105 protein-coding genes, 5 tRNA genes and 1 pseudogene (2 of these 111 running past the window's edge) are annotated in these 115,343 nt (G+C 57.5%); 68 read left to right on the top strand and 43 right to left on the bottom strand.

What is annotated here, in order from left to right:
• The 9 genes from putA to ssuE form a co-directional block, all read left to right on the top strand.
• Positions 1-57 carry the end of a bifunctional proline dehydrogenase/L-glutamate gamma-semialdehyde dehydrogenase PutA gene (gene putA, locus ABIE59_RS02880; protein ID WP_354444060.1) on the top strand. Its footprint begins 3,573 nt before the window's first position, so only the last 57 of its 3,630 coding nucleotides appear in the window; the start codon falls outside the window, past its left edge; it ends in the stop codon at positions 55-57.
• 345 nt (positions 58-402) lie between these two features.
• Positions 403-1,593, top strand: coding sequence for an MFS transporter (locus ABIE59_RS02875; RefSeq protein WP_354444058.1), 1,191 nt, complete (start codon positions 403-405; stop codon positions 1,591-1,593).
• 68 nt (positions 1,594-1,661) lie between these two features.
• Positions 1,662-2,117: a sn-glycerol-3-phosphate transporter gene (locus tag ABIE59_RS02870; RefSeq protein ID WP_354444056.1), complete on the top strand. Its 456-nt coding sequence runs from the start codon at positions 1,662-1,664 to the stop codon at positions 2,115-2,117.
• Between the two features lie 212 nt (positions 2,118-2,329).
• A complete protein-coding gene (locus tag ABIE59_RS02865; RefSeq protein ID WP_354444054.1) occupies positions 2,330-2,500 on the top strand; it encodes a YezD family protein in 171 nt (56 codons plus the stop codon).
• A gap of 78 nt (positions 2,501-2,578) precedes the next feature.
• The gene (locus tag ABIE59_RS02860; protein ID WP_354444052.1) at positions 2,579-3,607 is read left to right on the top strand and encodes a sulfate ABC transporter substrate-binding protein; all 1,029 of its coding nucleotides are present in this window, start codon (positions 2,579-2,581) and stop codon (positions 3,605-3,607) included.
• A gap of 66 nt (positions 3,608-3,673) precedes the next feature.
• The gene (cysT, locus tag ABIE59_RS02855) at positions 3,674-4,498 is read left to right on the top strand and encodes a sulfate ABC transporter permease subunit CysT (protein ID WP_354444050.1); all 825 of its coding nucleotides are present in this window, start codon (positions 3,674-3,676) and stop codon (positions 4,496-4,498) included.
• 1 nt (position 4,499) lies between these two features.
• Positions 4,500-5,390, top strand: coding sequence for a sulfate ABC transporter permease subunit CysW (cysW, locus tag ABIE59_RS02850; RefSeq protein ID WP_354444048.1), 891 nt, complete (start codon positions 4,500-4,502; stop codon positions 5,388-5,390).
• A 10-nt stretch (positions 5,391-5,400) separates the two neighbouring features.
• Positions 5,401-6,480 (top strand): sulfate/molybdate ABC transporter ATP-binding protein, encoded by a 1,080-nt coding sequence (locus ABIE59_RS02845; RefSeq protein WP_354444046.1) that lies wholly within the window; start codon positions 5,401-5,403, stop codon positions 6,478-6,480.
• Positions 6,481-6,510: 30 nt separating this feature from the next.
• Entirely contained in the window at positions 6,511-7,101 is a 591-nt protein-coding gene (gene ssuE, locus ABIE59_RS02840; protein WP_354444044.1) for an NADPH-dependent FMN reductase, read from the top strand.
• 73 nt (positions 7,102-7,174) lie between these two features.
• Here ssuE and ABIE59_RS02835 read toward each other — a convergent pair whose 3' ends face one another.
• A complete protein-coding gene (locus ABIE59_RS02835; RefSeq protein WP_354444042.1) occupies positions 7,175-7,822 on the bottom strand; it encodes a peroxiredoxin in 648 nt (215 codons plus the stop codon).
• A 103-nt stretch (positions 7,823-7,925) separates the two neighbouring features.
• Positions 7,926-9,206: an acyl-CoA dehydrogenase family protein gene (locus tag ABIE59_RS02830; protein WP_354444040.1), complete on the bottom strand. Its 1,281-nt coding sequence runs from the start codon at positions 9,204-9,206 to the stop codon at positions 7,926-7,928.
• Positions 9,207-9,602: 396 nt separating this feature from the next.
• Between ABIE59_RS02830 and ABIE59_RS02825 the strand changes: the two genes are divergently transcribed.
• Genes ABIE59_RS02825 through ABIE59_RS02795 form a run of 7 tightly spaced genes read left to right on the top strand, consistent with a single transcriptional unit; the run spans position 9,603 to position 16,358 of the window.
• The gene (locus tag ABIE59_RS02825; RefSeq protein WP_354444038.1) at positions 9,603-10,205 is read left to right on the top strand and encodes an NADPH-dependent FMN reductase; all 603 of its coding nucleotides are present in this window, start codon (positions 9,603-9,605) and stop codon (positions 10,203-10,205) included.
• 23 nt (positions 10,206-10,228) lie between these two features.
• The gene (gene sfnG, locus ABIE59_RS02820; RefSeq protein ID WP_354444036.1) at positions 10,229-11,329 is read left to right on the top strand and encodes a dimethylsulfone monooxygenase SfnG; all 1,101 of its coding nucleotides are present in this window, start codon (positions 10,229-10,231) and stop codon (positions 11,327-11,329) included.
• Positions 11,330-11,384: 55 nt separating this feature from the next.
• Positions 11,385-12,233 carry an ABC transporter ATP-binding protein gene (locus ABIE59_RS02815; RefSeq protein WP_354444034.1) on the top strand — a complete coding sequence of 283 codons (849 nt, stop codon included), beginning with the start codon at positions 11,385-11,387 and terminating at the stop codon, positions 12,231-12,233.
• 15 nt (positions 12,234-12,248) lie between these two features.
• The gene (locus ABIE59_RS02810; protein ID WP_354444032.1) at positions 12,249-13,130 is read left to right on the top strand and encodes a branched-chain amino acid ABC transporter permease; all 882 of its coding nucleotides are present in this window, start codon (positions 12,249-12,251) and stop codon (positions 13,128-13,130) included.
• A gap of 12 nt (positions 13,131-13,142) precedes the next feature.
• Positions 13,143-14,225, top strand: a complete 1,083-nt coding sequence (locus ABIE59_RS02805) for a branched-chain amino acid ABC transporter permease (RefSeq protein ID WP_354444030.1) — start codon at positions 13,143-13,145, stop codon at positions 14,223-14,225.
• Positions 14,226-14,281: 56 nt separating this feature from the next.
• Entirely contained in the window at positions 14,282-15,589 is a 1,308-nt protein-coding gene (locus ABIE59_RS02800) for an ABC transporter substrate-binding protein (protein ID WP_502915327.1), read from the top strand.
• Positions 15,590-15,611: 22 nt separating this feature from the next.
• Positions 15,612-16,358: an ABC transporter ATP-binding protein gene (locus tag ABIE59_RS02795; RefSeq protein ID WP_354444028.1), complete on the top strand. Its 747-nt coding sequence runs from the start codon at positions 15,612-15,614 to the stop codon at positions 16,356-16,358.
• A gap of 96 nt (positions 16,359-16,454) precedes the next feature.
• On the opposite strand, the gene ABIE59_RS02790 is transcribed toward ABIE59_RS02795, so the two are convergent.
• The 12 genes from ABIE59_RS02790 to ABIE59_RS02735 form a co-directional block, all read right to left on the bottom strand.
• Complete coding sequence (locus ABIE59_RS02790) at positions 16,455-16,757, bottom strand: MetQ/NlpA family ABC transporter substrate-binding protein (protein ID WP_354444179.1); 303 nt, start codon at positions 16,755-16,757, stop codon at positions 16,455-16,457.
• Positions 16,758-16,808: 51 nt separating this feature from the next.
• Positions 16,809-17,969, bottom strand: coding sequence for a pyridoxal phosphate-dependent aminotransferase (locus ABIE59_RS02785; protein WP_354444026.1), 1,161 nt, complete (start codon positions 17,967-17,969; stop codon positions 16,809-16,811).
• A 63-nt stretch (positions 17,970-18,032) separates the two neighbouring features.
• The gene (locus ABIE59_RS02780; RefSeq protein ID WP_354444024.1) at positions 18,033-18,878 is read right to left on the bottom strand and encodes an amidohydrolase family protein; all 846 of its coding nucleotides are present in this window, start codon (positions 18,876-18,878) and stop codon (positions 18,033-18,035) included.
• An 11-nt stretch (positions 18,879-18,889) separates the two neighbouring features.
• Complete coding sequence (locus ABIE59_RS02775; protein ID WP_354444022.1) at positions 18,890-19,792, bottom strand: TauD/TfdA dioxygenase family protein; 903 nt, start codon at positions 19,790-19,792, stop codon at positions 18,890-18,892.
• 42 nt (positions 19,793-19,834) lie between these two features.
• Positions 19,835-21,454 (bottom strand): rhodanese-like domain-containing protein, encoded by a 1,620-nt coding sequence (locus ABIE59_RS02770; RefSeq protein WP_354444020.1) that lies wholly within the window; start codon positions 21,452-21,454, stop codon positions 19,835-19,837.
• Between the two features lie 4 nt (positions 21,455-21,458).
• Positions 21,459-22,442: a Bug family tripartite tricarboxylate transporter substrate binding protein gene (locus ABIE59_RS02765; protein WP_354444018.1), complete on the bottom strand. Its 984-nt coding sequence runs from the start codon at positions 22,440-22,442 to the stop codon at positions 21,459-21,461.
• 37 nt (positions 22,443-22,479) lie between these two features.
• A complete protein-coding gene (locus ABIE59_RS02760) occupies positions 22,480-22,944 on the bottom strand; it encodes a tripartite tricarboxylate transporter TctB family protein (RefSeq protein ID WP_354444016.1) in 465 nt (154 codons plus the stop codon).
• A complete protein-coding gene (locus tag ABIE59_RS02755) occupies positions 22,944-24,458 on the bottom strand; it encodes a tripartite tricarboxylate transporter permease (RefSeq protein ID WP_354444014.1) in 1,515 nt (504 codons plus the stop codon). Before ABIE59_RS02755 ends, ABIE59_RS02760 begins: the two co-directional genes overlap by 1 nt.
• A 176-nt stretch (positions 24,459-24,634) precedes the next feature.
• On the bottom strand, positions 24,635-25,288 hold the full coding sequence (locus ABIE59_RS02750) for a methionine ABC transporter permease (protein ID WP_354444012.1): 654 nt from the start codon (positions 25,286-25,288) through the stop codon (positions 24,635-24,637).
• Entirely contained in the window at positions 25,269-26,414 is a 1,146-nt protein-coding gene (locus ABIE59_RS02745) for a methionine ABC transporter ATP-binding protein (RefSeq protein ID WP_354444010.1), read from the bottom strand. Before ABIE59_RS02745 ends, ABIE59_RS02750 begins: the two co-directional genes overlap by 20 nt.
• Positions 26,411-27,283, bottom strand: a complete 873-nt coding sequence (locus ABIE59_RS02740) for a MetQ/NlpA family ABC transporter substrate-binding protein (RefSeq protein ID WP_354444008.1) — start codon at positions 27,281-27,283, stop codon at positions 26,411-26,413. The genes ABIE59_RS02745 and ABIE59_RS02740 overlap by 4 nt, the downstream gene beginning before the upstream one ends.
• A 26-nt stretch (positions 27,284-27,309) precedes the next feature.
• Positions 27,310-28,701 (bottom strand): LLM class flavin-dependent oxidoreductase, encoded by a 1,392-nt coding sequence (locus tag ABIE59_RS02735; protein WP_354444006.1) that lies wholly within the window; start codon positions 28,699-28,701, stop codon positions 27,310-27,312.
• Between the two features lie 208 nt (positions 28,702-28,909).
• Between ABIE59_RS02735 and ABIE59_RS02730 the strand changes: the two genes are divergently transcribed.
• Positions 28,910-30,154 (top strand): acyl-CoA dehydrogenase family protein, encoded by a 1,245-nt coding sequence (locus tag ABIE59_RS02730; RefSeq protein ID WP_354444004.1) that lies wholly within the window; start codon positions 28,910-28,912, stop codon positions 30,152-30,154.
• 56 nt (positions 30,155-30,210) lie between these two features.
• On the opposite strand, the gene chrA is transcribed toward ABIE59_RS02730, so the two are convergent.
• On the bottom strand, positions 30,211-31,629 hold the full coding sequence (gene chrA, locus ABIE59_RS02725; RefSeq protein ID WP_502915326.1) for a chromate efflux transporter: 1,419 nt from the start codon (positions 31,627-31,629) through the stop codon (positions 30,211-30,213).
• 114 nt (positions 31,630-31,743) lie between these two features.
• Complete coding sequence (locus ABIE59_RS02720) at positions 31,744-32,073, bottom strand: gamma-butyrobetaine hydroxylase-like domain-containing protein (protein ID WP_354444000.1); 330 nt, start codon at positions 32,071-32,073, stop codon at positions 31,744-31,746.
• Positions 32,074-32,406: 333 nt separating this feature from the next.
• Here ABIE59_RS02720 and ssuD point away from each other — a divergent pair, with 333 nt between their 5' ends.
• The 8 genes from ssuD (at position 32,407) to ABIE59_RS02680 (ending at position 40,699) form a co-directional block, all read left to right on the top strand.
• The gene (gene ssuD / locus ABIE59_RS02715; protein ID WP_354443998.1) at positions 32,407-33,537 is read left to right on the top strand and encodes an FMNH2-dependent alkanesulfonate monooxygenase; all 1,131 of its coding nucleotides are present in this window, start codon (positions 32,407-32,409) and stop codon (positions 33,535-33,537) included.
• A 266-nt stretch (positions 33,538-33,803) separates the two neighbouring features.
• Entirely contained in the window at positions 33,804-34,736 is a 933-nt protein-coding gene (locus tag ABIE59_RS02710) for a CysB family HTH-type transcriptional regulator (RefSeq protein ID WP_354443996.1), read from the top strand.
• 125 nt (positions 34,737-34,861) lie between these two features.
• Positions 34,862-35,728, top strand: coding sequence for a class II glutamine amidotransferase (locus ABIE59_RS02705; RefSeq protein ID WP_354443994.1), 867 nt, complete (start codon positions 34,862-34,864; stop codon positions 35,726-35,728).
• Positions 35,729-35,787: 59 nt separating this feature from the next.
• Positions 35,788-36,780 (top strand): aliphatic sulfonate ABC transporter substrate-binding protein, encoded by a 993-nt coding sequence (locus tag ABIE59_RS02700; protein ID WP_354443992.1) that lies wholly within the window; start codon positions 35,788-35,790, stop codon positions 36,778-36,780.
• A 5-nt stretch (positions 36,781-36,785) separates the two neighbouring features.
• On the top strand, positions 36,786-37,640 hold the full coding sequence (locus ABIE59_RS02695; RefSeq protein ID WP_354443990.1) for an ABC transporter permease: 855 nt from the start codon (positions 36,786-36,788) through the stop codon (positions 37,638-37,640).
• A complete protein-coding gene (locus ABIE59_RS02690; RefSeq protein ID WP_354443988.1) occupies positions 37,640-38,416 on the top strand; it encodes an ABC transporter ATP-binding protein in 777 nt (258 codons plus the stop codon). Before ABIE59_RS02695 ends, ABIE59_RS02690 begins: the two co-directional genes overlap by 1 nt.
• Positions 38,417-38,427: 11 nt before the next feature.
• On the top strand, positions 38,428-39,339 hold the full coding sequence (gene epsC, locus ABIE59_RS02685; RefSeq protein WP_354443986.1) for a serine O-acetyltransferase EpsC: 912 nt from the start codon (positions 38,428-38,430) through the stop codon (positions 39,337-39,339).
• Between the two features lie 181 nt (positions 39,340-39,520).
• On the top strand, positions 39,521-40,699 hold the full coding sequence (locus tag ABIE59_RS02680; RefSeq protein ID WP_354443984.1) for a porin: 1,179 nt from the start codon (positions 39,521-39,523) through the stop codon (positions 40,697-40,699).
• A gap of 29 nt (positions 40,700-40,728) precedes the next feature.
• Here ABIE59_RS02680 and ABIE59_RS02675 read toward each other — a convergent pair whose 3' ends face one another.
• On the bottom strand, positions 40,729-41,889 hold the full coding sequence (locus tag ABIE59_RS02675; RefSeq protein WP_354443982.1) for a sigma-54 interaction domain-containing protein: 1,161 nt from the start codon (positions 41,887-41,889) through the stop codon (positions 40,729-40,731).
• 10 nt (positions 41,890-41,899) lie between these two features.
• Positions 41,900-42,514, bottom strand: coding sequence for an RBBP9/YdeN family alpha/beta hydrolase (locus ABIE59_RS02670; protein ID WP_354443980.1), 615 nt, complete (start codon positions 42,512-42,514; stop codon positions 41,900-41,902).
• A 261-nt stretch (positions 42,515-42,775) separates the two neighbouring features.
• Here ABIE59_RS02670 and ABIE59_RS02665 point away from each other — a divergent pair, with 261 nt between their 5' ends.
• Genes ABIE59_RS02665 through ABIE59_RS02650 form a run of 4 tightly spaced genes read left to right on the top strand, consistent with a single transcriptional unit; the run spans position 42,776 to position 45,661 of the window.
• Complete coding sequence (locus ABIE59_RS02665) at positions 42,776-43,771, top strand: sulfonate ABC transporter substrate-binding protein (protein WP_502915321.1); 996 nt, start codon at positions 42,776-42,778, stop codon at positions 43,769-43,771.
• A 21-nt stretch (positions 43,772-43,792) separates the two neighbouring features.
• Positions 43,793-44,584, top strand: coding sequence for an aliphatic sulfonate ABC transporter permease SsuC (gene ssuC, locus ABIE59_RS02660; RefSeq protein ID WP_354443978.1), 792 nt, complete (start codon positions 43,793-43,795; stop codon positions 44,582-44,584).
• 5 nt (positions 44,585-44,589) lie between these two features.
• Entirely contained in the window at positions 44,590-45,405 is an 816-nt protein-coding gene (locus ABIE59_RS02655; RefSeq protein WP_354443976.1) for an ATP-binding cassette domain-containing protein, read from the top strand.
• A gap of 40 nt (positions 45,406-45,445) precedes the next feature.
• A complete protein-coding gene (locus ABIE59_RS02650) occupies positions 45,446-45,661 on the top strand; it encodes a TOBE domain-containing protein (protein WP_023009826.1) in 216 nt (71 codons plus the stop codon).
• Between the two features lie 78 nt (positions 45,662-45,739).
• Here the strand turns inward: ABIE59_RS02650 and ABIE59_RS02645 are convergent.
• A tRNA-Pro gene (locus tag ABIE59_RS02645) sits at positions 45,740-45,816 on the bottom strand.
• 111 nt (positions 45,817-45,927) lie between these two features.
• Positions 45,928-47,571: an FMN-binding glutamate synthase family protein gene (locus tag ABIE59_RS02640; protein ID WP_354443974.1), complete on the bottom strand. Its 1,644-nt coding sequence runs from the start codon at positions 47,569-47,571 to the stop codon at positions 45,928-45,930.
• 277 nt (positions 47,572-47,848) lie between these two features.
• Between ABIE59_RS02640 and ABIE59_RS02635 the strand changes: the two genes are divergently transcribed.
• Entirely contained in the window at positions 47,849-49,441 is a 1,593-nt protein-coding gene (locus tag ABIE59_RS02635; RefSeq protein WP_354443972.1) for a BCCT family transporter, read from the top strand.
• 86 nt (positions 49,442-49,527) lie between these two features.
• Here ABIE59_RS02635 and ABIE59_RS02630 read toward each other — a convergent pair whose 3' ends face one another.
• From ABIE59_RS02630 to ABIE59_RS02615, 4 genes are all read right to left on the bottom strand, one after another.
• Entirely contained in the window at positions 49,528-50,475 is a 948-nt protein-coding gene (locus ABIE59_RS02630; protein WP_354443970.1) for an alpha-L-glutamate ligase-like protein, read from the bottom strand.
• Position 50,476: 1 nt separating this feature from the next.
• Positions 50,477-51,994, bottom strand: a complete 1,518-nt coding sequence (locus tag ABIE59_RS02625) for an inactive transglutaminase family protein (RefSeq protein WP_354443968.1) — start codon at positions 51,992-51,994, stop codon at positions 50,477-50,479.
• Positions 51,991-52,791 carry an ATP-dependent zinc protease family protein gene (locus ABIE59_RS02620; RefSeq protein ID WP_354443966.1) on the bottom strand — a complete coding sequence of 267 codons (801 nt, stop codon included), beginning with the start codon at positions 52,789-52,791 and terminating at the stop codon, positions 51,991-51,993. Before ABIE59_RS02620 ends, ABIE59_RS02625 begins: the two co-directional genes overlap by 4 nt.
• Positions 52,792-52,936: 145 nt before the next feature.
• Positions 52,937-53,326: a hypothetical protein gene (locus tag ABIE59_RS02615; protein WP_354443964.1), complete on the bottom strand. Its 390-nt coding sequence runs from the start codon at positions 53,324-53,326 to the stop codon at positions 52,937-52,939.
• Positions 53,327-53,620: 294 nt separating this feature from the next.
• Between ABIE59_RS02615 and ABIE59_RS02610 the strand changes: the two genes are divergently transcribed.
• Entirely contained in the window at positions 53,621-55,255 is a 1,635-nt protein-coding gene (locus ABIE59_RS02610; RefSeq protein ID WP_354444175.1) for a DNA recombination protein RmuC, read from the top strand.
• Positions 55,256-55,304: 49 nt separating this feature from the next.
• Positions 55,305-56,141 carry a hypothetical protein gene (locus ABIE59_RS02605; protein WP_502915325.1) on the top strand — a complete coding sequence of 279 codons (837 nt, stop codon included), beginning with the start codon at positions 55,305-55,307 and terminating at the stop codon, positions 56,139-56,141.
• 27 nt (positions 56,142-56,168) lie between these two features.
• On the opposite strand, the gene ABIE59_RS02600 is transcribed toward ABIE59_RS02605, so the two are convergent.
• On the bottom strand, positions 56,169-57,188 hold the full coding sequence (locus tag ABIE59_RS02600) for an AraC family transcriptional regulator (RefSeq protein WP_354443960.1): 1,020 nt from the start codon (positions 57,186-57,188) through the stop codon (positions 56,169-56,171).
• 189 nt (positions 57,189-57,377) lie between these two features.
• Between ABIE59_RS02600 and ABIE59_RS02595 the strand changes: the two genes are divergently transcribed.
• Positions 57,378-58,436 (top strand): CaiB/BaiF CoA transferase family protein, encoded by a 1,059-nt coding sequence (locus tag ABIE59_RS02595; protein WP_354443958.1) that lies wholly within the window; start codon positions 57,378-57,380, stop codon positions 58,434-58,436.
• Positions 58,437-58,507: 71 nt separating this feature from the next.
• Here the strand turns inward: ABIE59_RS02595 and ABIE59_RS02590 are convergent, their stop codons facing one another.
• Entirely contained in the window at positions 58,508-61,642 is a 3,135-nt protein-coding gene (locus tag ABIE59_RS02590) for a hypothetical protein (protein WP_354443956.1), read from the bottom strand.
• Positions 61,643-61,891: 249 nt separating this feature from the next.
• Here ABIE59_RS02590 and ABIE59_RS02585 point away from each other — a divergent pair, with 249 nt between their 5' ends.
• Entirely contained in the window at positions 61,892-63,406 is a 1,515-nt protein-coding gene (locus tag ABIE59_RS02585) for a fumarate hydratase (RefSeq protein WP_354443954.1), read from the top strand.
• Between the two features lie 43 nt (positions 63,407-63,449).
• On the opposite strand, the gene ABIE59_RS02580 is transcribed toward ABIE59_RS02585, so the two are convergent.
• Positions 63,450-63,773 carry an MGMT family protein gene (locus ABIE59_RS02580; protein WP_138436637.1) on the bottom strand — a complete coding sequence of 108 codons (324 nt, stop codon included), beginning with the start codon at positions 63,771-63,773 and terminating at the stop codon, positions 63,450-63,452.
• Between the two features lie 23 nt (positions 63,774-63,796).
• Positions 63,797-64,558 carry an SDR family oxidoreductase gene (locus tag ABIE59_RS02575; RefSeq protein ID WP_152437725.1) on the bottom strand — a complete coding sequence of 254 codons (762 nt, stop codon included), beginning with the start codon at positions 64,556-64,558 and terminating at the stop codon, positions 63,797-63,799.
• A 72-nt stretch (positions 64,559-64,630) separates the two neighbouring features.
• On the opposite strand from ABIE59_RS02575, the gene ABIE59_RS02570 reads away from it, so the two are divergent.
• From ABIE59_RS02570 to gspD, 6 genes are all read left to right on the top strand, one after another.
• Complete coding sequence (locus tag ABIE59_RS02570) at positions 64,631-65,200, top strand: FxsA family protein (RefSeq protein ID WP_354443951.1); 570 nt, start codon at positions 64,631-64,633, stop codon at positions 65,198-65,200.
• Positions 65,201-65,396: 196 nt separating this feature from the next.
• Positions 65,397-65,684, top strand: coding sequence for a co-chaperone GroES (gene groES, locus ABIE59_RS02565; RefSeq protein WP_058091815.1), 288 nt, complete (start codon positions 65,397-65,399; stop codon positions 65,682-65,684).
• Between the two features lie 76 nt (positions 65,685-65,760).
• Positions 65,761-67,410: a chaperonin GroEL gene (gene groL, locus ABIE59_RS02560; RefSeq protein ID WP_106695369.1), complete on the top strand. Its 1,650-nt coding sequence runs from the start codon at positions 65,761-65,763 to the stop codon at positions 67,408-67,410.
• Between the two features lie 168 nt (positions 67,411-67,578).
• Positions 67,579-68,370 carry a type II secretion system protein N gene (gene gspN / locus ABIE59_RS02555; RefSeq protein ID WP_354443948.1) on the top strand — a complete coding sequence of 264 codons (792 nt, stop codon included), beginning with the start codon at positions 67,579-67,581 and terminating at the stop codon, positions 68,368-68,370.
• 1 nt (position 68,371) lies between these two features.
• Positions 68,372-69,226 (top strand): type II secretion system protein N, encoded by an 855-nt coding sequence (locus ABIE59_RS02550; protein WP_354443946.1) that lies wholly within the window; start codon positions 68,372-68,374, stop codon positions 69,224-69,226.
• A gap of 32 nt (positions 69,227-69,258) precedes the next feature.
• A complete protein-coding gene (gspD, locus tag ABIE59_RS02545) occupies positions 69,259-71,214 on the top strand; it encodes a type II secretion system secretin GspD (protein WP_354443944.1) in 1,956 nt (651 codons plus the stop codon).
• A gap of 204 nt (positions 71,215-71,418) precedes the next feature.
• Here the strand turns inward: gspD and ABIE59_RS02540 are convergent, their stop codons facing one another.
• The 6 genes from ABIE59_RS02540 to purE all read right to left on the bottom strand — a co-directional run bounded on the left by ABIE59_RS02540 (position 71,419) and on the right by purE (position 78,790).
• A complete protein-coding gene (locus tag ABIE59_RS02540; RefSeq protein ID WP_354443942.1) occupies positions 71,419-73,416 on the bottom strand; it encodes a M48 family metallopeptidase in 1,998 nt (665 codons plus the stop codon).
• A 10-nt stretch (positions 73,417-73,426) separates the two neighbouring features.
• A complete protein-coding gene (locus ABIE59_RS02535) occupies positions 73,427-74,014 on the bottom strand; it encodes a LemA family protein (protein WP_354443940.1) in 588 nt (195 codons plus the stop codon).
• Positions 74,015-74,037: 23 nt separating this feature from the next.
• Positions 74,038-76,098 (bottom strand): putative bifunctional diguanylate cyclase/phosphodiesterase, encoded by a 2,061-nt coding sequence (locus ABIE59_RS02530; RefSeq protein WP_354443938.1) that lies wholly within the window; start codon positions 76,096-76,098, stop codon positions 74,038-74,040.
• Between the two features lie 254 nt (positions 76,099-76,352).
• The gene (gene sodB, locus ABIE59_RS02525) at positions 76,353-76,931 is read right to left on the bottom strand and encodes a superoxide dismutase [Fe] (protein WP_354443936.1); all 579 of its coding nucleotides are present in this window, start codon (positions 76,929-76,931) and stop codon (positions 76,353-76,355) included.
• A 74-nt stretch (positions 76,932-77,005) separates the two neighbouring features.
• Positions 77,006-78,124 (bottom strand): 5-(carboxyamino)imidazole ribonucleotide synthase, encoded by a 1,119-nt coding sequence (locus ABIE59_RS02520; protein WP_354443934.1) that lies wholly within the window; start codon positions 78,122-78,124, stop codon positions 77,006-77,008.
• A 174-nt stretch (positions 78,125-78,298) separates the two neighbouring features.
• Positions 78,299-78,790: a 5-(carboxyamino)imidazole ribonucleotide mutase gene (gene purE / locus ABIE59_RS02515; protein WP_354443932.1), complete on the bottom strand. Its 492-nt coding sequence runs from the start codon at positions 78,788-78,790 to the stop codon at positions 78,299-78,301.
• 172 nt (positions 78,791-78,962) lie between these two features.
• On the opposite strand from purE, the gene ABIE59_RS02510 reads away from it, so the two are divergent.
• The 6 genes from ABIE59_RS02510 (at position 78,963) to ABIE59_RS02485 (ending at position 81,704) form a co-directional block, all read left to right on the top strand.
• Complete coding sequence (locus ABIE59_RS02510) at positions 78,963-79,919, top strand: hypothetical protein (RefSeq protein WP_354443930.1); 957 nt, start codon at positions 78,963-78,965, stop codon at positions 79,917-79,919.
• A 145-nt stretch (positions 79,920-80,064) separates the two neighbouring features.
• Entirely contained in the window at positions 80,065-80,925 is an 861-nt protein-coding gene (locus ABIE59_RS02505; RefSeq protein ID WP_354443928.1) for a DUF2846 domain-containing protein, read from the top strand.
• A gap of 50 nt (positions 80,926-80,975) precedes the next feature.
• Positions 80,976-81,233: a hypothetical protein gene (locus tag ABIE59_RS02500; RefSeq protein WP_354443926.1), complete on the top strand. Its 258-nt coding sequence runs from the start codon at positions 80,976-80,978 to the stop codon at positions 81,231-81,233.
• 190 nt (positions 81,234-81,423) lie between these two features.
• Positions 81,424-81,499 (top strand) — tRNA-Val (locus ABIE59_RS02495).
• 42 nt (positions 81,500-81,541) lie between these two features.
• Positions 81,542-81,618, top strand: a tRNA-Asp gene (locus ABIE59_RS02490).
• A 10-nt stretch (positions 81,619-81,628) separates the two neighbouring features.
• Positions 81,629-81,704: transfer RNA gene (locus ABIE59_RS02485), tRNA-Val, on the top strand.
• Positions 81,705-81,839: 135 nt separating this feature from the next.
• Here the strand turns inward: ABIE59_RS02485 and ABIE59_RS02480 are convergent.
• Entirely contained in the window at positions 81,840-83,246 is a 1,407-nt protein-coding gene (locus ABIE59_RS02480; RefSeq protein WP_354443924.1) for a 3-oxoacyl-ACP reductase, read from the bottom strand.
• Positions 83,247-83,435: 189 nt separating this feature from the next.
• On the opposite strand from ABIE59_RS02480, the gene ABIE59_RS02475 reads away from it, so the two are divergent.
• The 3 genes from ABIE59_RS02475 (at position 83,436) to ABIE59_RS02465 (ending at position 85,633) form a co-directional block, all read left to right on the top strand.
• Positions 83,436-84,773 (top strand): acetyl-CoA C-acetyltransferase, encoded by a 1,338-nt coding sequence (locus ABIE59_RS02475; RefSeq protein WP_354443922.1) that lies wholly within the window; start codon positions 83,436-83,438, stop codon positions 84,771-84,773.
• A 97-nt stretch (positions 84,774-84,870) separates the two neighbouring features.
• Positions 84,871-84,947, top strand: a tRNA-Met gene (locus ABIE59_RS02470).
• Positions 84,948-85,087: 140 nt separating this feature from the next.
• Complete coding sequence (locus tag ABIE59_RS02465) at positions 85,088-85,633, top strand: shikimate kinase (protein ID WP_354443920.1); 546 nt, start codon at positions 85,088-85,090, stop codon at positions 85,631-85,633.
• Positions 85,634-85,674: 41 nt separating this feature from the next.
• Here the strand turns inward: ABIE59_RS02465 and ABIE59_RS02460 are convergent, their stop codons facing one another.
• From ABIE59_RS02460 to ABIE59_RS02450, 3 genes are read right to left on the bottom strand one after another with little or no spacing between them, the layout of a single operon-like run.
• Complete coding sequence (locus ABIE59_RS02460) at positions 85,675-86,682, bottom strand: hypothetical protein (protein ID WP_354443918.1); 1,008 nt, start codon at positions 86,680-86,682, stop codon at positions 85,675-85,677.
• A gap of 53 nt (positions 86,683-86,735) precedes the next feature.
• The gene (locus ABIE59_RS02455) at positions 86,736-87,944 is read right to left on the bottom strand and encodes an acyl-CoA dehydrogenase family protein (protein WP_354443916.1); all 1,209 of its coding nucleotides are present in this window, start codon (positions 87,942-87,944) and stop codon (positions 86,736-86,738) included.
• 17 nt (positions 87,945-87,961) lie between these two features.
• A complete protein-coding gene (locus ABIE59_RS02450) occupies positions 87,962-89,266 on the bottom strand; it encodes an acyl-CoA dehydrogenase family protein (RefSeq protein ID WP_354443913.1) in 1,305 nt (434 codons plus the stop codon).
• A 217-nt stretch (positions 89,267-89,483) separates the two neighbouring features.
• Here ABIE59_RS02450 and ABIE59_RS02445 point away from each other — a divergent pair, with 217 nt between their 5' ends.
• A complete protein-coding gene (locus ABIE59_RS02445; RefSeq protein ID WP_354443911.1) occupies positions 89,484-91,232 on the top strand; it encodes an autotransporter assembly complex protein TamA in 1,749 nt (582 codons plus the stop codon).
• Complete coding sequence (locus tag ABIE59_RS02440) at positions 91,229-95,008, top strand: translocation/assembly module TamB domain-containing protein (protein WP_354443909.1); 3,780 nt, start codon at positions 91,229-91,231, stop codon at positions 95,006-95,008. Before ABIE59_RS02445 ends, ABIE59_RS02440 begins: the two co-directional genes overlap by 4 nt.
• Positions 95,009-95,018: 10 nt before the next feature.
• Here the strand turns inward: ABIE59_RS02440 and ABIE59_RS02435 are convergent, their stop codons facing one another.
• From ABIE59_RS02435 to ABIE59_RS02425, 3 genes are read right to left on the bottom strand one after another with little or no spacing between them, the layout of a single operon-like run.
• Positions 95,019-95,705, bottom strand: coding sequence for an SIMPL domain-containing protein (locus ABIE59_RS02435; protein WP_354443907.1), 687 nt, complete (start codon positions 95,703-95,705; stop codon positions 95,019-95,021).
• A gap of 2 nt (positions 95,706-95,707) precedes the next feature.
• Positions 95,708-96,451 (bottom strand): gamma-glutamyl-gamma-aminobutyrate hydrolase family protein, encoded by a 744-nt coding sequence (locus tag ABIE59_RS02430; RefSeq protein WP_354443905.1) that lies wholly within the window; start codon positions 96,449-96,451, stop codon positions 95,708-95,710.
• Positions 96,444-97,445, bottom strand: coding sequence for an amidoligase family protein (locus ABIE59_RS02425; RefSeq protein ID WP_354443903.1), 1,002 nt, complete (start codon positions 97,443-97,445; stop codon positions 96,444-96,446). Before ABIE59_RS02425 ends, ABIE59_RS02430 begins: the two co-directional genes overlap by 8 nt.
• A 167-nt stretch (positions 97,446-97,612) precedes the next feature.
• Between ABIE59_RS02425 and lexA the strand changes: the two genes are divergently transcribed.
• Positions 97,613-98,221, top strand: coding sequence for a transcriptional repressor LexA (gene lexA / locus ABIE59_RS02420; RefSeq protein ID WP_354443901.1), 609 nt, complete (start codon positions 97,613-97,615; stop codon positions 98,219-98,221).
• A gap of 33 nt (positions 98,222-98,254) precedes the next feature.
• The gene (locus ABIE59_RS02415) at positions 98,255-98,746 is read left to right on the top strand and encodes a cell division inhibitor SulA (protein ID WP_354443899.1); all 492 of its coding nucleotides are present in this window, start codon (positions 98,255-98,257) and stop codon (positions 98,744-98,746) included.
• A gap of 6 nt (positions 98,747-98,752) precedes the next feature.
• Here ABIE59_RS02415 and ABIE59_RS02410 read toward each other — a convergent pair whose 3' ends face one another.
• Both ABIE59_RS02410 and ABIE59_RS02405 read right to left on the bottom strand, forming a co-directional pair.
• A complete protein-coding gene (locus tag ABIE59_RS02410; protein ID WP_354443897.1) occupies positions 98,753-99,013 on the bottom strand; it encodes a hypothetical protein in 261 nt (86 codons plus the stop codon).
• A 61-nt stretch (positions 99,014-99,074) separates the two neighbouring features.
• Positions 99,075-99,557, bottom strand: coding sequence for a DUF6586 family protein (locus ABIE59_RS02405; protein WP_354443895.1), 483 nt, complete (start codon positions 99,555-99,557; stop codon positions 99,075-99,077).
• Positions 99,558-99,779: 222 nt separating this feature from the next.
• Between ABIE59_RS02405 and ABIE59_RS02400 the strand changes: the two genes are divergently transcribed.
• From ABIE59_RS02400 to ABIE59_RS02330, 15 genes and pseudogenes are all read left to right on the top strand, one after another.
• Positions 99,780-101,138, top strand: a complete 1,359-nt coding sequence (locus ABIE59_RS02400; RefSeq protein WP_354443893.1) for a DUF1329 domain-containing protein — start codon at positions 99,780-99,782, stop codon at positions 101,136-101,138.
• 90 nt (positions 101,139-101,228) lie between these two features.
• The gene (locus tag ABIE59_RS02395) at positions 101,229-101,558 is read left to right on the top strand and encodes an SOS cell division inhibitor (protein WP_354443891.1); all 330 of its coding nucleotides are present in this window, start codon (positions 101,229-101,231) and stop codon (positions 101,556-101,558) included.
• 70 nt (positions 101,559-101,628) lie between these two features.
• Positions 101,629-103,077: a sigma-54 dependent transcriptional regulator gene (locus ABIE59_RS02390; protein WP_152437749.1), complete on the top strand. Its 1,449-nt coding sequence runs from the start codon at positions 101,629-101,631 to the stop codon at positions 103,075-103,077.
• 202 nt (positions 103,078-103,279) lie between these two features.
• A complete protein-coding gene (locus ABIE59_RS02385) occupies positions 103,280-104,518 on the top strand; it encodes a sensor histidine kinase (RefSeq protein ID WP_354443889.1) in 1,239 nt (412 codons plus the stop codon).
• Between the two features lie 25 nt (positions 104,519-104,543).
• Positions 104,544-106,001: a sigma-54-dependent transcriptional regulator gene (locus tag ABIE59_RS02380; protein ID WP_354443887.1), complete on the top strand. Its 1,458-nt coding sequence runs from the start codon at positions 104,544-104,546 to the stop codon at positions 105,999-106,001.
• A gap of 250 nt (positions 106,002-106,251) precedes the next feature.
• Positions 106,252-106,620, top strand: coding sequence for a flagellar hook-basal body complex protein FliE (fliE, locus tag ABIE59_RS02375; protein WP_072677674.1), 369 nt, complete (start codon positions 106,252-106,254; stop codon positions 106,618-106,620).
• Between the two features lie 15 nt (positions 106,621-106,635).
• Positions 106,636-108,338, top strand: a pseudogene (fliF, locus tag ABIE59_RS02370) (flagellar basal-body MS-ring/collar protein FliF).
• Positions 108,331-109,377: a flagellar motor switch protein FliG gene (gene fliG, locus ABIE59_RS02365; protein WP_058090175.1), complete on the top strand. Its 1,047-nt coding sequence runs from the start codon at positions 108,331-108,333 to the stop codon at positions 109,375-109,377. Before fliF ends, fliG begins: the two are co-directional and overlap by 8 nt.
• On the top strand, positions 109,377-110,267 hold the full coding sequence (locus tag ABIE59_RS02360; protein WP_354443884.1) for a flagellar assembly protein FliH: 891 nt from the start codon (positions 109,377-109,379) through the stop codon (positions 110,265-110,267). The genes fliG and ABIE59_RS02360 overlap by 1 nt, the downstream gene beginning before the upstream one ends.
• Entirely contained in the window at positions 110,248-111,639 is a 1,392-nt protein-coding gene (gene fliI / locus ABIE59_RS02355) for a flagellar protein export ATPase FliI (protein ID WP_230714313.1), read from the top strand. The genes ABIE59_RS02360 and fliI overlap by 20 nt, the downstream gene beginning before the upstream one ends.
• Positions 111,639-112,082 carry a flagellar export protein FliJ gene (gene fliJ, locus ABIE59_RS02350; RefSeq protein WP_354443882.1) on the top strand — a complete coding sequence of 148 codons (444 nt, stop codon included), beginning with the start codon at positions 111,639-111,641 and terminating at the stop codon, positions 112,080-112,082. The genes fliI and fliJ overlap by 1 nt, the downstream gene beginning before the upstream one ends.
• 133 nt (positions 112,083-112,215) lie before the next feature.
• The gene (locus tag ABIE59_RS02345) at positions 112,216-112,521 is read left to right on the top strand and encodes an STAS domain-containing protein (protein WP_058090171.1); all 306 of its coding nucleotides are present in this window, start codon (positions 112,216-112,218) and stop codon (positions 112,519-112,521) included.
• Positions 112,496-114,289 (top strand): SpoIIE family protein phosphatase, encoded by a 1,794-nt coding sequence (locus tag ABIE59_RS02340; protein ID WP_502915318.1) that lies wholly within the window; start codon positions 112,496-112,498, stop codon positions 114,287-114,289. The genes ABIE59_RS02345 and ABIE59_RS02340 overlap by 26 nt, the downstream gene beginning before the upstream one ends.
• Positions 114,282-114,632 carry an Hpt domain-containing protein gene (locus tag ABIE59_RS02335; protein WP_106695397.1) on the top strand — a complete coding sequence of 117 codons (351 nt, stop codon included), beginning with the start codon at positions 114,282-114,284 and terminating at the stop codon, positions 114,630-114,632. Before ABIE59_RS02340 ends, ABIE59_RS02335 begins: the two co-directional genes overlap by 8 nt.
• Positions 114,633-114,717: 85 nt before the next feature.
• On the top strand, positions 114,718-115,343 hold the 5' portion of the coding sequence (locus tag ABIE59_RS02330; RefSeq protein ID WP_354443880.1) for a flagellar hook-length control protein FliK. 517 nt of this gene lie beyond the right edge of the window; only the first 626 of its 1,143 coding nucleotides appear in the window; the start codon lies at positions 114,718-114,720; its stop codon lies off the right edge, out of view.

Genomic DNA, 115,343 nt, shown 5'->3' with positions numbered 1-115,343 from the left:
TGCATAGACACCACCGCCGCCGGTGGCAACGCCAGCCTCATAGCCTCCGCCGAGTAGAGGCGGTCAGGGTCTGTCCCAAGGGTCTGTCCCCGTATGGGGACTGACCCCCTTTTACCTCGGTCGATCTCCCAACCCCGATACCTGGTGCGCTTGGGGTCAGTCCCCGTTCGGGGACAGACCCCGTAGCTAAAGGGTCTGTCCCCGCATGGGGACTGACCCACTTTTACATCGGTCCATCTCCCAACCCGATACTTGGTGCGTTTGGGGTCAGTCCCCATTCGGGGACAGACCCCGTAGCCAGACCCCATAGCCAGACCCCATAGCCAGACCCCATAGCCAGCTCCCCATTCCCAAGCTACCATACCCACTCCCCAGTTCACGTCACCCATTACCGGAACCCCATTGAACACGCCCGCACCAAAAGAGACCACCGAAGCCGAATCCACCCAAACCTTCTTCGCCGTGTGCCTGTCACTGACGCTCTGCTTTGTTGTGTACTCCATGCTGATCGTCGTGGTACCGGTCTACGGCCTGCAGCTGGGCGCTTCTCCCTTGGTGCTTGGTGCGGTCCTGAGTGCCCAGTATTTGTTACCTCTGGCCCTGGCCATTCCGCTGGGCGGGGTGGTTAGCCGTTTCGGTGGTCGGGCCACTCTGATAACAGGTGCCGGCCTGATGGTGGCGGGGCTTCTGGCCATGCATCTCTGGCCTGGTTTTGGCGGGTTGGTCCTGGGGCAGCTTTTGGTTGGCCTGGCGCACCTGCAGATGGTGCTGGCGGCACAAACGATCATCGCCAATCTCGGAACCGGCCCGCGGCTTGAGAAATACTTTGGTTGGTATTCCACCTGGCTCTCCGGTGGGCAGGTGATCGGCCCACTGCTGGCAGGACTGTTGCTGAACGCCAGCGGAACCGCCTACGTGTTTTTGGTGATGGCGGCGTTTGCGCTGGTAGCCGGCCTGGTTGGTTTGTGGTTGACCGGTCAGGCCACTGAACGCATTCAGGTTACTCGAAAGCAGGCAGGATTCCGGGCCCAGTGGGCTTTAATGCAATCCAATCGCGGCGTACAGCTGTCGGTTCTGGTGACGGTATTGGGCATGTTTGCCCTCGGTGTTTACGGCAGTTACCTTCCGGTTTATCTGGAGAGCCTTGCAATCAGCCCGGTGATCATCGGGGTACTGGTGAGCCTCAGGGCGGGGGTGTCCATGGTGATTCGTCCGTTCATGGCGTCGATCATCCAACTCGCCGGCGGCCGTGTGAATACGGTGTTTTTGTCCCTGGTCACTGTGTCTGCGGGGATCGCGCTTCTGGGGGCAACGGAGCAGGTTGTCGTTATGGGATTGCTCGCGGTGCTGGTCGGTATTGGCTCAGGGCTTACCCAGCCTTTGTCCATGGTTATTCTTGCGGAGTCGGTTGACCGCGCCAAGCGCTCCGGTGCGCTGGGAATGCGACTGATGGCCAACCGCGCCATCCACTTTCTGGCACCGCTGATGTTTGGCCTTCTGCTGGAGTTGGGCGGTTTCACCCTGGCGTTCGGCGCCTCCGGTGTTGCCATCGCCGCCGCGCTACCCATAGGGCGAAAGCTGTTCAAGCCGTAATCCATTGCAAATTGAACTTCGGTACTCGGGTGGTTAACATTCAGCCTGCAGAAATGAGGGGCAATTTTGTGGCGAGATTACTGATTTTCTTGATTGCGGTTTTCGCAGCCAATGCAGCGCATTCGACTGAATCCCGCTGGTTGCTGCAAACCAGTGTGTTTACAACCCACCACAACCCCAAACCGGAGCACAACAACGACCAGAAATTGGTCGCGCTTGAATACACCCGGGAGAATGACTGGCTGGTTGGAGGAGCCAGCTTCCTGAATTCCTTCAGCCAGCGATCTGCGTATGTTTACACTGGCCGGCACTTTGATTTCGGGCCGGGGCCGGTGTTTGCCAAAGTGACCGGTGGCTTAATGCACGGCTATCGTGGCGAATATCGGGATAAGATCCCGCTCAACCACCTTGGCATAGCCCCAGCCATCATTCCTGCTATAGGCGTGCGGGGGCAGTACGTCTCCTCGGAGCTCTCCTTTCTCGGGGCCGCCGCGGTTATGATTACCACCGGCCTCCAGTTCTAGCAAGTCGTCCCAAGTGTCCTTGCCGCGCCCAGGCTTGCCCGTTTTCTGTTAATTGGCTCCTCCCCCTCCTGCTCCAATCACAGGCCGTCAGGCCGATGTGCTGCGCCTCTCTTATTCTCCTTGTTCATAACTATTCCAGATTTTCGTGTTTCTGTTTCTAACGTGGTGCCGGTAACCTCGCTTCCATATCGACATAATCCATGGAGCGACCCATGAGCGACAGCAATCCGAGGCTGGTACAGGAGCTGTCCAGCCTCATTGAGAACCTGATTGGCAAACTGGACTTCGGCACTGTCGAACTGACATTCCATCAGGGCCAGCTTGTGCAACTGGAGAAGCGGGAGAAGGTGCGGTTTGAAAAGCCTGCTGATCCCAATCGATAAAACCAATTTCTAACCAATGCATTATCGGCCGACCGGACTGCCGGAGGCTGGCAAATAATCACGTTTGAGGAGTTTTTTATGTCTCTGTTTCGTAAGCCTTTCCTGGCGCTGACTGCCAGTGTCCTGTTGGCGGCATCCGTTGCTGGGCCCGCTCAGGCGAAGGATGTCACTATTCTGAACGTTTCCTATGATCCAACCCGTGAGTTCTATCGGGAATACAACGAAAGTTTCGCCAAATACTGGCAGGAAAAAACCGGTGATTCGGTCACGGTTCGCCAGTCCCACGGCGGTGCCGGGTCCCAGGCCCGGGCTATTATAGACGGCCTCGATGGCGATGTGGCCACCCTGGCGCTTGCCTACGATATCGATCAGTTCCATGCCAAGGCTGGCCTGATTCCGGCCGATTGGCAGCAGCGCCTGCCGAATAACAGCTCGCCGTATACGTCCACCATCGTATTGCTGGTGCGTGATGGCAATCCCAAGAACATCCAGGGTTGGGATGATCTGATTCGTGAAGATGTTGAAGTCATCACCCCGAACCCGAAAACTTCCGGCGGTGCTCGCTGGAATTATCTTGCGGCCTGGGGCTACGCGTTGAACAAGTTCGACGGCGATGAAACCAAAGCATTTGAATTTGTCCGCGATATCTACAAGCGAGTGCCGGTACTGGATTCCGGTGCCCGTGGGTCAACAAACACGTTTGTTCAGCGCGGTATTGGCGACGTATTCATTGCCTGGGAGAACGAAGCGATACTGTCTGTGGAAAAACTCGGCAAAGGTGATTTCGAGATCATCGTGCCATCCGTCAGCATTCTGGCTGAGCCTCCTGTTACCGTCCTTGACAAGAATGTAGACCGCAAGGGCACCCGTGAAGTGGCCGAAGCTTACCTGGAGCGCTTGTACACGGATGAAGCCCAGCGTCTGGCCGGCAAGCATTTTTACCGCCCAAGCAACCCGGAGATCGCCAAAGAGTTTTCCGATGCTTTCCCTGAGGTGAACCTGTTTACCGTGAATGAAGTGTTCGGCAGCTGGACTCAGGCCCAGGAAACCCACTTTAACGACGGTGGCCATTTCGACGACATCCTGCAGGCAATCGCAGGCCGTTAAACCCATCGATCCAGGCCCCCGGCACAGCACGCGCTGCCCGGGGGCCGTTGCAAGGTTAAAGACACTATGGCTCTTATCAAGCAACGCGTCATACCCGGCTTCGGGCTGACGATGGGCTTCTCCCTGTTCTATCTCAGCATTATTTTCATTATCCCGGTCGCCGGGTTGCTGTTATACACATCCATGATGAGTTGGGAAGATTTCTGGAGGGCGGTCAGTCACCCACAGGTGGTTGCGTCTTACAAACTTTCCTTTGGAGCGTCACTGATTGGCGCCACCATCAATCTCGTTTTCGGCGGCTTGGTGGCCTGGGTACTGGTTCGCTACCATTTTCCTGGCAAGAAATTTATCGACGCCCTGGTGGATCTTCCGTTTGCCTTGCCTACGGCGGTCGCCGGTATCGCTCTTGTCACGTTGTATTCGTCAACGGGCTGGGTCGGTCAGTACCTTCAGATTGCCGGCATCAAGGTGGCGTACACCCAACTGGGTGTGGTGGTAGCGCTTACCTACATTGGCTTGCCCTTCGTGGTACGGACAGTGCAGCCGGTGCTGGAGGATCTCGAGTCAGAACTCGAAGAAGCTTCTGCCAGTCTCGGCGCCAGCCGCCTGACCACGGTTCGGCGCGTTGTGTTTCCGGCCTTGGTGCCGGCACTGCTCACAGGTTACGCCCTGGCCTTCGCCCGGGCAGTGGGTGAGTATGGCTCGGTAGTGTTCATCTCCGGAAACCTGCCCTACAAGACCGAAATTACCCCACTGCTGATTGTTGCCAAGGCAGAGCAATACGATTATCAGGGTGCGGCGGCCATTGGTACCGTCATGCTGGTAACCGCTTTCCTGCTTCTGCTGGCGATCAACGGCCTGCAGTGGTGGACACAACGCCGAGGGACATGACATGACCGCACAGACTGCAACTTTTGAGGGCAACCCGGAGCTGTCGGCCCGCTGGCGTCGTGCCACCGCCGAGCCGGCCTGGGTTCGCCTGACCCTGATTACCATCGCGTTGGTGTTCATCGCGGCGTTTCTGGTACTGCCCCTTGCGGTAGTACTTTATGGTGCCTTTGAGCAAGGTCTCAGTGTTTGGTGGGCGTCGATAAACGAGCCGGATGCTCTGGCCGCCATTCGATTGTCTTTGTTCGTTGTCGCGATCGTTATTCCAATTAACCTGGTGTTTGGCGTTGCGGCGGCCTGGGCGATTGCGAAGTTTGAGTTCCGGGGCAAGTCGATCCTGATCTCGCTGATCGATATGCCATTTGCCATATCCCCGGTCGTGGTTGGTCTGATCTTCGTGATCCTGTTCGGCTCTCAGGGCTGGTTCGGGCCGTGGCTGGCAGCCAACGATATTCGCATCATCTTTGCAGTGCCCGCCATCGTGATCGTAATTGCGTTTGGTACGCTCCCTTTCATTGCCCGGGAACTGATCCCACTGATGCAGCAGCAGGGCAAAGAGGAAGAAGAGGCATCGCTGACCCTGGGTGCCAGTGGCTGGAAAACTTTCTGGCACGTTACCCTGCCCAACATTAAATGGGGCCTGATTTACGGTGTGATTCTCTGTAATGCCCGGGCCTTGGGCGAGTTTGGTGCGGTTGCGGTGGTATCCGGCCGGATTCGCGGTGAAACCAACACCATGCCTTTGCACATAGAGGTGCTCTACAACGAATACATGTTCACGGCGGCTTTTGCAGTCTCGTCCCTGTTGACCGGGCTGGCCCTTGTGACCATTGCTATCAAGAGTTTTGTCGAGTGGCTGGATGAGCGCCAGCATCCGGCGGGAAACAGCCAGTGAGGACACACCCATGAGTATTGAAGTTGACCGGGTAAACAAACGATTTAAGGACTTTGTTGCCGTTGATAACGTCAGTCTGTCTCTGAAAGAGGGCGAACTGACGGCCCTGCTTGGTCCCTCCGGGTCAGGCAAGACAACCCTGCTGAGGATCATCGCCGGTTTGGAGCAACCTGACAGCGGGCGTATTCGCTTTCAGGGTGAGGACACAACGGATCTCCATGTCAGTGACCGCGGCGTCGGTTTTGTGTTCCAGCATTACGCGCTGTTCAAGCACATGAACGTGTTTGAAAACGTGGCTTACGGCCTGACTGTGAAGCCCCGCAGTCAGCGGCCCAGCAAAGAGGAGATCCGCCGCAGGGTTATGCACCTGCTGGAAATGGTTCAGTTGGACTGGACCGCAGACAGGTTGCCGTCCCAGCTTTCCGGGGGGCAGCGTCAGCGTATCGCGCTCGCCAGAGCGCTGGCGGTCGAGCCCAGAGTACTGCTGCTCGATGAACCTTTCGGTGCTCTGGACGCCAAGGTGCGGGCGGAATTACGCCGCTGGCTTCGCCGGCTGCATGATGACATTCATGTGACCAGCGTATTCGTCACTCATGATCAGGAAGAGGCCCTCGAGGTCGCCGACCGGGTGGTGGTGATGAACCATGGCAGAGTGGAGCAGGACGGTCACCCGGAAGAGGTGTATGACCATCCCGCGAACGAATTTGTCTACCAGTTTCTGGGCAACGTGAACCTGTTCCATGCCCGGGTGAACGATGGTGTTGCCCGGATTGGTTCTGTGAAGCTATCCGCGCCCGAATTTGATGGTCACCTCGACAGCCAGGCATTCGCCTATGTGCGCCCACACGATATTGAGGTGCTGCCCCATCGCACTGAAGAAGCGCTTCATGCGGAGATCGCGCTGGTATCGGTGGTTGGCCCAACGGTGCGGCTGGAGCTGAAAACCGACAACAGTGAACAGTTGGTCCATGCGGAAATGCCAAAACACCAGTTCAAGAACCTGGGTCTGGCCCAGGGTGGGGATGCCTGGATACGCCCTGTGAACAGTCGGGTGTTTCTGCGGGACGAAGATCTTCAGCGGCCGGATTGATATCAGCGAATTGAACGAAAGGAGAAAGGAATGCATATCGTCGCCCTGTTGGGCAGCCCCAACGTGAAATCCCGCTCCAGTGCCCTGGCAGAGTACCTGCTGGGCGAGCTGGCTGGCCGGGATGTGGAAGTGCGCACCTACAGCGTGGAAAGCTTCGATGCCAACAGCCTGCTGCGGGCGGACTTCAACAATGAGCAGGTGCAGGCCTATCTCAGGGATGTGGCCGGAGCAGCGGGATTGATTGTCTCCAGCCCAGTCTATAAGGCTTCCATTTCGGGCGTTTTGAAAACCCTGCTGGATTTGATCCCGGAAGGTGGGTTACAGCATAAAAGTGTGCTGCCGGTGGCGTCGGGTGGCTCGCCCGCCCACATGCTGGCGGTAGACCACGCCCTGCAGCCGATTTTCATTAACCTGAAAGCGGAAAAGGCGCTGCCGGTGGTGTTTTCCCCGGATAACCAGTTCCAGAAGACAGAGGAGGGAGACTACGTGATCGGTGACGAGATTGTGCAGCGCCTGGACGTTGCCCTTGACCGGTTCATCGATGGTTTTGAATCCCATCCTGACCACCCGGTGAGCAAAGACCGCAGCCATTCCCGGCTAGGTGAAACGCTCGCTGTATAACACTGGTCGTTAAAACAGAAAGACCGGAGGCAAACCACCTCCGGTCTTTTTTTGGCCTGCTGATTGGGAAGCGTCAGGCTGTCTGTTTGGAGGGATCTTCCGTCAGGCGTAGATAAGGCCTGACTGCGCGATAACCTGACGGAAACCGACGGTTAATTTCCTCCTCATCCTGCAGCGCGGGCACAATGACAACGTCCTCGCCCTGCTGCCAGTTACCCGGTGTTGCAACCTTGTGGTGCTCGGTCAGTTGCAGGGAGTCAATGACCCTGAGCAACTCATTGAAGTTGCGGCCTGTGCTGGCGGGGTAAGTCAGCGTCAGCCGTACCTTTTTTGACGGGTCGATCACAAATACCGATCTCACCGTTGCGCTGTTGTCAGCGTTGGGGTGAATCATGTCGTACAGTTCAGATACTTTGCGATCACTGTCCGCCAGGATCGGGAAGTTCACCCGGGTATCCTGGGTGTCGTTGATGTCCTCAATCCACCGTCCGTGCGAATCGACATCGTCCACACTCAGGGCCAGCACCTTGACGTTGCGCTTGGCAAATTCGTCCTTGAGCTTGGCGGTCAGGCCCAGTTCGGTGGTGCATACGGGGGTGAAGTCCGCAGGGTGCGAAAACAGGACCCCCCAGCTGTCGCCGAGGTAGTCGTAAAAGTGGATCTTGCCTTCGCTGGACTGCTGTTCAAAATCAGGGGCGGTATCGCCCAGTCTTAACGTCATGAATCATTCCTCGTTTGATGGCTTGAGCATTCAGGGTACCGTCGGCTAAACCAATGGCGTACCAAGAAAACTTCAGTAGGTTTTCAGTTTTCCTGCAATCGCTCTATTTGCCTCTGCCGATCGCCCATTGATATACCGGTTCGGTGCCGTTGACTTCCCAGTCTCCGATCACCTTTTCCTTGTATATTAGTGGGTTATGAGATGCGGCAGTCCGCGCGTTTCGCCAGTGGCGGTCAAGGGAATGCTTGGTGCTGGTGGCTGATGCGCCCAGTGCGTTGAACAGATCGCTGGTGGCGGAGAGGATCAGGTCTGCAACAACCACCTGGGCTTTGGCGGATTCTATTTCGGCGTCGATGTTCAGAGCCCGGAGAGCCTCCAGGTCTTTCGTTGCGTGCTGCTCGTAGGCCAGTTGGCTGGCTTCCGCAGCTTTCAGTGTAATAGCCTCGGCGGCGTACACCCGGGCTGCCACGGAACCCACGACTTGCTGTATCTGGGGGTCGTCGCGGACCGCATCGGCGTTGCCATGGCTGTATACCCGGGTTCTCGCGCGGACCAGTGATTTCAGATCGCCCTGGGCGGCCCGACCGATGCCCGTCAGCGTGGCCAGCAGAACCAACTGGTAGAATGCCGTTTGATACCGGAAGCGTTCCCCGAACGGATAGACGTTTTCAGGGTTCACCGTGGCGTTGTTGAACCGGGTAACGCCGCTTCCGGTTGTCCGCTGGCCGAACCCGTCCCAGTTGTCCTCAATCTCAACACCCTCCTGATGGGCGGAAACGCTCACGGTTGAGATGGTCTCAGGGTCGTCCGATAGCTGCGCTGTCACATCCAGCCAGTCTGCAAAGATGCTACCCGTGGTGTAGTACTTCTCACCGTTGATCAGCCACTGCCCGTCAACTTCACTGACGCGGGTGTTGAGGTGGCCGATTTTTACCTCGCCCACTTCGGTCCAGGCATTACCTGCGATATCGCCTTTGGCAAATCGCGTCAACCAGTCATCCCGGTGCTCAGAGGGGCGGGCGTTGAGGCGGTCTTCCACCAGCGCAAAGTGCCCCCGAAGCGCCTGTGTAATGTTGGAATCGGCCTCTGCAAGTTCGGTCAGTAGCCGAAATAACTGGGGCAGTGAGGCACCAAAGCCACCGTAGGCGACCGGTACCCTCAACGCGCCGAATCGTGCTTCCTTGAGTTTACGGATTTGGTCGTAGGGCAACTCCCGTGCGTTTTCACGGTGCTTTGCGGTTTCTGCAATGTCGCGGAACAGGGGACGAAACCGTTGGTTCAACTCCGAGTCGCTGGCGCCTCTGGAGAGATCTGAGTCATTGCTGGCATTTTCCGTAGCGAAGGGCCGGGTTTCAGCTGTTGGATTGGCTTTGAGTTCTGGCATTGTTATCTCCGTTGTCTTTCCGAAAAGTTGGTAATGAAGATTCAGTTCCCCTGACCAGGCTTTCAAAGCCTGTGCCAGGTCAGGTCAATGTCTCTCAAAACCCCTGCCAGAGCGGCACCGTCCGTTCAGGCTGGCTTCTTCCGTCTGCTGATATATCAGCACTCCACTGGCGAGGGTGTGGATATATCCGCATGGCGCCGTCGTCAGTTGCTTCTGTATCACCATCTCTTCGTTTTTATGTTCAATAAATTCAATAAAAACAATGTGCTAAAAAATTGGCATCAACTGTGCTGTGTTCGGGACGTGCGCAGGTTTCTCAAAGTGAGAAGCCTTTTCGTCCCGGGCAGTCGAGCTTGTGTCCGGTGGTTCCATGCAAGGTAGAAAAGGAGGTGGCTTATGCCGGTGAAGCCCAGCGTTGTCATTGTCAATGGCAGCCCAAGATCGCGATCAAGAACAGGCGCACTGTTGAACGCGCTGGCGAACGAGATCGCGCGGGTCAGAGATGTTGATGTACAAAGCGTCAGTATTGCGGAGATCGGTAACCATTTCGGCACCGAGTTCGATCCTGCCTTGCTGGCTCCCGAACTGCAGCGAGCTATTCATGCCATCGAGAACGCAGATCTGATCCTGGCCGGCAGTCCTATCTACAGGGCTTCTTATTCCGGTCTTTTCAAGCATTTGTTCGACCTGGTTGACCGGGACGCTTTGAAAGGTACACCGGTTCTACTGGCCGCCACCGGTGGTACACCCCTTCATGGGCTCGCCCTGGACACCCAGTTCCGCGCTTTGTTTGCGTTCTTTCAGGCCCTGACTCTGCCGCAATCTGTCTACGCGCTGGACGTTGATTTCAACGACGGGCGACTGATCAATGATGATCTTTCGCAGCGGGTACGTTCAGCGGCCGAGCTGGCCGCAGCCCATCTGGAAAGCAACCGGGGATACCGGGAAGCATCCAACAATGTCTCAAGGGCCCCGGTAGCACCGGCGCCTGTTCTTTGAATCACAATTGCAGGAGAGCATTCATGAGTACCGATCCAATCAAATTCGCCTACTGGGTTCCCAATGTCAGTGGCGGGCTGGTCATCAGCAAGGTCAAACAGCGAACCAGTTGGGATATTGATTACAACCGCGAATTGGCGCGGATTGCGGAAAAGGCAGGCTTTGATTATGCCCTGTCACAGATTCGTTTCACAGCCGGCTACGGCGCAGAGTTTCAGCACGAGTCGGTGTCGTTCAGCCATGCACTTCTCGAGTCCACCAATACCCTCAAGGTGATTGCGGCGGTGCTGCCTGGCCCCTGGAAGCCGGCCGTGCTGGCCAAGCAGATTGCAACGATTGATCAGCTGACCGGTGGCCGGGTGGCGGTTAACGTGGTTTCCGGGTGGTTCAGTGGCGAGTTCCACGCCATTGGTGAGCACTGGCTGGATCATGACGAACGTTATCGCCGCTCCGAAGAGTTTATTCGTGCTCTGAAAGGCATCTGGACCCAGGACAATTTCAGCTTTGACGGGGCCTTTTACCGTTTCAGTGATTACACCCTCAAGCCCAAGCCGCTGCAACAGCCGCATCCGGAGATATTCCAGGGTGGTAGTTCCCGGGCGGCAAGGGATATGGCTGCCCGTGTCTCGGACTGGTATTTCACCAATGGCAATACCGTGGAGGGAATCCGCAAGCAAGTGGAGGATGTCAAAGGAAAGGCGAAGGAGAACGGCCATTCCGTGAAGGTTGGCGTGAACGCTTTCATTATCGCCCGGGATACCGAGGAGGAGGCGCGCCAGGTACTGGACGACATCATTGGCCAGGCTGATCCTGAGGCCGTCAATGCGTTCGCCGGCGAAGTTAAAAATGCCGGGAAAGCGAGCCCGGAAGGCGAGGGCAACTGGGCCAAGTCCAGTTTCGAGGATCTGGTCCAGTACAACGACGGGTTCCGGACCAACCTGATTGGTACACCCGAGCAAATCGCTGAACGCATTGTGGAAATCAAGGCGACCGGTGTCGATCTCATTCTCGGCGGGTTCCTGCATTTCCAGGAAGAGGTGGGGTATTTCGGCAAAAGAGTTCTGCCTCTGGTGCGTGAACTCGAAGCGCAACGCAGTGAACAATCCGAAAGCGTACCAGCCTGATGGGGCTGCGCGGGGCAGGCCCTCACTGCTCCGCGCTCAACTTTGGAAATACGGAATGTCCGGCAACATCACAACGGCCGGGGCCAGCGAGGCACTCGCTGCCGTCGGGGTAACACTCGAGTTCCAGGGCGTGCAGGCTCTGGATGATGTCAGCTTCTCGATCCGCGATGGCGAGATCTGTGCCCTGATCGGTCCCAACGGCGCAGGCAAGAGCTCGCTGCTGAATGTGCTCAACGGAATCTATCAGCCCAGTGAGGGCTTCCTGAGGGCCCATGGCCGGGTCCTGCGTGGCGCCCGTCCGCAGTTAACTGCGAAGCTCGGTATCGCCCGCACCTTTCAGCATCTCGGACTGTTTCCGGGGATGACAGTACTGGAAAACGTCCTCACCGGTCGCTCCCTCAGGCATCGGTCGCACTGGCTTGCCCAGGCGTTGGGCCTGCCCGCCGCTCGCCGTGACGAAGTCAGGCAAATCCGGTCGGCAGAGGCGGTGATTCACTTCCTCGGTATTGACGCCTGGCGCGATGTGCCGGTGGGCGAGTTGTCCTACGGCGTCCAGAAAAAAGTGGATCTTGCCCGCGCGCTAGCTTCAGAGCCCTCCATCCTGCTGCTGGATGAGCCCATGGCGGGGCTCAACAAGCTGGATAAAGCGGACATGGCTCAGCTGATCAGGAAGATCAACCAGGAGCACCAGGTCACCGTCGTGATCATCGAGCACGACATCGGCGTCGTCATGGGGCTGAGCGACCACATCATCGTGCTGGATCACGGCCAGAAAATCGGTGACGGATCGCCGGCGCAGGTACGCGCCAACCCGGCAGTCATCGAGGCCTACCTTGGCGCGGGAGGTACAGAAAGCAGCGCTGATACTCACGAATCCAGGCCCGAACCCGCGGTGGCGCTGTAGCAAAGGACTTCGTTTATGGAATTTTTTCTGGAAGTGTTGATCGGTGGGCTGCTGGCCGGCGTTATGTATTCGCTGGTCGCCATTGGCTTTGTGCTGATCTACAAGGCCTCGGGTGTCTTCAATTTTGCCCAGGGCGCCATGGTTCTGTTTGCCGCGCTTACCTATGTGAGCCTGATTGACCAGGGGCTTCCGCCCTGGCTTTCACTGGTGGTCACGGCAGCGCTGATGGTGTTGCTGGCCGTGGCGGTTGAGGCCGCGGTTCTGCGTCCTCTGGTCAATCGTCCACCGATTGTTCTGTTCATGGCCACGCTGGGGCTGGCCTATGTGATTGAGGGCGCGGCCCAGGCCCTGTGGGGCACTCAGGTGCACGGTCTCGAACTTGGCATCAGTGATGCCCCAATGTTTCTGGGCGGGTTGCTGATCTCCTCATTTGACCTGGTTGCGGCGGGTATTGCCGGCCTGCTGGTGATCGTGCTGTCTCTGTTTTTCTCCTACACCCAGACCGGGCTGGCCTTGCGGGCAGTGGCGGATGACCCTTTGGCGGCGCAATCCGTTGGCATACGCATTCGCCGGATCTGGGTGATTGTCTGGTCCGCGGCCGGCCTGGTGGCGTTAGTGGCAGGCTTGCTTTGGGGGGCTCGCCTCGGTGTTCAGTTCTCGCTTTCCCTCGTTGTGTTGAAGGCCCTGCCGGTGCTGATTATTGGCGGATTTACCTCGATAACAGGAGCCATTGTGGGTGGCCTTCTCATCGGCGCCGGCGAAAAACTGGCAGAGGTGTACCTCGGACAACTGATCGGCAACGGAATCGAGAACTGGTTTCCCTATGTGCTTGCGCTCCTGTTTCTGCTGGTCCGGCCCGCAGGCCTGTTCGGGCAGAGAACCATAGAACGTGTCTAAAAGGAAAGGTTCATGAGTTTCAGTACCGCTCAAATTCTTGTGCCTGACAGGCCGGTTGCCTCCAGGCTTGTCCAGCACAAACGCAGCCGTTGGATCGGCTGGGTCATCGGCGTTGCGCTGTTCGCTCTGGTTCTACCGCTCACGGTGAGTGATTACTGGTTCAGTGCGATCCTGATACCGCTTTTGATTCTGTCACTGGCCGGCCTCGGCCTGAACCTGCTCACCGGCTACACCGGCCAGCTTTCATTGGGTTCGGCGGCGTTCATGGCGGTCGGGGTTTACACTGCTTACAACCTGGATTTGCGGGTTCCGGAACTTCCGCTACTGGTTTCCATTCTGGGCGGTGGCGTGATGGCGGCACTGGTCGCCCTGGTATTTGGCCTGCCAAGCCTCAGAATCAAAGGGTTCTACCTGCTGGTATCAACCCTGGCTGCCCAGTTTCTGATTCAGTGGGTGTTGGTCAAGTTCGGATGGTTTTCGAACTACAACCCTTCCGGCGTCATTTCCGCACCCGATTTGTCGGTGTTGGGCTTCGAGGTCGAGACACCCAGGGCCCGATACCTGCTGACCCTGGCCATTGTTGCGGCACTTTTCTGGGTTGCCCGCAATCTGGTGAGGGGAGAAACCGGGCGACGCTGGATGGCGGTGCGGGACAAAGACGTTGCGGCCGCCACCCTGGGTATCGCCCTTTTGCGCACCAAGTTGCTGGCCTTTGCCATCAGCGGTTTCTTTCTGGGTGTGGCAGGCTGCCTCTGGGGGTTTCTCTACCTGGGAACCGTTGAGCCGCACGGGTTCGATCTGAACCGGTCTTTTCAGATTCTCTTCATCATTATCATCGGCGGCCTGGGCAGCCTGACCGGCAGCATACTCGGGGCGGCGTTCTTTGTTTTCCTGCCAATCGCGCTATCCAATCTCGCCGGTGCTCTTCCCGTGGGCACCGTTGACAACGGGTTGCTGGAGAACCTGCAACAGGTTCTGTTCGGGGCGCTGATTATATTTTTCCTGATCCGGGAACCCGGGGGCCTCGTGCGCTATGTGCAGCGGGCCATCCAATACGTTCAACACAGACTCGGTATTGCCAGAAACTCCGGTTAATACCGTCCATTTCTTTAAAACCGTTAATCATCAAGAGGGTTAGTAAAGTGCGTCATCTGTTTAGAAAAGTCATCATTGCGGGCCTGCTCAGCTCATCGCTGACAACGGCCTATGCCGAGGGCGAGCAGTATTTCCCGTTGCAAAGCTATCGGGTGGGCCCCTATGCCGCCGGCGGAACCGGGTTCTTCGGAGGTTTCATTGACTACATGCAGCATGTCAATCAGCAGGGCGGCGTGAATGGCGTGAAGCTCGTGTGGAGCGAGTGTGAGACCGAATACGAGACCGAGAAGGGGGTTGAGTGTTATGAGCGCCTGAAAGGCGGGCTCAAAGGAGCGCCGGCCGCGGCCACCAACCCTCTGTCTGTGGGCATCGCATACGCGACTCTGGATCGCTCCCGCAAGGACAAACTGCCGCTGATCACCATTAACCATGGCGCAACGGCGTCCACGGATGGCCGGGTTTTCCCCTACGTTTTTCCGTTGCAGCTGAACCCTTACTCCGAAGTGTCGGCGATCGTGAATTACATCGCCGAGAAGGCCGGAGGCAAGGATAAGCTGTCCGATGTGAAGATTGCGACGCTTTACCATGGCTCACCCTACGGTACGGAAACCAATGGTGTGCTGGAGCTGCTGTCGAAGGAATACGGGTTCGAGCTCAAGTTGCTGGAAGTGCCGCATCCGGGCAACGAACAGCAGGCGCAGTGGTTACAGATCCGCCGCTTCCAGCCTGACTGGGTAATCCTGCGGGGCTGGGGGGTGATGAATCCGGTGGCCATCAAAACCGCCAAGCGTTACGGCTTCCCGGTTGACCGTATTATCGGCAATATCTGGAGCAATTCAGAAGAGGACGTCCGGCCTGCCGGGGATACAGCCAAGGGATTTGTTTCCATCACCACCCACCCGGCGGGCACCGATTTTCCAGTCCTGCAGGGCATCAAGGCATCCGTGGTTGATGCCGGCAAATCCGATCTGCAGGATCCGTCCCGATTCGGCACTGTCTACTACAACCTGGGTGTTGTGAATGGCATTCTGAATGTGGAAGCCGTGCGGCTTGCCCAGGAGAAATACGGCCACAAGCCCCTTTCTGGCGAGCAGGTGCGCTGGGGCTTTGAAAACCTGAATCTGGATAACAAACGCCTCGAGGAACTGGGAGCGCTGGGCCTGGTGCAGCCGCTGGAGCTGTCCTGCTACGACCACGAGGGCGGCGGCGCTGTTCGCTTTCAACAGTGGGATGGCCAGGCCTGGCAGGTGATCAGTGACTGGGTTCAGGCCGACCGGCAACTGCTGCGCCCGTTGATCGACAAGGCTTCGGCCCAGTACGCGCAGGAAAACGGTATTACCCCCCGTGACTGTGCCCCCATCTGATCCGGTAAACAGGAGTTCCGTCATGACGCAGCCCCAGCTTGAAGTGCATCAGGTCTCCACTCGCTATGGCGGGGGCATTGTGGAAGCCCTGAACACGGTCTCCCTGTTCATTCAGCCCGGCTCTATGGTGGCATTGTTCGGTGCCAACGGGGCCGGAAAGAGCACCTGTCTCAAGTCCATTTCCGGGCTGATCCGGTCCACGGGCGGCCTGATTACCGAAGGTGAGATCCGTTACGAGGGGCGCACCGTTACCCGCATGGCACCGGAGAGCGTCAGCCGGCTTGGGGTTGCCCATGTTCTGGAGGGGAGGCACTGCTTCCCCCACCTGACCGTTGAGGAGAATCTGAGGACCGGTGCCATTGGTTTGCGGCGCAAACAGGTGGGTGCCGCACTGGAGGAGATCTACGAGCGATTCCCGAGGCTGAAACGAAAACGGCATCTGCAGGCTGGAAACACCTCCGGTGGTGAGCAGCAGATGACCGCGATCGGAAGAGCACTGCTGACCCGGCCCCGGCTGCTGATTCTCGATGAGCCATCGATGGGGCTGGCACCCAATCTCTATGCCGAGATCTTCGAGAGTATCCGGCAGCTCAACCGGGATTCAGGAATCAGCGTGCTGATTGCCGAACAGAACGTTGCAGTGACGCTGCCGGCGGTAGACAGCGTTTATCTGCTGGACGGAGGGCGGGTGACCAAGGCTGGGCCTGCATCCGAGTTTTCTGTTTCGGCCATAGCGGATGTTTATCTGGGAAATAGCGCCGTCGGATAGTAGGCACAGGCCTATCTCAGGCGTTGGCCGAGGCCCTGAACAGTGCCTCGGCCAATCCTTGCTTTACACCTGATTCCAAACAGGCACGCCGACTTATTAAAAAGCAGGCACCACAGCCCCTTTGTACTTCTCGAGAATGAACTGTCTGACTGCATCGGAGCGGAGCGCCCTGGCGAGTTCCTGGACGGCTTCACTGTCCTCGTTATCCGGACGGGCAACCAGGTAGTTGACGTAGGGCGATTCGGCGCCCTCGATAATCAGGGCATCCTGGGTGGGTTCCAATCCGGCTTCGAGCGCGTAATTGGTATTGATCAGAGCCAGATCCACCTGGTTCAAAACGCGGGGCAGGGTGGCCGCGTCCAGTTCTTTGAAATCCAGGTATTTCAGAAAAGGTGAAATGCTGGGCCCGCATGGGAAGCAGCCGTTGCCAGAACTGCAAGGCCCTTGCTCCTATCCCCGGCGAAAACCCTGTAATTGACTGACGGCTTTGTCCAGAGTGGCCCGATCCTTGGCATAGCAGAACCGCAGGTACCGTTCACCGTCGTCCGAGCTGAAAAAGGCACTGCCGGGAATCGCGGCCACGCCGGTTTTTTCAAGGAGCGCGTACGCGGCTTCCGTGGCATTGGCGTAGCCGAAGCCGGAGACATCGGCCAGCACATAGTAGGCACCCTGGGGCACCAGGGGCGTCATGCCGGCGCTTTCCAAGCCGTCACAGATCAGGTCCCGCCGCCACTGATATTCCTTGCCAAGCCCGGCAAGGCCGTTGTCAGGCGCATCGAGGGCCGAAGCCATCGCCTGCTGCAGGGGTGCCGGGGCGCACACGTAGTAAAGGTCGTTCACCAGGTTGATTGACCGGGCCATGGCCTCGGGTGCCACGGCGAATCCCAGGCGCCAGCCGGTGATGCTGAACGATTTTGAAAAACCGGAGATGGTTACCGTGCGCTCGCCCAGGCTGCCAATGCTGGCCGGTGAGATATGGGCGTTGCCGTCGTAGGTCAGGTATTCGTAGATTTCATCGGTGATCACCAGCAGGTCATGGGCGTTGGCAACGCGCTCGACGCACTCGATATCAGCCCGGGTGAGCATCTTGCCACTGGGGTTGCCGGGCGTGCACAGCACAATCGCGCGGGTGTTCGGTTTGATGGCGGCAACAAGGTCCTGCTCCCGGAGCTCGAGCGACGGCAGCGGTAAGGGCACGAACTGGGGCTCGTTACCGGACAGCAGAATGGTATTCAGATGATAGCCATAATAGGGTTCTGGCAGCAGCACCCCGTCACCCGGATTGAGCAAGGCCAGCAGGGTTGAGGCAAATGCCCCTGTAGCGCCATTCGTCACCACAATGCGGGTGTCCGGGTCTGCCTCAATCTGGTTGTCTCTTGACAGCTTGCGGGCGATGGCACGGCGTAATTCTGGCAGTCCCTGGGATGGCGTGTAGGTACTGATATTCTGTTCGATCGCCCGTATGGCCCCTTCGCGCACCGGGGCCGGCGGTGGCAAATCGCCCAGCCCCTGGCCCAGGTTGATGCCGTTCACCCGCTCGCAGGCCTGGGTCATGGCCCGGATGGGTGATTGCTGAAGGTTTGCAATGCGGGTGGCGGCGGGCTTCGGCATCAAGGGCTTCCTTTCATTCTAACGGTGTGTGAGGTCCGGCCAATGGCAAGTGCCGCGGGCGGCTTAAAGTCCGAGCAAGTTGGCGGCATTCCGGTACAGCACATTATCCAACACCGCATCCCGGAAGCCCAGCTCGAGCACATCGCTGATGGACTGGCGAATGGGGCGGAAGGTATAGGATGAGCCGAACAGGAGCTGTCCCGACAGAAAACCGTTGGCGGCCTCCACATACAGCTGGCTGCCGGGCTGGAAAAGGTACATATCGGGCACCAGGAACACGTTCTCATACCGGAACGCCACCCCGATGGCCTGGGCAACGTTCGGCCAGTAACCGTGGTAGACAATCAGCGGTAACGTGGGGAATGATCTTGCGACCACCGCCAGCCCTGCCGGGTCATTGAATCTCGGGTCTGGTGTGGTGGGGCCACTCATCAGTGATACAGGCACGCCAAGGCGCGCGCAATGCTCGTAGATCGGGAAGTAGATCTCATCGTCCGGATGGCGGGCGGGTTCGGCAAACCCGGGCTCAATGTTGATGGCGGCCAGGCCAAGCTCATTCACGGCCCGGTCGATTTCTGCAATGGCTCCGTCCACGCCCTGAAGCACCGGATCCACCGATCCCACGCCCAGAAGCAGCTCCTGGCCCGTCACGATCTGGTGGATGCGGTCGTTGGGCAGGTGTTGGGCCGGCGTGTGCCGGCCAACCACCACGGCCCGGGTCAGGCCTGCTTCGCGGACTTCGTCCAGAAATCCCTGTTCGGTCAGGGAGCGGGTAAAGTGCTGGTCGTCGCCCCGGGTACCCACCCGTCGGTTCAGCCAGCGGGCGGTTTCAAAGGCCTCGGTGCCCGGCGTGGCACCGAAAAAGTCGTGCAGGTAGGCCGGGCGGCAGCGCATGTCGATAATGTTCAATCAAAACTCCTTCAGTGAGTGATGTCGGTAAGACCCAGAGGGCGTTCCCCGGCTACCTGGGTTCGATGCATCAGGCGGCGATCGAGCTCATCGAACGATTCGCGGCAGTGCATGGTCCAGCGATTGTCCCAGATCAGGACATCGCCAACCTGCCAGTCCTGCGTCCAGACATGCTCGGGGCGTGTGGCGTAACTCCACAGGGTTTCCAGCAACGTCTCACTCTCCTCCAGGGATAAACCGGGGATATAGGCGTTGCTTCGGCGGCCGAGGAAAAGGGCCCGCCGGCCAGTGCCGGGGTGGATCCGAACGAGGGGGTGTACCGCGCCCGGAGCGGTGTCCGGGCGTTCGACCTCACGGGCACCTCGGCGCAGATCGCCGGCGCTGGTGTAGGAAGAATCGTGCTTGCAGGTAAGGCTTACGATTTTCCGCTTGAGTTCCACAGGGAGGGCTTCGTATGCCTTGTACATGTTACACAGGGAGGTTCGTCCACCGGTGCGGGTGACTTCGAGTGCGTGGAGAATGGTCGGCCCTGGCGTTATTTCCAGATAAGACATGTCGGTGTGCCATTCTGCCTCGCCGTTGCCGAGTGTGCCCAATGGAATGCCATCTTCAACGATATTCGAAATAACGAAAATCTCGGGGTATTGCTTCAGGTGACCGGTTTCTGAATGTTCCGTCGGCGGCGCAGGTTGCAACTCGCCGAACAGTTGGCTGAAACGGATCAGCGCCGGATCACTCAGGGACTGTTCCCGGAAACGCAGCACCAGATGGTCTTCGAGTGCCTGTCTTATCGCGTCGCTGGTCCGGGTTTCCTGGGCCTGTGACAGATCCACGCCCGAGATATCTGCGCCCAGGGCCGCCCTGAAGGGCTCGACAATGATCTGAGGGGCCCCGTTGGGCTTATCTAGTGCCATATGCGATGGACCTCTTGCAGTTGATGCAGTTCGTATAGGAGTTCATTCAGCGCTGGCCGGTAGTTGCGTTGCAAAATTACTGACCGCGTCCCGTTTTAACTGGGCCACGAGCTCCAGTTCCCAGTCGATGTACCCCTGCATGGCGCTCTGGTCATGGCCAGTGCCTTCGTAGGGTCGTCGATAGACGTCATCCGGCGGAGAGAGAAACCGTGCATCTGTTGATACCGGCTGTCCTGATTCAAGCCACTCACGGTTGCCGCCGGCAAGGGCCGCAACCGGCTCCCCGAGGTGATTTCCGAGCTCTGCCGCCGCAAAGGCTGCCAGTCGTCCATCCTCTGAGGTCAGAACCAGCTTTTTTCGGCTTGCAATGTCGTGCAGAGGGCCTTTGAAGTCTGATCGAAGGGCATGGATTGCGTCAGGGATATGTGCCCGCCGGTACCGATCGCTCCGACTGACATCCAGCACCGTGACCTGGTCCCGATCGATCAGCCGACGAAGTTCCGTTGTATTCAATAACGGAACATCGGGTTTCTCTGGCTGCCAGCTCTCGTTCGGAGTTGAGACAAGAGGCTCACTGACATCCTCCATTTTGACGATGTGGATATGGCGCCACCCCATTTGCCAGAGCCATGAGGCAGTCATTGTCGCCCTGATACCATCGTCATCGGCAAGCACCAGGCTGGCGTTCCTGACACCCAGGTAGTCATCGGGGGCCTGAACCAGTTGACCGCCGGGAGCATGTTCGAAACCTTCCAGGTGCCCGGACAAATACTCTTCACGGGTTCTTACATCGAGGAAAAAGCAGGTCTTCCGGTCGGCGTGTTTCCGTATTTCCGCCAGTTGCCATGAAGTAATGGTTTGAAACCCAAACCGATTGCCCAGGCGGCTGGAAGCTTCCAGTGCCCAATCCCGTCCAGCATCGCCTGGCTCCGGTGCAGACCGATCTGCACCGTGTTCCAGTTCCAGGCCCGCCAGCAGCCAGCCGATGGTGCCATTGCGCAGGGCAAACACCGGATTTTCGAGTCCGGCGTTAATCAGCGACTGGGCACCTATCAGGCTGCGTGTCCGGCCGGCGCAGTTGACCACCACCGGGGTACTGGTATCTTTCACGACGGCTTTGACACGCCGGACCAGTTCCGCCCCCGGGCAGTTGATGCTGCCCGGAATGGTCATGACCTGGTACTCGTGCCAGGGCCTGGCGTCCAGCAGCACAAACAATTCGCCATTCTTTCGGCGCTGATGAAACGTCTCGGCACTGATTGAGGGGGTGTGGCTGTGGGCTTCGACCCATTCACCAAAGGCCTTGGAGGCAGAATTTACATCCCGGTACACCTCTCCGCGTTCAGCCCAGTTTGCCAGACCACCAAGCAATAACCGCACATTGGTGTAGCCCCAGCTTTGCAGTCGGCCGCGGGCCTGTTCCGCGAAACCCTCGCCGCTGTCGTAAACCACCACTGGCGTAGTTTTACGGGGTACCAGCCTTCCCACCAGAACCTCCAGGTGATTCAGCGGTGCCGAAACTGCGAACAGCGGGTGGGCACGGGAGAATGGCCCCTCATCCCGTACGTCCAGCAAGGCAATTTCCTGGCCGTTCCGCCAGGCCTCACGAACCTCTTCGGGCTCGCAGTAGGTTTCACGGTCAACAACAGCTGATCTGGTCATGGCATTACGACTCGAGGTCTTTCAGCAGTTCCTGGATTGCCTGTGTGCGGGCTTTAAAGAGGGCTTCTGTCTCCCCGCGATCAAGAACCAGTGAAGGCGATCCTGAGTCCTTGAGTTTGCTCAGAACCTTGGGATTGCTGAAAACCTCGGGGAGCCGCTCAGCAAGGTAGTCCTGAACAGCCTCAGGCACACCTTTCACTACGGCAATCCCTCTCAGATTGGTGCTGGTGTCATCGATGTCGAGACCCGCTTCCTTGAACGTTGGAACTTCGGGCAGAAATTCTTCAACACGGGTATTGGCCGCAACCCCCAGTATTCGGACTGAGTCCCGGTTGCGCCACGCGTCTGAAAGGTTATTGAACCCCGCATTTACCTGCCCGCCAACGACGAACTGAAGGGCCTGTACGCCGCCCTGCTCAGCAGGGAGGAAGTTGATATCCACGCCGGCGGCTTCCTCGAACTGGAGCGCGGCAATGTGATGGCCTGTATACAGCCCGGCACCGGAGACGGTGAGTTTACCGGGATTGTTACGGGCAAATTCAACCACATCGCCAATGGACTGGAAGGGACTGGTCCTGGGAACAATCAGCACGGCGGGATCAGCGCCCCAGTTGGCCAGGGGCACGATATTATCGGCGTTATAGCTCAGGCTCGGGTCCTGGGTCCACTGGGCGATCATGTGCGGAAGGTTATAGACCACCAGGGTATAGCCATCCCTGGTTCCGCGGTCTACTGCCCAGTTCCAACCAACCCGTCCGCCGGCGCCGGGCCGGTTGATGATCACAATGGGCTGGCCGAGCACGCTTTCCGCCGGAATGGTGGCGATACGCGCCTGAAAGTCCGTCGCCCCACCCGGGCCATAGGCAACTGCGGCGCTGATGGGCTTGGTTGGATAGGTTTCGGCAAAGGCTCCGGTGGAGGCGCTACCCAGTGCCAGGCTGGCGGCCAGGATCAAGCCACGATACAGTCGGGTTTTGGTGAGTTTCATAGCATTACTCTCTTTTGGGTCGTGTTGGATTCAAACGTCAGAAAAGCCATCCACCCAGTGGTTGGACAGCAAGCAAATAGCTGAATAGCAGGTAAAGTGTGGTCGCAAACACGGCGCCAATAGCTCCGTGGGTGAGCAGACCTGCGAAGCGCACGGGACGGGGACCGTACCAGCAAGCCAGAGCAACAAAGGCAAGCCAGGCGCTGACATAGAAGCCGAGGTTGGCCATCAGGAAAAGATAAGACACGAACACACCGATGGCTGGCGCAAGGCGCAGTATCGCTTGTGACATAGGAAGCGTTCCGGCACCCGGTCTTTCAGAGTCGCTGTGCCTGTTTGCTGGAAAGGTACGCCAGAGCAGCACTATCGAAAGCACCACCATGAAGCTCGCCCAGAAAATCGGGAACAGGTAGACGCTGCGGTTCAAAGGAGCGAGTGCCGCCCAGAGGATCAGGGCCGACAGAATAAGTGCAATCAGCGCTACTCGGCGTTCAATCGACATCACGCGCCCTCCTGAACTGTGCGGGGCACGACCGACTTATTCCGCCACTGGGAGATAGCGCCGTATCCAATCGACGCAGCGCAAAGGGCCATCAAACTGAGAGTCAGTGGTCCCGAGGTGAAATACGCCAGAGGGCCATCCAGGGCAGTGCTGATTGTCCTCCCCATCTGAAAATTTTGTTCGGCAATGGGCCCGAGCACTACGCCGAGAACGACCGGCGCGGGCTCAAAACCGACCTTCATCGCCAGAAACATCAGCAGCCCGAGAATGGCCATGATCAGCACATCGCCCGTGTTGTGTTGAATACTGTAAGTGCCGACAACTGACAGCAGCAGGATCCCCGCGGCGAGATAGTAATTTGGCACCCGGGCAATAAAATGCCCGGCACGGGCCAGCCACAGGCCCAGTCCGAATATGGCTACCTGTCCCAGCAACAGCGCGCCCAGGAACACCCAGATGATGTCGCCGCTGGTGGCAAACAGTTGTGGCCCTGGAAAGATGCCATGTATCAGCAGGCCACCAAGCAGGACAGCACAGGTAGGACTGCCCGGCAGCCCCAGGCTCAGAAGTGGAATCAATGAGGGCCCGACCATGGCACTGTTGGCTGTCTCCGAACCGATCACGCCACGCACGTCGCCGGTGCCAAAGCCCTCATTGTTTTTGCTCAGTTTTCGCGTCTGGTCATAGCCGATAATGCTGGCCACCTGTCCACCCGCGCCGGGGATAATGCCAATAATGACGCCGCTGATGGCGCCAACAGTCAGCGCGGTGCGCTCTTTCACAGTCCTGCCGATGACTTGCCAGAGTTTGGGTGCCTCTGATGCGCCGGTTGTCTGGGCGTATTGGGAGGAGGATGATTCCAGAAGCGTAAATACCTGGGGAATGGCAAACAGGGCTATCAAGGCGACGACAACGTGAATGCCTCCCTGAAGCGCATCCACAAATACAAAACGAGACTCGCCGGTTGCCGGACTGATGCCGATGGTAGAAAGCCAGACGCCAAAGGCGCCGGCAAGCATGCCTTTCAGGAGCGATCCGGAACCGAGAGTCGCCATGGTGGTAATGCCAAGGACCGCCACCCAGAACATTTGTGCCGGGCCAAACTGAAGGGCGAAATTCACAAAAACCGGGGCCAGGAAAATCAGTACAAGCATGCCCACGACGCCACCAATCAATGTGCTTGTGAACGCGGTACGGAGCGCATTTTCGCTTTGGCCCTTTTGGGACATCGGGTAACCGTCAAAGGTGGTCGCGATATTCGCGGGCGCCCCCGGCACATTGATAAGAATGGCGCTAATCGCTCCGCCGGCAATACTGGCGGCATAGACCGCACCGAGTAGAATCAGGCTGGTGGTCGCGCCCATATGGAAAGTAAAAGGGATCAGCAGTGCCACCGATAGGGTCGGGCTGATCCCGGGTGTGGCACCGAGGATCAGCCCCCCGCTCACACCCAGCAGCAGGGTCAGAATGTGCCAGGGCTCGAAGACACCGGCGATGTGAAAAACAATATCCATTACCCGAACCTCTTGAATCGGTTGCCGCTCGGTAGATAGCCGACACGGGGTTGTTCCCGCGCTGCGACGGCAAGCTAAAGCTACTTAGAGGTAACGGTTAATAGAACCAAGATATTTTGATATTCATATCAACGGCGCGGGATACGGCCGGCTGGATCTGCCTCAGTGGGTTAAGGCTACCGATGCCGAAGCCGGTACGCATAACGGTCCCCTACAAACTGGATCAGACACACCAGCGCCACCAGGATCACAATCACCGCGACCATCACCTCGGTGTTGTAGCGTTGGTAGCCGTAACGGATGGCCAGGTCGCCCAGCCCGCCTGCACCGATCGCGCCAGCCATGGCCGAGGCGTTGATCATCGCCACAAGGGTAATGGTGAAACCACCAATGATGCCGGGCAGTGCCTCTGGCAGCAGCACGCTGAAGATGATCCGCAGGCGCTGGCAGCCGATGGCCTGGGCGGCTTCAATCACTCCGGCGCCTACCTCCCGCAGGCTGACTTCCGCAATCCGGGCGAAAAACGGGGTGGCACTTATGGTGATCGGCACGATCGCGGCCCACACACCGATGGTGGTGCCGGTAATCAGGCGGGTCAGCGGTATCAACGCCACCAGTAGCACGATAAAAGGTGTTGCCCGGAACCCGTTGACCACACTGCCAAACAGCGTATTGATTCGGGGTGCCTCGAAAATGCCGCCACGGTCTGTGGTGATCAGTAACAGGGCCAGGGCAAGCCCGGCAAACCAGACAATAACGGCGGATACGCCGACCATATAAAAGGTATCCAGCGTTGCTTGCCAGAGCGCCTCAAGCAGACGGGGTGACATAACCCAATACCTCCGTATCTGAAAAAACAGGGGTGCTGAACGATTCCGGGAGTTTTCCGTCCTCGGTGGGCAAACTGACCAGCAGCCGGCCCATGACATGGCCCTGCACATACTCGATGTCGGATTGCAGCAGTTTGGTGTCTGTGCCCAGGCTGGCCAGCAAGTGGAGTGGAAGCTCTTTTTGTCCACTGCCGGCCAGAGTCAGTCGGACCACCGCCCGGGACCCGGTGTGTACGGGTTTCGGCTTCAGATCCGCCAACAGAGCATCCGGAAGGTCCTTTCTGAGAGGGGCCAGAAGGGCGCGAGTGGCCTCATGCTGCGGCTGGCTGAAGATTTTCCAGACCGGCCCGCTTTCCACCACCTCGCCCTGTTCCAGTACCGCGACCCGGTCGCAGATTTCACTGATCACTGACATTTCGTGGGTGATCAGGATGATCGTCAGACCCAGTTTGTCCCGGATATCCTTCAAAAGGCTGAGAATTGAATGCGTGGTTTCAGGGTCGAGCGCCGATGTAGCTTCGTCGCACAACAGCAGTTTTGGTTTCAGCATCAGCGCCCTGGCAATACCTACCCTTTGCTTCTGGCCGCCGGATAGCCGGCTCGGGTAAACCTGTGCCTTGCCCTCCAGTCCGACCAGGGCGAGCAACTCATCAATACGTTGACGGATCGCCGCCTTATCGCGAACGCCTGCGGCTTTCATGGCCAATGCGAGGTTTTCGAAAACGGTTTTCGAGTGCAGTAGGTTAAAGTGCTGGAAAATCATCCCGATCCTGCGCCGCAGGGTGACCAGGTCCCGCTCTCTGAGCGAGCCAACGTCAATGTTGTTCACAAGAATCTGCCCCGAGGTGACGTCTTCCAGCCGGTTCAGCGTGCGAATCAGGCTGGATTTTCCTGCGCCACTTCGGCCGATGATGCCGAAAATCTCACCACGGCCGATGGTCAGGTTGATGTTTTTCAGTGCCTCGACCTTCACTGTGCCGGTGCTGTAGGTCTTGTGGACATCCCGGATCACGACATGTGCGTGATCCGGCTCAGAACGGGGTTCAGTAATGGGGCCCGCAACTGGCTGATTGGCCAGTTCTGTCAGCCCCTCAGAGGATCCCTCAAAATACAGTGCCGAATTCATAGCTTCACCTCGAGCGGCGGGAAGTCTTCCCAGGCGTGTTTGTAAAGGGTCTCGTTTCCAAAGGCCTCAAGCAGTGATTGCTTTACCTCCGGGGAGTCCTGATAGATGCGAATAAATTGCCGGATCTGCTGGTTGTCCACGTTGTCCGGATGTACCACGAACCGAAGGGCAAACTTGTGAGTGTTGTCCCGCTCGAACAGCAGGGCATCGGCCGGATCCATAACGCCGGAGCCCTTGATGTAGTGGGGGTAGCTGACCGCTGCTGCTACATCCTCCAGAGACCTCGGTGTCTGCGGGCCGGGTACTTCAACAAATTTCAGGTTCCGCGGGTTCTCGATAATGTCGTGAATACTGGCCTTGATACCGATCCCGTCCGGCAAGGTGATCAGCCCCGCTTGTTCAAGCAGTTTCAGACCACGGCCCTGATTCACCGGATCATCCGCCACGGCGATCTGACTGCCCGGCTTCAGTTCATCAAAGGAATTGATTTTCAGGGAATACACCCCGATCAGACCTTCCATGCCATAGGCCAGCGGGACCAGATCGAAGTTGCGGGTCTTCTCCTCGTTTTCCAGGAACACCTCGTGCTGGAAATAATTGATATCCACGTCGCCGTTGATCACTGCGGTGTTGGGGATCACCCAGTCGGTGAACTCCACCACTTTGACATCGAGGCCTTGCTTCTCGGCCAGGTCGGCGGCGGTGTAAACAGAGTCCACAATCAGCCCGTTGGCTACGACGCCAATGCTGACATCGGCGGCCATCGCCAGGGGGCTGATGGCCAGCGCCAGGGCGGCAATGCCCGTGCGCAGGCGTCGGGGAGCGGGCGTGGATGAGTGGGTATTGTGGGTAGTTCGGGTTACGGTCATGGTGTTTTCCTGTTCAGAAGGTTAGGTCAGGCACTTTGTGAGTGTTTGCGGGTGGTCTGCCCGTATCGCCAGGCAGCGCCAGGGTGGGTCGCCGGCAGGTGAGCTTGCTGGCCGAACAGTTTTTCCCGAAGGCTGCCGCTGGCGTATTGGGTTTTGTAGCGGCCACGGTTCTGCAGCTCCGGAACCACCAGGTTGGCAAAATCGGTGTAGCTCTCCGGGGTGACAATGCGCGCGAGGTTGATGCCGTCAATGCCGGTGTCATCCACCAGGGCGATCAGCTCATCGGCAATCTGCACGGGGTCACCCACCAGCGTCGGGTATCGACCTCCCAGGGCGTGTTGTTCCAGCAGTTGGCGGCGGGTGACGCGGGATTCCCGGAACCGCTGGGTGACCGAGTCGATAGCCTGGGTTGGTGCGTAGGGAATGGGCTCGTCCAGACCATAGCGGGACAAATCGGTGCCGGTGGTGCTGGAGAAATGGGCGATCCCTGCCTCCGGGCTGGCATAGCGGAGGTATTCCCGGTATTTGTCCTGGGCCTCGGCTTCGGTGGGGGCCACCACAATATTCAGACCAACAAACAGCTTGATGGCTTCCGGGTCCCGCCCGGCCGCGGCGGCTGATGATCTGAGCGCATCCACCTGCTGGCGGGTTTTGTCACGGCTGCCGCCGCTGATAAAAGAGCATTCGGCATGGCGGCCCGCGAAGGCAATGCCCCGGCTTGATGTACCCGCTTGATAAAGCAGCGGTGTCCGTTGCGGCGATGGCTCGCTGAGGTGGTAGCCCTCGCTGCGGTAAAACTCGCCCTCATGCCGGATTTTGTGCACCTTCGTGGGGTCTGTATAGATCCGATGTTCCGCATCCCGCAGAACGGCTCCGTTTTCCCAGGAGCCCTCCCAAAGCTTGTAAAGCAATTGCAGGTACTCTTCTGCCTGATCGTAGCGGCGGTCATGGGCGATCTGCTTTTCCAGGCCCATGGCGCGCGCGGCGCTTTCAAGATAGCCAGTAACAATGTTCCATCCCACGCGGCCGTTACTCAGGTGGTCCAGGGTGGAAAATCGCCGGGCCAGAAGATAGGGCGGCTCGTAGGTCAGGTTGGCGGTGATGCCGAAGCCCAGGTGGCTGGTGACCGCGGCCATGGCAGACACGAGGACGGACGGGTCATTGACTGGCAACTGCACGGTCTCTCGCAGGGTCAGGTCCACGGAGTTTTGCCAGGTGTCATAGACGCCGGCAATGTCGGCTATGAACATGCCATCGAACAAACCCTGCTCCAGAGTCCGGGCGAGCTCCGTCCAGTAGGCCAGGGAGTTGAATTCGGTTGACCGGTCCCGGGGGTGGGTCCAGAGGCCGTGGTTGATGTGGCCGATGCTGTTCATGGTGAACGCATTGACGCGTATTTCCTTGCCGCTGTTAGTCATTGGACTTCCTGAGCTGAATCGTGTGTTGAGCCGATCCTATGGGGGAAGGGGAGGCCAGCGGAACCAAGTATTTCTGAAAAGTATTTGTTTGATTTTGATAAGGTTTTATAGGTGTTTTTGTGCAAAGTATTGCAGGTATTCTTGTTTGTCGGTTGGCCGGGTTTCTCTGATGATATCGAGCTGAATCCGAATCCAAAGGAGATTTTTCATGCCTTCTAATGCTGCCGTCTCGAGTCTGCAGAGCCAGCCCTCAAGTGTCCCTGAAGCGTTTGACGACGCCCGCCTGGACGCAGATGCCTGGTTAGAGAAGGCCGATGAAATCGCCAGATATCTGGCTGAGACTGCGGTTGAGCGGGACCAGACTGGCGGCCACGCCGCCGAGCAGAAGGAGCGCATCCGGCAGAGTGGATTGCTGTCGCTGTCCATCCCGAAAGCGCAGGGCGGTGCCGGCCAGAGTTGGAGCCTGATCTATCAGGTCATAAGGAAGCTGGCCAGTGCCGATTCGGCGCTGGCGCATATCTTTGCTTTTCATCACCTTCAGGTGAGTTCCGTGCTGCTCTATGGCAGTCAGGATCAGGTGGATAGTTTGCTTGGCCAAACGGCTGCGAACCGCCTGTTCTGGGGAAATACGCTGAATCCACTAGACAAGCGAACCCTGGCAACCGAATACCCCGGAGGCGGGTTTGTTTTTGATGGTGTCAAAGGCTTCTGTTCGGGCGCTCGTGGCTCGGATTATCTCACTGCATCGGCCTGGCATGAGCCCACCCAGAGCCTGGTTGTCGCGGCGATACCGACAATCCGAGACGGTATCACCGTGCACGGGGACTGGGACGCGATTGGTCAGCGCCAGACCGACAGTGGCACGGTGACCTTCAGCCAGGTAATTGTGGCACCCAGTGAGGTGCTCCTGCAGCCCGGCATCCCCTGGACGCCAGCCGCGCACTATAGAAGCTGCCTGGCTCAGCTGGTTTTGGTGAACCTGTACGCAGGCATTGCCGAAGGTGCGTTCCGGGAAGCACGCACGTACACCCTGGAACAAGCCAACCCCTGGTTCACCTCTGGCGCGCCATCCTCAGGAGAAGATCCGTTCATTCAACACCACTATGGCGAGTTGCGGGTCAAATTGCGGTCTGCGCAGGTGCTCGCAGATGTCGCTGGCGATCTGGTGGACAGGTATTTTCCGAAAGGTCCGGCCATTACCGCCAGGGACCGTGGCGAGACGGCCATCGCCATTGCCGATGCCAAAGTCGCGGCTCACCATGCGGCGCTGGATATCAGCTCGCGCCTGTTTGATATTGCCGGTGCCCGCGCCACCAGCCGCCGGTTTGGGTATGACCGGTTCTGGCGCAACGCCCGCACACACACTCTGCATGACCCGATTGATTACAAGCTGAGGGATCTTGGGCGCTGGGAACTGTTCGGCGATTACCCGACGCCGACATCCTATTCATGATCGGGCCAGGAGTAAGGACGCAGTGATTGCGCCCTAACAAGGCGTGTACCCGGCGATCAGATGCCGGGAGCGCCTCCTGTTAGCCAGTGCAACAGCATGCCCAGCAGGGCGCTGGTGAAGAGCACCGGCAGCATGCCGATTTTGAACCTGAAAATGGCGATGAACGCGCCCAGTGCAAGTACCACACTGGCCAGTTGGACGCTATCCCATTGTGGCGATAACCAATGGATGCCCCAGGCCTGCGACGTATCCACCTTTGCGAAGGCCACGTGCACCGCAAACCAGATTGCCAGGTTCAGCATCACCCCGACCACGGCGGCAGTAACAGCAGAAAGCGCTGCGCTGACGGCCTGATTTCCCCGCAGTTTCTCCACATAAGGTGCGCCCAGGAAAATCCAGAGGAAGCAGGGCACAAAGGTCACCCAGGTTGCCAGTACCGAGGCCAGAAGCCCGGCGGTAAAGGGGTCCAGAGTGCCTGGATCCCGGAAGGCGCCCATGAATCCGACAAACTGCACAACCTGAATCAGTGGGCCGGGGGTGGATTCCGCCATGCCCAGGCCATCGAGCATTTCACCCGGTGCCAGCCAACCGTGATTCTGCACGGCTTCCTGGGCCATGTAAGCGAGGACCGAGTAAGCGCCCCCGAAGGTCACCACGGCCAGTTTACTGAAGAACAGGCCGATCTGAGTGAACACATCGTTCATTCCGAGGGAAACGGCCAGTACGATCAGGGGAATAAACCACAAGGGCAGCCAGATCCCGAGTACCTTCAGTGTGCGCCCCCGGCTTGCCTGGGTATGGTGCCCGGTGCCATTGGTCATCATTGCATCAATGGCGCGCTCACCCTCCTCCCGGGTTGTGTGGCCCTTGATGACCACGAATCGCTTCGGGTCCAGCTGGCGGCCGATCAGACCCACCAGAGCGGCAGCCGCAATAACAAGGGGAAAAGGCGCTGCAAAAAAGAAAATGGCAATAAAAGCCAGCGCTGCCAGCGTGACCATGATGCGGTTTTTCAGCGCCCGCTGGGCGATGCGAACCACGGCCTGGATGACCACCGCCAGCACCGCAGCCTTGATGCCAAAGAATATTGCCTGAACAACCGAGGTTTCCTGAAAACCCGCATACAACAGGCTCAGCCCCAGAATGGCTATAAAGCCGGGCAGAATGAACAGCGTACCGGCTACGAGCCCTCCTTTGACGCCATGCAGCAGCCACCCCAGGTAGGTGGCAAGTTGCTGTGCTTCCGGCCCCGGCAACACCATGCAGTAATTGAGAGCGTGAAGGAACCGGCTCTCGCTGACCCAGCGTTTCTCATCCACCAGAATCCGGTGCATCACGGCAATCTGGCCCGCCGGGCCGCCAAAACTCAATAGGGCGACCCGTAACCATACTGATACGGCCTCTGAAAAAGTAACGTTATGGCCGTGGTGGTGGGGAGTTGAGCCCGGCGCGTGCGCAGATGATTTCCCCGAAATTGTCTCAGGAAGTGGCGATGGCATTGGGTGAGCCTCCAGTTACGAGAAGTGTGCAGAACGGGTGAGCCGCAGTATACCCGAGAAGAGTCAGGGCGCATCGCGCAGATTGGTAATTTACCCAGACAAAGCGCCCAGTGAAGTCCAGTCATAGGTGGCGGCATCATGGCCGTCTGAAAAACGGATTCTAAGCCCGCTAAGGCCCAATGGCCGGATATGGGCAATGGTTGTTGGATTGGCAGGGTGGGGGTGATTACCCTTTCCCGACCGGCAGGTGTCGCACTGGCACCGCATGCGCAAGACCTGCGCCGGAATCTGCACCACAGGCTCACCCAGCCATTGAAGTGCCAGGGTGGCTCCCATATCAGTGATGGAAGCCTCAAGGTAGGGGTTGCCAGTATGTATGGGTTTGCCGCTGTATAGCCGTTTGATTTGCAAAGCGCTCATTCGGTCCTTCCCATTCTCGCCAGGTCGTCGACGAATAAACGCAGGAATTGCCTGGGGTTGTCCTTGCCAAGGGGACGGGGCGTTGTGCAGAGCATGAATTAATTCCATGGCAGATGAGTGTTCGTGCGAGGCAAGACTTTATCAACCGGCCTTCTAGCTCCAAACCAAAAAAAACTGTAAAGCTTTGCGCAAAATCGGAAAAGCCGCTTTTACGGACGCAGGACGCCTGTATCCACAAAAAGGAATGTTGATCGAAGATAATCGGATTTGTGAAGGGGGCGGGGAGCGTTAATCTGCGATCAGTCAATGACAACGACCTTCAAGGAGAGTGGCATGTCCCTCGATGTTTTCTGGTTTCTTCCTACCTCGGGCGATACCCGTTATTTTGGCAAGCCCGGCAGCGGCCGACCGGCAACTAACCGGTATATGCAGCGCATCGCAACGACCGCTGAAGACCTGGGTTACGACGGCCTGCTGATTCCCACCGGCGCCAGTTGCCAGGACCCCTGGGTGGTAGCCTCCAGCCTTGCCCCTGTGACCAGTCGCATCAAGTTGCTGGTGGCGCTTCGCACCTCCATCTCCGGGCCAACCGTCTCCGCTCGGCAAGCTGCAACGCTGGATGAGGCACTAGGTGGTCGCTTGCTGCTCAATGTTGTACCTGGGGGGGATTCGGCTGAACTGGCCGCCGAGGGTGTCTATTACAGCCATGACGAACGGTACGAGTCGGCCGATGAGTTCCTGCAGGTCTGGCGCCGCCTCCTGCAGGGCGAAACGGTAGATTTCGACGGCAAGCACCATAAGATCCAAGGGGCGAAAAATTACTTTCCACCGGTCCAGAAGCCCTATCCTCCACTGTATTTCGGGGGCTCTTCGGAGGCCGCGATCAAGCTGGCCGGGGAGCAGGTGGATGCCTACCTGACCTGGGGTGAGCCCCCGGAAGCCGTGGCCGAGAAGATTGATCGTGTGCGTGCCGAGGCTGCCAAACACGGGCGTACCGTGCGGTTTGGTGTTCGCCTGCACGTGATTGTCCGGGAAACCCGTGAAGAGGCCTGGGCAGAAGCGGACAAGCTGATCGAGAACCTGGACGACGAAACCATTGCCCAATCCCAGCAGAACCTGGCCAAAATGGATTCGGTGGGGCAGAAGCGCATGCTGGCCCTGCATGGCGGACGCCGGGACAAGCTTGAAATCAGCCCGGATCTCTGGGCCGGTGTGGGGCTTGTGCGAGGTGGCGCTGGCACTGCGTTGGTGGGCGACCCGGAAACCGTCGCCAAGCGGCTGTTGGAGTACCGGGACGCCGGCGTGGATACGTTTGTACTGTCAGGCTATCCCCACCTTGAGGAAGCCATCCGGTTTGCCGAGCTCGTTTTTCCGTTGTTGCCGGGCAAGCAGGCGGTTACCGATTCCGCCTTCCATACCGGTGGTGCGTTCGACATCCGGGCTGCGAAGGCTTCGGCTTCCTAGCGGCGATTTCTGAATTTTTGTTGTTGCGTGTGCTCATCGTGGCACGTCTCCGGTTGGCCGGATACTCAGGTATCCGGCCTTTTTTCTGCCATGTTATGCAGGTTAACGAGCGCGCTATATGAAAAAAAACGCTTAGTAATGCAGTAAATATTATTCGGTTTATCTTTTGGTCTGCCTTAGACTTCGATGGCATTGATATCCGGTTTTTTATTACTTGTTAGCAAGTTTGGCTCAGGTGTTACATCGTTGAATAGGGAAGGCCGTCTGTGAACTTTCAGCAACTACGGATCGTGCGGGAAACCGCCCGGCAGAACTTCAATCTGACAGAGGTAGCCAATGCGCTGTTCACCTCTCAGTCCGGTGTGTCAAAGCACATCAAGGACCTGGAGGAGGAACTGGGTGTTGAGCTCTATGTCCGCAAGGGCAAGCGTTTATTGGGGCTGACCGAGCCCGGTCAGCAGATGCTGGTTTATGTGGAGCGCATGTTGATGGATGCCCGTAACATCAAAAACCTGGCCGAGCACTACCAGGAGCAGGATTCCGGCGAGTTGACCATTGCCACCACCCATACCCAGGCGAGGTACGCGTTGCCCGAGGTAGTCAGCCGATTCAAACAGCAGTTTCCGAAAGTGCGGTTGCGCCTGCATCAGGGCAGTCCGGATGAGATTGTCAGCATGCTGCTCAGTGGCGAGGCGGACATTGGCGTGGCCACCGAGGCACTGGGCGATATTCCTCAGTTGGTGTCATTCCCCTATCACCGCTGGCATCACGGTGTTGTGGTGCCCAAACTGCATCCACTGGCCCAGAAAGACCGGTTAACGCTGGAGGACATTCAACAGTATCCCATCATTACCTATCACGAGGGCTTTACCGGGCGGGCCTCTATTGAGAAGGCGTTTGCCACCGAAAACCTGAGACCGGAGATTATCATGACCGCCCTGGATGCGGATGTGATCAAATCCTACGTGGAATTGCGCCTCGGTATCGGCATCATTGCATCGGTAGCGTTCAACCCGGCCCGGGATTCGGGGTTGCAGCTGCTCAATACCGATCACCTGTTCGAAGAAAAGCAGACACGAATCGGCATTCGCCGCGGCAACCTCCTGCGTAACTATGCCTTCCAGTTTATTCAGTTGTGCGCCCCGGAGCTTACCGAGGACGTTGTGGCTGGGCAACTGGCACTCCCTTCCGGCCGCTGATTGTCAGAGCAGGCATTCGTGCCTGCTCCGCCAGCATTCTGATAAAGATATGAGATTTTATTGGTTAATCTTCCTCCTACACCTCTCTAGTATTGACGGCACCATTCATCACTTCAGAGTGAACCATGTGCCAGATCTTCGGTTTGAACAGTGCCCGCCCGGTTGCCCCGCAGGAGCCTCTGCGTGGTTTCCTGTGCCGTGGAGGTGGTACTGGTGATCACAAGGATGGCTGGGGCATTGCCTATTACGCCGACGGCACTCATCACCTGAATGTCCAGAAAACCAGTGCCTTCAATTGCCGTATGGCTCAGGCTTTCCTGGGTCGGGATATCCGGACACGTAACCTGATTGCCCATGTCCGCAAGGCCACCTTCGGGCCGGTGGAGCTCGTCAACAGCCATCCCTTCAGTCGAAAGCTCTGGGACTATGACTGGGTGTTCGCCCATAACGGTGATTTGCATGACTTCCAACCAGAAGTGGAGGCCCGTTTCCGGCCCAACGGTGAAACCGACAGTGAGGCTGCCTTTGGTTTGCTGTTGACAGAGCTCATCAGCACCTTCGGTGACACCCGCCCGGAGCTTGATGACCTCGCGGAAGAAATTCGCCGTGTTGCTGCGGACATTTCCGCCCATGGCACCTTCAATTTTCTGCTCACCGTTGGCGATGTGATGTTCGCTCACGGCAGCACCGATCTCCACTGGACCCGGCAATCCGATGAGCCAAGACGCGCCCGGCTGGTGGATTGTGACCAGTGGTTGGACGATACCGTCTACGCAGGCGCGCCGCTGGTGATGGTGGCCACCCAGCCGATCACCGATGGCCATGACTGGCAGCGACTGGCGAAGAATGAGCTGGCCGTCTTCGTGGGTGGATCGCGCCATGATCAAGAATCCAACGTTGCGCTGATGGACGGGTATGACCTGCTCCAGATGGCGCCAAATATGACCCGGCAAGAGTTGTCGGGACTGGATGCCCGAATAAGCCCGAACTGACGAGACCGCTCGAAGTGACCTGGGTAAAAACCAAAACCTGATCTTTCTGAGGAATACCCATGCGTAAAAAATGGTTTGCTGGTCTCGCTGTAGGCCTGACCGCTCTTTTCAGCCTGTCTGCCCAGGCGGAAACACCGAAAACCCTGAACGTGGATTATGCTTATTACTCACCCACCAGCCTGGTGGTCAAGAAATTCGGCTGGCTTGAGGACGAGTTCAAATCCGATGGCACCGAGATTAACTGGGTTCTCAGTCTCGGCAGTAACCGGGCCCTCGAATACCTGAACAGTGGCAGTGTTCACTTCGGCTCCACTGCGGGTCTTTCGGCTGTATTGGCGAAAGCTAATGGTGCGCCTATCAAGACGGTGTACGTCTATTCACAGCCGGAGTGGACCGCACTGGTGGTGCCGGAGGGCTCGGCGATCAATTCTATTGAAGGGCTGAAGGGTAAGAAAGTTGCCGCCACTAAAGGCACTGATCCATATCTGTTCCTCCTGCGCGCCCTTCAAAGCAAAGGGCTGACCAAACGCGACGTTAACATCATCAACCTTCAGCACCCGGATGGCAGAACGGCGCTGGTTCGTGGTGATGTGGACGCCTGGGCCGGGCTGGACCCGCACATGGCAGCGGCGCAACTGCAGGATAACGCCCGCTTGATCTATCGAAACATCAGCTTTAACACTTACGGTTTTCTCAATGTAAACGAGTCCTTCCTGAAAGAGCATCCGGAAGCCGTACGACGGGTAATCAGTGTGTATGAGCAAGCCCGTGAATGGGTGTTGAACAACCCGGATGAAGCCGCCGAGATTCTGGCTGAGGCGGCAAATCTGCCAGTGGATGTTGCCAGACTGCAACTGACCGAACGAACCATCCTCAATCAGCCTCTGCCGTCACAGCAGCACATTGATGACCTGACAGGCGCCGCGCCCATTCTTGCGGCCGAGGGGCTGGTTCGCCCGGGTGCCGATGTCTCATCTGCGATCACCAGTCTGATTGATACCACCTTTGCGGCCAGCGTGATTCGCAAAGACACGACCGTCGCTGAGAGGTAATAACCATGTCTGGTGCTGAGTCTTTACAGGGCGCAGCGCTGGCAACTGCCGGCCCCCGGAATGAGGCAGTCGCCTCGCCGGGGAATCGGGCCCGGCTCTGGAAGTGGGCAGGGTTGTTGTTGCCGGTGCCGTTCTTTGCGTTACTGGAGCTGGCGGTGAGCCTGGGCTGGTTGTCGGCTTTTCTTTTTCCGCCCCCGAGTGATATTGCTCAAACGCTATGGTACCTGGCCCAGGGACAGCTCTGGGAGCATTTGGGCGCAAGCATTGCCCGGGTTGCCGCCGGTTTCTCCATTGGTGCTGTCCTGGCCGTCATACTGGGCTCGCTGGTCGGCCTGAGCAAGCGAACCGAGTGGCTGCTGGAGCCTACCTTTCAGGGCTTGCGGGCGATTCCCTCTCTGGCCTGGGTGCCCCTGTTGTTGCTATGGCTGGGTATCGACGAAACCCCGAAGATCGTGCTGATTGCCATCGGGGCGTTCTTCCCGGTGTACCTCAATCTGGTGTCTGGCATTCACAATGTGGACCGGAAACTGATTGAGCTGGGCGCGGTCTACCGGCTGTCCCGGTTGGCGCTGATTCGCCGTATCGTGATTCCTTCCGCCTTGCCTGAGCTGTTCTCCGGGTTGCGCACCGGTCTCAGTCTGGCCTGGATGTTTGTCGTTGCCGCTGAGCTGATCGCAGCCAGTGAGGGGCTGGGCTTTTTGCTGACGGATGGGCGGGAAACCAGCCGCCCGGATCTGGTGATTACCGCTATCCTTCTGCTGGCAGTTCTCGGCAAGCTGACGGATACCCTGATTACCCGTGCCGAAAGCCGTTGTCTCGGGTGGCGTGACACCCTGGTTACCCAGCGAGGAAACGCCTGATGAATCTTGAACCGATTGTGCAACTGACTGTTCACAATAAACGCTTTGGCAACAGCCTTGTGCTCGATAACGTCTCTTTCGAGATCGGTAGCGGCGAGATTGTCTCGCTGGTAGGCCCCAGTGGCTGCGGCAAAAGTACCTTGCTGAGAATTGTTGCTGGCCTGGATACCGACTTCCGGGGCCGGATCCGGTTTCTCCACAACGGCGAGGAAGTGGATGGCAATGTCGGTTTTGTCTTTCAGGAGCCACGCCTGCTGCCCTGGCTTACGGTTGCCCAGAATGTCGGTTTTGGCAGCGATCATCCCGAAGCGGACCGCCCCAGGATTCTGGCGCTGCTGGAAGAGGTCGGGCTGGGTGACGCGGCGGACAAACTGCCCAAGGAACTGTCTGGTGGCATGGCGCAGCGGGCAGCCATCGCAAGGGGACTGTTTGCGCCGGCTCCGGGTGGCAATGCCGGGGCAGAGCAGGGGAGCGCTCAGCGCATACTGCTGCTGGATGAACCTTTCAGCGCAGTAGATGCGTTTACCAGAATCAAGCTTCAGGACTTGCTGATTCACCTTGCCCGGGTGCATCATCTGACCCTTCTGGTGGTCACCCACGACGTGGATGAAGCCGCCTATCTGAGTGATCGGGTCCTTGTGCTGGGTAGCAACCCGGGGCGGATACTCCATGCCAATCATGTCGCTTTGGCCCGCCCCAGAGATCGACGTGACCCGGCGCTTACGCAGGTCCGTAATGACTTGCTGGAGGTGCTCAGCCAAAGCCATGCCATTTGAGGAGAGAATTTTTGCCATCGGGTAAGCGTCTTATTGACAAAATCACGGCGGAGCTGCGTGCGGCCCGCCATGACTGGCGTGAGCGCCAGGGTCGGGAGCTGGATCTGGGCAGCCGCGAGCTGCCATCACATCAGGCGGTTCATCACACGGTGGATACGCTGTGCGCCATCCTGTTTCCGATGCGCCTGGGGCCGCCGGACCTGACCAAGGAGCGCGAAGACCAGTTCGTGGCCTATATGCTGGGTAATGTGGAACGGGAGCTCATCAACCAGGTAACCCTTGAACTCCAGTACCTGGACCGGGGACAGCAGGATCTGGTCGCACTGAGGGCCCAGGCCAGCGGCCAGGTCAGCCAGTTGCTGTCGCAACTGCCAGCACTGCGGCGGCAACTGGATGAGGATGTGCTTGCAGCCTACCATGGCGATCCCGCAGCTACTTGCGTGGATGAGGTGTTGATCTCCTATCCCGGGGTCGAGGCCATCATCCATCACCGTATCGCCCACGGATTCTATCGGGCAGGCCTGCCGATGATTGCGCGAATCATTGCTGAGAAGGCTCACTCCGCCACAGGCATCGACATCCACCCAGGTGCCACTATTGGCCGCTCGTTCTTCATCGACCACGGCACCGGTGTGGTGGTTGGTGAAACCGCCATTCTGGGTGATCGGGTGCGCATCTATCAGAACGTGACGCTGGGGGCGGTGCGGTTCAATGAAGACGAGACCGGTGCCCTGACCAAAGGTGAACCCCGCCACCCTATCGTGGAAGACGATGTGGTGATCTACGCCGGTGCCACCATTCTTGGGCGCATTACCATCGGCCGGGGCTCGGTGATTGGAGGTAATGTCTGGCTGACTCAAAGCGTGGCACCGGAGAGCCGGGTTTCGCAGGCATCGGCGAAGCAGGCTGGGCCGGGGCTTTGAGGTCTGGCCCCTGCTGAATCCCACTGCCGCAGTGTTTCAATAGCAACAGTGTTCTGCTGAAATATCAACAGGACAATAAAAATAGCAATAAAAACAGTACGTTAAAACTGGCATCCGATGTGCAGTGTTCAGATAAGGTGTAAACACCTTTCTGGAACTCATTAATCAGGATGCTATAACTATGTCGTTGAACGTTGCTATTTCCGCGGCCACCCGCAAGTTTTCCCTTCGCTTTACCCGCAATGCCCTGGCCGCTGCCGTCGCCTTGACGGCATTTCCGGCCATCTCATTGGCCCAGGCCAATGAAGGGGATCGGATTGTGCTTTCCGGCTCCGATATTCTGAACCTGACCGTCTCTGGCCAGATCAACCGGGGCCTTCTGGCGGTGGAGGACGGCGAGGACACCACCCTGCTCAATGTTGATAACAATAACAGTTCTTCCCGTCTCCGCTTTATTGCAGAAACCAGTCCCGTGAACGGCTGGGTGGCAGGGGCTGCTTATGAGACCGAGTTCAGGCTCAACAACAGTGCCTCGCTCAGCCAGCTGGACGAAAAGACTAATGATACTTCTGCATTCCGTAACCGCCGGGTGGAAGTGTATTTCAGCCATGGCGACCTGGGTAAACTCTGGCTGGGCCAGGGCTGGACGGCGACTGAGGGCGTCTCCGAGAATGATCTTTCCGGAACCAGCGTGGCTGGCTATTCCGATGTAACCGTTCTCGGCGGCGGTATCCTTTTTCGTGACAAGGCCACCAATACACTGACCGGAACTGATCTTGGGGATGTCGCCGCCAATCTGGACGGCTTTGGACGCAATACCCGACTGCGTTATGACACGCCCTCATACAACGGTCTTCAGTTCCGTACCTCGGTCATCAATGACGGCGCACTGGATGCAGGGCTCTGGTACAACGGGCAGCATGACCGTTTGAAGGTTGCTGCGGGCCTGGGCTGGGCTAACACCAGTGAGCTGAGTGCCACGCCCACCTATGATGATCAATTGTCGGGTTCGGTATCGGTACTGGATGCGTCTGGCATCAGTGTCACGTTGGCGGCCGGCCAGGCTAACGCCATTGATTCAGCCAAGGACGATCTGAAGTTTAGCTATCTTAAACTTGGTTATCAGGCATCCTGGTTCCCGAACGTGGGCAAGACGGCCTTGTCAGTCGATTGGCAGAAAACCGATGACAAGGACCAGAACGGTGATACCGTTGACGTTATTGGTGCCCAGGCAGTCCAGAAAATTGATGTGATTGGGACCGAGGTCTATGCCAGCGTGCGGTCGGTTTCTCTGGACCGTAACGGGGTTGATTACGAGGACAACCTGTTGGCATTGGCCGGTGCTCGTATTCGTTTCTGAGGTGGTTCCTGAGGCGGGCCAGCCCCGCCTCAGGGCAACAGTCCGTAGCGTTTTAATCGATGGCGGAGAACGTTGCGTGACACGCCCAGCAGCCTGGCAGCCACCACCTGGTTGCTGTCAGCGCGTGTCATTGCGGTGATAACGGCGTGCCGGTCCATGGTTTCGAGCACGCTCTCTCCGCCGGAATCAAACAAAACATTGAGTGCGTCTGTCAGGGCATCTATGGCAGCGTCGGAATCGGATACCTCCGCGGGCGGGGGAGTTGGAAAGGACTGTTTGGTTGAGGCAAGGTCCTTGACCACAGATAGCCCTGGGTTGCCCGCCAGGTGCAGGTGTTCCGGTTGCACTACGCGGCCTCGAATGATCAGCAACGCATGGTGAATCACATTTTCCAGTTCGCGGATGTTACCGGGCCAGTGGTAGCGCTCCAGCTTAGTCTCGGCCTGTGGTGATAACGTAACCTCGCCAAGTTCCAGTCGTCGGCTGTATTTGTCCAGAAAATAATCGCTCAGGGGAAGAATGTCCCCCGGCCGGTCCCGCAGTGGAGGTAGCGACACCGGCGCGACATTGAGCCGGTAGAACAGGTCTTCCCGGAAGCGACCGGCACGAACGGCGTCCGCAAGCGGGACGTTGGTCGCCGCAATAAGCCGGATATTGACGGGAATGGATTTGCGGCCACCCACCCGCGTGACTTCCTGCTCCTGCAGCACCCGCAACAGCTTGACCTGGGCACTGAGAGGCAGGTCTCCGACCTCATCAAGGAACAGGGTGCCGCCGTCCGCCGCTTCAAACCAGCCCGGCTTCTGACTGATAGCACCAGTGAAGGCACCTTTCTCGTGACCAAACAGTTCGCTTTCCAGCAGGCTTTCGGACAGTGCGCCGCAGTTAATGGCCAGAAACGGACGCTTGGCCCGATGGCTGAGGCGGTGAACCTCCCGGGCCACAAGCTCCTTACCGGTGCCGGTGGCACCGATAATCAGCACCGTGGCGTCGCTGGGCGCGATCTGCCGAAGTCGCCCGTGCAACGCCCGGGATTTGGGGTCGCTCAGAACGAGGGCTGACGCCCGGATGCTCAGTGTGTAGTCGTCGGGATTGTCAAAAGTGAGTACACCCGTTCTGCTGGTGTTATCGTGGCGACTCTGACGCAAAGAGCTGACCGAAGACTCGCGTATCGGGATTTCCATATACATGGTTATGTCCTCAATAACTGAGCAGGTGGGGCGACAGGCTCTGACTCTGGGCTACCAGCACCCTGGGGGCTGGCTCGCGGGAGGCTCGGGCAAGGTATCGCAACCCTTCAATCCATCGCTGATGTCCGGATTCGCTGTTGATATGGCCAACACCCGTCAACAGCTCGAATTCGCTTCCCCAATGCAGGGCCAGGTCTCGCGCCCGTCTTGCCGATGCGGCCTGGTCGTTGGTAGAGCCGACCACTAAGGAAGGAAAGGGCAAATAGTCATCGGGGATGGGCGCAAAGGGGCGCAGCGCATCGGGGGCGGAATCCCGCTCTATGTCGGCCGGGGCGACGAGCAGGGCACTTTTGATTCGATCGGCGCGCTCCGTACCATACCGACGGGCCCAATGTGCCACCGCGACGCAGCCCAGGCTGTGTGCAATCAACACGACCTTGTCGGTTGGGGCGTTGCGAACGTCCCGGTCGATGGCCTCAATCCAGTCTTCCAGGTCGGGCCGTGACCAGCTTTCCACATGAATCCGCTTGCTGTTAGGCAACAATAGCTGCCAGTGGCTCTGCCAGTGGTTGGTACCAGAGCCATTCCAGCCGGGAACGATCAGATAACCGATTTCCTCGGACATGGGGTTTCCTCCAATTCTGCCTGGTTGTCAAAGACCCCAGCTTAACGGTGGTGCTGGCGTGTACGAACCAACCATTTCTGAATTCATTATTCTGGAAATGCATAAAACCCTGAAAAAGGCGTGATTTCGGTAATAGATGATTTATTCAGAAGCTCTGCACGATAAGTTGGTTTGGGCTGGCCGGAGGCGCTGATAGCTTAATCTCCACGAAACGGGGCTGATTCCGGTCCTGGAATCATTGAGCGAATGGAGATCACGATTGTGACTAAAAAAACGGCTTTGAGACACAAACTACGAACTACCCGCCGAACGTTCATAGGCCTGTTGGCATCGAGCGCTCTGCTGCTGACACCGCTGAGCGCCAGCGCGCAGGTTGAGGAAAACACGCTGCGTATTGGTTACCAGAAATATGGCACGCTGATCCTGCTCAAGGCCCGTGGCACGCTCGAACCTCAACTGGCGGAACAAGGCTTCGATGTTAAATGGATCGAGTTCCCCGCCGGTCCGCAGTTGCTGGAAGGCCTGAATGTGGGCAGCGTGGATTTTGGCACCACGGGTGAAACTCCGCCCATTTTCGCCCAGGCTGCTGGAGCAGATCTTGTTTATGTGGCAAACGAGCCGCCGGCGCCAAAGGGTGAGGCCATACTGGTGAAGAAAGACTCGCCGATTCAGTCCGTTGCCGACCTGAAAGGCAAGCGGGTGGCGCTGAACAAGGGCTCGAACGTGCACTACCTGTTGGTGCGGGCGTTGGAAGAAGCCAATCTGTCGATTCGCGACATCAGGCCGGTCTACATCAAACCGGGCGATGCTCGCACGGCCTTTGATCGGGGTGATGTCGATGCCTGGGTCATCTGGGACCCGTACCAGGCGGATGCTGAAATTGCCGGCGCTCGCTCACTGCGCGATGGCGAAGGGCTGGTGGATAACCACCAGATCTATCTTGCCTCACGCCCGTTTGCCGAGCGTTATCCGCGAATCGTTAACGAGGTGATCGATGCGCTAGCCGAGCTGGATGCCTGGGCCAAGGACCATCCTCAGGAGGTTGTCGACATTCTGCACAAGGAGACGGGCATATCGAAAGCATCACTCCGGCTGGCGGTTGATCGCTATGCGTACGGTGCAACCCGCGTTACGCCAAGGATCGGTAAGGCCCAGCAGACCATTGCGGATGTGTTCTATGAGCTAAACCTGATCCCCCGGAAGATCGATATCGAATCTGTGCTCTGGTCAAACCCGGTATCGGTCGCAGCCCAGTAATACGCAAAGGAGGCAGAAGCGATGTCGCTATCCATACGTAACCGGGCACTGGCAGGCTTTCTGCCCTGGATCGTGCCAGTGGCGCTGCTGCTGGCCTGGCAAATCGGGGCACAGTTGGGCTGGATTACCGCCAGGGTGCTGCCGGCCCCAACGGATGTCGTAGCCGCCGGCTGGCGACTGACGGCATCGGGAGAGCTCTGGTTCCACCTGAAAAGCAGTTTTGAGCGAGCCGCCATTGGTTTTCTGATTGGCGGCGGCATTGGCCTGGCCCTGGGGTTTGCCACCGGGTTGTCCCGCTGGCTTTCCCTGCTGCTGGACAGCACGCTGCAGATGGTGCGGAACATTCCGCACCTGGCGCTGATTCCGCTGGTCATTCTATGGTTCGGAATTGATGAAACCGCCAAGATCTTCCTGGTGGCACTGGGCAGTGTGTTTCCGATTTACCTGAACACTTATCACGGTATTCGCAACGTGGATCCGCAATTGCTGGAAATGGCCCGCTCGTACGGTGTCAGGGGGGTTGCCCTGTTCTGGCATGTGGTGTTGCCCGGCGCCCTGCCATCCATTCTGGTTGGTGTGCGGTTCGCCCTCGGCTTCATGTGGCTGACCTTGATTGTCTCGGAAACCATCTCTGCGACAGATGGCATCGGTTACCTCGCGATGGATGCCCGGGAGTTCATGCAGACCGACGTGGTGCTGGTCGCTATTCTGCTCTACGCCGTGCTTGGCAAACTGGCAGATCTCAGCGCCAAAGGTCTCGAGCTCTGGTGGCTGCGCTGGCACCCGGCTTATCAACGCGGTGAAGGAGTGTAACCGTTATGTCAGACCTGTCTTCGACAAAATGGGGGGTAGGGATTACCACCCGCAACCTTCAGCGGCATTTCGGTGATCTGACGGTCCTCAAAGGGCTGGACCTGGACATCCCGGCCGGGGAAAGCCTGGTCATTATCGGCCGGAGTGGCTGCGGGAAAAGCACGCTGCTGCGGCTGCTGGCAGGGCTTGATAAGCCAGACGGTGGCCAACTTGAAGTCGACGGTGAGGCGGCCGGAACCGGCAACCACAGCGTGCGGATGATGTACCAGGAGCCTCGTCTGCTGCCGTGGAAAACCGTGATCGAGAATGTGGAGATTGGCAATGTGTCATACGCCCGCGCGAAATTCTCGTTGCACGAGGTGGAGCTGGACAGCAAGGCCCAGGACTGGCCCGCAAGCCTGTCCGGCGGGCAGAAACAGCGAGTCGCTCTGGCGCGGGCGCTGGCGCATCAGCCGGAACTGCTGTTGCTGGACGAACCCCTGGGTGCTCTGGATGCGCTCACCCGATCCACTATGCACCGGCTGATCGAGAACCTGTGGCAGGAACACGGTTTTACCCTGGTGATGGTGACGCACGATGTCAGCGAGGCCGTGATGCTTGCCGACCGGGTGATCGTTCTTGACGAAGGTGCCATTGGCCTGGATGTAAAGATCCAGTTGCCGCGTCCCAGAGTGGCAACCGATCCGTCGTTTGTAGGGTATGAGGCAAGATTGCTGGAGTACCTCACAGGGGTGCCCGCGGAAGCGCCGGACGAAACAGTACCAAAGCATAAACGGGCCACGCTACAGCCGGAATCCGGCTACCTGGCCATTTCAAACTAACAGTCTTGAACCTGCGCAATCACTAATCAGAGGAAATAAAATGAGTATTCAACAATTGAACCCCCGCAACCAGTTTCGTGGCCAGGTGGTGGCCATCAACGAAGGCCCGGTATTGTCCGAGGTTGACGTGGAAACGCCGGGCGGCATTGTCACTTCCGTGATCACCACACGCTCCGTCAAAGAGCTGGGACTGAAGAAGGGTTCGGATGTGTTGGCTTTTGTGAAGGCTACAGAAGTGGCACTGGCGAGACTTTGACCGTCCTTTTACCGCATTGGAAGTGATAGAAACAAAAAAGCCCGGGCCTTTCGGCCCGGGCTTTTTTGTAGGGAATTCTGGTCGGGACGGTAGGATTTGAACCTACGACCCCTTGCACCCCATGCAAGTGCGCTACCAAGCTGCGCTACGCCCCGTAAACTGCTGCCCACCAAGAAAAGAGGTTTATCTCAGTGGCTTAGCGGGAGCGAAGTCTACACCAGCCCACGGTAAAAATAAACAGGGAGTGGGTGATTTTATTCGTCGAATTACCTCAGTTTCGTCTCTCTCAGTCTCAGGATAAATTCCGGTGGTTCGAAGGTATCCGGCCGGGAGTCTTCCCAGTATTTGTCGAACACGGTCAGGCCGGTTTTGCCCTCCAGCAGGGCGCCCGGCTCCAGAAACGGGAAGAGGTCGAGATAGCTGTGGATCTCGGTTGTGGAAACGCGCCGAACGATGTGCTCGGGGCCCAGCTCAGAGGGGTGTTTCAGGCCGGACGCTTCCAGCAGATTCTTGAGGGCGTCGAGAGTGTTTTTGTGATAGCTGAAGACCCGCTCACTCTTGAGAGGTACATCCAGTTTGTTGCCCCGGCGCGGGTCCTGGGTGGCCACGCCGCTGGGACAACGCCCGGTATGGCAGTTCAGGGCCTGGATGCATCCGAGAGCAAACATGTAGCCGCGCGCGGCGTTGCACCAGTCCGCACCCAATGCGAGCGTGCGGGCGATATTGAAGGCTGAAGTGATCTTGCCGGCAGCGCCAATGGCGATGTCCTCCCGAAGACTGGTGCCCACCAGGGTGTTGTGAACCAGCAGTAGGGCCTCGGTCATGGGCATGCCTAGCCGGTTGATGAACTCCAGGGGTGCGGCACCGGTTCCCCCTTCGCCGCCATCCACCACGATAAAGTCCGGTTTCTTGCCGGTTGCCAGCATGGCTTTGACAATGGCAAACCACTCCCACGGATGGCCAATGGCCATCTTGAAACCGACCGGTTTGCCGCCCGAGAGCTCCCGCAACTGCTCCAGAAATTCCAGAAGCTCCACCGGGTTGGAGAAAGCGGAATGGCTGGCCGGGGATACGCAGTCTTCGCCCACCTGCACGCCCCGTGCTTCGGCAATTTCCTGGGTTACCTTCTCGCCCGGCAGAATGCCGCCATGGCCGGGTTTAGCACCCTGAGATAGTTTGACTTCTATCATTTTTACCTGATCAAGACAGGCGTTTTCCCGGAACATATCCGGGTTGAAACTGCCGTCCGGGTGGCGGCAGCCAAAATAGCCGGAACCGATCTCCCAGACCAGGTCGCCGCCAGGCTGCCTGTGGTACCGGGAAATAGAACCCTCGCCAGTGTCATGGTAGAAGTTACCTTTCTTAGCTCCGGTGTTGAGGCTCAGGATCGCGTTAGCGGAAAGCGAACCAAAACTCATTGCTGAGATGTTAAACACGCTGGCGCTGTACGGTTTATCGCAGTTCTTGCCGATCACAATGCGGAAGTCGCTGGACTGAAGCCTGCTTGGGGTGAGGGAGTGATTCATCCACTCGAACCCTTCTTCATACATGCCGAGCTGCGAACCAAAGGGGCGCTTGTCCAGCACGTTCTTGGCCCGCTGATAGACGATGGTGCGTTGTTCTCTGGAGAACGGTCGTTCCTCGGTATCCGACTGGATAAAGTATTGTCGTATCTCTGGCCCGACTGACTCAAACAGGTAGCGAAAGTGGGCCATGATTGGATAGTTGCGGCTGACGGTGTGGCTTCTCTGGAGCAAATCCCGGGTTCCAAGGGCGGTCAGGCCCGCAAACATTATCGGAATCACATAGCCGGTTCCCGTCCATAGGGAGACGGGAAAGGAAATGATCAATCCGGCAATGCTGATCGCCAAGGCCGAATAGCGCAGTGGGAAGGTGGTGGTTTTCGCCATGGAGTCCTCTGTTATCGGCTGTTTGGCCGGCCAAAAAGATGCCGGCCCAGTATACCCTACGGTTTGATGCACGCCGGGGTTCAGGCCAGTGCATTACTTACGCTTACCGGCCCGGAAATCTGGTCTATGCTGAAATGTGTAAAACTGATTTGTATCAATTTTTGATGTTTTGAACTCAAAATAATAAGATGACCAGCTTGTAATCTATGAAGATAGATTGATCAAAAGTTAAACCGAACGAATATTCAATCGTCACACCAGACCAGGAGGCGCCAACGTGGGCGAGGTAGTGAAAGACGAATATCAGACGGATTACGTCGCAGGCCAGGACAACATAAGACCGTTTGGACTGGACCTCCATAACTGGGTATTCCCGGTCACATCAGTCATTGTTGTGCTGTTTGTCATCGGAACACTGATGTTCCCGACCGCCGCCAAGGAAACACTGGACGGCCTGAAGTGGGATATTATCGGTTCCTTCGACTGGTTCTTCCTGATCAGTGCCAACATCTTCGTGGTGGTGAGCCTGGCGCTGATTTTCATGCCCGTGGGCAAAATACGCCTGGGTGGGCAAGACGCAACGCCAGAGTTCTCGACGCTGTCATGGTTCGCCATGCTGTTTGCCGCCGGTATGGGTATCGGCCTGATGTTCTGGGCTGTGGCAGAACCAGTTGCTTATTACACAGGCTGGTACGAAACGCCATTTAACGTCGAGGCGAATTCCGCCGAGGCTCGTAACATGGCGATGGGCGCAACCCTCTACCACTGGGGCCTGCATCCCTGGGCAATCTATGCGGTGGTTGCCCTGTCTCTGGCGTTCTTCGCCTTCAACAAAAATATGCCACTGACCATTCGCTCGGCATTTTTCCCGCTGCTGAAAGACAAAGTGTGGGGTTGGCCGGGCCACGTCATTGATGTCCTGGCAGTGGTCGCCACCATTTTTGGTTTGGCGACGTCTCTGGGTTTTGGCGCGCAGCAGGCGGCCTCGGGCCTGGATTATCTGTTTGGCATGGGCTCTGGTATCAACGTGCAGATGGCGATTATCGTGGGGGTAACGGCCCTGGCGTTGATCTCGGTCTTGCGTGGTCTGGATGGCGGCGTGAAGGTGCTCAGTAACATCAACATGGTTACCGCCGGCGTGCTCCTGTTCTTTGTGATTTTTGCCGGCCCGACGCTGGCGATTGTCGAAACCATCTGGATTACCTCGTCTACCTACGTGGCAAACGTAGTGCCTCTGAGTAATCCGTTCGGTCGTGATGACCAGGCCTGGCTGCAGGGCTGGACTGTGTTCTACTGGGCCTGGTGGATTTCCTGGTCACCGTTCGTAGGCATGTTTATTGCGCGCGTGTCCAAGGGGCGGACAGTGCGTGAATTTGTGACTGCGGTTCTGATTATCCCGACCCTGATTACCACCGTGTGGATGAGCGGCTTTGGTGGCGCGGCCCTGGAGCAGATCCAGCAAGGCATGGGTGCCCTCGCGGAAGAAGGCCTGACAGAAGTCTCGCTGGCTACGTTCCAGATGTTCGCCAACCTGCCGCTGACCGGAATTATTTCCTTTGTGGGTATTGTTCTGGTGCTGGTGTTCTTCGTGACATCGTCGGACTCCGGTTCGCTGGTTATCGATAGCATTACTGCCGGTGGCAAGACTGATGCACCGACGGCACAGCGCGTGTTCTGGGTGGTTATGGAAGGCGCGATTGCCGCTGCGTTGATCTTTGGTGGTGGTGATGATGCCCTGGGGGCCATTCAGGCCGTGGCGATCAGTGCCGGTCTACCGTTCACTGTTGTCTTGCTGATTATGACCTGGGGTTTGCTCAAGGGTTTGACCCATGAGCGCAAGCTGTTGCTGCAACGGGGCGAACTGCTCTGATCGCTCAGCAAGGCTGACCCACAAAAAAAAACCGGGGCATTCGCTCCGGTTTTTTTTCGACCGCAGAAACGTTGCGCGGGCATGATTCACAGTCTGCCAAAGGCCTCCATAGCGTATTGAGCCCGCTCCCGGGGGCTGAAGTGTGGCCGCTTCAGGGATTCGATGTTTCTCAGTCTGGGCAACAAGCCCTCTCCGTTAGCCATCTGTATGGCCAGGCCGGGGCGGGCGTTGAGTTCCAGCAGCAAGGGGCCTTTGTAGTGGTCGACTACCAGGTCTACACCCATGTAACCAAGGCCGGTGGCTTCGTAGCACCGGGACGCCATTTCCAGCATATCCTCCCAGGCCTCTATCTGAATGTTCTCCAGCGCCAGCCCGGTATCTGGGTGGAGTGTGATGGGCCGGTTGAACTGTACGGCATTCAGGCTGCGACCGGTGCAGATGTCCAGGCCCACGCCAACGGCGCCCTGATGCAGGTTGGCTTTACCATCCGATGCCGTGGTGGCAAGCCGGAGCATGGCCATGACCGGATACCCCTGAAAGATGATGATGCGGATGTCTGGAACGCCCTGGAAGGAGTACCTGGCCAGTGTGGGTGTCGATTGGACGAGGTCCTCCACGATGGCAACGTCAGGCGTGCCGGCCAGAGAATAGAGGCCGGCCAGAATGTTGGTCAGGTGCCGCTCCAGCATGGCCACGGAAATTCGTGCGCCGGACGCTTTGATAAACTCGTCACCGTCGCGCCCGGTAATGACAGTAATCCCTTTGCCGCCAGACCCTTTGGCAGGCTTGATGGCAAAGCCTGCGAGGCCTTCGGCCATTTCCCGGAAATGCGAAATTTCGTGTTGCTGGCGAACTACCTGGAGAAGCTTCGGGGTTGCGACGTCGTATTCACTGACCGCCAGTTTGGTTTTTAATTTGTTATCAACCAGCGGGTAAGAGGCCCGCTCGTTGTAGCGGGCGATGTAGTCCACATTGCGCCGGTTCATGTTCAGAATGCCGAGCTTTCTCAGCTTTCCGGGGGAAATCCAGTCCATATCAGTCGTAGACCTTCATGGGGGTGAAGCGTCTAAGCTCGCTGAGTTTGTAGCCGGTGTACTGGCCCATCAACAGAATCAGGCCCAAAACCACAAGATGCAGTTCCGGGAAATTGAAGGTGAGATGGCCGGCCAGCGAGGTGTTCATCGCCAGGTAGGCACAGATAGCCACAAACAGGCTGCCGCTGCCCTGAACCAGAACCTCCCGGGCGCCTTCCTCCTCCCAGAGAATCGACATACGTTCGATAGTCCAGGCGATGATGACCATCGGAAAGAAGGTGACGGTCATGCCGGTGTTGAACCCCATCTGGTAACCCACAATACTTAAACCGGCGGTGATAAAGATCACCAGGATTATCAGTGCCGAGATGCGGGAAACCAGCAGAAGGTTCAGGCTCGAAAGGTAGCCTCTCAACAATAATCCAATGGCCACGACGGATAGAAAGGCTATCAGGCCGGGCACCAGGGTGGTCTGCACAAATGCTACGGCAATAAGTACCGGCATAAAGGTTCCTGAGGTGCGCACACCAATGACAATGCGCATGAAGGCAACAATCAGCGCCCCGATAGGTAGCAAAAGCAGCATGCGGAACATGCTTTGCTCTTCGATGGGTAGCTGGTAAAAGCCAAGCACTCCGAGCCCGTTCTTATTCGCCTCCAGTGTGGCCAGTTGCAGCGCAGGCACGGTTTGCCGGAGCATGGAGAAACTCACCTGTGACTGGTCTCCGCCTACCACGTCCAGCAACGATTCGGAGCCTTGGCGCCATAACAGCAAGTTTTCCGGAACGCCTTGCTCGGCGCTTCGGGGATCGAAGGTCAGCCAGCGTTCGCCGTTATGAATCTGCACAAAGGGCATTAACTGCTGCCGACGGCGGGCATCCTCCAGTCTTAATGCATCCGCGGTTCGAGCTGGAATGCCGGCGTGGTTTAGCATGCGAACCAGCATTTGCAGATAGTTTTCATCAGCCACCAGGAGGGTGGTGTTCTGAGTTCGGCTGTCTGGTTGCATCAGCCGTATGAGCTCTCTGGTCAGGCTTTCAGGCGAACTGGATCGTTCCGACGCCTGCCTCAGCACCTCCCGGACGGCGGTAGCTTGCGGCTCCTCCCAGAACGTTGGTGTTGGTCTGGGCTTTCTGGATCGGGCCGCTTCGCCCGAACTGTCGTCGGGAACAAACTGAACCTTGAAGTAGAGTGTCTGAGGGCCGGAAACGTCTCGTTTTGTCCATTCTGCACGGCGGCTGCCGGAGCTTTCGAGAATGGAAAAGCCATAACCCGGAGAGGCGGCCTGCTCCGTCAGGATGTTGAAGCCCGGTGGCTGTTCGGGAATGTGCAGGCTGACCTGTGCGGCATCGTTCTGGCCCTCAAAATCGATTCTGGCTTCCACCATCCACACCGGCCGTTGCTCGCCGGTCATCCAGGGCACCCCCAACTCAATATGCCTCCAGGTGGCAATGGATACACCTGCGGCGATCAGCAAGAGAACAAAGGCATAAAACGGGGCCCTTGACCGAACCGTCATGAGTCATCTCCGGTACTGGCCCTTTGGCGATAGGATTCTGGCAGTTCTGTGGCGTACTCTTTACCAACGTCAATCAGCATGACATCCCGCAATATGTTCCGCCCCACAAGCACTTCGTACGTAAGGTTGGTTCGGTCAGCCAGGGTGAACTCCGCCACCTGCTGGTGATCACCGATGGCGAACTGAAGTTCAACGACAACCCGGCGCTCCGCCTCCTCGGCACTGGCTTGAATGACCCGCACCCGCCGGGATATTTCCCGCTCCATGGTGACCCACTGGTTGTTCACGCCGGGGACCGGTACATCGAAGCGCACCCAATTACTACCGTCCCGCTCAAAGCGCTGAATATTGCGGGCGTGGATGGAGGACGTTTCCGCGCCGCTGTCAATTCTGGCAGTGTAGATGTGGGCCGGGCCGGCGAGGTAAAATTTTTCAACCTCACCAACGATCACTTTGCCCTTGAGCCGGTCAGAGCGCCCCTGGTTCTGGGAGACAGCGGGGCAAACAGGCTTCGCCACTGGCGGGCAGACCGGCTTCTCAACCTGAGTGGCAATTGCGTCAAGAATCGATTGGGTAGACGCTTCCTGAATGTTAAGTATTTGCTCATGGCGAACGGTAGCGTTGTTCTCTATCGTCACCAGAGTAGCCCGTTGGGTGTGCACGGATGTTCTCAGGTCATCCAAATCGCCCTTGGGAACCATAAAGTATCGATCTGCCGAGCAGCCGGTAAGTGCTATCGCAAGACATAACGAAAGAAGCGTCAGGAAGCGCCGAGGCTGGAAGAACCTGTAACCCATTGATTTCCCCTGAGCTGGCTGCAGAAGCGGTTTCTGTGACCGTTTAGGTGTACAGCCGGTGAGTGTGTTTCTGAAACAGCAGCGAAGTATACTACACGTTAACTGTGTGGATACTTTACAGTTGGTTAAGACCTGGGAAATGACGTCAGCGAGGTAGCAGGCGCTCCTGACCAAGGGCGGTTTCAGAGCGGAGGAATTCCTGAATGACCGGGGAACAATTCAGGTAGAAGAGCAGCAGTTCCCGCTGGATATCCTGATCCTGAATGCGTGAGGCGAAGCTCACCAACTGCTGCAGGTATTGATCACTTACCAGGGTTCTCCCATCAGAAGGCACCGAATGGCCGTAACGCGCGCTCAAAAGGTGGCTCAGGCGCTCAAGGTGAAACTCCCCCGTGTGGGTTATGTGTGGTAACACCCGCAAACCTTCTCCGCCTGCTACGTGTTCAGGCGAGCGACACGTTTCATCGATGCAACCCGCCGCGCGTGTTGCCTGCAGAGTATCAACGCCCAGTTTTCTCCAGAGTGCCTTGAGCATGTGCTGGTCCTGCGTTGGCGCGCCCCTTCTGAAGGAACCCTGCGCCGTTGGGAGATCCTTTTCATCACTTTTAGAGCAATTTGCGTTGGCCGTAAAGAATCAAATCCTGTCGCCTGCCGGAAATGCCAATCAGTCGAGGGACTGACTGAGATCAGCATAGGTAATGAGGGTTTAATGGGCAAAAAGTTCCACGCATGGGGTAGACTGGTTGGCTAACGCTAACCCTAGCAAATTTATGGTTTTAATAAGCTGCAAAAGGAGTCTTTCGTTGTGGTCGATGCTCTGACCAATCTGATGGAGCTGCGCCCCGAGTGGCTGGCTGGCTGGATTATCGTGCTTTTGGTGACCTGCACTGCATTGTTTGCCGGCCTGGTGTGGGCCACGCTGGCTGTTCGGAAAGGTCGCGCTGCTCTGGAATCCAGTATTCAGGAGCAAGTTGACCGGGATGACAGGTTGCGCGAATTGGAACAGTTTCAGGCGTTGCATCATCAACAGGTAAGTCATCTGGAGCAATTGATAGAACAGCAGAAACAAACCCTCGCGGAGCGCGATGTCAGTCTGGAAAGCTGGCGCCAGAAAGCATCAGGTCTCGAGAGCCGGCTGGCCTCCGCAGACTCGGAGCTGGGAAGTCGGCGGGACCGTTTAAGCCAGTTGGAGCAAGAGAACCGGGAACTCCGCCAGCGGGCTGAGAATCTCGGTGATGAGTTCAGTCAGTTGAAGGTAGAGCTTCGTGAGCAGCAGGTTACCCTTGACAAAGAGCGTCGCTCTGCAGCCGAGAAAATGGAACTGCTTGAGAAAAACCGGGATGCCCTGAAGCAGGAATTTGAGAATCTGGCGAACCGAATATTTGACCAGAAAAGCGAACGCTTCGCGCAGCAGAACAAGACCAGTCTTGATTCCCTGCTTAACCCGTTCCGTGACCAGTTACAGGATTTCCGGAAACGGGTTGAGGATGTGTACACCACTGAAACCCGTGATCGCCAGGCCCTGCGAAGCGAGATCAAATCGTTGCAGGATCTTAACCGCCAGATTACCGAGGAGGCGGCCAATCTCACCCGGGCGCTCAAGGGTGATAAAAAGGTGCAGGGTAACTGGGGCGAGCTGATTCTTGAACGAGTACTGGAACGATCCGGCCTGAGAAAAGGCGTGGAATACGAAACCCAGGGCAGCTACCGGGATGAAGACAATCAGTTGCTGCGCCCCGATGTCATTGTACACCTGCCGGACAAACGCAATCTTGTGGTGGACTCCAAAGTGTCGTTGCTGGCCTACCAGCAGTGGGTGGTTGCCGAGGAAGACAATGCCAGGGAAGAAGCCCTCAAACAGCACGTAGAGGCGGTGCGCAGCCATATTCGAAGCCTCAGCGAGAAAGACTACAGCCAGCTTAATGGCCTGCATTCTCCGGATTTCGTTCTGCTGTTCATGCCAATCGAGCCAGCCTTTGTGGCAGCATTCCAACAAGACGAGAACCTGTTCGCAGAAGCCTTCGAGCGAAAGATTATTGTGGTGACTCCCACCACTTTGCTTGCGACGCTGAGAACCATCGAAAACATCTGGCGTTACGAGCGCCAGAGCCAGAACGCCAGGCGTATTGCCGACCGGGCAGGGGCGGTGTATGACAAGCTCCGGGTGTTTGTGGAGGCTATGGAACGTCTTGGCAGCCAGTTACATACGGCTCAGGGCACCTACGATAATGCCATGAATACCCTGACCCGGGGCCGTGGTAATCTGATCTCCCAGGCCAACCGGTTTGTTGAACTCGGTGTAAGGGTCAAAAAAGAACTGCCCAAGGCCATTGTGGACCAGGCTGAGGTGGATGCCGATGACGATGACCCGGCTGCGGACGCCCTGGAGCAATCCGGGCCCGAACCAGAGGTTGAGGCGCCAGCGGCGGCGGTTGAAGACAGCGAAAAGGACAATCAGGAGTAGCGGTATGTTGTCACCCGGAAGATTCAGCCTGGCCAGTGGCCGGTCTTTGATGGCAGGCATGGCGATGGCGGCCACGCTGGCGGCGTTCCCGGCCCAGGGGCAGTCATTGGCGCCGGAGCATGAAATTCGACGGCTAATGCTGGCCACGGAAGAGGCCGTTGCAGCCGAACGCTGGGGGGAGGCAAGTGAGTACCTGAATCGCCTGCAGAAGATGGACTCTGAAAAGCCAGCGGACTACTTCTTCTACCGCGGCAGGGCCATGCTGCAGGCAGGCCACCTGAATGAAGCAAGGGCGGCCCTGGAGGCCTATGTCAGCCGGGCCGGAGTGGACGGGCAGCACTACCAGCAGTCACTGAAGCTGATCACGGATATTGAGAAACAAAGCCGGGACAGCGTTAGAGCCCTCGCCAACGCCAATGGTGAAGTGAGAGAGCCCGTTGCCATCATCGAGCCTGCGGGCGGTCAGGAACTGCAAAGCCTGCGCCAACTGTACCTTGCAAGCTCAGATCGTGAAGCCTTGACCATTCACCTCAACGCGCTGCTGGAGACGGCAGGCTGGCGCCGGGACAAAACGGTGGTGCGGCTGGACCGGCCAGCAGACATCCGGTACCGGGTGAGCGTTGTCGACGGTAACCTCAACATTCAGGAAATCACCCGCAACACCGATGATACAACGGTCCAGAAGTCGGTTTCGCTGCCGGTATTTGGTGTAAACCCTCAGCCCCGCTGGGACTGTGAGCCTGTTGTGGGCGCTTGCTGGATTTATGATCCGAGGGATGGCTCCCGGTTGTTCCAGTTGGCCCAGAACCGGAACCAGGTTAATGACATTGCCCTGACCCTGGGTCGCCTGATTCGTAACCTTCAGCAGGGCAGCTCCGGCTCCTGATACGCACCGGTTGGCAGGTCCTGGCCGTTATTCGGCCAGGTCACCCCGTTCGCCCTCCCGCCAGGCGCCCGGGGTGACGCCGGTCCACTTCTTGAAGGCCCGGTGAAAAGTTGACGGCTCCGTAAAGCCCACCCGCTCGGCGATATCATTGATGGGCAACTCCTGGTGGCTCAGATAGTAAATGGCCATATCCCGCCGCAACAGATCCTTGATCTCCTGGAACGACGTGTTTTCCTGCTTGAGTCGCCGCCGGAGCGTTTGCGGGCTGGTGTGCAACTCCTGGGCAATCCAGTCGAAATCCGGCATGGGCTTGGAAAAATCCCGGCCAATCAGGCCTCGTATACGGCCGGTCCAGGTATTGCTCTCGTCTGGCCGGGATAACAGATCTGCCGGCGAGGTTTTCAGAAACTGGCGCATCTCCGGCTTGTCCCGGATCACCGGAGCGGAGAGAAAGCGCTTGCTGAAGGTGAGGGCGGTGCAGTCGGAGTCAAATGCCAGTGGGCAATGGAAGATATGGCGGTACTCATCGCCATGCTCGGGCCTTGGGTAGCTGAATTCGGCCTTCTCCAGCTCCACCGGCTGCCCAATCAGCCAGCTGCCCAGGCGGTGCCAGATCACCAGGATGCTTTCGCGCAGGAAATAGCTGGGGTCGTGAATCTCGCCCTCGATACGGGCTACCAGCCGGGCGTTGTCCTCGTTTACTTCCAGCTCCATGCTCACCATAGGTTCAAACAGGCGGGAGAACCGGAACGCCTGCTCGTAGACTTCCTCCAGCGTCTGGCAATTAATCACCAGGGCGCACATGGTGGCAAAGGTGCCGGTACGGGCCTTGCGGGGGCCCATGCCCATAAACTCGTCGCCGGTGCGGTTCCAGATCACCTGCATCAGCCGGCTGAACTGGTCGCTGCTTACCCGGGCCATGTCTATGCGCAGCAAGTCCGGCGAAATGGCGGCTTCCTGTAACAGCGTACGGCTATCCAACCCCAGACGCTCCGCGCCGGAGAGGGATGCTTCAACAAAATGCTTTGAAACCGTAAGCGTAGACATAACCGGTGCCATTGATGGAAACGATGTTCATCATAAGTGCCCCGAGGGACAATGCAACCATCTGATTTCGCGAAAGATGGAAGATTCTGCCAATGGGAATGAAGGAACCGGCAGTTGGCCCCCTCTGCAAAACCCGGCAGCATGATCCACAGTAACAACAATACCATCGATCAACTAACGGAGATGATTATGGCAGGCCCCCTGAGCACCTTGAAAATACTGGATTTCAGCACCCTGTTACCGGGCCCCTACGCCACCATGATGCTTGCCGATATGGGCGCGGAAGTGCTGCGTGTGGAAGCGCCGGACAGGGTAGACCTGGCCAAAGTGATGCCCCCGTTTGATGGCAAATTCAGCACCACCTTTTCGTACCTCAGCCGTGGCAAACAGACACTCCAGCTCAACCTGAAACAGCCCGAGAGCGTGGAGAAGGTGAAAGAACTGGTCAAAGACTACGACATCGTAGTGGAGCAGTTCCGCCCGGGCGTGATGGACCGGCTGGGCATTGGCTATGAAACCCTCAAAGCCATTAACCCGAATCTGATCTACTGTGCCATCACCGGCTACGGCCAGACCGGTCCCTACAAAGACCGCGCCGGCCACGACATCAACTACCTGGCCATCTCCGGCGTTGCCAGCCACTGCGGCCGCGCCGACAGCGGCCCCCCACCAATGGGTATACAGGTTGCCGACGTGGCCGGCGGCTCTCACCACGCGGTGATGGGCATTCTCGCTGCGGTCATTCAGCGCCAGCAAACCGGGCAGGGCGCCTTCATCGACATCAGCATGACCGACGCCGCCTTCGCCCTCAACGCCATGGCCGGTGCCGCCGCCCTGGCCGGCGGCCAGCCCCAGAAGCCGGAGAGTGGAATGCTCAACGGCGGCACCTTCTACGATTACTACCAGACCAGCGACGGCCGGTGGTTGTCGGTAGGCAGCCTGGAGCCGCAGTTCTCCGCACGGTTATGTGACACACTCGGGCTCAGCGAGATGAAGAGCTTTGCATTGAGCCAGAACCCGGAGCATCAGCAGAAGTTGAAGGCTGCCATTAAAGAGAAGATTGCGGCTAAGACGTTTGCCGAGTGGCGGGCGATTTTTGCGGAGGTGGATGCTTGTGTGGAGCCGGTGCTGACGATTGAGGAGGCGGCGGAGCATCCGCAGATTAACGCGCGGGGGATGGTGGTTGAGAGGGATCGGGGGGATGGTGAATCTCAATTTCAGGTCGCTAGTCCATTAGTCTTCACCTAGTGGGGCTAACTAAAAAAAGACCGCCTAGCAATTGCTAGGCGGTCTTTTTATTACTGCACTTCAGGGTATTGCTACGGCATAGTGGTATAGCCGTCAGAGAGAATCATTCCCAGAGTATCTCCTATCAACCCACTAAAGACGATGCTGGCGTTTTCAGCGCTCACAATCACTTCAGTCTCCTCGTTTTCTGTCAGATACAGAGTTCTATCCTTCAGTACGGTATAAACTGGCTCTCCCGTCTCCTCATCTACGCGGGGAAGCTCGGCCAGCTCCTCCGTCGGCAGAACTGGGGTTCCATGAACGCCTTCTTCATATCGCTCGAACATGAACAACTCAGACTCAGTATCGACCAAACCGTTAATGAATGGAGTAGAGCCAGCCAGCGGCGCCTGGGAAGACTTGATATTCAGAGGAATCCCAATAACGCTGAGGTCAAGCGAGAGTGGGGGGGTGCCAAAGGCTTCAAACGCTGCATTGACAGTGGTTCTGTCACCGCTGATTTCGGAGACTAAGAGCCCCTTTTGGGCCAGTTCGGGGGTAAAGTTGATTGGATCAACCGAATCGATCGCGATCTGGAAGACATTCAAGAAGGTTTCTAGTCCAGAGGTGCCCTGAACCACTGTGCCGCTAGTCGCTTGAGCCAAGCCTCCCAGAATTCTGGGGGCAAATGAGGGCGAGTTCTCCAGCATCCTCACAATGCCTGAGGCTGGGGTCATCAGGTGGGCACCTTGGATTGCGAGCTCTGGTCGGCCGGAGCTGTTAGCTGAAGCGACAAATGCTGCACCATTGACCGTTCCGAGGGAGTGGCCAACCAAGTAAACGTTACCGACACCCTCCAAAGTTTCGATGGTTGCTCGAACGTTCATCAGGTCGACAGCGCCTTGTCTCAGGTTATCCCTTGAGTTGGTGAAATTCAGCAGGTTGATGAACAGGTCGCCGGATTTCCCGACCGCATTGTCAGGATCGAAGTTCATCGAAACAATTTGATTGTCGGTGTTCGTGCCAAAGTTAAAGTGGCGCTCTTTGACATCCCCATCAGCCGGGCTCAGTCCAGGTATTGTACTACCTGAATTGGCAACGGTTTGCTGAAGCACCAACGCCTGTCCCAGTTGCTGAGCAGCCTCTAAGCCACAGTTGCCAGCCAGAATAAACGCCACTGGATTCTCAGCTGTCTGAGCCGCTTCGCAAGAAATTAGGATTGGAGGAAGAGCCGTCTCCGAAACAAAGGTACCGCTTACAACCTGCGAAATCAAAACGGCTGCCTCTTGCTCGCTTGTATCTTCATCAATGATTGATGCACCGCTGAGCAGAGTTTCTGCAAGATCCGAGCGTTCTTTTGTGGATGAGGGTGATACGCCATGCAATGGTTGATCGATCGCAAAGACAATCGTATTCCCGGTTGGGTCATTGTCTATCAGTGCGCTGCCAAAGGCCAAGGCCGCACTTCTATCCGTTGTGATGCCGTGTTGAAATATAACTGCATTGTAGCTATTCGCTTCATTCTGCAATTCTTCTAATGTCACGCCTGATGGCGTAAGCACAAGCAGTGGGGACCGGAGTACATCCGACTGCTCAGGGAAGGGAAAAACCGAATTAAGCACGGTTGACTTGGATGCATCCGCTTGAGGGATGGCAAATCCTGTAGCTTGTGCCAAAGCTGCGGCTAGTTGAGTGTCTGCTTTCCAGCCCCGTGCCTGAATTTCCGAGCCGTTCGACTGAGGTAGTGGCGTGTTCAGGAAATAGGGGAGATCGATATAACCCTGATGCACGTCCACTTTTCCAGTAATTGGCTCTGCCGGATCTTCGGGGTTAGCAAGAACAGTGCTCAGGACCGCCGAGAGTTGTGCCGCATCTGTTGTGCTTTTGATATCAAATGCTTGGGCTGAAGGTGCCGGGAACTTGATACCCGCAACACTGGTGAGGCCACCATAGAATACATCGCCTACACACTGGAATTTGAGTTCGGCTGGAAGTGGATCGCAGCTTTCCTCGAGTATTGACGCAAAAGGTGTAGCACTGAAACGCTCGCTTGGGGCGAATCCATCAAGCGCGCTCTGTACCGCACTTTGGAAGTCCGCATTCGTTGGGTCGGCCTCAAGATCATCAAATGCATCTGTAACATTCTCTACGGCAGCTGATGTAACTGCTAACCTAACCTGATCTCGAATCCAGTTAGCTGGATTGGCGATGTAGTTTAGAACTTGCTTGTCGTTGGAAGTAGTAAAGCTGTATGAAAGCGCGATGCTTCCTTTTTCCAGAGCTGGGAAGTCATTGGCTTGCCTGACATCATTTAAAGAAACCAGTGCGCCCCCCGGGCCAACAGGTAATGCCGCGGTGTTAAAAGCTTGGAGGGCTGTTTTCTCCCAGAAACTGTTAATAAGAGTCCGCACTCGGTCGACGCTTGGCCCGAGCACTTGGCTCTCATCTTTGAGTTCGGTGTAGGCTGGCGATGAGACGATCTGCTGATCCGCGCCATCCGTGATTTCGTTGGTCAGGACGACAACATAACGTTTGTAGGGATCAAGCGGGCTTACGGGCAGTATTCGCAAATAGGTATCGCCGCTGAGCTCACGAACTTCAGTAATGAAATTGTTAAAGGGTGCACCACTTGGCACTTCGCCGGCTCTCAGTCCTCGAAGCGGGTCACCACTGGCATAGTCAAGCTCGATCAGAAATACGTTCTGAAGGATTGCCTCTGGATCACTCAGAGGTCTTGGGCCTCGCACATTATTGATCTCACCCGAGAATTTAATGTCGATTGGGGCGATGGTTGACGCGCCACTCAGCTGGTTTAGTGCTGTTGTGACGGGCGGCTGGGTGTCTGCGACGGCAAATGAACCATCACCAGCGTTTGAATAGATCAAATCATTCGGAATTGGCAGGTCGGACACTGCCGGGAACGGATCGAACACCGGCCAGGTTTTGCCCTCAAATTGAGCAAGGAAGTCAGCTCGGTTTTTATCCTGACTGATCTTATAATCCGGATTCGCATTACCCCCATCGCCGGCGCTATCGAAGCAACCAGTCAACCCAAGGGAAGAAGCCACGGCAAGACTTATTAGAGTTTTCTTGAACATGGGTGGAACCTTTTCCTGTTGTTGTGTCGTTATATCCGGCGTAGACGGAACCGGTCGGCCCCTGAATTCCGTGCTTTTGCCTGTTCTGCTTTTATGAATTCGTTCGTTGTCTGAAATTGTAGCCAGCACTTGAGCCAATTTCTGTAGCTTTGACTATAGCGACAGTCTGGCAAGTGTTGATCAGCCAAAAGTGTGATTCTGCTTTCGGAATCCCTCCCCGCACAGTCGGAGTGGCCTTTCTGAAAAATAGTGGGCACTGGCGGGTTTGTCGAGTCCTATCGGGTTCATTTCTGGTAAACTCACGCTTCCTTATATTAAGCAGGGGCTGCCCGGGTGGCTCCGCACATTTCCGATAATCAGAAAGCTGATGAGGCGACTATGACCACTGTTATCCGCCAGGACGACCTGATCGAAAGCGTAGCCGATGCGCTGCAGTTTATTTCCTACTATCACCCCAAGGATTTTATTCAGGCTGTGTACGAGGCCTATCAGCGCGAAGAGTCCCAGGCCGCCAAGGATGCCATGGCCCAGATTTTGATTAATTCCCGGATGTGTGCCCAGGGCCATCGCCCGATCTGCCAGGACACCGGCATTGTGACCGTATTCGTGAACATTGGCATGGATGTGAAATTCGAGTGCGACATGCCGCTGGACGACGTGATCAACGAAGGCGTGCGCCGTGCTTACACCCACCCGGACAATGTTCTTCGTGCCTCCGTGCTGGCAGACCCGGACGGCAAACGCCAGAACACCAAGGACAACACCCCCGCCATCATCCATTACAAGATGGTGCCGGGTAGCACGGTCGACGTGCACGTAGCAGCCAAGGGCGGCGGCTCGGAGGCCAAGTCCAAGTTTGCCATGCTGAACCCGTCTGACTCGGTGGTGGACTGGGTGCTGAAGATGGTGCCGCAGATGGGTGCCGGCTGGTGTCCGCCTGGTATGCTGGGTATTGGTATTGGTGGTACTGCCGAGAAGGCGATGGAACTGGCGAAAGAAGCCCTGCTGGACCCAATCGATATTCACGATCTGCAGGCCCGTGGCGCGTCCAACCGCTCTGAAGAATTGCGCCTGGAGCTGTTCGAGAAGGTCAACGAGCTGGGTATTGGCGCCCAGGGTCTGGGTGGTCTGACCACGGTTCTGGATGTGAAGGTTAAGGATTTTCCGACACACGCGGCCAACAAGCCGGTGGCGATTATTCCGAACTGTGCCGCTACCCGCCACGCGCATTTTGTGCTGGATGGCTCTGGCCCGTCTCTGCAGACGCCGCCGAGCCTGGACGACTGGCCGGAAATAACCTGGGAAGTGGGCGAGAACGTTCGCCGTGTAAATCTGGACACTGTAACTCCGGAAGACGTGAAAGACTGGCAGCCCGGTGAAACCGTTTTGCTGTCTGGCAAAATGCTGACTGGCCGTGACGCCGCCCACAAGAAGATGGTGGATATGATCGAACGTGGCGAGGAGTTGCCGGTGGATCTGAAAGGCCGCTTCATCTATTACGTAGGCCCGGTTGATCCGGTACGCGAAGAAGTGGTTGGCCCGGCTGGCCCCACCACGGCCACCCGTATGGACAAGTTTACCGACACCATGCTGGAGAAAACCGGCCTGACCGGCATGATCGGTAAAGCCGAGCGTGGCCAGGTTGCTATTGATGCGATCAAGAAGCACGGCGCGGTATACCTGATGGCCGTGGGCGGTGCGGCTTACCTGGTGTCCAAGGCAATCAAGGGTGCCGAGGTGGTGGCCTTTGAAGAGCTGGGTATGGAAGCCATCTACGAGTTCGAAGTGGAAGACATGCCGGTAACCGTAGCGGTGGATTCCCGCGGCAGCTCCGTGCACCAGACCGGCCCGGTCGAGTGGCACGACAAGATCATTGCTGCCAAAGCGGTTTGATCTGAGCCTTTGTTAGTCTCAGTGGCAGCCTTGGGCTTTCGGCTCAGGGCTGCCACTGAAAGTCCTTCATCTTTACCCTTCCTTTATACACGTCCACCCCTTCCAGTCTCAGCTTCTCGGTTTGAAGCTGGCAGGTTTCTGTGCCTTCAGGAAAAGCAATCTGGCCGTTGCTGCGGATCACCCGGTGCCAGGGGATGCTGTGGCCGGCGGGCAGTTTGCCCAGGGCCCGGCCAACAAAGCGCGCCTGGCGGCCCAGGCCGGCCATGGCGGCAACCTGGCCGTAGCTGGCCACCTTTCCTTGCGGAATGGCGGCCACTACCTGCCAGATCTTTTGCTCTTTTGTCGGCTCTTTGTCGAACTCGTCCATTCAGAGCCTCATGCTTCTGCGCACTAGAGACGCAGGGCGCCGTCTACTTCGATCATACGTCCGGAGACATAGTCGTTCTCAAAGATGAACGCCACGGCAGAGGCAATTTCCTCCGGCTTACCCATGCGCTTGAGCGGAATGCCGGCGGTCATTTTCTCCAGGGCCTCCGGTTTCATGGAGGCGGTCATTTCAGTCTCGATGAAGCCGGGGGCGATACCCATGCAGCGGATGCCGTAGCGCGCCAGTTCCTTGGCCCAAACCGGCACCAGGGCCGATACGCCAGCCTTGGCGGCGGAGTAGTTGCTCTGGCCCATGTTGCCAGCGCGGGAGATGGAGGCGATGTTGATGATGGCGCCCTGGTCACCGTTTTCGATCATGCGGGTGGCGGCTTCGCGGCCGCACAGGAACACGCCGGTGAGGTTTACATCAATGACGGACTGCCACTGGGCCAGTTCCATGCGTTTTTCCAGCTTGCCGTCTTTGAATTTCACCATCAGGCCGTCGCGCAGAATGCCGGCGTTGTTCACCAGGCCGTTCAGGTGGCCAAAGTCGTTGATGATGGCCTGGAAGGTTTTCTCAACATCGTCTTCTTTAGCGACGTTGCAGACATAGGTTTTGGCATCGCCACCGGCTTTTTGGCAGGCGTCGGCGGCTTCCGCCAGTTTGTCTTCCATCAGGTCGATGAGGGCGAGTTTGGCGCCTTTGGCTGCCAGGTACTCTGCCATGGCGCGGCCGAGGCCCTGGCCGCCGCCGGTGATTGCGATCACGGAATCTTGAAGTTTCATGGTTTGCCCTAATTAAGTTCAGAGGTGGTTTACGTTCTCTGTGTGTCTGCATCGTTTTTATAAGGAGGCATTTTGCCCGTTTTCCTATTTCTTTTCATTATTATGCCCATCGCTGAGATGGTGGTTCTGATCAAGGTCGGCGGCCTGATCGGGGTGTTGAACACCATCGCGCTGGTGCTGCTGACCGCCGTCATTGGCGCCTGGCTATTGCGTCAGCAGGGGCTGGCTACGTTGTTGCGGGCGAACCAGCGGTTGAACAGCGGCGAATTGCCGGCAAAGGAAGTGGCCGAGGGGCTGATTCTGGCCGTGGGCGGGGCCTTGTTGCTGACACCGGGGTTTATCACCGATGCGGTGGGGTTGGCCTGTTTGTTGCCGGGGTCCCGGCACTGGCTCGCGGCGAAGGCTTTGAAGCGAATGACGGTAGCCGGCCAGAGTCGGAGCTTTTATTTTGGTACAGGCGGTGGTGCCGGGCCATTCGGGCAGGGGCCGTTTGAAGGGCATGGACCGTTCGGGCCGCAGCGTCCGTTTGATCGGGATGCCAATGGCGACATTATTGAAGGCGAATATCAGGATCAGACGGAGAGCGATCGGGAACGCCTTGAGCGGGCACGGGAGCGCGGTGAGGGCGACGAAAAAAAGTGAAATTTTTTTCGCTCTGGGTGTTGAAAACGTTGGTGGCAACCCCATTAACTCACCACAGATTCGTCTCGGGCTGAAAACTGCTGTCTATCAGTGGCTTGGATGCCGGGGCAATTTGTCCGGTCCGGGGTTCCGGCCAGACACTTTTAACATGCAATTGTCATTGCCACATTAATCTGACTATTGGAGAAACCGAGCAATGAAAATTCGTCCGCTACACGATCGTGTTGTCGTACGCCGTAAGGAAGAAGAAGAGAAAACTGCGGGTGGCATCGTGCTGCCGGGTAACGCCAAAGAGAAGCCTTCCCAGGGTGAGGTGGTTGCTGTGGGCAACGGCCGTATTCTGGATAACGGCGAAACCCGTGCACTGGCGGTCAAGGTGGGTGACACCGTGGTCTTCGGTCAGTATGCCGGTAACACCGTAAAGGTTGACGGTGAAGAGCTGCTCATCATGAGCGAAAGCGAAATCTACGGCGTGCTTGAGTGATCGCAGCAGCGATAAGTACCAACGCTCATTAATCCGATCTTATTCAACTTCGGTTTAACGAACAGGAATAGAAGACATGGCAGCAAAAGACGTTAAATTCGGTGATAGCGCCCGCAAACGCATGGTTGCAGGTGTAAACATCCTGGCAGACGCCGTCAAGGTAACCCTGGGCCCGAAAGGCCGTAACGTGGTTCTGGAGAAGTCTTTCGGCGCTCCGACCGTGACCAAAGACGGTGTGTCTGTGGCCAAGGAAATCGAGCTGAAAGACAAGTTCGAGAACATGGGCGCGCAGATGGTGAAGGAAGTTGCTTCCCAGGCCAACGAAACCGCTGGTGACGGCACCACGACCGCAACGGTTCTGGCCCAGTCCATCGTTAATGAGGGCATCAAGGCAGTGACTGCCGGCATGAACCCGATGGATCTGAAGCGCGGTATCGACAAAGGTACGGCTGAAGCCGTTAAAGCCATTCGTGAAATGGCCAAGCCCTGCGACGACAGCCGCATGATCGCCCAGGTTGGCACCATCTCTGCCAACGGCGATGAGACCATCGGCAAGATCATTGCAGACGCTATGGAGCGCGTAGGCAAAGAAGGCGTCATTACCGTTGAGGAAGGCCGTGGCCTGGAAGACGAGCTGGACGTTGTTGAAGGTATGCAGTTCGACCGCGGTTACCTGAGCCCGTACTTCATCAACAATCAGGACAACATGTCTGCCGAGCTGGACGACCCGTACATCCTGCTGGTTGACAAGAAAATCTCCAACATCCGCGAACTGCTGCCGGTGCTGGAAGCTGTGGCCAAGGCTGGCAAGCCGCTGCAGATCATTGCCGAAGACATCGAAGGCGAAGCCCTTGCCACTCTGGTTGTCAACAACATGCGTGGCATCGTGAAGGTGAACGCGGTTAAAGCACCTGGCTTTGGTGACCGTCGTAAGGAAATGCTGCAGGACATCGCCATCCTGACCGGCGGTACCGTGATTTCCGAGGAAGTAGGCCTGACCCTGGAGAATACCACTCTGGATGACCTGGGTACTGCCAAGCGCGTTAACGTGACCAAGGAAAACACCACTCTGATCGGCGGTGCCGGCGCTCAGGGCGATATCGAAGCCCGCGTTGAGCAGATCCGCAAGCAGATCGAAGACAGCACCTCTGACTACGACAAAGAGAAGCTGCAAGAGCGCGTAGCCAAGCTGGCTGGCGGTGTTGCCGTGATCAAGGTTGGTGCCGGCTCTGAAGTGGAAATGAAAGAGAAGAAGGCCCGCGTTGAAGACGCGCTGCACTCCACCCGCGCTGCCGTTGAAGAGGGCATCGTAGCCGGTGGTGGTGTTACCCTGATCCGCGCCATTGCGGCCCTGGACAAGGTAGACGCCATCAATGAAGAGCAGAAGGCCGGTGTGAATATCCTGCGCCGCGCCATGGAAGCTCCGCTGCGTCAGATCGTGTTCAACGCGGGTGGCGAGTCCTCTGTTGTGGTTGCCAAAGTGAAGGAAGGCGAAGGTTCCTTCGGCTTCAACGCCGCAACCGAGCAGTACGGCGACATGCTCGAAATGGGTATCCTGGATCCTGCCAAGGTAACCCGTTCTTCCCTGCAGGCAGCCGCTTCTGTTGCGTCTCTGATCATCACCACCGAGGCGATGGTTGCCGACGAGCCTGAAGACGAGAAGTCCGGCGGTATGCCAGACATGGGTGGCATGGGCGGAATGGGAGGCATGGGCGGCATGATGTGATGCCGGCCAGGTCCCGACCAGATCTCAGTTTCTGAGGTCTGGCCCGATCTACCCCTGAAAAACCCCGCGCTGGTTCACACTGGCGCGGGGTTTTTCGTTATTTTTGTCATGAACTTGCCCAATGGCTTTGTTAGACTCGGTTACCCGTTCATCAACGTGCAAAACTCAATGACCGAACCCCAGACCAAGCCCTTTCTGCGCCCCGCCAAAGTCATACTGCTGTTGTTGCTTGGGCTGCTGGTGTATGGCGTTGTGCTGGTGCTGTGGGTGCCCGCCGGATGGGTTTGGCATCAGGCGTCCAGGCACATTCAGTTGCCACCTCAGGTGGCAGTGCAGCAGGTGTCCGGCCGACTCTGGGATGGCGCTGCCGGTGTTGTGGTTGCGGGTTTTCCCGCTCGGGTGCAGTGGCAGCTCGGGTGGCCCTCGCTAACCGGGCTGGAGTTACCGGTGAGTATTTCTCTGGCTTCGTCACAATCCCGTGTGGAGGGAGCTGTTAGCATCGGCTGGCCGGGTAATCTCGACGTGAATGCCCGTGGTCGCATTGCTGTAGCGGAGTTTGAAGATCTGATTCGCCAGAGCGGGGGCGCCATGATTGAAGGGGATGTCAGTATCGATCGCCTGCGTCTGGTGTTTGCTGATAACCGGTTGCAACAAGCCGATGGTGTCGGGCACTGGAATGGCGGGCTGGTTACCTGGCCTATGGGGAATCAGACCGGGCAGGCAGAGTTCCCGCCTATGCAGGCCAATGTGGATACCACCGAAGGTGGTGTCGCGCTCACAGTTTCAGAGCGGGGCGGTGATGGCCCTGCTGCAGATGCCAGCATTCTTTGGGACGGCATGATGGAACTCCGGGTGTATAAGCGTATGGTTGACCTGGCGCAGCAGCCTTGGCCAGACACGGCGCGCCCGGGAGATGTCGTGTTTCGGGTCCGTCAGCCAATACTGCCGGGAGGGTTCTGACGTGGCAGGATTGGCAGTACATCACCAGGAGCGTCTATCCAGAGCCCTGGCAAACATTATTCTGGTCGCCCTTGTCATGTACCTGAGTGTGTCGGCGGCCAAACTGACCTGGCTGTATGCGTGGTCTGACCGGCCGGTGCCGGATGCGCCGGCACAGTTAGGTGGCCATTCTGGCGCCCACAACCGGGCGCCTCAGGCCCCCATTGCCGGCTACGAATTTTTTGGCCGGCCAGAGCAACAGGCAGGTGTGGCCGAGGTTGTTCGCCGCAGCGCACCGGAAACCGGGTTACGGTTGCGCCTCGAGGGGGTGCTGATAGGGCAGCGGCCGGAAGACTCCGGTGCTATAGTTGCCGGAAGCAATGGCGAAACCGAGTATTATCGGGTCGGAGAGACGTTGCCCGGGAACGCCGAGTTGGCGGAAGTGGAATCAGACCGAATTCTGATCCGACGGGGTGGTCGTTATGAATCACTTGCGTTTGAAGAGCAGCTGGATTCCTCGGTAATGGTTGCGGATGCACCGGTTCAGGCAGCAGAATCCCCGGATGACTTCCTGGCCGGGGCGAGGCAGCAGCTGGATTCAGAGGGGGCAGCGGCATTGGCTGCCTATGGCTTGCGGCCAGCGGATGACAGCGGCGCTTCCGGGTATGTGTACGATGGCTCCAACCCGATGCTCGATGCGGTGAATCTGCGTCAGGGCGATGTCATTACTGCCATTAACGGCCAGCGCCTCGGTGATATAGAACAGGATAAATCCCTGCTGGAGGACTGGCGAAGCCAGGCCCAGCTGGATATCGAGATCGAACGAGACGGCTCCATACTGACCGTCAGCTATGCCATACCCGAACAGTGGCGCTGATCGGGAACAATACAACAGGACGATACCGCCAGATGTATAACCACAAGACCAACGTATTCCGGACCCTCGTGTTTCTTCTGCTGTTGCCAATCCTATCGGTGGCTCATGCACAGGATGAAACCTGGCGGTTGAATCTCAAGGATGCGGATATCCGGGCATTTGTTACCCAGGTTGCAGACATCACCGGGTACAGTTTTGTGGTGGACCCCCGGGTTAAAGGCAAGGTGACGGTGCTTTCAAGCGCACCCATGAACAAGCATGAAATTTATGACCTGTTCCTGGCGGTGCTGAATGTGCACGGTTTTACCGCCATTCCCGGTGAAGAAGTCATCAAGATCATCCAGCAGGTAGATGCCAAGCAGTCAGCCGAGATTTTGGACCGGTTCGAGGTTATCCCGTCTGAACAACTGATTACCCGGGTTATTCAGATTGATAACGCCAATGCCCTGGAGTTGGTGCCGATCCTGCGGCCTCTGGTAGCCAAGTATGGTCATCTGGCCGGCGTGGCTGCGGCAAATGCCCTGATTGTCAGTGATCATTCATCGAACATTCAGCGAATTGAGCAGATTGTTCGCGAACTCGACAGCCCTTCGAAGTATGAAGTTGAGGTTATCCAGCTCAGGGAAGCCTGGGTGGGTGATATGGTCAAACTCCTGCAGGAGCTCGCGCCGGATGAACTGCGCCGTGGCAGCGGTGACAGTTCCGCGAGAAAGTACAGCGTGACCGCGGATGAACGGAGCAACCGGCTGATCCTCCGGGGTGACGAGACGTTCCGTGACAAAATGCGGGGTTTGATTCGTCAGCTTGATCAGCCTTCGGCAACTGGCGGCACGACAAAAGTCATCCGGCTCAAGCACGCTGACTCCAAAGCCCTGACCGAAATCCTCAAGGGTGTGATGGGCGAAGTGGTGCGGGAATCGAGCACTGGCAGTGGCTCCGGTGCCGGTGGTTCATCGGGTAGTCGTTCCGCGAGCTTCTCGGTGTTCGCCGATGAGGGATTGAATGCGCTGGTTGTCCGTGGCGAGCCTTCCCTGATGCAGGAAGCCGAGCAGATTGTGGCCGCTCTGGATGTGCGCCGGGCTCAGGTGATGATTGAAGCGGCGATTGTCGAGATCAGTGACGAGCTGGGCGATCAGTTGGGTGTCCAACTGGCAGCTGGTGATGAGTCTGCCAACGCCTTCCCGGTAATGGGTACCAACCTTACCAGTGGTGAGGGTATGTTGGGCCTGAACTCGGTGATTGGCGCTTTGGTGGGCGATACCCTGCCGCAACTGGGCGGCGGTATAACGATCGGTGCTGGTCAGCGAGACCGGAATGGTCTGACCTGGGGTATTCTGATTCAGGCGCTGTCTTCCTCTGCTGCGGCTAACCTGCTCTCCACACCGAGCATCATCACTCTGGATAATCAGGAATCTGAGATCATTGTTGGTCAGAACGTGCCATTCCGGACGGGGCAGTCGACAACGACTGGCGATGGTCTGACTAACCCGTTTACCACCATCGAACGACGTGATGTTGGCCTGTCCCTGAAAGTAACCCCGACCATCAGTGCCGACGGCCTGGTTCGGCTGGTCGTTGAGCAGACCACCGAGGATATCTCCACCACAACGGTCTCCGGTGCCTCGGATCTGATCACCAACAAGCGGGAAATCAAAACCACCGTGCTCGCGGACGACGGCGAAACGGTGGTTCTTGGAGGCCTGATAAAAGATGATTTCCAGATCAATAAAAGCAAGGTGCCGCTGCTCGGGGATATCCCGTTGCTTGGGCGCCTGTTCTCATCGGAGTCTGAAACCCGCATCAAGCGAAACCTGCTGGTTTTCCTGAGGCCGACCATTATGCTCGGCAAAGACGAGAGCGTGGCTGCCACTACCGAAAAATTTAACCAGCTGTGGGACGTAAACCTCGAAGTCCGAGAAAAGCTCGGCCTGCCCGCCCCGGAAGACCAGCCCTCGGTGGATATGCTGTTCCAGGGGCGTAGGGAGTAGGGTCTTACGGGGTCTGTCCCAAGGGGTCTGTCCCCGAACGGGGACTGACCCATTTTGGCAGGCTAGGTACGAGGTCAGGTTTGGTTGCCGAAGACGGGCAAAAGTGGGTCAGTCTCTCAGGGTCTGTCCCCGCATGGGGACTGACCCATTTTGGAAGACTAGGTACGTGGTCAGGCTTGGTTGCCGCAGACGGGCAAAGGTGGGTCAGTCCCCGTTCGGGGACAGACCCCTTAGCGGCATCGGGCAATCCAGCTGATCTGCTACCAGCCGCATTAACTCATACTCCCGAACATCCACCTTGCCATCGTGGGTCACGCAGTATCCGCAGGCGTCAATAACGGCGGGCTTCAGCAGTGGCGACAGCCGATTCAGTATTTCCAGCGCTTCTCTCAGTTCCCGCATCGACACCTTTCCACTCCTGCTTTCTTCCTGCCCGGTACTGAACCCGGCCATGGCTTCGAGATACAGTTTGTCGGCGCCCTCAGCAGTGTCGGTGCCGGCCCGGGCAAACAGGCTGAGCAGGCGACGCAGGGCCGGCATCACCTGGCGATAGTTCCTGTATTTTACCGGCACAACCTGTTCTGCACCGACGTCGAGATGTCGGTTCAGGAAAGTAGTGAGGGCCAACTCGAACAGGCTCACCCGGTTGTCCGCCGCCACCAGTTTCTGGACGTTTTCGAGCAGGCCGTCGCGTTCTTCCGGGTCCAGCTTTCGCAATGCCGGCATGGCCAGTTCCAGTACCGGGAACCGCGCGGTTTCACCAAGCCTGGCGAGGGCTGGCAGCATCTTGTCCAGCAGGTCCGGCTGAGTACCCAGCAGCGGGTGTTCAGTCAGTAACGCCAGTCGCTGCTTCTGAACGCTCGGTGAAAGATCAAAGATCAGCAACGCATAACACAGTTGTATGGCACCGGCGCGGGTGTAGAGCAGATTACGGAAAGTGGATGGCAATTGTTCCAGAAGCTGGACGGCAAAGGCCTCACTCTGGGCGCTGACAGTGCCTACCCTTGTCGAGAGCTTTTCCGCCAACGGTGGGGTATCGGGTGTCAGAGAAGAGCGCACCGGTGATGAGTTACCACGGCCCCTGGCAGGCGCGACAACCTGGTTGACCAGATCGTTCAGGCCAGCCTTGCCGGTCGCTCTGGCGGCATCCTGGCGCAGCTTCTGGCTTGGCTCTGTGTCCCTCAGGCGGCTGCGCAGGCGAGCCAGCATGCCGGGTTGGATGGCATTGATGCGCTCGTTGACCGGGGGGTGAGAGGCCAGCAAGGAACTGAACTTCATCCGGGCCGACTCACCAAAACACATGTGGTTCATATCGCTGGCGTGGCTGGTGGTGTCCAGGTAGCCGCCTTTCATACCGATCTTGAACAGGGCGCCGCCTATGCCCTCCGGGTTACGGGTAAATTGTACGGAGGAAGCGTCGGCCAGCATTTCCCGTTGCCGGGATACCGCCGCCTGAATCAGACGGCCGAAGAACACGCCCACATAGCCGATGACCATCAGCGCCAGGCCGATCAGGCCCATTGCAGCCTGCGCCCGGCCGTCCCGGTTTCGGCTTCGGCCACTGCTATAAAAACCTGTTCTGAGCAGAAAGTGGCCGATCTGACCAAGCATCAGGATGCCGGCCAACAGGGCAATCAGCCGGACGTTGATGCGCATATCACCATTCAATATATGGCTGAACTCATGCCCCACCACGCCCTGAAGCTCGTCTCGGGTGAGGTGAGTCAGTGCGCCGTGGGTGACCACCATTACGGCCTCACCGGGCGTGTAGCCGGCGACAAAGGCGTTAATGCTGGTTTCATTATCCATCACATAAAGGTCTGGTACCGTAACGCCACTGGCGATGGCCATTTCCTCGACGATATTGCGGAGTTTGCGTTCCTCGGCATCGTTGGTGTCGGGTTCGATCAGGCGGGCACCCACCATCTTTGCCACCCGGCTACCACCACCGGCAAGGTCTGCCCAGCGAACCAGCGAGCCAACCCCTATCAGCAACACCACCGCAAGTGCGGTGGTGAGTCCGTGGCTGGAGGTGAGCCAGTGATGGAAGGGCAGAACGGAAGTCTGGCTCCGGGTCACCAGGTACCCGACCAGGCAAACGGCCAGGGTGATCAGGGTGACGGCTGTCAGAAACAGGACGATTAACAGGCCGGTATTGCGCCGGGCATCGGCCTGGCGCTGGAAGAAACCGGGGTTTGCCATGATTCAGGCCTCAGAAGCTGACTTTCGGTACCTGGCGCGCTTCCGGGGTTTCCAGTTGCAGCTGGGCGGTTTCCTTGAAGGCAAACATGCCGGCAACAATGTTGTTCGGGAACTTCTCGCGGAAAATGTTGTAGGTCATCACGCCATCGTTGTAGGCCTGGCGGGCAAAGGCCACCCGGTTTTCCGTGCTGGAAAGCTCTTCCATCAGTTGCTGGATGGTTTCGTTGGCTTTCAGCTCCGGGTAGTTTTCCGAGACAGCATAGAAATTTGCCAGGGCTTTGGTCAGCAGGTTCTCGGCACTGCCCAGCCGCTGGATCTTGGTGCCGTCTCCTGGGTCTTTGGCGGCGTCTTTCTGTGCACTGACCGCGTTGTTGCGGGCTTCCATCACCTGGGTCAGAGTGGATTTCTCGTGAACGAGGTAGGCCTTGGCGGCCTCCACCAGATTGGGAATCAGGTCATGACGCCGTTGTAGCTGCACATCAATCTGCGCAAAGCCATTCTTGAACTGATTACGCAGCGATACCAGGTTGTTGTAGATAAACACCAGGTAAAAAATGACAACGGCAATAACAACAAGGCCGATGACGGTCGTTCCCATGACTACTCCTCAGGGTGAAAGGTTCAGGCGTTATTTTCCACGATACGGGCATGGAAAGTCTGTACAAACGTCTCAAATTCTCTGGGTGGCAGTGGCTTGCTGAAAAAGTACCCCTGGGCCAGTTTACAACCACGCTGGCTCAAGTAGTACTCCTGTTCAGCGGTTTCGACGCCTTCGGCCACAACGGTGAGATTCAGGCTTTTGCCAAGATCAATGATGGTGTTGGCAATCCGGGTGTCTTCCTCGTTGACCAGCAAATCCCGGATGAACTGCTTGTCGATTTTCAGGTGCTGAACCGGCATCTGCTTCAGGTAGGTGAGGGAAGAGTAACCGGTGCCAAAATCATCCACAGCAATGCTGATGCCGGCCCGATGCAGGCGGTGCAGCTTGGCCACGGCATCGCTCAGATTGGTCATGAAGCTGGTCTCGGTGACTTCAAGCTCCAGGCGGCCAGATGGAATGTTATGGCGTTTCAGAGTGTTCAGAATATCATCGACGATGGCTTCCTGACGAAGCTGAACGGCCGACAGGTTTACGGCAATTCGTAGAGGTGAGCCCTCACTGGCCCATCGCGCGGCTTGCCAGCAGGCCTGGTCGAGTACCCATTGGCCGATCTCGACAATCGCGCCATTAGACTCGGCAACCGGGATGAAGTCATCCGGAGGGATCATGCCGCGCTCTGGGTGTTCCCAGCGCAGCAGCGCTTCGGCACCGATAATGCGTTTGGTTTCGAGGTTGATCTGAGGCTGGTAAACCAGATGGAATTCGTGGTTGGTCAGGGCGTTGTTCAGGTCTTTCTCAAGCTGTTTGCGCTCCCGGATTTCCTGATCAATGCTGGCGACATAGAACTGGAAATGATTGTGTCCATTCTGCTTGGCCAGTGCCATGGTCTGTTCCGCGCTCTGCAGCAGCCGGTCGGCCTGATCAGCGTCTGAGGGGAACAGCGCAATGCCGAGGGTAGCGGTCATGGAGATGCGGTGGTTGCCGGCATTGATTGGGGTGGCGAAACTGCCCAGTATTTTTTCGGCCGTATCGGCTGCCTGGAAGCCATCACGCAGGCGTTTTTCAACAACCACAAACTGGTCGCTGCCCAGACGAGCAACACTGAATCGGTCTGAGGGCAGGTTGGCCGTCAGCCGGCTGGCGACCGTCTGCAAAATAGTATCACCGGTGCGGAAGCCGCACTGTTCATTCACGGATTTGAAATCGTCGATGCCGCAAACCATCAGTGCCAGCGTGCCTTGGCTATCCCGGGCAGACACGATGTCACTTTGCAGGTCTTCCATGAACGCATCGCGGCTGGGCAGCCCGGTCAGGGTGTCATAGCGGGCCAGACGGTTGACCCGGTCTTCGGCTTCCCGGTGTTTCTTCTGGCTGTCACCGATCGATACCAGCAGATTGTTGGTGGCGTTCACCCAAAGCCCGAGTTCATCTGCCCGGTGCCCATCCGGAACCGCAATCAGTCGGTCGTCAGGCCGTGCCGGGTCTACCTTTCGGACGGACTGCACGATGCGCAGAAGGGGGCGAGTCAGTACCAGGTGGAAAACCACGAACAGAACAAGGCCCAGGATCAGTGCCAGTGCAATGCCGGAACCAAAGGTGACCAATGCCCGGTTCAACCAGTTTTCAGCAAAAGGGGCGGTGTCGTAGTGCACTTCGAGGTAACCATAAATGGTACCTGGGCTGGTGCTGCGGTGCAGGCTTTCACGGTATTCACGAGTACTGCCGAAAATGGGATCGGTAATGGGTCGGAAAGTGCGGTCTTGCAGTGGTCGCAGCCGGCCGCCCAGTTCGTCGCCATCCGGGTGAGAAATACGTGCGAGGTGAATGGGTTCCAGGGCGAACAAGCCGTCCACTACTTGCTGGGCGAGGGTGTCATCAATACTGAACACGGCCTGAGTGGCGGCGTCACGGACCATTGCCATGGTCTGGTTGGCCTGACGTTCCAGTTCCATGGAGACGCGCCTGGCGTCAAGAACAACCTGCACGGTGCTGACCAGAATGCCTGTCAGCAGGGCGACAATCAGTACCCAGCGCAGGATCCGGTATCCCAGGTGATTTTCAACTTTGAAGGCGATTTGCATTCTGAGTCTTGTGGCTCATCTGTCTGGATTGTTCTTGGGAGCAGCGCCGGGTTCAGGCCTGCCATGTACGACAGTATGGTTCAGATTTTTTGCAACTGCATGGAGTATGGACGATTTTTTCAAAGAATCTCGGGTAGGCGTGTATCGATTTGTTGCGGTTTCGTCGCATTTGGATACAGAAACGCCCGCCAGGCAGGCCTGGCGGGCGTTCGAGCGGGAGCAGTCAGACTGCTTCCGGGGCTACTTCCCTGTGATCAGGCCAGATTTTCGTTGACGAAATTCCAGTTGACCAGGTTCCAGAAGCCTTCCAGATAATTCGGGCGGCTGTTCCGATAGTCGATGTAGTAAGCGTGCTCCCAAACGTCAACGGTCAGTACCGGCTTGTCAGCGCCGGTCAGCGGCGTTTCCGCGTTGCTGGTGTTGACGATGGCTACGCTGCCGTCGGCCTTCTTCACCAGCCACGTCCAGCCGGAGCCGAAGTTGTTGGCGGCTTTGTCGTTGAATTCTTTCTTGAACTCTTCGAAAGAACCAAAGGCCTTCTCGATGGCTTCCTTGGCTGCGCCAGTGGGCTCGCCACCGCCGTTCGGGCTGAGGCAGTTCCAGAAGAAGGTGTGGTTCCAAACCTGAGCAGCGTTGTTGAACAGCGGGCCGCTGGCGCTCTTGATGATGTCTTCGAGGGACTTGCTGGCATTATCGGTGCCGTCAACCAGGCCATTCAGTTTGGTCACGTAGGTCTGGTGGTGCTTGCCGTAATGGTATTCCAGGGTTTCCTGGGACATATGCGGTTCCAGAGCGTTCTTTTCGTAAGGCAGTGCGGGAAGTTCAAATGCCATGAGGTCGTTCTCCCTGTCTCTCTGTTTATGTTGAATGTGTTCGTCACTGCAATATAGGGGCGATTTGAGCTAAATCAACCCCTTGGTGTAAGAGTGCTTGTAAACTCGGGGCTGCCGGGCAGGAACTGCGCACAGTTCCGGACTCGCCAAACCAGCTCTTCATAGCTGTCGGCAAGGATATTGACATGCCCCAGCTTGCGCCCCGGTCGTTCACCTTTATTGTAGAGGTGAACATGAGCGTAGGGCAGTTCCAGTATGCGTTCAATGTCTCCGTGCTCGCCGATGATGTTAATCATGCAACTGAGCCCTCTGGCTTCAACGTTGCCGAGGGCATGCCCGCTGACAGCGCGAATGTGGTTTTCAAACTGGCTGGTCATGGCGCCTTCAATGGTCCAGTGCCCGGAGTTGTGCACTCGCGGTGCCATTTCGTTAGCGACCAGGCCATCATCGGTTTCAAACAATTCCAGAGTTAATACGCCCACGTAGTTCAATTCGTTCAGCAGAGATTTGATGTACTTCTCGGCGTCTTGCTGAATATGTGCCTGCAGGGCGGGCGCGGGAGCAATCGAATAACGAAGGATGCCCTCGTGATGGGTGTTCTCGGCAATCGGGTAGAACGCCAGGTCGCCGTCTTCCGATCGTACGGCAATAATCGATACTTCGCGGTTGAAGTTCACGAATTTTTCGACGATCACCCGGGGGTGCCCGATGCGGCTCCAGGCGGCTTCTGCCTCTTCCGGTGTTTTCAGGACGGCCTGGCCTTTGCCGTCGTAGCCTTCTGTGATGGACTTGGCAACCACTGGGCAGCCGAGTTCTTCGGCAGCGGCTTTCAACGACTCGGCGCTGTCGGCGATTTGCCATTGTGGAGTGGGGATGCCGAGGCGGCCGAATAGGGTCTTTTCGGCTTCGCGGTTCTGGCAAACTTCCAGGGCTCTGGGGCTTGGGTGTACGGGTTTGTGTTTGGCAAGCTCTTCTGCCACGGCGACAGGCAGGTGTTCGAATTCGTAGGTGACGCGGTCAACCCGGGAGAGGAAGTCGTCCAGGTATTGGCCGTCACGGTCGATGATGACTTCGCCTAGGCCGGCGCTGGGGCTGCCGGACATGTCATAGAACACGAAGTCTTTGGCCAGGGGGTAGCCTGCGAGGGCGAGCATGCGGCCTAGCTGGCCGGCGCCAAGTACACCAATTCTCATGTAATTTCTCCTGCCACTGTTTCGGCTCTGACATTGGTGGTGTGAGCAGTTCGGGGAAGGCTTTCCAAAACACGCTCAAGCCCATCCATGGGGCGCTTGGGCTCCGCCATCCATGGCTCCGCACAGTTTTGGAAAGCCTTCCCCGAACTGCTCATCCAGCCTTGGGAGTTGGCTTCACTGATCTCTGGGGTCAGGGTTATCCAGAATTGTTTGTGTCTGTTTCGCTCTGAACTCGTCAACAGCCTTGCGGACGCCGTCATCAGACGTGCCGATAATCTGTGCTGCCAGCAGGCCGGCGTTGGTGGCCCCGGCCTTGCCGATGGCCAGGGTGCCAACGGCGATGCCGCCAGGCATCTGTACGATAGACAGCAGTGAATCCAGGCCGTTCAGGGCCTTTGATTGTACAGGAACGCCCAGAACCGGCAGAGAGGTCTGGGAGGCAACCATGCCCGGCAGGTGAGCGGCACCGCCTGCGCCTGCGATGATGACTTTCAGGCCGCGGTCGGCTGCGGTTTTGGCGTAGTCAAAGAGCAGGTCGGGTGTGCGGTGGGCGGAGACCACACGGGTTTCGTAGGGTACGCCGAGTTTTTCGAGCATGTCGGCGGCGTGTTCCATGGTGGGCCAGTCGGATTTCGAGCCCATGATGAGTCCTACAAGCGGCTGCATATGCAACTGTCCTGTGATAATTGGAAAGCCGGCCATTGTATGTTTTGCCTACCTACCATGCAACACAGAGCTGGCGCGGCCCGGTAATCTTTATAAGGCTTCATTTTAATGGATTGTTAAGTGCGGGTATTATCGTGACTAATATTCTGACCATCCCGATTCAGGAGTAGTAATGGAATCCATTCGCCCGGACGACGACGAGCTGAGAGCTGAGCCCCCTATTGGTGGCGCCGAGCCCAGAAAGCCTGATGGGCAAAAGAGTAAATCGGCCAGTAACCGGCAGAAGCCCCCAAAGCCCCCAAAACCGGAGAAGACGTCTGGCGGTGGTGGCCCGGGAGGTGGGTTGTTGATGTGGCTTGTGTTGGTGGTCGTGGCCGCAGGAGCGGGTGCCGGCTGGTATGTTCAGAATGAGCGTATTGAAGCTCTGGAGGGCCAGTTGGAAGAGGCTGACTACTGGGCACGGCAAAGTAAGCTGGCGCTGGCGCGTTTTGAGGGTGAGTTGTCGGAAACCGGGGAGTCGCTGCAGGAGCGGGGAGCTTCGTTGGAGGAGAAGATTGCCGCTAATGATAAACGCCTGGATTCAGCAGACAGCGAGATCCGCAAACTCTGGGTGATTGCCAACGAGCGCAACAAAAAAAGATTGGATGAGCACCAGCAAAGGCTTGCGGATGTTGATGATCAGCTTGCCCAGGCGAACAAGGCTGTGGCTGATCTGAGCGCATCGCTGGAACAGGCGCGGACCGGTTTGTCGGCGGATGTGGCGCAGGTGCGGCAGCGACTTGACGATTCCGTTGCTTCGCTGGAGCGAGCCAATCAGGAGGCGACGCAGCAGTTGACGCGGCTAAGCCAACAGATCGGGGATGTGGATCAGGTGATTGAGAGCCGGATACGGCGGTTTGAGCAGGAGCAGAAGCTGGGAATCAGTGGCATGGAAGGCCAGGTTGCCGCGCTGGAACAGAAAATGGGCTCTATGGCGGGCGACGACGAGGTCCGCGCGTTAAGGAATCAGCTGTCTGAGCTCAAGAAGACGGTTGATGCGGTGGATGCGTCGCGGTCTCAGCTTACTTCCCGGCTGGTTCGGTTGTCGGAAGAGGTTAACCAGCTCCGCTCGCAGGTTTCCGGAAACTAGGCTTGCTTATTCTCCCGAAGGCTCGGCTTCCAGGGGTTGGGGGGGAATGTAACAGTTTGTATTCATCCCTTGCGGTAGCTCTCATTTCTATCGGGTGGCAGTTGTTATCATCGGTCAACTCGATAGGGATGAAGAGTGCATAACAATGAAAAAACGAGTGCCTTACCTTCGGAACGCTATCGCCCTGTTGTGTGTGGTGGCGCTCTCCGGCTGTACCATCTATCAATCTATTGGCAAGAGCGTGGGAGCTTTCCTGCACCCTGTGTCGGGGCATGACTTTGTCCATATCGACACCGATGCCTGGGATCAGAGCAATGCGGTTCTGTATTTTTATCGCACTCACTCCCAGTGGGCAGCCGATGAAATTGAAGCGCCCAGCGTCTACATCGATGACAAACACTACTTCAATATTCGTAATAACAGCTTTACCTGGCTTGAAGTGAAGCCGGGTGAGCGGCACATTGCCATGCGGCGACCGCTGCTGGGGCTTGAGGGGCTGAATTCGTTCAGCTTGAGCCTGATTGCCGATGCCACGCTGCGGGTTGAGCCGGGCAAAATCTATTACCTGCGTTACAACGAGTTGACTGAGCCGGAGCGGCGCCATCCGGATCTGGATCCGGACCACTCCCTGGCCAATGGGGATTTACAGCTGGTTACCCGTGACTACGCCATGCAGTCTGATCAGATTGTTTCCACCCTGTTCCTCAACAGCGATCTGCTGGCACCGAATCATGCCGGTGCTTCCATTGTTGAGGTTAATGAGGATATGGATTACAAGAAGCGAAAGGCTGCGCTGGAGGAAGAACGGGCGCTGGAGGTTGAGCGGCTCAAGGAGCGGGGCAGGTATGAATCCGCCTCCTGGTACTGGCCGTTTGGTGGCGGCCCCACAGAGCCCCTTGAGGCCGATCAGAAGCTGGAGGTGCTGGAGAGGGATTACGCAAAGCTGGAGTTGGAGCGCAAGCAGCGGCGTGAAGAAGAATCCGGCGGCGGCTGGTGGATTTTCTGAGCCGGGGTTGTCTACACTGGAGTTGATTGACTGCGGTGAGATAAAAAACGATGTCGCTCAAAAATAATCTGGTCGTTCGATTCGAGAAAGTAGCGGGGCGCCTGGCGCCCTATTTGGAAGAGTCCTGGCGGGACGTCAGAGCCAAGCTGGATGATCTCAACCGTTCGCTGGCCAGTCAGGCGATTCCGGGTGAACGGCGTGCCAAGGTCAGTGAGTTGGCGTTACGTCAGAAGGGTGAGCAGGCGGGGCAGAAAACCGGGGAGGTGCGCGACTTTCCTGGTGGGCGTAAACGGCACACAAGCTCCTGATTTTGATTAATAAATGCTCAGGTAATGCCGGGTCAGAAAAAATTCGTGAATTTTCCGGAAAACATTTGACACCGTGAGCGAAATGCTTAAAATGCGCGTCTCACTTGGTTGATGCAGCAACGCTGAATCGACAGGCGCCAAGCGCAACAGGTGACCGCTTTGAGCCTGAAGAACAGTAAGGCCACGAAGTGGGTGGTTAGCTCAGCTGGGAGAGCATCGCCCTTACAAGGCGAGGGTCGCAGGTTCGATCCCTGCACCACCCACCATTTTCAAGCGGATTGCAGGTTCAGCCAAGGTTGAATCGATGCGGAGCGGTAGTTCAGTTGGTTAGAATACCGGCCTGTCACGCCGGGGGTCGCGGGTTCGAGTCCCGTCCGCTCCGCCAACTTTTTCCCGGGTGGTTAGCTCAGCTGGGAGAGCATCGCCCTTACAAGGCGAGGGTCGCAGGTTCGATCCCTGCACCACCCACCAGATTTGAAAAAAGCAGATCCCCAGGGATCTGCTTTTTTTTCGTCTGCAGGAAAGTCTGACCGTTTCCCTGATACAAAAAACCGGGAGTTTGATGCCCCCGGTTTCTCGTCGTTCAGGCTTTTGCAAGGTCTGGCATCATTTGCCGATCAGAGACTGCCCGCACACTCGCACCACGTTGCCGTTAACGCCGGCGGAGGCCGGGTTGCAGTACCAGGCAATGGCTTCTGCCACGTCTACCGGTTGTCCGCCCTGAGACAGGCTGTTCATGCGCCTGCCCGCCTCGCGGATGGTGAACGGCATGGCGGCGGTCATCTGGGTTTCGATGAAGCCGGGGGCAATGGCGTTGATGGTTATGCCGTTTTTCAGGTGCTTTGCCATAGACTCCACATAACCGATCACACCGCTCTTGGCGCAGGAATAGTTGGTCTGGCCGAAGTTGCCGGCAATGCCGCTGATGGAGGAAATGCATACGATCCGGCCGTTGTCGCGCACCAGGTTGCGTTCAGCCAATTCTTCATCGATCAGCTCCTCGGCGGTCAAGTTGACGGCGATCGTCATGTCCCAGAAGTGCTCGGGCATGTTGCCAAGGGTTTTGTCGCGGGTGATTCCGGCGTTATGAACCACGAAATCCACGCCGCCGGTTTCTTTTTCGATGAAATCGGCTATCAGCTTGGGTGCCTTTTCTTCCGTAATGTCGCAGGCCAGCGCCTTGCCTTTGATGGCGTCGGTCACTTTCTGCAGTTCCTCCATCGCTGGCGGAATATCCAGGCCGATAACAGTTGCGCCATCGCGGGCCAGAGTGTCGGCAATGGCCGCGCCAATGCCCCGGGAGGCGCCAGTCACCAGAGCTACCTTGCCGGCCAGCGGAGCCACCGGGTTGGTGGCTTTGACTTCTTCTGCTTTGCCAACGCGCACCACCTGCCCGGAAACATAGGCCGAGCGTGCAGACAGGAAAAAGCGTACCGTGGAATCAAGCTGGTTCTCGGCGTTCGGAGCCATCCACACCAGGTTGGCGGTAGCGCCCCTCTTTCCAATCTCCTTGCCGACAGCGCGAACAAAGCCTTCGAGCGCCTGCTGGGCGGCGGCCTGAGGTGCTTTCCGGCAGGTGTGCGGATCCTGGCCAATCACCAGCACTCGGCCGTTGGCGGCCAGTTTGCGGATGGTCGGGTGGAAAAAGTCATAAAGGGCACGCAGTTCCTGCGGGTTTTTAAGGCCGGTAGCATCGAATACCAGCGCTGAGAACTTGCCGTTCACTTCGCCGGACACATCCAGTGCCTTGGCTTTGTTGCCCGCCTGAGCGGAGTCCGCCAGGGTGTCGAGACCTGTGGCATGGTGCAGGCCCGCCGGGCTGGCGCCAAGGATTGAGCCGAGAGTAGCGATAGCGCGGGCGCCAGCGCCGGCACCAATCAATACGTCGCCTTCAATAAACGGCTGGTCGACCCGCTTCAGGCGGTTGAGTGGTGTCGGGGAGGGTAAACCCAGCGACTGTGCGGCGGTTTTGCCAACCGGAGTATTAACCAGCTTCAGGTAGAGGTCAGACATGATGTTCTTCCTTGTGAGTTTGGTTGAGTATGAAATAGCCCAAAGGGTAAAGCTTCTGCCAGTTATTGGATTGACTCAACTCAGTCATGGTGTTGTCAGAGTTGCCAATGAGCAATGGGCGCCAGGCGCTAGACTTTGGGCTAATCTGAATCAAACCACTTATGATCAACACTGAAGGGACAGTTTGCTATGGCACAGGCACCAAAAACCACTCGTTCTGGCACGAAATCCGGTTCCCGGTCGACCAAAAAGGCGCCCGGTGTTCGTCGAGTTGCCATTATCGGCGGTAACCGTACGCCGTTTGCCCGCTCCAACACCGCCTACAGCAAAATCAGTAATCAGGAACTGCTGACATCCACGCTTCGGGGTCTGGTGGATCGCTACAACCTTCAGGGCATGAGGCTGGGAGAGGTGGTCGCCGGCGCGGTGATCAAACATTCCCGCGACTTCAACCTGACCCGGGAGTCGGTGTTGAGTTCTGGCCTCGCGCCGGAAACCCCGGCCTACGATATTCAGCAGGCTTGCGGTACCGGGCTTGAGGCGGCCATTCTGGTGGCGAACAAAATTGCTCTTGGGCAAATTGAATGCGGCATTGCCGGCGGAACTGATACGACGTCGGACGCACCGATTGGTGTGGGTGAAGGTCTGCGGGAAATTCTTCTCGACCTGAATCGTGCCAAAACCGCCAAGGAGCGGTTGAAGATTCTCGGGCGTTTCCGTCCGGGCCACCTGATGCCGGAAATTCCCGAGAATGGCGAGCCTCGCACTGGTATGTCCATGGGGGATCATTGCCAGGTTACGGCAAAGGAGTGGAGTATCGCCCGCGAGGATCAGGATCGCCTGGCCTGGGAAAGCCATCAGAAGTTGGCCAAAGCTTATGAAGAGGGCTTTTTTGAAGATCTTTTGACACCGATGGCCGGCCTGGATAAAGACAATATCCTGCGCCCGGACACGACCCTTGAAAAACTGGCCTCGCTCAAGCCCTGCTTTGATCGTGAGAACGGCACCATGACGGCCGCCAACAGCACTGCACTGACCGATGGTGCCTCCTGCGTGCTGCTGGCCAGTGAAGAGTGGGCAAAAGCCAATAATATGGAAGTGAAGGCCTGGCTGACCTTCTCTGAAGTGGCTGCTGTCGACTTTGTGGACAAGAAGGAGGGCCTGCTTATGGCGCCGGCCTATGCCGTACCCCGGATGCTGGAGAAGGCAGGCCTGACCCTGCAGGATTTCGACTTCTACGAAATTCACGAAGCCTTCGCCGCCCAGGTATTGTCTACCCTGAAGGCGTGGGAAGATCCGGGCTTCTGCAAGGAACGCCTGGGCCTGGACAAGCCGCTGGGCAGTATTGACCGGGCAAAGATGAACGTGAAAGGCTCCAGCCTGGCAACCGGGCACCCGTTTGCCGCCACCGGTGGTCGTATCGTCGCAACTCTGGCCAAATTGCTGGAAGAAAAGGGCAGTGGTCGAGGCCTGATTTCCATCTGTGCCGCGGGTGGTCAGGGTGTGACGGCGATTCTGGAGCGCTAAGTTACGGGAAAACCGTAATTTCCTTTGACAGGGGCAACTTCACGCCGTATTATTCGCGCCACGTTGATCGGGGTGACCCGGTAAACAACCAGTTTGATGCGGGGTGGAGCAGTCTGGTAGCTCGTCGGGCTCATAACCCGAAGGTCGTTGGTTCGAATCCAGCCCCCGCTACCAATTGAAAAGGCAGATCAGTACCAACTGATCTGCCTTTTTGCTTTTTGTATCCAAAAAAATACGATTTACTGATCTGAAGGTCGCCGATGGGTGTGCCCGCCTGGTGGACGGCCCCTAAGTCACCTAACAGGAGCTAGTCTATGTCCAGCCGCCTGCTATGCAGTGGAGGGCCAGGTGTGATGGCAGATCATAACGGCCGAAACCTGATTTTCATCGGTATGCCTGGCAGTGGTAAAAGTACCATCGGAGTGCTGGTGGCCAAGCGCCTTGGTATGGGGTTCATCGACACCGATCTGTTGATTCAGGAACAGGCGGGCCGCACGCTTCAGGAGATCGTTGATCACGACGGCTATGCAGCGCTGCGTAAGATTGAGGAACAGGTTCTGTTGGGGCTGGGTGTTCACAATCAGGTGATCAGCACCGGCGGCAGTGCGGTGTACAGTGACGCTGCGATGACTCACCTGAAGCACAATGGCACGGTGGTGTTCCTGAATATCGAGCTGAACACAGTGATACAGCGTATCGGTGATTACAGCCTCAGGGGCATTTCCCGACGGCCAGACCAGTCTCTGGCCGAATTGTTTGAAGAGCGTTTCGCGCTTTATACCCGCTACGCAGATCTAACTGTAAAAGGGGAAGGGTTTAATCAGGATCAGTTGTGCGACGCCATTGTCCGCAAGCTCTGAAGCTTAAGGCGCCGGTTTGCTACCGATAGCAGGGTGATGCGTTAGGGTAGATTCTCGCGCCAGTGCTTCACTCGCACCTGATCCTTGATGGCATCGATCACTTCCAGAATCAGGTTGATCAGCGCTTCTTTTTCGGCGTCTTCCCCACGGACTTCTCCGGGCTCAGGCAGCATCACGTTTACAATATCTTCAATAAACGCGTGATTGGTGGAAGACGCCAGATCCTCCAGAATCTGGTGAATAACGTTTGCCACGATATCGCCAACCGCATTTTCCAGCGTGTCCTGTATGGTGGGGCCTACCACCGGCAGGTATTTCAGCCTCGACAGTTCCAGGTTCTGCTTCAGGGCATTGTCTACACGGTCTTCCAGATAGACTCGCAGCGCACCTCTATTGGGAATGTAGCCTTGTTGCGCAGCCAGGGCGACGCGTTCGGATAGCCAATCCGACAACATGGACCGCCTTGGGAACAGGATGTCACTCTGAATACGTTCAAACAGGGGAGAACCACGCTTTACCTCGTCCTGAACACCGCTCAGCACCTTCAGAACAATCCGGTCGGATAACTCTTCCATGAAGGCTTCATAATAGAACGACACGAACTGGTACAGACGAGTGCTGGTGAAGTCGATGATTTTGTATTGGTGCAGGCGGTAGACGATCGAGATGATCCTCAGTACCCGCAGGAAGCGGAAGCCGCCGACGGGGATGCAGCCCACGAGATCGTACCAGTGTATGAACGGGTAGAAGTACCAGCGGTCGTAGACCTGGGCTTTGACGGAGTAGCCCCAGCGGACGAAAAACTCGGTCAGGAAAATGGAAACGAAGATCAGGTCATAGAAAATAAAACGTTCATGGATCGGCAGATAGGCAGCGTTGACTGCCGGAAGGTTGTCTTCCAGCAGGTTCTGGACCGCAACGAAACTGTATATCGAATCCCAGATGATAAAGGCCAGGTTGATGATCAGCAGGCCCAGCATCAGAAAATCGATGAGGAACCAGATCAACTGATGGCTGGACCGTAGGTTTTCGCGGTTAATCCTGAGCATCCGGGCTACCTGTCATTGGTCAGGGAGGTAATATAAGTCCCTGACAGGTTAGCTTATTTCAACTCAGAGGACGACTTTCCGAGTAATCGTCGGGCAATGATCAGTAGCTGAATCTGCTGCGTGCCCTCGAATATGTCGAGGATTTTCGAGTCCCTTGCCCATTTTTCGAGCAGTTCCGTTTCCTGGTACCCCAGCGATGCACACAGCTCCACGCAGCGAAGCGTGATCTGGTTGCCCACCCGGCCTGCCTTGGCTTTTGCCATGGAGGCTTCTTTGGAGTTGGGCTGACCGTTGTCGGCCATCCAGGCGGCTCTGAGCGTTAGCAGTCTGGCGGCTTCCAGTTCCGCTTCCAGCAAATGCAGTTCCCGCACGGCGGCAGTGGTTGTCCAGCTTTGCTGCTGGTACGCCAGGTCCAGACCCGCCGTTGTCAGAATTTCCCGGGTGCGCTCAAGGGCTGCCCTGGCCACTCCGATGGCCATGCCGGCGACCACCGGGCGGGTGTTGTCAAAGGTCTGCATGGCGCCTGCAAAGCCCTTGTCCACGCTGAACTCGGGATCACCCAGCAGGTTTTCTTTTGGAACCCGGCAATTGTCGAAGCGGATGGCAGCGGTGTCTGACGCGCGGATGCCTAGCTTCTTCTCCAGTCGCTCAACCGTCATTCCGGGTGTGCCTTTTTCAACCACGAAGGATTTGATCGCAGCCCGGCCCAGGGATTTGTCGAGGGTGGCCCAGACCACAACGGCATTGGCCCTGTCTCCGGCGGTCACGTAGATTTTTTCCCCGTTAATAATGTAGTGGTCGCCGTCTTCCGTGGCAGTGGTCTGAATGGCGGCGGAATCGGATCCTGCTCCGGGTTCGGTGATGGCCATGGCCGCCCAGGTATTGCCAAAACGCTGAAGCTGTTGCTCGTTGGCAACGGCGGCGATCGCTGAGTTTCCCAGGCCCTGGCGAGGGATAGACAGAGCAAGGCCAACATCGCCCCAGCAGAGTTCTGTGAGACCCAGAACGGTTTTCATGTTGGTGCCATTCCGGTTGCCGGTGCCGGTGTCTCCGGCGGATCTCGCCAGGCGGCCAGCCCCGGCACCACCATCCTCAGCGCCATCGTTCATGCCGTCCATGATGGATGCAAACATATCCAACTCCCTGGGATAGGCATGCTCGGCGCGGTCGTAGCGCCGTGAAATCGGCCTGAAAACCTCTCGGGCCACCTGCTGGGCCTGATGAACAATGGGTGCAAACTTTCGAGGAATGTCTAGGTTCATAGCAAATATCCCTGGTGTCAGGCGTGAACGCCGCCATGGTGAGTGGCGGTGGAGCGAAGATCCCGGTACCAGCGCTCGACCGGGTGCTCTTTGACAAAGCCGTGGCCGCCGAGCAGTTGGACGCCGTTGGTTCCGATCTCCATGCTTTTCTCATTGCACAGCAGTCGGGCCAGGCAGCTTTCCCGGTGGTAGCTTCGGCCGGTTTCGGCCCGGCTGGCGGCTCGCCACGTAAGCATGCGCATACTGTCGGTCTCAATGGCCATATTGCTGATCATGAACGCCACGGATTGCCGGTGGCTGATCGGTTCGCCAAATGCCCGGCGGTCGTTGCAGTAGGGAATGACATAATCCAGAACGGCCTGTGCTGCTCCGATGGCCAGGCCGCAGCGCATCAGCGCGGCTCTGTCTATGAAGCTCTTAAAACAGAAGTCGTCATCGCCGAGCAGTGCGTCTGCCGGCACTTCCAGATTGTCGAAGCGGACAGACGTGGCTTCCGTTGCGCGCAGCCCCATACCCGGGGTATCCGCCATCGCCAGATTTCGGCCGGCGGTTTCGATAATGAATATCCTGGGGGAGCCGTTGAGGTTGGCGGAGACCAGTAGCAGTTCGCACTCGGCACCTGCAATCACAAACGATTTTTCACCGGTGATCAGGTACCCCTGGGCGGTTTCGGTAGCCGTGGTGGAAGGTAGCATCGGGTCAAACAGCGGTGTTGATTCATCAATGGCCAGGCTGGCTACCGGTGGTGTCTCCTCGCAGAAGGCTGGCAGATAACGGGATTGTTGCTCGCCGCTGCCCCAGCAGCTGATCGCCTGGGCTACACTGAACGGTGCCAGCAGTCTGAGTGCCAGTGCCATATCGCCCCAGGCCAACTGCTCGGCAATCAGTACGCTGGTCACCGGCGACTGTTGTTCGGCCACTCCGCCGAATTCGCCGGGCACCGCATACATGGGCAGGCCAAGGGCTGCGGCCTGTTGTTTGACGGATTCAGGTAATCGGCCCTGTTCGTCAGCCTCCTGGGCCCCGGGCCTCAGGGCATCCCGGGCCAGGCGTTTCAGGCTGTCTACAATCATTTGCTGGTCATCATCCAGACCAAGATCAAACAGGTCGCCGGGAGTTGCAGGTGGCAGGCGTTTCCGGGGTAACCAGTTGCGGACACGGTTAAACTCCCGACCAGCCAGTGCAATGGTTCTGAAACCGGTCCGCGTGCCCCGGTATGCCGTGCGCTCAAGGGGAGATCTCAAACCCAGTCGATCCAGCAGGGGGTTGCCGGATATCCGGTTCATGATCGACAGTGCAAGTCCGATGGGATCTCTGGTCACGCTGAACTCCTGGGGTTGTCTGATTGATCACGCCACATGGAACCGAGCATGGCCCCGGAGGTCACAATGGCCATTGGCAGCCCCGGCATTCCGTTCTGGCATTGTGGTCAATTGTGATTTTGGCGCGCCAGGCGTGGAACGGCGCATCTGCTATCGGTAAACTCACCCCCTGTCTAAGGGATTCGTCAATCATCCAGGTGGGAAACCCAAACACCGAATGCTGTTACCCCGATACCACATACAGAGAATCCTGAAGCTGACCGGGCTGGCTATATTGCTGAGCGCGTCTGCCGGTCATGCCAGTCAGGTCAGGGTCGAAGTCGAGGGTAATCACAGTGACTTGAGAGACAACGCCAGAATTTTTGTGGGTGAGGTTGAAGGGCGCTCTGCCGATGGCCTGCGCCGCTACGCATCTACCGCGATAGCCCAGGTGGAACAGGCCATTCGGGCCCTGGGTTACTACAATCCGGTGATCACATTCGAAGTCACCGAAACGGCTGAGGGGCTCGCCGAACTGGTGTTGACGGTCGTGCCGGGGGAGCCTGTGCGCATTCGTTCCAGGTCAGTGCAGATTGAGGGACCGGGCAGCGAAGACCCGTCGCTGGTTGATCAGATCCCCCCGGAGCCGGCTGAGGGAGATGTGCTCCACCACGGCCGTTACAATACCTTGAGGCAGGCCATCCAGAACCGGGCCAGGCGTCTTGGCTATTTTGACGGGGAGTTTGTAACCCGCCGGCTGGAGGTGGATCCGTCCGAAAACCACGCTGATATTACTTTGCACTACCGTACCGGGGATCGGTACCGCCTGGGGGCGGTCACTTTCCTGGAGGGCCATGGCTTTGACGAAGACCTGTTGGATCGGTTTGTGACCTTTGAGCCGGGCACCCCTTTCCATGCCGATGAAGTGGCAAAGCTCAACAGCGATCTCTCCAACAGCGGCTATTTTTCCGGCGTGGATATCGATGCCTCGCCGAACCGGGCCGAAGACGGTGTTATACCGATTGATATCGGCCTTACTCCCAGGCCGCCTCGTTCGGTCGGCGCGGGTGTTGGTTTTTCGACGGACGTTGGTCCCCGCGTGCGGGGTAACTGGAGGGAGCACTACACCAATCCCATGGGGCACCGCCGCGGGGCGGATACGGAGCTCTCAGAGGTGCGCCAGAATGTCAGCGGTTGGTATGAGCTACCGCTGGACCCGCCAATGTCGGACTCCATCCGGCTGGGGGCAGGCTACCAGCGAGAGCATATCGAAGACGTGGAATCCGAACGGCTGACGCTGGGGCAGCAATGGCGGCATCGGCTGGATACTGGCTGGATGCAGGTGCTGTCGATTAGATGGGAGGGCGAGCGCTTTAAAATTGGCGAAGAGGAGCGGGGCAACTCAAGCCTGTTGCTGCCGGGGATCAGTTACTCCAAACTCCAGGCCAATTCACCCTTGGATCCGTCCCGGGGCTATCGACTGCAGTTTGATGTGACTGGTGCCCACCGGGCCATTATTTCCGACGCGGACATCCTGCACGTGAACGTGCTGGCCAGGGGGCTGTATACCCTGGCTGATAATCACCGGTTCCTGACCCGTTTTAACTTTGGTGGCGTAGCGACCAACAATTTTTCTGATGTACCACCCTCATTGCGCTTCTTTGCCGGTGGTGACCAGAGTGTCCGGGGCTATGGCTACGAAACCCTGTCGCCCCGTGATGACAACGGTGTAGCGGTCGGTGGCCGTTTTCAACTGGTCGGTGGTGTCGAATATCAGTACGAGTTCGTCCGGAACTGGCGGGTGGCGGCGTTCGTGGATCAGGGCAATGCAGTGAACGATGTGTTTGATCGGCTGGCGACTGGCGCGGGCATGGGCATTCGCTGGGTGAGCCCTGTAGGGCCGCTTCGTCTGGATCTGGCGAAAGGGCTGGACGAGGAGTTTGGCGGCGGCTGGCGTATTCACTTTTCCATGGGGCCTGAGCTGTGACCGATCATCCACCGGAGCCATCAGAGCAGGCTGAACATCAGCCGAAGAAACATAAAAAGCCACTGCGCCGTCGTTGGTGGTTCTGGCTGTTATTGGTTGTGGCATTGTTGCTTTTACTGCCGTTGGTCATCGTGGGGCTGATTTTACTGGCCTTGCATACCGAGAAGGGAACGGCCTGGACCATTGATCAGATTCCTGGATTGCAGACGGAGGCTGACAGGGGCTCCCTGCTTGGCCAATGGCAGGCCGACCGCCTTGAATGGCACGGCTATGGCGTGGGTGTGGTGGTTGAGGCTCCGGAAGTAGATTGGTCTCCAACCTGTCTGTTCGAAAAAACGGTATGCCTCGATACCCTCAAGGCAGACCGGATTGCTGTGACTCTGCAGCCCTCTGAATCTGACGAGGAAAGTTCCGGTGATATAAGCCTTCCCAGGATCAACCTGCCACTGGCGGTCGTGATCGGGGATATTGCCCTGGGGCCGCTGACGGTTAATGACGGAGCTATCTGGGACCGGTTCGAGCTGAAATCCCGAGCGTCCGGTTCCAGCCTGGAGCTGGAACACGTGCTCTATCAGCTGGATGACATACGGGTATCGGCGAGCGGTCGGGCGGACATGAGGCGGGATTGGCCCCTGGATATTGATGTCGACGTGTCTTTGCCACCGCCATCCGGAGACGACTGGCAGATAGCGGTTAACCTTGGTGGCAGCGTCAGGGATTTGCGGTTACGGGGTTCCAGTAGTGGCTATCTGAATGCCGACCTTCAGGGCCAATTACAGCCGCTGGATCGCCGGTTGCCGGCGTCTGTCAGGCTCGAATCTGAGCGTTTTCTTGCCCATCACGATCTACCGGACACCCTGGCCCTGAAGAACTGGCGATTATCCCTTGACGGTTCCCTGGCTGACGGTTTCAGGACCCGCACCCAGGCGCTACTGCCAGGTACCGAGGGTGATATCCAGACGTCTATCCAAGGATTGGTCACCACAGAAAAGGTGACAGATCTGGTGTTGTCCATGACGGCCCCGGACCGGGAGGGCGGAGCACAACCCGGGACTCTGGAGGTAAAGGGCGAAGCCTCTTGGACTGATGGCCTCGCTGCTGATGTAGGGCTATCCCTGGACCGCTTCCCCTGGTATAGCCTGCTGCAGGGACTGGATGAGCCTCCGGTTTCGCTCAACCGTCTGGAAGGTCGGGCCAGTTACCAGAATGACCGCTACCAGGCGGATCTTAATGCCCAGGTTGCCGGCCCCCTTGGGGATGCCGAGCTGAAGGCCCGCCTTGATGGCGACACTCAGGCTGTCCGTATCACCCAACTCGATATGACGACCGGAGCGGGTTCACTCTCCGGTGAAGCCCAGCTCGATTTTTCTTCCCAGTTGGCCTGGAAGGCGGCCCTGGTTCTGGACCAGTTTAATCCAGGGTACTGGGTACCCATGCTTGAGGCCCGGCTGGACGGCAACGTAAACAGTGAAGGCCAGCTTCAGGACGACGCGTTACCCCGAATGTCTGCGGACTGGAATCTGCGTGGACGATGGCAGGGGAACGATGCTCGCGCCCGAGGCCAGTTAGCCAGTGACGGTCGCGAATGGCAAGTAGATGATCTTGTGCTTGTCGTGGGTGAGAACCGTGTAGAAGGGCAGGGTCGTTACGGCAGCCAACTGGCAGGTGACTTGTCCATCCTGTTGCCTGAGCCGGCGATGTTTGCCGAAGGTCTGGCTGGTGAACTGGAAGCCAGCCTGCAGTTTGCCGGCACCGTGGATGATCCCACCGCCGAGCTTGTCCTGGTTGGCCGCGGATTGAGCTGGCAGGATCTGTTGCAGATTGAGGCCGTGGATCTTGATGCCAGTCTGGCCAAAGGCGGTGTGCTGGATGCAGCGCTGGAGATCAATGAGATTCGTGCTGCCGACCAACAGCTGGAGAGCGTATCCCTTCGCCTTGAAGGTACCCGGGATGAGCATCAGCTAACAGTCAATGCCAGCCACAGTGAGGCGACCCTGCTTGCCGTATTCGCCGGCGCCCTGGGTGAGAGCCTTGATGCCTGGCAGGGTGCCCTGAACCGTGGTGAAATCGACATACCCGGCCCGGGCCAGACATGGCAGTTGGAGGCACCGGCGGGCATTGCCTATACCGAAGCAGGTAGTCTGAGCCTCGGTGCTCACTGCTGGCGCTGGCAGGAGAGTTCGGTATGCGCTGAAGACCAACAATTATTGCCGGATGCTGACATCGCCTTCCAGATTCGTCAGTTTCCGACGACGGCCCTTGCGCCGCTGCTGCCTGATACCTTCCGATGGAGCGCCCACCTGAATGCCGACGTGGATCTTTCACTGACCGACGCAGGGCCGGATGGCAGAATCACACTCGATGCCGGCGAGGGAACCTTTGAGTTTCTGGTGCTGGATGACTGGGAGACCCTGAGTTATGAGCGCCTGACCGTCGATGCCCGTCTTCAGCCCAGCATAGCTGAGTTGTCGGTTGCCCTTCGGGGGCCGGAGCTGGGCGATTTTAATGCCGAGCTGGCGGTGGACCCGATGGCCGAAGAGCGACCGGTACAGGGCCGTTTCAGCTTGAGTTCACTGGATCTGGCTTTTGCTTCGGCGTTTGCCGGGGTGGAAGAGATTGGTGGTCAGGTTAATGGCCAGGGGGAAATTACCGGCCCATTGTTGAGCCCCATGATTCATGGCGAGCTGGCCCTCACGAATGGTCGTTTTTACGATCCAGGCTTGCCACTGCCCCTGAACGACGTGGTTCTGGTGCTCGAGTTCCTGGGGGACTCCGCCGATATCAGTGGCCGCTGGAACAGTAATGACCGCAGTAGCGGGCAGCTTTCGGGGATGATCAATTGGCAGCAGGAACCGGAGATTGAGCTGTCGATTGTTGGCGACAGGCTGCCGGTGAATTTCGAACCCTATGCCCGGGTTGAAGTGGGGCCAGACCTCACCATTGCTTTCCGCAGTGGTGAACTCTCGGTATCGGGACGGGTGGAAGTGCCCCGTGGTGAGATCGAGATCAAGGGGCTTCCGGAGTCAGCGGTTTCTATCTCCGAAGATGAGGTGATTGTTGGAGTTGAAACCGAGGAGCCGACCATCCGGCGTATGGTGATGGACGTGACCGTGGTGGTCGGCGAAGACCAGGTGACGTTCAATGCCTTCGGTGTGACCGGCAATCTCGAAGGTACCCTGCGGATCGGTAACGATATGGATACCCGTGGTGCCCTTCAGTTAGTGAATGGTCAGTATCAGGCGTTTGGGCAGGATCTGGAACTTCGGCGCGCACGAATTCTGTTTGTTGGTGCCCTGACAGAACCTTATCTGGACATTGAAGCAGTGCGCAGGGTGGACACGGTTGTTGCCGGCATTCGGCTCAGTGGGCCGGTAAACGCTCCTGAAACCGAGGTGTTCTCCGAACCTTCCATGCCCCAGAGTGATGCGCTGTCGTACATCATTCTTGGCCGCCCGCCACAGGGCCGTGGCGACGATGGCCAGATGGCCCAGGCGGCACTGTCGCTGGGGTTGACCCAGGCAAGCCGTCTAACCCAGGGGATTGGTGACGAGTTGGGTATTCGCAACCTCACCCTGGAAACCGCGGGTTCCGGGGATGAGGCCTCGGTTGTGGCCAGCGGATACATTACCGATGAACTGAGCCTGAGGTACGGCGTCGGGATATTCGAGCCGATCACCACCGTCGCATTGCGTTATGATCTGGGTCGATATTTCTATCTGGAGGCGGCCAGTGGCCTGGCTGCCTCTCTGGATATCTTCTATACCCGGGATTTCTGATTGACCACTTTCAATCCAGATGAAAGGTGGCGTTGACGCTGGCCTGGATTTCCCGGGGGGCGATGCTGGAAACGGTGTCGCTGGCGGTTCTCGCTTCAGACATCATCATTGGCATCGGGCGGTGCCCGCCATTGATGTTGATGGTTTTCACCTCGCCACAGGTTTTGCCCAACTGTTCCGCCACGAAGGCACACCGGCTGCGGGCATCCGCAATGGCCCTGGCGAGTGCTTGGCGTTGCAGGCGCTCCTCGTCTGAATGGAAGAACTGGTGTTCGCTCAGATGGTATTGCAGGCCAACCTTATGAGCCTGTTCCAGCAGCGGGTTCAGTAGCTCGAGATTCTTGATGGAAAAGCTGACGGTCTGGCTTGCCACCGCCATTCGCTCAGGGGTTTGCCCGCGTTCCTGAACCGGAAGCATTCGGGTGTAAAGGTTAACGTTGGCATCTGAATAGTCCGAAAGTTGATCCCGCATATCCCCAATGGCCTTGCGCCATTGCTCCATGGTTTCCGTGAGCCGCTCGGACGCCCGTTCCGGCAAATTGTGTTCGGCACTGGCGGTAAATTGCAGGCGGGCACTATCGGGCGCGTAGCGAACACTGCCCTCGCCACTCAGGCTCACTTCGCCGGCGGAAACGGCCAGTGGTGCCAATGAAGCCACGAACACCGTTGCGGCCAGTGCTTTGGTGTATTTTTTCATGATCAGTCTCCTTGTTGGCCAAAGGCCATATCTTGGCTTTGCAGCCGCTCCAGTTTCCGAGCCCGGGCGGCATGCACAAAGTGGCTGAAAATCCGCCGGTGGCCGGTGTGATACAGCAGGTATTCCGGATGCCATTGAACGCCCATCAACCACTGTTGCCCGGTATTTTCGATGGCCTGTACGAACAGGTCATTATCCAGTGCCGTTACCCTGAGGTTTCGGCCCAACTGTTTTATGGCCTGGCTGTGAATACGATTCGCGCCAATCAGGGTGCTGTGCATCAGCCCGCCTATCCGGCTATCCTCAACCAGCTGCACCGTTTGAAGGGGTAACAGCAGTGGGCGGTGGCGGGTTTTTATTCGCAGCGGAGTTACGTTCTGGCACAAAGACCCGCCATGGAAGACGTTGATAAACTGGGCGCCTCGGCATATGCCCAGCACTGGAATGTCTATTTCCTCGGCTTGCTGGAGCAGTTTGAAGTCGGTTTCGTCGCGCTTCAGATCGTATCTTGCAGTCACTTGTGGCTGTTGGCCATAACGGCTCGGGTGCACGTGAGTGCCGCCAGAAAGCACAAGGCCATCGAGCAGGGAGACATCCGTATGCGATCCGGGGCGAATGTAGTGTGTGTGGGCACCATGCAGCCGCAGGCCCAGATGGATCAGTCTGTGGGCAGTACTGCGCCGGGCCGGGCCGCTGATGCCAATGGTAATACCGGGAGATTCGGGTGCCTCTGAATGGTCAGACATAACCGTGCTGTTTCAGCCAATGGTCTGTGGTCTCACGCCAGGAGTGGGTGAGGTTGCGAAAGCTGAATGTCTGCGCCTTACGAAACAGTTCCCTGAGTTCCTTCAGATGCTCCGGGTTGTTTGCGATCTGCTCCAGCACCACCCAGTCATTCCAGACCGTAGAAAAATGCCACCGGGGGTTGTCGATGTCGCAATCCGGTAACCGGTAGTGAAGTGTTGGCCGGCTTTTGATGCGCGGATCGTTTACATAGTCACTAAGAAGCTCTGAATCCAGGTGTGCAAACAGCGGTAAAAGGTCCAGGGCTTTGTTTCGGGTCGGGTTGAAGTGCAGGTAGTCTTTCATTAACGAGGCCTGGTCGGGCGCATAGTCTTCTGCCATCAGCTTGTCCGTGTAACGGCTGCTCCAGGGCTCGATATAGGTGGTGAATTTACGGCTTATGTCGAGCTGATGCCGGGATTTGAGCCAGTCATACAGGGCAGCAAAGGCTTGCAGGTATCTGACGATGGTGGACGGCTCCAGGTCCGGGAGCTCGGGATTGAGTTGCAGTCCAAAGGCAAAATAGATGGCCTCCCGGCTGCCTTCAGCCCCCAGTTCCCTGAGCTCATCAACCAGGTGTTCAATGAGCTCTACCCGGGTAAAAGCCAGCGGTGGCCCGACGATCTCGAGAGGAACAATTCTTTCTGCGGCAAAGTCGATGACGTCCATGGCATGGTTGCTCAGATCACGGATGGACTGAGGCAGCCGTTCGTCATCCAGGTCCAGGTCTTTGATCGGATCGGAGTCCAGCTCAATAGTGAAGGTGCCAGCTTTTGTCTCGAGTTTTGTTACATAGCGGGAGGCGAGCTCGGGTATACCTTCGAGTAAACGGGAGGCATGGTCAACCAGCTCATCGTAGCTAAGCCCCGAGAGTTCGATCTCAACACCGACCTTTCTCTCGTCACCCTGATGATTGCGTAGTTGTTCCGGCATCTTGCACCGATCGTTCGAGTTCATGGGCTATTGGCATCCTTTTCGGCGGTCGGAGTTTTACCTTAACACAGGGATTTGCAGGCTCTGGACACCTGACATAAAAATAACCTTAAGGCTTTACACTGGATAAAACACTGTATATAGTCAAATCACTGTATATAAAACCAGGAAGTTTTGATCGGAGTAACTGCATGAAGCTGACCGCAAGACAGTCCCAGGTGCTGGATATTATCCGGCGGTATGTTGATGAAACCGGATACCCGCCAACCCGGGCAGAAATTGCCGCCGAGCTTGGCTTCAGGTCAGCGAATGCTGCCGAAGAACATTTGCGTGCACTGGCCCGGAAGGGCGCCATCGAGATGGTGCCCGGTGCAAGTCGTGGAATTCGACTGCCGGAAGTTGAGCCGGACCCGGGGTTGCCGGTGATAGGCCAGGTGGCTGCGGGTAGCCCAATCCTCGCTCAGGAACATATTGAAGATCACTGTTCATTACTGCCTGATTTCTTCTCGCCCTCTGCAGACTATTTGCTGCGCGTTCGAGGTATGAGCATGAAGGATATAGGCATTCTGGACGGCGATCTGCTGGCCGTTCACAGCACTCAGGATGTGCACAATGGCCAGGTTGTTGTGGCGCGCGTGGGCGAGGAAGTGACAGTAAAACGGTTTCGTCGCGAGGGCTCCAAAGTATGGCTGATCGCAGAAAATGAAGAATTTGCGCCCATCGAAATAGATCTGACGGAACAGGAGTTGTTTATTGAGGGTCTCGGCGTCGGTGTGATCCGTCGATCAGATCTGCACTAACCATCAGACACGCGTAATGCAGGTAGGTGAGTAATGGAACAGTTGAGCTTCACTCAGAACATGGCATTCCAGCCGGCGGCCGTTATCCCGGCCCGCGCGGTGTCTACAGGAAAAACGCGGGCTGAGGCTGTTTACTCGTCGTCGGAAGTCAGTCCGGGTACCAGGGATTTTGGCGGTAACGTGACAGAAATTATTCTTCCGGAAGGTCAGGTAGAGAACGTCCAGTTGCTGTTGCCCATGCTTACCCAGCTAAATCAGGAAAAGCGCTGGTTGGCCCTGATTGATCCGCCACAGTCCCTGGTTGGAAAGTGGCAGAAGATGCACGGCATTGTCGCCAGTGAGTTGCTGGTATTGCGGTCAACAAACGATTATTCCGCCCAACAACTGGCAGAGCGTGCGTTGAGCGCCGGTACCTGTCATGCGGTGGTGCTTTGGACTAACAAGCTCGGACGGTCAGCCTTTGAGTCCCTTCAAAAGGCTTCAGCGCAAGGAAGCAGCCACGGTGTGGTGCTGCGTCATCGGTAAAGTGGATTAGTGGAGGGTGTACTGAGGCTGGGATTCGGTCAGATCGTTGTCGTCATCGTCCCAGTCGATGTCGTGGGCGATGTTGCCAGCGGCCTCAATTCCAGCCGCGATCATGGCCTTGGCTACGCTCATGTCGCGGTCTTCCATCATTTCCCTGGCCTCCTGCGAGAAGGAAATGCGCACCAACGGCGCTGCGTCGTCATCAATGCGGCGCAAGGCGTAGTCGCCATTGGCAAGTTGTACGATTTCAAAAAACGATGGTGACATTCGTTCAACCTTTGTCTTGGTGTATTCGATTCGGTGCGGGAATTTAGCCAACAGGGTGGGGCTACCACTCGCTGTGTTGTTCCTCAAGCCGTTTGGCCAGTTCAGTCATGGCCGCCAGAGTCTTTCTGAGTGTTGCGGCGGAACGGTCCGGGCCCTGTTCGACGGAAACCGCAATGATATTCTCTTCCGTAACATTCTTGCGTGTGGTCGGAGGCTGGCTCAAAGCTGATTCAACCTGGTCAAGATGGTTCCACCAGCTTCCTGATGTCTCCGCCAGTTCTCTTAAAAGCCGGGTCTCGTGTACCTCGTAAGGAAACAGCGCTTCCAGTTCCGTCAGTGTCTGTGGTTTTTCGGCTTTATGCTGATGGTATCGGGCAATCATGACCAGCAGCGTTTGCCTTGCCCGCAGCAGGAGCTCGGCGGAGCCCTGAGACAGCGCTTCCGTTTCCGCAGCGGAGCGCTTGGTGTCCGACTCAAGCCTGGCGAGTAAGGTGTTGGCCAGAAAAAGCTTTTGGGCTACCAGTGAGTACCATTGTGATGCCATCTACCACCCGCACTACGTGAGCGTTCAAGAGTCCAATAAGAACAACCGTCAGAGTCTATCATTTTTGCGCGCTAATTTCTCCTCCCCTGGGCTCCCCGGAATAGCTGCATTTCACAAGAAACTACAAACAATCACTTGAAACGGTCGTTTGAAACTGGCAAAAAGGCGCACAGATTGAACAAGCTTTGATCGTCTTGTGGTCCATTATTGGAGGTAATGAGGATGCGGAACCGGATAATTGCTGCTATTGCAGCGGCGGTATTGGGGTGTTCAGGTCCTGTCTTGGCAAAGGTGTCGCCGGCCGAGGCCGAGCGTTTGAAGAATGATCTCACACCAGTGGGTGCAGAACGGGCGGGTAACGAGTCTGGCACTATTCCGGCGTGGACTGGCGGGTTGACTTCACCCCCGACCAATTGGCGCGAAGGCACCGTAGAGATTAATCCGTTCCCGGAAGACGAAGCGCTGTACGTTATTACCCGTGACAATCTGGACCAGTACCGGGACATACTGTCGGACGGCCACATTCAGATGTTGGAGCAGTATGGCCCGGAATTTTTCATGCCGGTGTACCAGACCCGCCGAACAGCAGCGTTCCCCGAGCATGTCTACGAGAAGTTTTACCAGAACGCTCTGACAGCTGAACTCCTGGATAACGGTAACGGTGTTCGAGACACCATCATGACCAGTCCGTTCCCCATTCCACAGAACGGTCTGGAAGCGATCTGGAACCATATTCTCCGGTACCGGGGTGAGGAACTGTCGTTCCGCAGTGCATCGGCTACGCCGCAGCGGGACGGCTCATTCAACCCTGTCGTCAACCAGTACGATTATTTCTTTGCATACAGTCGCCCCGGCGCTGAGCTGGAAGACATCGATAACAAGATTTTCTACCTGAAAACCGAAACCGTCGCGCCGTCCAGCCTGGCTGGCACCATTACCCTGGTGCATGAAACCCTTGACCAGGTTCGCTCACCGCGGCTGGCATGGCGTTACGATTCCGGTTCCCGCCGTTTGCGCCGGTCCCCGAATCTGGCCTATGAGACGGACCTGCCGAACTCTTCGTCTCTGCGTTCAGTCGACCAGAAGGACATGTACAACGGTGCCCCCAACCAGTACGACTGGGAACTTAAAGGCAAGCGTGAACTGATCGTTCCCTACAACGCCTACAAACTGCACGATGAAAGTGTTCGGCCAAATGACGTGATCCGGCCGAACCACATCAATCAGGACCTGACCCGATATGAGCTTCACCGGGTGTGGGTGGTCGAGGCCAAGCGACGCACCGGCATCAGCCACATCTATGATCGCCGTGTTTACTACATTGATGAGGACAGCTGGCAGATTCTGGCCACGGAAGAATATAACGAGGCTGGTGAACTCTGGCGCGTATCCGAAGCACACAACATTGTCTATTACAGTGTGCCGGTCTTCTGGACCACCATGGAAATGACGTATGATCTGAAAGCACAGCGTTACTATATCGATGGCTTGGACAACGGCTACTCAGCTTACAATTTTGAGCCTGGGTATCGTGGTAACGAATTTACCGCCGCCGCCGCCCGCCGGGCCGCACGCAGGTAACTTCCGCGGGGTGCTGCCTGTGCATGGGTAGCAGCCCGCCTTAACCGGCTGCCAGGCTCTGACATTTCGTTAAACCGAGGAGTACGCCGTATGGCAGACCCCCAGGCTCTTCTTGAAAGCCTTGATCAACTCCGGTCCGAGCTGGACCAGGCCCTCGCTGCCCAGGACTGGGAGCAACTTGCGGAACTGAATGCCCGCGTTAAACCCGCAATTGAACCGTTAATGGTGGCGCTGGAACAGGGGCGCATTGATGCGGCCCTGATCAGGGACCGCCTGGACGCTTTGAATCAGTTCGTGGAAGCGGCAAACCAGGCCGCAGTCAAGGCCCGGGATGAAGCCCGGGAATCGCTCAAGGGCGTCAATGAAAACCGTACGGCGGCCCGTGCTTATCAGAACGTTTCAACAAACCGCCAAAGATAGCGTCATAAAATTGACTCCTGAGCTTATACAGTCTTAAATACCGCACAAATTCCCAAAGAGATTCTCGTGAATGTCCAAAAATAACAAAGTGCTGGTGCTGAGTGAGGATGACTCCAGGCGCAGGGACCTGATCACCATTCTGGAATTTGTCGGCGAAGAGCAGGTGCTGGCCGGTGACGAAGCATTGGCGCTTTTGGAGAGCGACGACGAGCAGACCAAAGAAAGTATCGGCGTAGCCGTGATCAACGGCGAAGACGCCGCCAGCACCGCGCATGTGCAGAGGGTGTGCAAACTGGCCCAGGGGCTGCCGATTCTTCTGGTGGGTGACCCGGACCTCAAGGGCGTGTCGGAAGACGATGCGAACCGCATAATCGCCAGGATGGAATGGCCCCTGAACTACACCAAGTTTGTGGATTCACTCTACCGGGCCCAGATTTACCACGACCAGTTCAGTCGCAGCAAGGAGCGGGGGCAGCAGCGGGGTGTTCAGTTGTTCCGCAGTCTGGTGGGCACCAGTCGCAAGGTTCAGCAGGTGCGCCAGTTGATGGAGCAGGTGGCTGATAAAGACGTCAGCGTTCTGATCACCGGTGAATCCGGTACCGGCAAGGAAGTGGTCGCCCGTAACCTGCATTATCATTCCTCCCGCCGGGATAAGCCGTTTGTGCCGGTCAACTGCGGCGCCATTCCCGCAGAGTTGCTGGAGAGCGAGCTGTTCGGGCATGAGAAAGGAGCCTTTACCGGCGCCATTACCGCCCGGGTAGGGCGTTTTGAGTTGGCCGAAGGGGGCACCCTGTTCCTGGACGAAATCGGGGATATGCCGCTGAACATGCAGGTTAAAATTCTGCGGGTGTTGCAGGAGCGTACCTTTGAGCGTGTGGGCAGTAACCGTACCCAGTCTGCGGATGTGCGGGTGATTGCCGCCACTCACAAGAATCTCGAAGACATGATTGAATCCGGCGATTTCCGGGAAGACCTCTATTACCGTCTCAATGTATTTCCCATTGAAATGCCGGCGCTGCGAGAACGGGTGGAAGACATCCCGTTGCTGATTAATGAGCTGATCTCCCGGATGGAGAAAGAGAAGCGCGGCTCACTGCGGATGAACTCCGCTGCCATTATGAGTCTGTGTCGCCATGACTGGCCCGGCAATGTGCGGGAGCTGGCCAACCTGGTTGAGCGCTTGGCCATCATGCATCCCTACGGGGTGATTGGTGTGCAGGAGTTGCCCAAGAAGTTTCGCTACGTGGACGACTATGACGAGAACCGCCCAGTGGAGGACACCGGCATGCCATCGGCCATTCCCGGGCTGGTGGGCCTGGATGCGCCGGCCCTGTTACCGGTGAATGGTATCGATCTCAAGGACTACCTCTCCAATCTGGAGAAGCAGCTTATTCAGCAGGCGCTTGATGAAGCTGCCGGCGTAGTGGCGCGGGCGGCCGAGAAGCTCAGAATTCGCCGTACCACCCTGGTGGAGAAAGTCCGCAAATATGGCCTTCGGGAAGAGTCAGACGAAGGTTGATGGCTGCCTCCGAACGGCGTCAAAGGTTTGTAACCTCTGGCGTCGTTCGTCGTTCTGACCGACGGAAACTTGTCGATTTACTTTTCCTCGTTTTTATAACCATCTAAAAAATATCAAAAAAATCAAGTTGGCATGGTGTTGGCTTTACCGAACCTGAACGAAAGATCCGTTGGCCCGGTCGGGGCCCGTCAGGGGGAAGGTTATGAGTCACGCACGCGTTGCCATGGAATCCGGTCACCAGAAGTCAGGTGCCAATGCCGCTGCTGATGTTAATGACAAGGTCACCGCTCTGTTTCCTCAACAGGGTGATGAAGCCGTGGATTCCGCGCTTGAATTGTTCAATCGCATGTCCCGACAGATTACCGACTCCTACCGAACCCTGGAATCCCGTGTAAACCAGCTCTCCGGTGAGCTTTCCCACGAGACGCTTCAGCGTCAGCAGGAGCTTGAAGAAAAAGAACAGTTGGCCGACCGCTTGTCGACCCTGCTCAACGCTCTGCCTGCCGGCGTGGTGGTGCTGGATCAGCAGGGCGTGGTCAGTCAGTGCAATCCGGCGGCCATTTCCTTGCTGGGTGAGCCACTGGATGGCGAACGTTGGGTAGACGTTATCCAGCGCTGTTTTTCGCCCCGAAGTGATGATGGGCACGAAGTGTCACTCAAAGATGGCCGGCGCGTCAGCATTGAAATCCGGACCATGGAAAACCAGCCCGGCCAGTTGATTCTGTTAACCGACCTGACCGAGACCCGGCAGCTGCAGTCACAATTGGCCCATGCCCAGCGCCTGTCTGCCATGGGCCGGATGGTGGCGTCTCTGGCCCACCAGATCCGCACTCCGTTGTCTGCCGCCATTTTATACGGCGGTCACCTGAGCCAGCCGGACCTGGACGAAGAGCTGCGTCAGCGGTGTGCTTCACGACTGATGTCGAGGTTGACTCACCTGGAGCAGCAGGTGCGGGACATGCTGATTTTCGCCCGTGGCGAAACCCGCCTGGCGGAGGAGTTGTCGGCCGGCAAACTGGTGGCCTCCCTGTCCGCGGCCGTTGAGGGTCTGAAACCCGCCAGTGGTATTGATGTGACACTGGACAGCCGGGTAGATGACCAGTGCCGATTGATGTGTAACCGCGATGCCCTGGTCGGCGCCTGCATGAACCTGGTGAACAACAGCCTGGAAGCCGGTGCCACCGACGTGCAAGTTCAACTGGCGTCGTCCGCTGAAGGTATGGAGATACGGGTGCTGGACAATGGCCCGGGCTTTTCGAAAGAGCAGTCCGGCAGGATCACCGAAGCATTTTACACCACCAAGTCTCACGGCACCGGTCTAGGCCTGGCCGTGGTGCAGGCGGTGGTCAAGGCCCATAACGGCCGCTTTTCTATTTTCTCGCCGGAGCAGGGCGGCGCAGTGGCTACACTGCAGCTGCCGACCCTGGCCGACAGAGCATAACGAATAGACGTTGGAGGCAGATACCATGGCTAAGGCCCAGATTCTGATTGTTGAGGATGACAGGGACCTGCGGGAGGCGCTGGTCACCACCCTGGAGCTGGCCAAGTTCCGGGTGCGGGAAGCTGCCAGCGGCCAGGAGGCGCTTGCCGCCCTGGCTCGCGACCCCGTCGATATGGTGGTCAGCGACGTCAACATGCCGGGAATGTCTGGTCACGAACTGCTGGCGGAAGTGCAGCGCCATTATCCCGGGCTACCGATGATGCTGATTACTGCCTATGGCCAGATCAGCCACGCGGTGTCTGCCATGCAGTCCGGAGCCATTGATTATCTGGTCAAACCCTTCGAGCCCCAGGTTCTGGTGGAGGCGGTCACCAAGGTGGTGGGTGGCGCGAAACCAAAATCCGGTGACGAACCGGTGGCGGAAGATCCGATCAGCAAACGCATGTTCCAGTTGGCGGCGAAAGTTGCCGGCAGCGATTCCACGGTCATGATCTCTGGCGAGAGTGGCACCGGTAAAGAAGTGCTGGCCCGCTATATTCACCAGCAGTCGCCCCGGGCAGATCAGCCCTTTGTGGCGATTAACTGTGCCGCTATTCCCGAGAACATGCTTGAGGCCATACTGTTTGGTCATGAAAAAGGGGCCTTCACCGGTGCGGTGGCGTCGTCCCCGGGTAAGTTTGAGCAGGCCAATGGCGGCACCATCCTGCTGGACGAAATTTCCGAAATGGAGCTTGGCTTGCAGTCTAAACTCCTACGGGTGTTGCAGGAGCGTGAAGTGGAGCGGGTAGGAGGACGAAAGACCATCCCGTTGGATGTTCGTGTCGTGGCAACCACCAACCGCGACCTGGCGGATTACGTCCGTGAGGGCAAGTTCCGTGAAGACCTGTATTACCGCCTGACCGTATTTCCCATGCACTGGCAGCCTCTGAGGGAGCGGCCGCTGGATATACTGCCGCTGGCCAAGTTCCTGCTCAAGAAGCACTGTCGGAAAATGAAGCTAACCGGTATTGCCCTGGCGGAGGATGCGCGCAAGGCACTGATCAGCCACCGCTGGCCCGGTAATGTTCGCGAGCTTGATAATGCCATTCAGCGGGCACTGGTGCTGCAGCAGGGCAATGTGATTCACGAGGGCGATTTGTGCCTGGAGCTGGGGATCACTGGCCGGGCCGATTTCGGCTCACCGGGTTTGCACAGTGTCGCACCACAGATTAATCACCAGCCGTCAGAGCCCGAACCCCTCCAGTCCGTTCCGATGGAGTCGGCACCGGAACCGCTTAGTGAAGAGCTTCACGAGGCCGGTTCGCTGGGGGATGATCTGCGACAGCAGGAGTTCCGTATCATTATCCAGACGCTCAAGAAAGAACGAGGTCGTCGCAATCGGGCCGCAGAGCAGCTGGGTATCAGCCCCAGAACGCTCCGCTACAAACTGGCCCAGATGCGCGATGCCGGGATCGACCTTGAGTCCGAACTTGCGTTGGCCTGAAAGCCGTTTTTGTTTGTTGTCTAGACCTATACTCCTTCGGGCACCCTACGGGGTGCCGTTTTTTATACGCCTGTCCTTGCTACCTGTCTTCGTCAAATGTCCGTCACTGATTAACCCTCTCTGACATTAAAGCTCCTCAATCTATTGAATTGAAACGATAAAGTGTTTCTGGCCTGTCATTTGCTTAGCCCTATCCATGTAACGAACAAGTGAAGCCCGAGGGCTTAGCCTGGTTAGCGTGGAGAGAAATATGGTTCAGCGTGCCGACATCAACAGTGTTCTGTCAGATATCCGTTCCCTGCGTTCCCAGATGATGCAGAACCAGCGTATTGAACAGGATCAATCGGTTCGTGGCCGTGTTGACGGCCCGCGCAACGTTCAGGAACCCCGGGAAATTCCCAGTTTCAGCGATATGCTGGGCAATGCGGTCAACAGTGTGAATGATGCCCAGAAGCAGGCCAACGACCTGCGCACGGCCTACGACATGGGTGACCCCAATGTCGATATCACCCGAGTGATGATTGCCGCCCAGAAATCCAGTGTGTCTTTCGAGGCGCTCACCCAGGTGCGTAACCGGGTGGTACGAGCATACGAAGACATCATGAATATGCCGATCTGATAACGGAGCACCAGCATGGCAAGCGTACCAGCACAAACCACTGCCACTGACGTGCCGGCAACCCAGGACGCGGATGCACCTGAAAGCCGCAGCAACCTTCTGCTGGGCTTCAACCGCCTGAATCTGTTACGACAGGTTGGCCTGATGGTCGGCCTGGCGGCCAGTGTTGCGCTAGGGGTTGCCGTGGTGCTTTGGGCCCAGGAGCCCACTACCAGCCGGTTGTGGGGGATCTCTCTGCTTACAACCCACAGGATGTCACGACCATTCTGGACAGCAATGGCATCAAGTACCGGATGGATCCGCGCACTGGCGCGCTCCTGGTTCCTTCTAATGAAGTTCATAACGCCCGCCTGAAACTGGCCGCCGAAGGGGTGACCGATCGGCGTACCATCGGTTACGAGTTGCTGGATCAGGACCGGGGTCTGGGTACCTCCCAGTTCATGGAAACCATCAGCTATCGCCGTGGTCTCGAGGGTGAGCTGGCCCGCACCATCGCCACCATGCGTGGTGTGCGCAATGCCCGGGTACACCTGGCCATTCCCGAGCGTTCGGTGTTTATCCGGGATGCCCGAGAGCCAACGGCGTCGGTGTTCCTCGAAGTGTTTGCCGGTCGCCGGCCTGAACAGGAACAGATCCGCGCCATTGTTAACCTGGTCGCCGGCAGCGTGCCGATGATGAGCCGGGAACAGGTCACGGTGGTGGATCAGAACGGCAATCTGCTGACCGGGGACGAAATCCGGGCTAATGCCGACCAGATGAAAGACCAGTACGAGTATACGGCGCGGGTTGAAGACCGTCTTTCGCGCCGGGTGGCGTCAATGATCGCCCCGATTGTCGGCAATGGACGCTTCCGTACGGAAGTCACCGCAGATCTCGATTTCTCCGCCGTGGAGCGGGCGGAAGAACTGTATAACCCGGAACAGCAGGCGGTGCGCAGCGAACGTGAGCTGAGTGAACAACGCGGTGCCGGTGCGAACAGTGGCATTCCGGGCGCCTTGAGCAACCAGCCCCCGGGCAATGCAACCGTGCCCGAACAGGCAGCGGGCCAGGAAGGTGATGGTGCTCCCGCGGCACCTCCGGTGAATGTGCGTCGTGAATCCACCCGAAACTATGAACTGGACCGCACCGTCAGCTATACACGTCAGCAGTTGGGCGGTATCAAGCGGGTAACCGTTGCCCTGGCAGTGGATGACATGAAGGTGGTGAACCCGGAAACCGGGCAGGTTACCTATGAGCCCTGGCCGGAATCGGAACTTCAGCGCCTGAGTATGCTGGTGCGGGACGCGGTCGGTTACTCGGCCGCCCGAGGCGACAGTGTGACGGTTATGAACACGGCGTTTTCGCCGGAAGAATCGGTGGAGTTTGACACGCCGGGATTCTGGGAGCAGCCCTGGTTCTGGGACCTGATGAAGCAGGTTCTGGCCGGCCTGGTGATTCTGATTCTGGTGTTAGGCTTGCTACGGCCCACGCTCAAGAGCCTTTCTGGCGCGGGAACCAAAGAGCGCAGTGATGAATCTGACGGTGGTGGTTACGGTGGCTTGGATGGAATCGAGGGCGGCGATGCGCTCAGAGACGCCATGTCAGCCCAGGATGATCTGCTTTTGCCGGGTGCCACAGACAGTTATGATAGGCAATTGAATGCTCTCAAAGGCCTGATTGCGGAAGACCCGGCCAGGGTTGCTCAGGTCATGCGCCAGTGGGTGAATGTCGATGACTGAAGAGAACGCTCAGTTCCAGGGGGATAACACCCCCAGAAAACAGCAGCGCAAGATTCCGCGTGTCGAGCAGGCGGCCATCCTGTTGATGTCCCTGGGCGAGGCAGATGCCGCCGAGGTGCTCAAACACATGGGCCCGAAAGAAGTACAGCGTGTGGGCGTTGCCATGGCCCAGATGAGGGATATCAGTAAAGACGACGTCACCTTTGTGTTGAACCAGTTTGTCGAAGCCGTGGGCGGCCAGACCGGGCTCGGGGTTGGTAATGACGATTACATCCGGGCCATGCTGACCCAGGCCCTGGGCGATGACAAAGCCGCCAGTTTGATTGACCGGATTCTGGTGGGCGGCAACACCACGGGCCTGGATACCCTGAAATGGATGGAGCCACGGGCCGTTGGCGATATTATCCGTTACGAACACCCCCAGATTCAGGCCATCGTCATTTCCTACCTTGATCCCGACCAGGCCGCCGAAATTCTGGCAACCCTGGATGAAAAAGTCCGGCTTGATGTCATGATGCGGGTAGCCTCTCTGGAAAGCATCCAGCCCCAGGCCCTGCAGGAGCTCAACGACATTCTCGAAAAACAGTTCTCTGGCGGTTCCGCAGCCCAGACCAGTCGGATTGGCGGTGTCAAACGGGCGGCGGATATCATGAACTTCATGGACCGTGGCATTGAAGGTAACCTGATGGACTCCATCAAGGACATGGACCCGGATCTGGCCTCAACCATTGAAGACCTGATGTTTGTCTTCGACAACCTCAAGGAAGTGGACGACCGCGGCATTCAGGCGCTGCTCCGGGAAGTATCTTCCGAAGTGCTGGTGGTTGCCCTTAAGGGCGCTGATGATGCGGTCAAGGACAAGATCTTCAAGAATATGTCGAAGCGTGCCGCTGAACTTCTGCAGGACGATCTGGAAGCGAAGGGTCCGGTGAAAGTCAGCGAGGTGGAAGCCGCCCAGAAAGACATCATTACCGTGGCACGCCGGATGGCGGAAGCCGGTGAGATTTCCCTCGGTGGTGCCGGTGAAGAAATGATGTGATGAAAGATTCAGACCAGGACACCAAGCGCATTCCGAAAGAACAGCTGACCGCCTGGGAACGGTGGGAACTTCCCCTGCTTGATGAACGGGGTAACCAGGTGGTTCAGGAGCAGGAAGTCAAACCGCTGACAGCGGCGGATCTTGAAGAGATTCGTCAGGCCGCCAGGGAAGACGGCTTTCAGGAAGGCCGGGAGGCAGGCTACCAGGAAGGCTTTGAGAAAGGCCGTGCCGAGGGGCACCAGCAGGGGCTTCAGGCCGGCGAAGCAGAGGGCCGGGAACAGGGCCAGCAGCAGGCCGAAGAAGCGACTCGAAAGGAAATGGAATCCCGGGTTGATCGCCTGGAGCATTTGCTGGGCGAACTGGTGTTGCCGATCCAGCGCCATGAGGAAGAACTGGAATCTGTATTGGTCAATTTGACCACCGTGCTGGCCAGGGCGGTGGTTTACCGGGAGCTGAGCCTGGATTCTTCCCAGATTCGCCAGGTGGTCCGTAAAGCCCTTGCGGCCTTGCCTTCCACCGCCGATAACCTCCGAATACATATTCACCCGGATGATCTTGAGCCGGTTCGCGAAGTGGCCGAACGGTTGGAAGTCAGTCCCTCAATCATCGAAGACGACACCCTGATGCCTGGCGGATGTAAAGTAGAGTCCCGCCACAGTCTGGTGGACTACACCGTTGAGAAACGCTTTCAGCGGGCGGTACAGGGCATGCTTGAGGAGCAGTTGAGTGATCACGCCGGCGCCGAAGATGAAGAGCTGGGTTCAATCATGGCGGACCGGAGCGATTTTCATCGGGACGTCCTGAGCGAATCGGACATGACCAGTCCCGAGACTGATTTGCCGAATGCCGCACCAGAGCAGGGCGAGGACGATGACCTACCGCCTGGCTGAACGCCTGCGCCAGCTTCAGGGCGCCATTGTTGCTGAACCCGAACCGGAATTGTCTGGTCGATTGACCCGCATGGTGGGTCTGACCCTCGAGTGTGTTGGCTGCCCGATGGTCGTGGGTGATCGTTGCATCATTCAGGGCGAAAGCAGCGGCAGTGTGGAAGCAGAAGTGGTTGGCTTCGAGGAAGACAAGGTTTACCTGATGCCGCTGACGGCCATCGAGGGCTTGAAACCCGGCGCCCGGGTGATTCCGCTGTCGTCGGCCAGCCTGGTGCCGGTGGGCCCGCAAATGCTTGGGCGGGTAGTGAACGGTGCTGGCGATCCGTTGGATGGCAAAGGGCCTTTGCAGGCTGAGGCCAGGGTCCAGCTTACAGGAGACATCATTAACCCACTGAACCGGGCTCCGGTTCGGCAGTCCATGGACGTGGGTATCCGGGCGATCAACGCCTTGCTGACTGTGGGCCAGGGCCAGCGGCTGGGGCTGTTCGCCGGCAGCGGTGTGGGTAAAAGTATGCTGCTTGGCATGATGACCCGGTTTACCGACGCCGATATCACCGTGGTTGGCCTGATTGGTGAGCGGGGTCGGGAGGTCAAGGAGTTCATCGAAGACATTCTGGGCGAGGAAGGTCTGGCCCGCTCGGTTGTGGTGGCTGCCCCGGCGGATGATTCGCCGCTGATGCGGCTGCGGGCCGCCATGCTGACCACCCGTATTGCCGAGTACTATCGTGATCAGGGGAAGCGGGTGCTGCTGTTGATGGATTCGCTTACCCGTTATGCCCAGGCCCAGCGTGAGATCGCCCTGGCTGTGGGGGAACCGCCCGCCACAAAAGGCTATCCGCCCTCGGTCTTCGCAAAATTGCCACAGTTGGTTGAACGGACCGGCAACGGACGGCCAGGTGGTGGCTCCATCACCGCCTTTTATACCGTTCTTACAGAAGGCGATGACCAGCAGGATCCGATTGCCGATGCTGCCCGGGCGATTCTGGATGGCCATATTGTGTTGTCCCGCCGGTTGGCCGAAGAGGGCCATTACCCGGCCATCGATGTGGAAGCGTCTATCAGCCGGGTCATGCCTCAGGTTACCGAAGCCGAACATTTCTCCCGCGCCCAGCGGTTCAAACAGGTGTATTCCCGTTACCAGCAGGCTCGGGATCTGATCAGTGTGGGTGCTTATGTCAAGGGCTCTGACCCTGAAACTGACTTTGCAATTCAGCACATCGGTAATATGCGGCAATTCCTGCAACAGGGGCTGAACGAGTCCGCCCCCTTGAGCGAGAGCATAGAACAGTTGCTGGAGGTGGTTCCGGAGCGCCGCTCGCCAGAACGGCGCAAGACGGCCGTTCATAACCCCGCCGCTGAGCGTGGTGAAGGTTAATGTTACGCTCGAAGCGGCTGGAACCGGTACTCGCCCTGGAAGAACGTAAGGAGCAGGAAGCTCTCGAGCGCATGGGTGAGGCCCGCAAGCTGGCTGAAGCGCATCGGGAACAGGTGGAAAACCTGGAACGCTATCAGCAGGAATACCGTGACCAGATCCGTGCCAACCAGCAGGGGGTGGTGCCCGTGGCTCGCTTGCAGGCCTGGCAAGCCTTTATTGCCCAGCTCGATCAGGTGATTGCCCAGCAGAACCGCCAGTTGCAGCAGGCCGAGCAGGTGTTCGAGGTTCGCCGCAAAGAGTGGCAGCAGGCCTGGGAGAGGCGTCGGGGTATGGAAAAGTACATTGAATCCTGCCGCCAACAGGAACAGAGGGACCAGGACATGAAGGATCAGAAGTTGGCGGATGAAGCCGCTGGCCGCGCCTTCACCCGCCGAAACCGATGACATGCCGGGTTGATCTCAATCAGTAATGTCAGATGCATTTTTCGCTAACTTGGCTATGCTTACCCAGATACGGTACATGCTGAACGGGGAGAACTGCCATGATCGTTGAACACAGGGGCCGGGGGGTGACGGAATGCCAATAGAAACTCGCCGGAGTGACGACGGTCAGACTCTGACAATCCGGGTAGAGGGCCGTTTTGATTTCAGCACTCATCAGGCCTTCCGTGACGCTTATGAGCACAGTGATGCCAGCGTCAACCGTTATGTGATCGATCTCTCCGACACCACTTACCTCGACAGCTCCGCCCTGGGTATGTTGCTCCTGTTGCGGGACCATGCCGGTGGAGACAGTGCCAGTATCTCAATCGAGAACTGCAATAGCGATGTCCGGCGCATCCTCTCTATCTCCAATTTTGAGCAACTCTTCAGCATCGGCTGAGGCCGACGCCCTGAAGGTACTGATCGCTGAAGACAGCGACAGTGACCGGCTGATCCTCTCTGCCCTGGTTCGGCGACTTGGTCATCAGGTTGTTGAGGCCAGGGACGGCGTAGAGGCAGTTGCCCTGTTCTGTGATCAGCAGCCGGATATTGTCCTGCTGGACGCGCTGATGCCCAGAATGGATGGCATGGAGGCGGCCCGGCAGATCAAGGCCCTGGCCGGTGAACGTCTAGTCCCCCTGATCTTCCTGAGTTCTCTGTCCGATGCCAGTGAGCTGGCCCGTTGCCTGGAGGCTGGGGGTGACGATTTTCTGGTGAAACCCTATAACCGGGTGATCCTGGAAGCCAAGATCAATGCCTTCAATCGCATGCGCAAGATGCACCAGGTGTTATCGGACCAGCGGGACCAGATCCGCCGGCAGCACGAACAACTGGTAGAGGAACAGATGGTCGCTCGGCGGGTATTCGACAACGTTGCCCATACCGGATGCCTGAATGCCCCCCATATTCGCTATCACGCTTCCCCGCTGTCTGTCTTCAATGGTGACGTACTGTTTGCGGCGGAACGTCCCGGGGGCGGTACATTGATTTTTCTGGGGGATTTCACTGGCCATGGCTTGCCCGCGGCCATCGGCGCCATGCCCGTTGCCGAGATTTTCTACGGCATGGCAACCAAGGGGTTTGGCGCGGCGGACATTCTCTCTGAGATCAATCGAAAGCTGAAAAAGATCCTGCCGGTGGGGATGTTCTGTTGTGGGGCCATGCTCGATGCTGATTTCAAGCTGGGCCAGCTGCGCGCCTGGAATGGCGGATTGCCGGATGGCTGGTTGGTGCGTGCCAATGGCAAACACCTGACCATCCCCTCCCGGCATTTGCCGTTGGGGGTTCAGGCCCCCGATCAGTTCCAGGCCTCCATGACGGTACTGCCTGTGCAACCTGGTGACCAGGTTGTCATCATGACCGATGGCTTCTCGGAGTCACGGAATGTCCGGGGTGAGCAATTCGGGGAAGCAGGCGTACACCGGGTTCTGGCGGATCTTGATCCACCAAAGGAGCCCTTTGATGCGTTGATGGAGCACATCCGGATGTTCACCGGAAAACCGGATGCCGCGGATGATCTGACGCTGTGTGTGCTGGAAATCATTCATCACGAACAGCTCCAGGCACGGAATGACCGGGCGCCGGAATCGGCGCTGTCCGGGCCGGTCGACTGGCACTGTGTCTATGAGGTACGAGAGCGAACGCTAGCAGATTTCAACCCGCTACCCCTTCTGCTCCACATTTGTATGGAGGTCCCTGGTCTTCGTCGCAAGAGCGGTGAGGTATACACCCTGTTGTCCGAGCTCTACAACAACGCCCTGGAACACGGCGTGCTCGAACTGCCGTCGGATTGGAAAACATCCCCCGACGGATTTGGTCACTATTACAAGGAAAGAAGACGTCGACTGGCCCATACCAACGGCCACTATATCCGGTTTGCCCTGAGCCACCAGCCCACGGATACCGGCGGTCGGTTGCATGTGGTTTGTGAGGATAGCGGGCAGGGCTTTGATTTTGCGAGTTATTCTGAGAAGGTGTTGGAACAGAGGTTGCCTCCCGGTACACGTTACGCGGGCCGCGGCCTTGAACTATTGCGCCGGATGACCCGGCAGTTGAGGGTGCATGGGCGCGGCAATCATGTAGAAATCGTTTATGATTGGGAGTCAACCGCACTCGCCGACAATGCGCCTTCCGGCCACAACGATACGCAGAGGATTGCAGATGACTGACAAACCACATCTTGACGAAGAGGCGTTGGCTGAATTGCAGGATGTCATGGAAGATGAGTTTGAAGTATTGATTCAGACCTATCTGGCAGACTCGCGAACGCGCCTGGACAGCCTCAGGCAGAACCTGGAAGCAGGCGACGCCGATGCCTTCGCTAAAACGGCCCACAGTTTCAAGGGCAGCTGTATCAATATCGGTGCTCCGTGTCTCGGGGCATTGTGTATGGAGGCGGAGCAGGCGGGTAAAGCTGGCAACCTGGATGAAGCAGAACCCATTGTAGAAGCCATAGAGGTGGAATTCTCAGAGGTAACCACACGGCTGAAATCCTTCGGTGAATCAACCTGAGGCTTGTTCTGGCATCTCTTTTGCAATCTTCCACTCAGAGCCCGATTGCGGGCAATACAGGTTGATAAAGCGGCAAGAGGTTGCCATGCAGCAGATGATTCTTCCCCAGGCGCCAGCTCCGGGGGCACAGAAGGACACAGCGACCAACAAACCGGCGGGCAATCGGGATTCCGGCTCTGAGTCGCGGTTTGACGAGGTATCCCGCGCGGAAAGAAAGCGTCTGGACCAGAAGCAGGCAGATCGACAGGATCAGAACCGCGCGGTTCAGGACAAGCGCGAAGCCCGGCGTGCCGACAAGAAAGACGCCAATGCGCCCAAAGAGTCCGCTGCCTCGGAAAGTGCCGACAAGCCGGGCTCCCCGGTTACAGAGGCTAAAGAGCCCGGTTCACAGCGCACTGCGGCCAAACAGGAAGAGCCTTCTCAGATCGACTCTGTGCCGATGACCTTCGCAAGCCTGCAGTCCTTGCTGGTGCCCGCAGGCAATCACTTGCCGGCTACCGATGCCGATCCCCTGATGAATCCCGCCCTGATGCCGATGGCTGGCATGCAAGGCGCCATCAATGGCCAGAACGGACAACAAGGCCCGGCGACCACCGCCATGAATCTGAGTACGCAATTAACCGACCTGTTGTCTGCCGGCGTGGCTGGTGAGAGTGCAAGACCGGTTGATCCCGCCAACCTGTTGTCGGCCCCCAGATTCCAGGCAACCCT

It is taken from the genome of Marinobacter sp. MBR-99, assembly GCF_040547575.1.
In the GTDB taxonomy this organism is placed as follows: Bacteria; Pseudomonadota; Gammaproteobacteria; order Pseudomonadales; family Oleiphilaceae; genus Marinobacter.
The sequence above is the reverse complement of the archived record's forward strand: the minus strand, read 5'-3'. Positions and strand labels throughout refer to the sequence as shown.

Coding starts and splice junctions, on each gene's coding strand:
- ABIE59_RS02865 (WP_354444054.1), top strand. CDS start 2,330: ATGAGCGACAGCAATCCGAGGCTGGTACAGGAGCTGTCCAGCCTCATT.
- ABIE59_RS02860 (WP_354444052.1), top strand. CDS start 2,579: ATGTCTCTGTTTCGTAAGCCTTTCCTGGCGCTGACTGCCAGTGTCCTG.
- cysT (WP_354444050.1), top strand. CDS start 3,674: ATGGCTCTTATCAAGCAACGCGTCATACCCGGCTTCGGGCTGACGATG.
- cysW (WP_354444048.1), top strand. CDS start 4,500: ATGACCGCACAGACTGCAACTTTTGAGGGCAACCCGGAGCTGTCGGCC.
- ABIE59_RS02845 (WP_354444046.1), top strand. CDS start 5,401: ATGAGTATTGAAGTTGACCGGGTAAACAAACGATTTAAGGACTTTGTT.
- ssuE (WP_354444044.1), top strand. CDS start 6,511: ATGCATATCGTCGCCCTGTTGGGCAGCCCCAACGTGAAATCCCGCTCC.
- ABIE59_RS02835 (WP_354444042.1), bottom strand. CDS start 7,822: ATGACGTTAAGACTGGGCGATACCGCCCCTGATTTTGAACAGCAGTCC.
- ABIE59_RS02830 (WP_354444040.1), bottom strand. CDS start 9,206: ATGCCAGAACTCAAAGCCAATCCAACAGCTGAAACCCGGCCCTTCGCT.
- ABIE59_RS02825 (WP_354444038.1), top strand. CDS start 9,603: ATGCCGGTGAAGCCCAGCGTTGTCATTGTCAATGGCAGCCCAAGATCG.
- sfnG (WP_354444036.1), top strand. CDS start 10,229: ATGAGTACCGATCCAATCAAATTCGCCTACTGGGTTCCCAATGTCAGT.
- ABIE59_RS02815 (WP_354444034.1), top strand. CDS start 11,385: ATGTCCGGCAACATCACAACGGCCGGGGCCAGCGAGGCACTCGCTGCC.
- ABIE59_RS02810 (WP_354444032.1), top strand. CDS start 12,249: ATGGAATTTTTTCTGGAAGTGTTGATCGGTGGGCTGCTGGCCGGCGTT.
- ABIE59_RS02805 (WP_354444030.1), top strand. CDS start 13,143: ATGAGTTTCAGTACCGCTCAAATTCTTGTGCCTGACAGGCCGGTTGCC.
- ABIE59_RS02795 (WP_354444028.1), top strand. CDS start 15,612: ATGACGCAGCCCCAGCTTGAAGTGCATCAGGTCTCCACTCGCTATGGC.
- ABIE59_RS02785 (WP_354444026.1), bottom strand. CDS start 17,969: ATGCCGAAGCCCGCCGCCACCCGCATTGCAAACCTTCAGCAATCACCC.
- ABIE59_RS02775 (WP_354444022.1), bottom strand. CDS start 19,792: ATGGCACTAGATAAGCCCAACGGGGCCCCTCAGATCATTGTCGAGCCC.
- ABIE59_RS02770 (WP_354444020.1), bottom strand. CDS start 21,454: ATGACCAGATCAGCTGTTGTTGACCGTGAAACCTACTGCGAGCCCGAA.
- ABIE59_RS02765 (WP_354444018.1), bottom strand. CDS start 22,442: ATGAAACTCACCAAAACCCGACTGTATCGTGGCTTGATCCTGGCCGCC.
- ABIE59_RS02760 (WP_354444016.1), bottom strand. CDS start 22,944: ATGTCGATTGAACGCCGAGTAGCGCTGATTGCACTTATTCTGTCGGCC.
- ABIE59_RS02755 (WP_354444014.1), bottom strand. CDS start 24,458: ATGGATATTGTTTTTCACATCGCCGGTGTCTTCGAGCCCTGGCACATT.
- ABIE59_RS02750 (WP_354444012.1), bottom strand. CDS start 25,288: ATGTCACCCCGTCTGCTTGAGGCGCTCTGGCAAGCAACGCTGGATACC.
- ABIE59_RS02745 (WP_354444010.1), bottom strand. CDS start 26,414: ATGAATTCGGCACTGTATTTTGAGGGATCCTCTGAGGGGCTGACAGAA.
- ABIE59_RS02740 (WP_354444008.1), bottom strand. CDS start 27,283: ATGACCGTAACCCGAACTACCCACAATACCCACTCATCCACGCCCGCT.
- ABIE59_RS02735 (WP_354444006.1), bottom strand. CDS start 28,701: ATGACTAACAGCGGCAAGGAAATACGCGTCAATGCGTTCACCATGAAC.
- ABIE59_RS02730 (WP_354444004.1), top strand. CDS start 28,910: ATGCCTTCTAATGCTGCCGTCTCGAGTCTGCAGAGCCAGCCCTCAAGT.
- ABIE59_RS02720 (WP_354444000.1), bottom strand. CDS start 32,073: ATGAGCGCTTTGCAAATCAAACGGCTATACAGCGGCAAACCCATACAT.
- ssuD (WP_354443998.1), top strand. CDS start 32,407: ATGTCCCTCGATGTTTTCTGGTTTCTTCCTACCTCGGGCGATACCCGT.
- ABIE59_RS02705 (WP_354443994.1), top strand. CDS start 34,862: ATGTGCCAGATCTTCGGTTTGAACAGTGCCCGCCCGGTTGCCCCGCAG.
- ABIE59_RS02700 (WP_354443992.1), top strand. CDS start 35,788: ATGCGTAAAAAATGGTTTGCTGGTCTCGCTGTAGGCCTGACCGCTCTT.
- ABIE59_RS02695 (WP_354443990.1), top strand. CDS start 36,786: ATGTCTGGTGCTGAGTCTTTACAGGGCGCAGCGCTGGCAACTGCCGGC.
- ABIE59_RS02690 (WP_354443988.1), top strand. CDS start 37,640: ATGAATCTTGAACCGATTGTGCAACTGACTGTTCACAATAAACGCTTT.
- ABIE59_RS02680 (WP_354443984.1), top strand. CDS start 39,521: ATGTCGTTGAACGTTGCTATTTCCGCGGCCACCCGCAAGTTTTCCCTT.
- ABIE59_RS02675 (WP_354443982.1), bottom strand. CDS start 41,889: ATGTATATGGAAATCCCGATACGCGAGTCTTCGGTCAGCTCTTTGCGT.
- ABIE59_RS02670 (WP_354443980.1), bottom strand. CDS start 42,514: ATGTCCGAGGAAATCGGTTATCTGATCGTTCCCGGCTGGAATGGCTCT.
- ssuC (WP_354443978.1), top strand. CDS start 43,793: ATGTCGCTATCCATACGTAACCGGGCACTGGCAGGCTTTCTGCCCTGG.
- ABIE59_RS02655 (WP_354443976.1), top strand. CDS start 44,590: ATGTCAGACCTGTCTTCGACAAAATGGGGGGTAGGGATTACCACCCGC.
- ABIE59_RS02650 (WP_023009826.1), top strand. CDS start 45,446: ATGAGTATTCAACAATTGAACCCCCGCAACCAGTTTCGTGGCCAGGTG.
- ABIE59_RS02640 (WP_354443974.1), bottom strand. CDS start 47,571: ATGGCGAAAACCACCACCTTCCCACTGCGCTATTCGGCCTTGGCGATC.
- ABIE59_RS02630 (WP_354443970.1), bottom strand. CDS start 50,475: ATGGACTGGATTTCCCCCGGAAAGCTGAGAAAGCTCGGCATTCTGAAC.
- ABIE59_RS02625 (WP_354443968.1), bottom strand. CDS start 51,994: ATGACGGTTCGGTCAAGGGCCCCGTTTTATGCCTTTGTTCTCTTGCTG.
- ABIE59_RS02620 (WP_354443966.1), bottom strand. CDS start 52,791: ATGGGTTACAGGTTCTTCCAGCCTCGGCGCTTCCTGACGCTTCTTTCG.
- ABIE59_RS02615 (WP_354443964.1), bottom strand. CDS start 53,326: ATGCTCAAGGCACTCTGGAGAAAACTGGGCGTTGATACTCTGCAGGCA.
- ABIE59_RS02610 (WP_354444175.1), top strand. CDS start 53,621: ATGGAGCTGCGCCCCGAGTGGCTGGCTGGCTGGATTATCGTGCTTTTG.
- ABIE59_RS02605 (WP_502915325.1), top strand. CDS start 55,305: ATGGCAGGCATGGCGATGGCGGCCACGCTGGCGGCGTTCCCGGCCCAG.
- ABIE59_RS02600 (WP_354443960.1), bottom strand. CDS start 57,188: ATGTCTACGCTTACGGTTTCAAAGCATTTTGTTGAAGCATCCCTCTCC.
- ABIE59_RS02595 (WP_354443958.1), top strand. CDS start 57,378: ATGGCAGGCCCCCTGAGCACCTTGAAAATACTGGATTTCAGCACCCTG.
- ABIE59_RS02585 (WP_354443954.1), top strand. CDS start 61,892: ATGACCACTGTTATCCGCCAGGACGACCTGATCGAAAGCGTAGCCGAT.
- ABIE59_RS02580 (WP_138436637.1), bottom strand. CDS start 63,773: ATGGACGAGTTCGACAAAGAGCCGACAAAAGAGCAAAAGATCTGGCAG.
- ABIE59_RS02575 (WP_152437725.1), bottom strand. CDS start 64,558: ATGAAACTTCAAGATTCCGTGATCGCAATCACCGGCGGCGGCCAGGGC.
- groES (WP_058091815.1), top strand. CDS start 65,397: ATGAAAATTCGTCCGCTACACGATCGTGTTGTCGTACGCCGTAAGGAA.
- groL (WP_106695369.1), top strand. CDS start 65,761: ATGGCAGCAAAAGACGTTAAATTCGGTGATAGCGCCCGCAAACGCATG.
- gspN (WP_354443948.1), top strand. CDS start 67,579: ATGACCGAACCCCAGACCAAGCCCTTTCTGCGCCCCGCCAAAGTCATA.
- gspD (WP_354443944.1), top strand. CDS start 69,259: ATGTATAACCACAAGACCAACGTATTCCGGACCCTCGTGTTTCTTCTG.
- ABIE59_RS02540 (WP_354443942.1), bottom strand. CDS start 73,416: ATGGCAAACCCCGGTTTCTTCCAGCGCCAGGCCGATGCCCGGCGCAAT.
- ABIE59_RS02535 (WP_354443940.1), bottom strand. CDS start 74,014: ATGGGAACGACCGTCATCGGCCTTGTTGTTATTGCCGTTGTCATTTTT.
- ABIE59_RS02530 (WP_354443938.1), bottom strand. CDS start 76,098: ATGCAAATCGCCTTCAAAGTTGAAAATCACCTGGGATACCGGATCCTG.
- sodB (WP_354443936.1), bottom strand. CDS start 76,931: ATGGCATTTGAACTTCCCGCACTGCCTTACGAAAAGAACGCTCTGGAA.
- ABIE59_RS02520 (WP_354443934.1), bottom strand. CDS start 78,124: ATGAGAATTGGTGTACTTGGCGCCGGCCAGCTAGGCCGCATGCTCGCC.
- purE (WP_354443932.1), bottom strand. CDS start 78,790: ATGCAGCCGCTTGTAGGACTCATCATGGGCTCGAAATCCGACTGGCCC.
- ABIE59_RS02510 (WP_354443930.1), top strand. CDS start 78,963: ATGGAATCCATTCGCCCGGACGACGACGAGCTGAGAGCTGAGCCCCCT.
- ABIE59_RS02505 (WP_354443928.1), top strand. CDS start 80,065: ATGAAAAAACGAGTGCCTTACCTTCGGAACGCTATCGCCCTGTTGTGT.
- ABIE59_RS02500 (WP_354443926.1), top strand. CDS start 80,976: ATGTCGCTCAAAAATAATCTGGTCGTTCGATTCGAGAAAGTAGCGGGG.
- ABIE59_RS02480 (WP_354443924.1), bottom strand. CDS start 83,246: ATGTCTGACCTCTACCTGAAGCTGGTTAATACTCCGGTTGGCAAAACC.
- ABIE59_RS02475 (WP_354443922.1), top strand. CDS start 83,436: ATGGCACAGGCACCAAAAACCACTCGTTCTGGCACGAAATCCGGTTCC.
- ABIE59_RS02465 (WP_354443920.1), top strand. CDS start 85,088: ATGTCCAGCCGCCTGCTATGCAGTGGAGGGCCAGGTGTGATGGCAGAT.
- ABIE59_RS02460 (WP_354443918.1), bottom strand. CDS start 86,682: ATGCTCAGGATTAACCGCGAAAACCTACGGTCCAGCCATCAGTTGATC.
- ABIE59_RS02455 (WP_354443916.1), bottom strand. CDS start 87,944: ATGAACCTAGACATTCCTCGAAAGTTTGCACCCATTGTTCATCAGGCC.
- ABIE59_RS02445 (WP_354443911.1), top strand. CDS start 89,484: ATGCTGTTACCCCGATACCACATACAGAGAATCCTGAAGCTGACCGGG.
- ABIE59_RS02435 (WP_354443907.1), bottom strand. CDS start 95,705: ATGAAAAAATACACCAAAGCACTGGCCGCAACGGTGTTCGTGGCTTCA.
- ABIE59_RS02430 (WP_354443905.1), bottom strand. CDS start 96,451: ATGTCTGACCATTCAGAGGCACCCGAATCTCCCGGTATTACCATTGGC.
- ABIE59_RS02425 (WP_354443903.1), bottom strand. CDS start 97,445: ATGAACTCGAACGATCGGTGCAAGATGCCGGAACAACTACGCAATCAT.
- lexA (WP_354443901.1), top strand. CDS start 97,613: ATGAAGCTGACCGCAAGACAGTCCCAGGTGCTGGATATTATCCGGCGG.
- ABIE59_RS02415 (WP_354443899.1), top strand. CDS start 98,255: ATGGAACAGTTGAGCTTCACTCAGAACATGGCATTCCAGCCGGCGGCC.
- ABIE59_RS02410 (WP_354443897.1), bottom strand. CDS start 99,013: ATGTCACCATCGTTTTTTGAAATCGTACAACTTGCCAATGGCGACTAC.
- ABIE59_RS02405 (WP_354443895.1), bottom strand. CDS start 99,557: ATGGCATCACAATGGTACTCACTGGTAGCCCAAAAGCTTTTTCTGGCC.
- ABIE59_RS02400 (WP_354443893.1), top strand. CDS start 99,780: ATGCGGAACCGGATAATTGCTGCTATTGCAGCGGCGGTATTGGGGTGT.
- ABIE59_RS02395 (WP_354443891.1), top strand. CDS start 101,229: ATGGCAGACCCCCAGGCTCTTCTTGAAAGCCTTGATCAACTCCGGTCC.
- ABIE59_RS02390 (WP_152437749.1), top strand. CDS start 101,629: ATGTCCAAAAATAACAAAGTGCTGGTGCTGAGTGAGGATGACTCCAGG.
- ABIE59_RS02385 (WP_354443889.1), top strand. CDS start 103,280: ATGAGTCACGCACGCGTTGCCATGGAATCCGGTCACCAGAAGTCAGGT.
- ABIE59_RS02380 (WP_354443887.1), top strand. CDS start 104,544: ATGGCTAAGGCCCAGATTCTGATTGTTGAGGATGACAGGGACCTGCGG.
- fliE (WP_072677674.1), top strand. CDS start 106,252: ATGGTTCAGCGTGCCGACATCAACAGTGTTCTGTCAGATATCCGTTCC.
- fliG (WP_058090175.1), top strand. CDS start 108,331: ATGACTGAAGAGAACGCTCAGTTCCAGGGGGATAACACCCCCAGAAAA.
- ABIE59_RS02360 (WP_354443884.1), top strand. CDS start 109,377: ATGAAAGATTCAGACCAGGACACCAAGCGCATTCCGAAAGAACAGCTG.
- fliI (WP_230714313.1), top strand. CDS start 110,248: ATGACCTACCGCCTGGCTGAACGCCTGCGCCAGCTTCAGGGCGCCATT.
- fliJ (WP_354443882.1), top strand. CDS start 111,639: ATGTTACGCTCGAAGCGGCTGGAACCGGTACTCGCCCTGGAAGAACGT.
- ABIE59_RS02345 (WP_058090171.1), top strand. CDS start 112,216: ATGCCAATAGAAACTCGCCGGAGTGACGACGGTCAGACTCTGACAATC.
- ABIE59_RS02335 (WP_106695397.1), top strand. CDS start 114,282: ATGACTGACAAACCACATCTTGACGAAGAGGCGTTGGCTGAATTGCAG.